Source organism: Rhizobium sp. NXC24 (assembly GCF_002944315.1).
Taxonomy (GTDB): Bacteria; Pseudomonadota; Alphaproteobacteria; order Rhizobiales; family Rhizobiaceae; genus Rhizobium.
The window spans coordinates 2,179,074-2,294,416 of sequence record NZ_CP024314.1 but is presented as its reverse complement, the minus strand read 5'-3'; the positions used below and the strand labels follow the sequence as shown (position 1 = coordinate 2,294,416).

Below are 115,343 nucleotides of genomic sequence, written 5' to 3'. Positions count from 1 at the left end.
TCGACAAGTATTCGCCGCCTTCCTTCCTTCTTTCGACGTCTGAAATAGAGGCGGCCATCAACAAGGTCTCCACACGGGACATGGCCGATATCGAGTTCGCCCAGGCTCAGATCCGCAAGTTCGCGCAGGTTCAGCGGGATTCGATGAAGGACGTTGAGGTGGAAACGTACCCCGGCGTCATCCTCGGCCACCGCAACATCCCCGTCCAATCGGTCGGCTGCTATGTCCCGGGCGGCAAGTTCCCGATGGTCGCCTCGGCGCATATGTCCGTGCTAACTGCCTCGGTTGCCGGTGTGCCTCGTATCGTTGCTGCTGCGCCAGCCCAGAAAGGTGAACCTCATCCAGCCATCATCGCAGCGATGCACAAGGGCGGTGCGCACGAGATCTATGTTCTCGGCGGCATGCAGGCAATCGGGGCGATGGCGCTCGGAACACAGACGATCAAGCCCGTCGACATGCTGGTTGGGCCTGGGAATGCGTTCGTCGCCGAGGCGAAACGGCAGTTGTACGGTCGGGTCGGCATCGACCTTTTCGCCGGGCCGACGGAGACAATGGTGATTGCCGACGAGACTGTCGATGCCGAGATCTGCGCCACCGATCTTCTCGGGCAGGCAGAGCACGGCTACAATTCGCCTGCGGTTTTGGTCACCAACTCGGAGAAGCTCGCGCGGGGAACTCTGTCGGAGATCGATCGTATCCTGAAAATCCTGCCGACCACCGAGACCGCCTCGGCATCCTGGCGCGATTATGGCGAAATCATCGTTTGCGATACATACGAGGAGATGCTGGATGTCGCCAACGACATAGCCTCCGAGCACGTGCAAGTCATGACGGATCGCGACGACTGGTTCCTTCAGAACATGCACTCCTACGGCGCGTTGTTCCTTGGTCCGAGGACAAATGTCGCGAATGGCGACAAAGTGATCGGCACGAACCATACTCTGCCGACGAAGAAAGCTGGGCGCTACACAGGCGGGCTGTGGGTTGGGAAGTTCCTTAAGACGCACTCGTATCAGAAGGTGGTCACTGATCAGGCCGCCGCTGACATTGGCGCCTATTGCTCGCGGCTGTGCATACTTGAGGGTTTCGTCGGCCATGCGGAGCAGGCGAATGTTCGTGTTCGACGCTATGGTGGCCGCAACGTCCCTTACGGAGCTGCAGCGGAGTAAACACTTGAACTCGAGATGGTGACCTTATGAGCATGATGCTTCCCCGAACCCCCTCGTTCCGCCTTGATGGCAAACGGGCTCTGGTTGTCGGAGCCTCGTCCGGTATCGGATTTGCGGCAGCGGTTGCGCTTGCCGAAGCTGGCGCGGCCGTTTCCCTGGCGGCCCGCCAGTCGCCGAAGCTCCAGGAAGCCGCAGATTCGATCAGCGCGGCGGGATTTGCTGCGGACGCAGTTCCGCTCGACATTACGGATGTTGGAACCCTATTGGAGACTGTCTCCGCCAGGGGGCCGTTCGATGTTCTCGTCAATAGCGCGGGTTTTGCTATTCATGGGCCTGCATTGGAAACAACGGCGCGAGATTTCGATACCGTGTTCTCGATCAATGTCAGAGGGGCTTACTTCCTCGCGCAGGCCGTCGCCAAAGGTCTCATCACGTGCGGCAAGCCCGGATCCTTGATCACGATTTCTTCCCAGATGGCGCATGTGGGCGGTGTTGACCGGGCGGTCTATAGCGCAACGAAGCACGCGGTTGAGGGTTTTACCAAATCGATGGCGATCGAATGGGGTCAGCACGGCATACGCGTCAATACAGTGTGCCCAACGTTCATTCGAACGCCGCTCACCGAGGAGACGTTCGCAAACCCGGAGCGGATCAAGTGGATCAACGAGAAGATCAAGCTCGGGAGAATTGGCAAGGTCGAGGACGTTATGGCCGCTGTTCTTTATCTGGCGTCCGATGCGTCTTCAATGGTAACCGGGACTGCGCTAATGGTCGACGGAGGCTGGACCGCAGAGTGAGAGTCGCGGTCGGAATGACGTCGTCCTCACTTCGATTCCCATCAAGAGGATAGGACCTCCTCTTTCGGCCGGCCCTAAGCGAACTTGAGTGCTGAAGTTTTGCGCCGTCCGGCGAATGACCAGCTCTCCCGCCAGGGCAACATTAGAACTCTCATCTCGCCGGTGATAATCGCCAATAGGACCCCTACCATCTACTCGTAGGGCTGCGTTTGCCGCACGCCAGCAATCGGCCCGGAAGGCAATGCAACGGCCTTGATATTCCAGGAAACGACGCACGAGATTGACTCGGCATATTGGTGTGATCGGATTTCGCGATCTACACAGCCCTCCCGCGGAATAACCGGGCTGGAGAGGGTTTGATATAGATGGAGACATCGACAGGGAGAATGTCTGATGCTCACGAAATCGCCATTCCGGTATGATGTTTTCACCGCCAATAAGCAGCCTCGATACCAGGGCGGTCCGGCGAACCTGATATGCAAAGCAGTGATCACCGAAACCCATGATGCAAAAACCTTCGTCTTCGAAGACGCTTTGAACCGCGCCTTCGACTTCAAACCCGGCCAGTATGCTTTGTGCAGGTTCGAGATCGAGGGGAAAGCCCATTACCGAGCTTACTCCGTCTCCTCTGCCCCGACGCGGCCACACAATGTCTCGATCACGGTGAAGAGAGTGCCGGGCGGCCTGGTCTCGAATTGGCTGAACGATCACGCCTGTCCCGGAATGAGGTTGGATATCATGGATATCGCGGGTGATTTCAATATCGTCGACCGCCCGTTTGAAAGGCCACTCTTTCTGTCGGGCGGCTCCGGGATCACTCCAGTCATGTCCATGCTACAGTTCCTCAACGACACGGCTGATCCGATGGACATCGCGTTTGTCCACTTTGCGCGAACTCCGCACGACGTCATCTTCCGGGATCAGCTCGATTTCATCTCCCGACGGTTCAAGAACGTCAGCATGCACCTCGTCGTCGGCGACGATCTGAACGATGACTCCTTTTCCGGCTCAACAGGAGAAATTAGCGCCGCGCTCCTCCGCTCACTCGTTCCCGACCTCCGCGGGCGGGAAGTCTTCATGTGCGGTCCTGAAGGCTTCATGCGGGCGGCGCGCTCCATCTTTTCCGAGCTTGATGTCGTAGCCATCAACCAGGAAAGCTTCGGTGAAAGGATCGCGATTCCCGAAAACGACAAGCAGGGCGGGCAGGTCAATTTTACCCTAACAGGTGCCACCCTCGACTGCGCGGCGGGTGAAACACTGCTGGAGACGGCGATGAACGCGGGGGTCTGGATTAATAGCTCTTGTCGGCAGGGCGTCTGCGGTAGCTGCCGCGTCCGCGTGACGGAAGGTAAAGTGAGGATGGACGACCTCGGGGGCATTACGGAACAGGAGAAGGCCGAGGGGTACGCCCTGGCCTGTTGCAGTCGGCCGATCGGCGCGGTTTCGATCGAAGCGTGATCGCGGGAACCCTCCGCATTTAGAGCGTTTACTTCGTTGCAGCGAGTTGGCCGTCGCCGGCCGGGGAGCCTGCCGCGAGGATCTTCAATGCCTTCAGCAACTTGAGGTGAGTGTGCGAATGACAATTCCGCACGTGGACAGCAGAATAGATGGGATGGGAGATTATGGGCGCGTCCGATACGAGTTCAACGACGCCCTCTTTCTGCAGTTTCGAGGCCACTGAAGCGGTCACGAACGCAGTGCCGCCGCGACTTCTCAGCAGCGTTGTGAGGGCGCTGCCGTGGCCTATGGAAACGCGACTTGAGTCGAGTTCAGGCAGCATCTGCCGATGTGCTTGGTCGAACACCGGAGAATAGTTCGCTCTAATGTAGTCGGAAGCTTTGACGTCGGCGAGAGAGACTCGGCGCGTACTCACCATGAGGAATCGTTCCTCCGCCACTTGCTCATAATGCATGTCTGGAAAATGCTGAGGAGAGTAAAGCACCGCCAGGTCCAGGCTTCCCGTCGTAAGGTCCAGGATCATTTGGTTGGAATAATCGATCTCGATATATATGGCTAACTTCGGCATCGCAGTCTGCGCCCAGTCCAGCCATTTGGTTAGGAGATCCTCGAAAATCTCGGCGTGAATACCGATGCGGATCAGGCGATCGAACTTACCCACCGCCTGGATTTCCCGTCGAGCGTCAAGCCAACGCAGCTTGACGGCCTTGGCGTGCGCTTCGAAGCGGATACCAGCCGCGGTCGGTTCGGTGCCGCTTTTGTTTCGGATGAACAGCTGCTTCTCGAGCAGTCCCTCGAGGGCTCGTATCCGGCTCGACACCGTCGACTGGGTAATGCCGAGCCTATCGGCAGTCTTGTTGAAGCTGCGCGTTTCAATCAAATCCAGAAACGTGTCGAGCAGTTCGATCTGCATGTCATCCTCAAGTGTTCGTCAGCCTTGCCACTTTGTGCCGGACATCGGCGGATAGGCAATCCGTCATCGACTTTTTCGATTAAAGTCGCCCCCCAAGGCGCGTAGCCGCGGCTGAGGGAACCATGCATCCTCAATGGGTTGCTGAAGCGATCCTCTGGAGGTGCACTGGATGTTCATAGTAGACACAGACGTTCACAATTATTGGTCCACGGCCGAAGTGCTTTTGCCGTATCTCGAACCGTATTGGCAAGATTTCCTGGTCCGCGGTGAGAAGCCGGGGCCGACGGGAAGCTTCCCGCACGGACATCGGCCATGGCTGCACCCCGAGGGCTTCTCGCGGCATGACATCAAGCCGGAGTCCGAAGAAGACAACTACTTGGTCATGAAGGAAAAACACCTCGACCATTACGGGATTGATGTCGCCATCCTGACATCCGACGAGCCGCTAGAGGCGTCGACCCTCGCCAACGCCCACTACGCGAACGCCCTTGTGAAAGCCTACAACGATTACATGATCGACTGGTGGCTTCCTAAGGACTCCAGGTTCAAGGGGTCGATCGTCATATCGCCGACCGATCCGCACGGTGCAGCCACGGAAATCCGCCGTGTGGGCCATCACCCCGATATCGTGCAGGTGCTTGCGAGCCATGGGTCGCAACGTCCGTACGGCGATCCGTTCTACCACCCAATCTTCGAGGCCTGCGTCGAGATGGGCCTGCCCTTCGCCATTCACCTCGGAGGACAGGGCGGCGTCAATCACAACGCCATCGCGAGCGGCCCGACCTCCTTTTACTGGGAGACCCACGCACTGCTCAGCCAGCCGGCGATGACTCACGTCGCGAGCATGATCTCCAATGGCGTCTTCGAGAAATATCCCGATCTATACTTCATCGTCATCGAATGCGGCGTCTGTTGGGTGCCCTCGCTGATGTGGAGGCTCGATGCCAATTTCAAGGCGCTCAGGAAGGAGACGCCATGGCTTAAGATGCTCCCGTCGGAATACTGTCGCCGGAACATCCGATTCAGCACGCAGCCGCTCGAGCAGCCCGCCAATGTGAAGCAGCTATGGGACACGCTGGAGCAGATGGACGGCCAGAACACGCTACTCTTCGCATCCGATTACCCGCATTGGGATTTCGACGCGCCGACCAACCTGCACATTCCTCCCGCCTGGCGCGAGAAGATACTCGGCCTGAACGCGCTCGAAGTCTACAAGCGCATCAAAGCTCCGGACTCCCTCGGGAGGGCCGCATGATGTCCGGCGCGACCAACAGAGCATTCGCCTGCAGGATCGAGGATGTCGGCCCGTCAAGTCCCAAGATCGTCAAGGTTGGACAATTGAGCATCGGAATCTTCGAAATCGAAGACGGCTACGCCGCGATGCTGAACGTCTGTCCGCACCGCGCGGGTCAGCTGTGCGAGGGTCCGGTTTGCGGGACGGCCAAGTCGACCGACCGGATGGAGTTCGTCTACGACCGAGCCGGCCAGATCATCCGCTGCGCGTGGCACGGATGGGAGTTCGACATCAAGTCGGGCACATGTCTAGTCGACGAGAAACTGCGTGCCCGGACGTTCCCCGTCCACGTCGAGGAAGATGAGATTTACATAGAGCTGGCCCGCTGACGCGGTATCCAGCCAAGGAGATTGCAAATGGAAACAGTCAAGTTCACCCAAATGAAGGACGGCGACGCCGAAGATTACGCCTTTCTCACCGAACACGAAGTCGAGTACGCAGCCGGGACCGCCGATCGGCTGCTCTCCGCAATGACCGATCTCGACAAGTCTTTGTCGGGGTACAAGATCACCCGCTTGGGCCATTCGCTGCAGGCGGCAACCCGAGCGTGGAAGGATGGGGCCGACATCGATTGGGTCGTGTCCGCATTGCTACATGATATCGGCGACATTTTCGCACCGTACAATCATGACGAATATGCCGCGGCGATCCTCAGGCCCTTCGTGAGGGAGCAGTGCGCTTGGGTCGTCGAGAAGCACGGGGACTTCCAGCTCCTGTACTATGGGGAGCATGTAGGGGCCAACCCGAACAAGCGAGACTCTTACCGTGACAATCAATATTTCGGCGATTGCGCGGACTTTTGCGAAAAATGGGACCAGTCGAGTTTCGATCCTGATTTCGAGACGCTGCCTCTGGAGTTCTTTGCGTCGTTGGTCCACGAGGTTTTCGCGAGAAGGAGCTACGATCCCGCCGTCCTGCGTGTCGGCGTCCGTGAACCTCTTTGCGACCCTCGCACCGCGCAGGCGAGGAAACACGCTAGCCAGGCCGCTTGACCGCGTTCCGTCCGCCCCCAGTGGCGGACGGAACGATCTCCTGTTGTTCGGATTAGCCGTCTTCTGCCCGGCAAGGTCTGCCCGTGTTCATGACCAGTGCCGGTTGAGACCGCCATGGTGCCATTCATCACGGCCACCTGCTCTTCATTGCCCTCTACGTCTACGCATAGACAACCGTGACACGGCGTTCTGGCTTCAAAATCCGAACCTGAGCCCGCAGCCTTGCTGACGCGGGCGCAAGGAGGTTGGGTCGTCTTTGAGTTTTTTGTTACTAGGATGATCCCGTTCTGCTCAACACTTTATCGACCGCCTCGGCAACGATCAGGCGTTGGTGTTCCGGCGTCCAGTATTTCTCATCCAGCAGTGCATAAACGAGAATGCCGTCGCACTGTACCAGCAAAGCGTCGGCGATCCTGCGGGCGTCTTTGAGCGAGTGGCCAAGTAGCCGTATCCACTTCACATGCTTGTCTCTCATGAAGGTATGGATGTTGCGGTGAATGGTCTGAAGTTCCGGCGAAGTTTGTGTGAGCGCCCAGAAAGCCAACCAGACAGACAACTGCCGACGCCGCGAGGGGTCGAGGGGAAGGAAGGCTTCGAGCGAAGCCGTGATCTCGTTGCGATCCAATGTCGTCGGCCAGCGAATTTCCTTCTTGGCCATATCCCAGGCATGCTCGACGGCCGCCTGTACCATCGCTGCGCGATTGGGGAAGTGATGGGTGATCAAACCGATCGTCGCGCCGGCTTTGTCCGCGACCTTGCGCATGCTCACATTCGCGACGCCTTCGTCGGCGATGACTTCACATACGGCATCGACAATCCGCTTTATCGGATCGCCGTCCTGCGGCTTTGCGTTCGTCTTTTTCTGAAGCATGGCTTGCTCGAATGTTTCTGTTGCTGATCCCTGCATAACTTCCCGGCCGTCCGCAGGCAAAGCGATAATCATTCAGTTTGCCAGTTGACCATATGCATAACGACTGTTATGCATATAAATAACAATTGTTATCTTTCAACATAACGATTGTTATCATGGCTGACAACGAAATGGTTTCGCGGAGTGATGACATGTCGAACGCTTCGAAACATCCGCGGCGGCAGTCCTACGACTATATCGTTGTGGGCGCCGGTTCCGCAGGTTGCGTGATCGCCAATCGCCTGTCGGACGATGCAAACGTTAAAGTCTTGGTGCTTGAAGCGGGCGTTCGAGACCGTAACCTTTTCATCCACATGCCTGCCGGAGTCTACAAGGTCTGGAACGACCCTAAGCTCAACTGGAACTACGCGAGCGCGCCAGAAGCCGAGATGGACGGCCGGGAAATCCCGGTTCCGCGCGGCAAGGTCCTCGGTGGCAGTTCGTCAATCAACTCAATGGTCTATCTGAGGGGGCATCCGTCCGACTATGATCGCTGGGCGAGCGAGTTCGGTTTGCCAGAATGGGATTATGCCCACTGTCTCCCCTATTTCAAGAAGGCCGAACGCAACGAACGCGGAGAGAATCCATGGCACGGGGGCTCCGGTCCACTCGGCGTCAGCAAGGGCTCCTCGGCCAGCATATTGTACGATGCGTTCGTTGCTGCTGGGGACGAGGCCGGTATCGGGACCTCCGATGACCTCAATGGCTACAAGCCGGAAGGGCTGGGCCACTACGACAGCACGAAATGGAACGGCCGCCGCTGCTCCGCTGCGGTCGCCTACCTCCATCCCGCAGCCACGCGGCCGAACCTGACGATCGTCACCGAAGCGCTGGTCGAGAAAGTCGTCATCGAAGCCGGGCGCGCGAGATCGATCGTCGTCCGCCACGGCGGTGGGCAGTACGTTGTCCGCGCGGACCGTGAGATCGTCCTGAGCGGGGGAGCGATCAACTCTCCGCAATTGCTCATGCTGTCTGGCGTTGGTCCAGCTGATTCCCTTCGACGCACAGGCATCGAAGTTCATGCCGACGTCCCCGGCGTCGGCCAGAATCTCCAGGACCACATCGATTTGGTGATGCAATGGAGCTGCCCCAAGGCTGTCACTCTGAAGCACCTCGCCAATCCGCTCATCAAGGCGTTCGTCGGTGCGCGTTGGCTTCTCAACAGAAGCGGCCCGGTTGCTTCAAACATCTGGGAGGCTGGTGGGCTCGTGCGTACGGAGGGCGGCCTGCCTGCTCCGAACATACAATACCATTTCGCGCCCGTGGCCATGCGATATGTCGACAATGCAATCCGGCTCGAGCAGGGTTTCCAGATGCATGTGAGCCAGCTCAGGCAGGACGCGCGCGGTCATATCGAACTTGCAGGCACCGATCCGTCAAGGCACCCACGCATCGTCTTCAATTTCCTGCAGACTGAAAAGGATAAGCGGGAGCTCGTCGACGGCGTATTGATGGCACGCCATATCGTCAACCAACCCGTGTTCCGTGAATTTCTTGGCAAAGAGCTGCGTCCCGGCCCATCCGCGAATACCCGGCAGGACATTTTGCGTTTCGTCCAAAGCGTGAGTGAGACGGAATTCCATCCTAGCTGCTCGTGCCGGATGGGAACCGACGATCTCGCTGTGGTCGACACCGATCTCAAGGTCAGGGGTGTGGACGGACTTCGGGTCGTGGACGCATCGGCGATGCCGAACGTGATCAGCTCGAATCTTAACGCCACAGTGATCATGATGGCCGAAAAGGCCGCCGACAGCATCCGCGGGAATCCGGCCCTCAAGCCCGAACGTCCGCTCTTCTTCTTCGACGAGAAGCACGTCGCCTGAAGCCACGAGGTCTCGGACGCGGCTACCCGTCGCTGGGCATGCCTAAGCTCAACAAAGAGGGAACTGAAATGCTGAAATATCTAATAGCCGCGGGCGTCAGCCTGCTTTCCATCGTGCCTTCCATATCCCAGGCCGCCGAGCCGGAGAGCTGCAAACAGGTGCGCTTTTCCGACGTCGGCTGGACGGACATTACCTCGACGACATCGATCTCGTCGATCATCCTGGAGGCCCTCGGCTATCAGCCGAAAAGCCTCATGCTTTCAATTCCGGTGACCTACGCCAGCCTGAAGAACAAGGAGATCGACGTTTATCTCGGTGACTGGGAGCCCGCGATGGTGCAGGATCGCAAGCCCTACATCGAGGACAAGTCCATCTTCGTTGTTGGCCCTAACCTCGAGGGCGCGAAATATACGCTCGCGGTTCCGAAGGCTGCATTTAACGCCGGAGTGAAGGACTTTGCCGACCTCCAAAACTTCTCAGACAAGTTCGATCGCAAGATTTATGGCATTGAGGCGGGAAGCACCGGCAATAACATGATCCAGTCTATGATCGAAAAGAACGAGTTCGGCCTCAAGGGGTGGGAACTGATCGAATCCTCGGAGCAAGGCATGCTCGCCCAAGTCGATCGCCAGACTAAACAGGGCGGATGGATCGTCTTCCTCGGATGGGAGCCGCATCCGATGAACACGAAATACGACATGGCCTACCTTACAGGTGGTGATGCGACCTTCGGCCCGAACTATGGTGGCGCGACAGTTTACACCAACATTCGTTCGGGTTTCATGGCGGAATGCCCCAATGCAAGCCGCTTTCTGCAGAATCTAAAGTTCTCTCTTACGATGGAGAACGAGATCATGGGCGCCATCCTCAACCAAGGTGCGGACCCCAAGGAAGCCGCCGGCGCCTGGCTAAAGGCGCACCCGGAAGTCGTGAAGCCGTGGCTCGAGGGCGTGACGACATTCGAAGGCAAGCCCGCGCTGGATGCCGTTGAGAGAGCTGTGAAGAGCTGAAGGCGATTTATGCTCGCCGGGCTCGGCACGTCATGTGCCCCGGCGAGCTGCGGCGCTCATGCGCTCTCGCCGCTAGAGCTGGCCGGGCAGGTGGCCGGTGCATTCCACTTCGTCTCGTTGGCGTGCGGATAGGGCTGCGTCGAAAGCGAAGGCGCTCGTTGATAAAAGTTTGCGCTAGGTTGAGGGTGCGGCTGACAAATCCACTGTCCGGGCTGCAGGCGGACGCTACCGCTGGAACTCGGCACATTACAAATAAGCGAGATGAACGTCAGAAAGGCTCTGCAGTTGAAGACTATTCTCGCAGTGAAAGCCTTTACGACCCGGCTGTATGAGACATGAGGACTATTGATGATCGACTATCACAAATTTTACATCGATGGCGCCTGGATTGACCCAGAAATTCCAAGTCCATCAGACGTGATCAACCCAGCGACGGAAACCGCATGGTCGCAAATATCCCTTGGCAGCAAGGCCGATGTATATCGCGCCGTGGCGGCCGCAAAAGCCGCGTTTCGATCATTTTCGCTGACCACACGAGACGAGCGTATTGATCTTCTTAAGAGGGTTCTAGCCGCCTACGATGAACGGTACGAAGATATCGCGCAAGCTGTTACCAACGAGTTGGGAGCGCCGATCACGTGGTCGCGAAGCGCTCAGACATGGGCGGGGCAACAACACCTGATCGCAACAATCAAAGCGCTTGAGCAGTTTCATTTTGAGGAGAGGCGCGGCTCGAGCATGGTTCTAAGGGAGCCGATCGGCGTATGTGCGTTGATCACGCCTTGGAACTGGCCGCTTAACCAGATCGTCTGTAAAGTCGCTCCGGCGCTGGCTGCGGGGTGTACTGTCGTGCTCAAGCCCAGCGAGATCGCTCCAATCAGCGGATTGATTTTCGCCGAGGTCATGCATGCCGCCGGCGTCCCGAAAGGCGTGTTCAACCTCGTGAATGGCAATGGCCCTGATGTTGGCCAAGTTATGTCAGGCCATCCTGATGTTGATATGGTGTCCTTCACCGGTTCCACCCGCGCAGGCATTATTGTGGCAAAAACGGCCGCCGAGACTGTAAAGAGGGTGGCGCAGGAATTGGGTGGCAAGTCCGCCAACATTGTCTTGCCCGACGCCGACTTGGCTGTAGCGGTGGCTGAGGGCACTAGATCCTGTTTTAGCAATACTGGTCAGTCGTGTGATGCACCCACTCGCATGCTGGTGCCGGCAGACCGCCATGATGAAGCATTGGCGATTGCTGCGCATATTGCGAATTCGATAATCGTCGGAGATCCTAAAGATCCAGGTGTAGAAATGGGGCCGCTTGTCAGTAAATTGCAGTTCGAAAAGGTCAAGGGGCTGATCCGGATTGGCATAGATGAGGGCGCAACTCTGGCTGCCGGAGGAACGGAGAGTCCGAAGGGACTTAGTCGCGGATATTTTGTCAAGCCGACTGTCTTCGGCAACGTCCGTCCCGGGATGGCGATTGAACGAGAGGAGATCTTCGGGCCGGTCTTGTGCATAATTCCGTATCGCGATGTGGATGACGCGGTCCGAATCGCAAACGACACCGTCTATGGTCTCGCAGCATACGTGCAGGGCAGTCCGGGGTGCGCAAGGTCTGTCGCGCGCAGGCTTCGGGCAGGGCAGGTGCAGATCAACTACCCGTCGTGGGACTTGCAGGTGCCATTCGGCGGCTACAAGCAGTCGGGGAACGGCAGAGAGTATGCAGACTGGGCTATCCACGACTTTTGCGAACTAAAGGGAATTGTGGGCTACGGTGCCTAGCTAGGAGCCCGTCCGGCGGGCGTTCGTCAGAAACATTTCCTCGCGCATCTGCACGAACATCGTGACCGCAGTAGATGCCGCGCCGAGACGGACGCAGTCTCCTGTGGCATCCGCCCTGCGAATACGACGATCTGCGAGGACGGCCTGCTGGCCATCAGCGTCGTCGAGCCGACCGGATCCATCGGGAGCGCCTGCGCGCCCGGCGGAGTGCCAAAGGCATCAGATCGAGGAGGCGTCGCGGCCCGTCAAGCGCCGAGATTATCGACGAGGTACTGGCGAAGGCGGGCGATGGCAGGCTCGTTCCAGCGGCTCTTGGAGGCATAGAAATAATAGGAATCCAGGTAGGTTTCCGTTGCTACCGCTTCCACCAGCCGGCCTTGCGCGATTTCGGGCGCGACCAGGATTTCGTTGGCAAGCGCCACGCCCTGGCCGATCGCCGCGGCTTCGATGACGATATGCGCGTAGCCCAGTTTCTGGCCGCTGAGTGTGGCAGGAGCCTTGACGCCGTTGGCGTGGAGCCATCTCACCCATGCGTCAGTGGTCTGCTCGTGAAGCAGAGGAGCCGAGAGCAGATCACGCGGTTCATTCGCTGGATAGCGTTCCAAGAAGTCACGGCTTGCGACGGCGATATGCCTTGGCCGGTATAATTCGAGGGAGTTGCTGTAGGCAATGTACTCCCGCCCGTAATGGACGGCTACGTCCGCTTCGAAGCGCCGGAAATCCGGAAGATGATCGGTTGCCCGCAAGAGCACGACATTGACCCGGGCGGCTCTGTTGATCTCCTCAATTCGCGGCATTAGCCACGACTTGTTGAGGCCCGGCCCGCACCACAGCTTCAGTTGCTGGTGACCCAACGGGCGAAGCATGAACGTCGCGTCGTCGATGTGATCGAAAGCCACTGCGATACGCTCGTGATACTCTTTTCCGGCGTCGGTCAAACGCGTCTCCGCAAAGTTGCTGTCGAGCAGTTTGACTCCAAGCCAATTCTCGAGTTTGCGGACATGCCGTCCGACCACAGTGTGGTGGATCGACAGATCTTCTGCGGCCGAGCGGAGACTGCCGAGTCGGGCGACGGCGTCGAAGGCCCTCAAGGCGGTGAGCGGCGGCAAATTACGAGGCATCGAACCCGCGGTTTTGTAAGGAGGCGGTGACGAAAAATATCATATGCATTTTTCGCAGTGTGGTGCATTTCATGCATTTTGGTTAGCATTTTTTGCACCTCCTCGGGACTCACGTTCGGCGCGATGGTCTTTCACATGGAAACAGCTGCAGCGTTTTCGCTTTCCACCAAGACATCAAACCAGAGGATCAACTCCCGTGAGAATCGGTTTTTACACGAACTATTCCAAGGAAACTGCCGAGTTCGCCCATGAGGTCGGCTTCACCAGTCTGCAGCTCTCCGCCTGGCCGGGTTCGGCCCTTGACGCCAACACAACAACCGACGCCCAGCTCGCGGAAATCCGCAAGGATCTCGACAGCAAGAACATCCAGATCTCGGCTCTCGGATATTATCCCAACTACCAGCATCCCGACGATCATGAACGCGAGGCGGCGCAAGCCTATCTGCCCAAGGTCATGGACCTCGCCTCTCGTCTCGACGTCGAGGTGGTGGCGACCTTTGCCGGCCAGGACCCGCGGCTCAATGTCGAGGAGAACATCCCCGCTTTTAAGGAGCTTTTCTCCCGCTATTGCGATCTCGCCGAAAAATCGAACGTGAAGATCGCCCTCGAAAATTGCCCGATGATCAACGTCGTGACGATGAGGGGCAACAACATCGCCTACAGCCCGGAAATCTGGGACGTGATCTTCGACGTCGTTCCCTCCGATCGCCTCGGCCTCGAATTCGACCCGTCGCATCTCGTCTGGCAGGGCATCGATTACTGCCAGGCGATCAAGGACTATGCGAGCAAGGTATTCCATGTTCACGCCAAGGACATGGAGATCGACCGGAAGATTCTTGCCCGGAGCGGGATCCTCGGGCGCTCGTTCGCACCGAAAAAGGGCCTCGATCGCCGGTGGTGGCGGGCGCGCGCGCCGGGCTGGGGCGAAGTCGACTGGCCGAAATTCATCAGCGCCGTCATCATCTCGGGCTACCAGGGCAATCTCGATATCGAGCACGAGGATGACGTCTTCGCGAGCATGCAGACGATCCACTCGATCAGATCGGAGGCCGACGTGGTCAGCAATTACAGCCAGGAGCGTGCTGGCCTGCGGCTCGGCTACAACACCCTCTCCAAGCTGATCGTGACGTGAGGCGGGAGGATCAGATGAGCAATTCAGCCGATCATGCTTTTCAATGGCGAGGATCTTTATGCGGCAAACTTGCAAGTCCAAGGCTGCCGGCGCTGACGCTGAAGACCGGCCCAGCGAAACGACGCACCGGACCGCTAACGTGATGGCTAGCAGCGACATCAGCGCCAGCGCGGTCAGATGCATTATAGGCACTAAGTACTTTATTCAATCCAACAGCTGAAATTTCAAATGTGACGATGGAAGTATTGGCCGTGCTATCCCGAATTAATTCCCGTTGAAATTACTTGTATATCAGGTGTAAAATTGCGGGAGAAGAAGTCGTGGCGCGGCTTCGTGGTAGTAGAAGGAGGAGATTGTCATGGCAATCGCTCTGATGAAAGGAAAACGGACGCAGGATTGGGCAAATTTAGTCCTGGCGGTATGTCTGTTCGTTTCTCCGTGGGTCTTTGGCTTCACAAGTGAGGCAATGCCAAGCTGGAACGCTTGGATTGTTGCCGTCATGCTTGGCGTGCTGGCGACCGCAGCACTTTCGGTATTCGCCGAATGGGAGGAATGGGCAAATATGGCGCTGGGTCTGTGGTCTATCGCATCGCCCTGGTTGCTGGGTTTTGCCACGAACGTGAGTGCAATGTGGACAGATGTCGTTCTTGGCGTGCTTATCTTCGCTGTATCGCTGTGGGCGGTCTGGGACGTTCATCATCCACACGCCCATGCTTAGATTACGACCGCCTTGCGTCAAATGACCGCCGCAGCGGCGTGTTGTGCAGGATCAAGGCAACCAAGATTTCGAACTGCTCCTCGGCAGCCCAACGACCGAGAGTGAACTGCTCGAATCGGCGGGCCGCAAGGTCCGATTCTCGGGCTTGTCGTGCATTTTTTTGGCTCCGGCTGCCAGACCTACCCCGATCACAATTGGCCGTCGATCAGTTTGGAGACCTCGGATGCCGGCAGAGGCCGAGAAAAGATATAGCCCTGAACCTCATGGAATCCTTCCGCATTGACGATGGCCAGTTGATCTTCTGTCTCAATGCCCTCGATGGTTGTCGTTATGCCCAAACTCTCACCGAGGCCTGCGACGGCTCTGACGATCGCAAGCGATTCCTTTCCATGCGGTAGGTCGCGAACGAAGGCTTGATCCACCTTGATCTTGTCGAAGGGAAAGCTTCTAAGATAGCCGAGCGACGAATAGCCTGTTCCGAAATCGTCCATAGCGATTTTCACTCCAAGGCTACGCAGCTCCTGGAGCAGATGGAGATTGTGTTCGCTCTCGTCCAACAGGACCGATTCCGTTATCTCCACTTGCAAACGAGCGGGAGCGAGGCCGGAAGCGGATAGGGCACCGGCCACTGCCTTGACGAGGTTCCGATGCTTGAATTGGACCGGCGATAGGTTGACGGCTATGCTGACATGCTCGGGCCATTGAGCGGCCTGCCGGCAGGCTTGAGCGAGAATCCACTCGCCCATCGGCACGATCAGCCCGGTTTCTTCGGCAATGGGAATGAACTCCGACGGCGCAATCATGCCTCTTTCCGGACTGCGCCACCGCAAAAGCGCTTCGCAGCCTGTTACGCGGCGCGATCGTAAGCTAACAAGCGGCTGGTAATGCAGTTCGAATTCGTTCCTCTCCAGCGCACCTCGGAGCGCAATCTTAATCTGCTGGTGCGCTTGCAGTTGAGCATGCATCGCCACATTGAAGCGTCTGTAAGTGCCACGACCGCTCGACTTCGCGCTATAGAGGGCGATATCCGCCGCTTTCATTAATTCATTCGCGGTCGCCCCGTCGTCGGGTGCAAAAGCAATTCCGACGCTCGCTCCAACAGTCGCGCTGACCCCTTCTATGGTAAAGGGCTCGTATAGCAATTCGATTATTCGTTGAGCGAGATGGCAAGCCCCATCTTCATCCGTTGCAGCCGGGAGTATGATGGCGAATTCGTCACCCCCCAGTCGCGCAACGATGTCTGTGGCCCTCACGCTCTGAACCAACCGGGCGGATACCTGCCGCAGTAATGAATCGCCGGCCGGATGTCCAAGCGTGTCATTGATTGCCTTGAAGCCATCGAGATCCACGCACAGTACTGCCACACATTGATTTGCACGTCTTTCATTCAAGACGCGATCGAAGCTTTCGCGGAAGAACACCCGGTTCGCAAGCCCGGTCAGCATGTCGTGCTTTGCCATGTGAGCCATCTGTTTCTGGGCGAGGAGCTTGTCCTCCTCCGCCCGACGGCGCTCGGTTGTGTCTCGGCAGAAAATGGAAATACCGTCTTGAGTAGGAGAAGCACTTGCCTCGATCCACCGATCGAGTGACGTTAAGTAGTCCTCGAAGAAGGAGCGCGAGCGTCGGCTCATCACCTCCTGACAATGCTTAGCAAAAGTTCCTTTCCTTTCTTTCGGGAACAGTGTCCAAAAGACTTTTCCAAGCGACTCGTCCCCAATTCGCAAAAGTCTTTTGGCATTTTCATTCAAATACCGGATACGCCATTCGGGATCGAGGAGCATGACGCTGTCCATAGTGCTCTCGAGAACCGAGGAAAGCTGTTGGGCCGCAGCTTCTGCCCGTTTTTGCGCGCGGCTGATTTCCTCGCTGGCGCGCTTCGCTTCAGTGACGTCGCGCCAGATCGAAAGCATTCGCACCGGTTTTCCTTCGCGCCCCATAACCGGTGCTGCGATCACATCCATGCATCTTTCCCTGTCATCGGCATCTCGAATGGCGATCTCGAAACGGGCCGTTTCCCCCGATCTGACTTTGTCCCAACCGGTCTTCACCTTTTCTGTGTCTGAGGCTTTGCCGATGACATCCCATGTAGTTTTCGACAGCGGTGCCTCTTCAGTAAGACCGAATATCTTCCGACCTGCCATGTTCATAAGTAGCGGTCGCCCCTCGAGGTCGAGCACGCGCACGCAATCGGCGCTGCTGTCAAATATGCTCCGGATGAAGGCTTCCGATTCTTCTTGGGCGATCTCCGCGGCTCGGCGCTCCGTAATGTCGAGAACTGATCCGACATACCCCAAAAAAGTTCCATCGGCAGAAAAGCGGGGATGGCCGACATCAATCACCCATGCCCAGCTCCCATCAGCTCGCCGCAAACGGTATTCGCAGCGTACCGATGCTCTGCCCGCCTTTGCGCTGAAAAAAGCCTTCTGCACTTTCTCCAGATCTTCGGGATGGATAACATCCACCCAACCAAAGCCAAGCGCCTCGGACTCAGTTTGGCCGGTGGTCTCTAGCCAGAGGCAATTGAAGAAACTTGTGTCGCCCGATGGATCCGCCATCCAAATCATCACCGGCGCATTATCAGCGATTGTCCGAAACTGCACCTCGCTTTCGCGCAAAGCCTCAATGGCGCGCCGTCTGTCGTCGACATCCTCGAGGACACCATACCAGCGCACGATCTTGCCAAGGCCACTGCGCTTGGCGGCGGCTCGAACTCGAAACCACCGATAAGAGCCTGTCCGAGACAATAGCCTGTATTCATAATCCAGCGGGTCGCCGCTCGAAAGAGAATGGTGCCAATGCTCTACAAGCGGGCCAGCGTCCTGCGGATGCACGGCTTTTCCCCAACCACTGCCGACCGTCTCTTCTACGCTCAATCCCGTAAATTCGGTCCAGCGAGGACCCACCTCTAAAACGTTTCCCGCCGGGTCTGCAATCCAGGGAACTTGCGGATGAAGGTCGACAAGGGAGCGATAGTGATCTTCGCTGGATCGAAGGGTGTCCTCCGCCTGACGCAATTCCGTGACGTCCACTATGATGGCGACCAGAAATTTCTCCTCGGTTCCCCCCGCTGGTACACGCACGCAACGTATTTTGGTCAGCAGCGTTCGTCTGGCGCCATCTGGCGTCGTCACCAACTCCTCCAGATGATGTTCCTCGCCGGTCGAAAGTACGACCTGCTCCAGGGATACAATTCTGTCGGCTTCCTCCTTGGGCAAAAAGTCATAATCGGTATGCCCCAGAAGCTCGTCGCAGTCTCTACCCAGAAGTGCGCAGCCTGAGCTGTTGGCAAAAACAAACCGCGAGCGATCATCCTTTACGATCACCGGTTCGGCAATGCCGTCCATCAGATATTGGAAAAAGTCATAAGATTTCTTGGATGAGTTTTGCGGAAGCGGAGCGTTCATAACTCGATTTTTCCACCGAGCGGCAGTCAACCGACCCTGCCCGGTAGAATTCCTCCCTGGTTGTGCAACCTCGGCAAACTCTTTTCAGTCGCAATTGGTTCCAGTCACTGTCTACGATTTTTGCGACTTCAGGTCGTGAGGACTTAGGTTGGAACGCGGTCGCGCAGATGGTCGACGGTCTCTAAACAATCGAGCCCTTTATCGGCAACAATCGGGAAAGAGTCAGAGGCAGTCGTGAGCCGTAAAGCAAATGAACGCCGTCCGACGCCAAAGGCAGGCACGGATTACGGAGCGAAAGCACAAGCGCTGGACTTGATAATGCCCGTGGGAGACGCCGGGCGCGTGCAACGTGATAGAGCGCGGATCGATCGAGCGCAGCCTACCACCACACGTTGGACTGTTCAGAGCTCGACATCGTGAAACTGTATTGCCGCTCTGGCAATAAAAGCAGGCCGGCGGATCGAGGCTCAGCGAATAAGCCTCCTCGATCTCTGCCATGAGGAAGGCGGTCAGCTCGGGATCTTCGGTCGGGGCGAGATCGACGGGGTGGCGAAGGTTCTTGCGCCTCATGCGTGGCAGCATCAGATCGAAATCAGGTTCGGGAACACTTGTGCGGGGTATCGGCTATCGTTTCTCGGTACGAAGGGTGGCGAACGCTTGGGGCGATTAAGCTGCTTTGCGGGATAGCTCAAGTTTTTTGCGGATCTACCTTGAATTTCAAGGCATCATCTGGCGTTGTCCAGTGAATTTGGCCGAAAGCCTTTGCTCAGCAATTCATAAAGAGAGTGATCTGCCTGTGTCCTACGCTGTATCAAACCTCCTTCTCGATCTCGATGGAACGTTGGTCGATTCCCAACCGGGCATTCTCTCAAGCTGCCGGGCAGCCCTGCGGGCACTAGACCATGAAACGGACCCGGAGATGGATATTCGCTCGATCATCGGGCCGCCGATCGAGGACGTAATGCGCTACCTTCTCAGCTCATTCGGCGATGATCGCACCGCGGAAGCTGTCGAGGCCTACCGGTCTGACTACGGAACTCGTGGCCTCTTACTATGCGAGCTCTACCCAGGGATCAGGGAAACGCTGGTCGAGCTGCATTCTCGAGGCGTCCGTCTCTTCCTGGCGACCTCAAAACGGGAAACGTTCGCTCGGCGCATTCTCGACAATCACGGACTGTCGGATCTCTTCCAAGGCATATACGGCTCGATGCCCGGAACAGGTCTGGAGCATAAGCCTGAACTGTTGGCGCATATTCTGCGGGATACGGGGCTGGACGCCCAGGACTGCCTGATGGTCGGCGATAGAAAATTCGACATCGTCGGAGCGCACGCGAACCGAATGCGCGCTGTAGGGGTTCTTTGGGGCTATGGTAGTCGGGAGGAACTTGAACTTGCCGGTACGGACGTCATCGTGGGCGCACCGGCGGAGTTGATGTCACTAGCCAGAAAGGCGGTCTCCATCTTGTGATGCATCGCGGAACAATGGGTGTCAGAATGTCTTTTGTGTTATTGGCCATGACAAGGGCTCTGCAACATGTGGGCTATCTTACTCGGAGCGATACTAGTGATCGTGGGGCTTCTTTACCTGTTTCGGGAGGCCCTTGGCGGGCGATTGAGCGAACCGTACAGGTCACTGCAAGGGAATGAAACGTTAGAGCCACAAGGCCAGGGAATCCGATTTCTCGGAGTATCGAGAAACTGGCCGGGATTATTGATCATCGCCGTCGGCGTACTTCTGCTAGTGTTCGGTGGATATCTCTAACTAAGCCACGACGCTTCGCTTGAATGCTCCACTTTCCGCGAGAGACGGCTCAGCCCGGTCGCTACTTCGGAGCCACCTTAACAACCATTTCCGTCCTCGCGCGTTGGCATCGAAAAGGACGGGCTAAGCTATGAAGTCAGAACAGTTTCTCGAACGTTGGAAATCCGAACATATCGACAGCGGCACGCAGCAGGCTGACGCGTTGAAGCTAGTCGAGGAACTTGTCGCCGATGCTGAGAATGAGGCCATTCGCCAGGAAATGCTCGCACAGGCGGCGGGCTCGTCAACTATGTCGTCGGCGCAATCCGGGAAGCGGTCGAGGAGGGGCTTCGGTAGCTGCACCGCGCTCGATGTCTCAACGCCCCGAGATGGGGCCGACGGTCGCTATTTCCGTAGACACGCTTGCCGCGAAAGGCTTCCATCTTGCTCTTGATGTCAAGATCGTTCGGAGAACACACTGGAGGGATGACGAAGTGGTTGACTATCTGCCATATATTGCGGGCGCCGCCCTGGGACTGCTGATTTCATTTATACTGTCGAACCTTCTTGCGCTTTCGGGGACTCCGCAATTGATCCTCTTTGGATTGTTGCCCGCGTTTTGCGGTGCATTGCATGAAAACATCGTTCTGCGGCATTCACGGAAGCGCTAAATAGGCTCAGCACGCGTCTCAGCCCTGCTGGTGCGGTTTGTCCTTCAGCTATGCAGTGTCGGTTCGATCGCACGTCATTCGACGCTCATTGGGTTCGAAATCCCAGCGTCTGTCGCGTGGTCATAACGAGCAACATCGACGCAAGTGCGTCGGCAGGTACCCTATCTATGTTTCGATGCCACGGTTAGTCTTCGCGCGATTGCTTGATTTCGACGGGCGTCCGCATAATGATTTCCCGATGCGGGAACGGGATGGATACGCCAGCTTCCTTGAACGCGTCCCACAGCGCCATCAGCACCTGGCCCCTGACATTTGTCAGACCGTTTGCGGGGTCGGAGATCCAGAAGCGCAGCCGGAAATCCAGCGACGAAGCCCCAAAGCATGTAAGCCAGCATACCGGCGCCTTGTACTCGTTTGCAACGCGATCTACCGAAGAGGCAGTCGCGATCGCAATTCTAGCAACTTCATGGGGATCGCTGTCATAAGCCGTACCAAAGTCGACATCGATCCTGACGTAGTCACTGGAGAACGACCAGTTGACGACCTGCTGGGAGATAAAGTCCTCGTTGGGGATGAGGTATTCCTTACCATCACGCGTGATGACCGAGACGAACCGCGAGCGCAAATCGCGGATTGAACCGAAGGTGTCGCCGAGCGTGATCGTGTCACCTGGCTTGATAGATTTGTCGAGGAGAATGATGATGCCGGAGATGAAGTTCGATACGACCTTCTGAAGGCCGAAGCCTATTCCTACGCCAACTGCACCGGAAAAAACGGTCAACGCCGTGAGGTCGATGCCGGTCGCTGATAAGGCAATTGCGCCGGCGATCATGATCAAACCGATTTTTATGAACTTGCTGATCAGCACCTTGATCGATGGGGAAAGGTCGCCCGACCTCTGTACCCAGTGGGAAAGAACGTTACCGATGAGGACCGCGATCCAAACAAGCGCGACGGCCAAGACGGCGGCTTTTAGCACAAGAAGAAGTGAAAGGCGGACAGCGCCCAGATTGACAGCCAGTCCATCGAGCGCGGAGAACACGGGATCGTCAAGCCGCAGCGCGTATAACGCGACGTAGCCCCAACTAAAGATTGCGACGATACGCGACAAAGCGGGATTACGGATAATCTTGGTCAGAACTGAGATGATGAACCACGCCGCCGTCAGCGTCAGGGCAGTCGAAACTAGCCACCGTTGCGATGGCCAGGTGTTTTGAGTCAGAATGACGTTTACAAGCCATAACCAGACCGCAAGAAAAAGCCACTTCAAGCGTCGCATAAAAGCGATGATGACGCGCAACAGGTCTGGATTACCCTTGATGCGCCTGGCTTTCGATTCCAATGCAGGTTCAGTGCGTGATGCTAAGAATGACGCTGCAACGTAACCGACGGCAATGAAGCCGAATTGGTAGAACGTCCATTCGCTCATTACGAACGTTCTGAACCACTGTTCGAATGCGTCGATTGTCTGCCTGACGTACATGGCTCCGGCCTTTAAACAGCTTCAGGCAGATAAAGGCGTCGACACGAGTTTTTGTTCAATCCACCCAACGATTTCCGGCGATCGGGCGACGGCCACCGATGACAGCGAGCTTCGTTCTCGCGCTCCGTCATGCCAGATGCCATCGCCGACATCATGTAGACGCTGGAAGACGCCTTCAGACAGTCACCGATTTGTAACACCCCACGACTTTGCGCCATGCTTTTTTTGGCGTTGCCTGAGCGGCAAAGAGGAGAACGGTACTGAGCTTTCCTTGCGATGCCGCTTCCCAGAGCCAATTCATTAAGGCCGGCAAGGCCGTTCCCAAAAAGGCCCTGCGGCAAGATATATCTGACGCCAATATCGCGCGACGCGCGACCGACTATTGGCGGCGACGTGGTCCAATTGCCGGGCTGCCCGGAAAGTCCTGGGCTCAACTTGGCCGCAGCGTTTTGCCCGATATCGCTGCAATCTCGCTGTAGGTAAGCCCCTGCTGGCGCAAAGCCTGAAGTATCTCGAATATTTCCCGACGGGATTGTCTGTGGGCCAAGTGGGCACGGCGATGTTGTGCCGTAGCGCCGGCGATAGCATCTTCGGAGAGAATGGGTCTAACATGGGCGTGACCATAAACGCTCGTCTGTTCCTTGATCGCCGCCCTGAGATTTTCGACAAGATGAAAACGGTCAACCACCTGGCGGCCTGCGGAGCACCCTCTCTGGCGGCCTGTGCATGCACGCCGCAGCGATCTCGGCTAACGACCTGAATGGTGTGGTGTTCTTGCAATCATGCTTTTGCGCTCTCAACGCTGCGGTCATCCAGGACATCGCTCGGCCGGACCATTGCCGGTCTTGTCAAGGAGAGCGGAGGCGACATTCGCTTTCAGGGCCGGTCACGCGACGAAGACTGGCGCGATTACCGCCTGAATTGTCAGATGGTCTTCCAGGACCCTTATTCTTCGCTCGATCCGCGCATGACGATCCAGGCGCTTGTCGAGGAGGCGCTCAGGCTCGTGCCGGACCTCGAGGGCGATGCCAAGCGCAAGCGGGCCTTGGAAACGCTGGAGGAGGTTGGTCTTAGCAGTGACTACGCCAACCGCTACCCGCATGAACTGTCGGGCGGCCAGCGGCAACGCGTGGCGATCGCGCGGGCCATTGAGCGACGCCCTCGCTTTCTCATTGCCGACGAGCCGGTTTCAGCGCTCGACGTTACGGTCAGGGCCCAGGTGCTGGAGCTCTTCTCCAATCTGCAGAAGCGCTACGGCTTCTCCTGCCTTTTCATCAGCCACGATCTCGGTGTCGTCGAACAGGTCGCCGACCGCGTCGTCGTCATGCAAGACGGGCGCATCATCGAGGAAGGCGACCGCGACAGGATTTTCGATCACCCGAAGGAGGCCTATACGCGCCGGCTCCTCTCGGCCATTCCCGCCCTGGACCAAACGAAAAGGGTGGTGTGATACTCAAATGGCGCCTGGAGAATTGATGTGGTCAGTCTTTCCAATTCTGCTTCGGTTGCCGAGCGGCTCGCAGAGATCTGCGACACGCAACCCTCCGTAACCCGCTTCTCCCTGCGTGACGCCCTCACCGGCATGATGGTTCTGAGCGGCAATGTCTGCACCAAGATGGTGTTCGAGCGCCTGACGCTGGAGGAGGTCGACACTTATTGCAAGTCGATCGGCCTTGTCGGCACGCACCACCGGTTTCTGATCCCGCCGCTCGCCCTGTCGCCGGATCATGCGCTGAAGTCGGTGACGACCACCACGGCGCGCGACCAGGCCGTACTTCTTCAGATGATCCTCGATGCGCAGACTTCGGCGGCAGCTCAGGAAAAGCTCGGCGTCTCGGCCGCACTCTGTGCCTATGCGCTGCAGACGCTGAAGAACCAGATCCTGCGTTATGCGATCCCGTCCCGACTGCCTTTCGGCACGGTCGTCGCCCACTGGGATGGATTTGCGTCATAACAATCAACGACAGATAAGAGGGTAGAACAGTGAAAAAGCTTCTTCTTGCGGGCGCGGCCCTGCTCGCATTGGCAAATGTCGCGGCAGCGCGCGATATCACCGTTGCGCAGAGTTCGGACCTACGTCCGAACTCCTTGCAAAAGCGCTCGAAGATAACGGCTTTTCGCTCCGGCGTGGCGTGGCAGGCATGGAGACGGCCTTTATCGGCGACTTCGGTGCCGGCAAGCCGGTGATTGCTTTTCTGGGCGAGTTCGATGCCCTGGCCGGCATGAGCCAGGTTGCCAATGTGGCTGAGCGCCAAGCCGTGGTCGATGGCGCGACGGGACATGGCTGCGGGCATAACCTGCTCGGCGTCGGTTCGCTGATGGCGGCGGTTGCGCTTTCCCGGCACATGAAGGCAAATAATCTCCCCGGCACCTTCCGCTATTACGGGTGCCCGGGCGAGGAGGGCGGCTCAGGCAAGACCTTCATGGTGCGGGCCGGGCTCTTCGATGATGTCGATACTGCTCTGACCTGGCATCCGGCGCCGTTCAATGGGGTGCGCTCGACCAACAATCTCGCGGTCATCGAATATTATTATCGATTCAAGGGTGTCGCTGCGCATGCGTCGAACGCGGCCCATCTCGGCCGATCGGCGCTCGATGCGGTAGAGCTGATGAATGTCGGTGTCAATTTTCTGCGCGAGCACATGCCGCAGGATTGCCGCGTGCATTATGCGATCACCGATACGGGCGGCAGGGCCGCGAATGTCGTTCTGGCAGAGGCCGAGGTACTCTATCTGATCCCTTCTCCGGAAATGCCGCAGGCTCTGGATATTGCCAAGCGCGTCGAGAAAGTAGCGCGCGGCGCCGCCATGATGGCGGAAACGGAGGTGCAGATCGTCTTCGACACGGCTTCGACCAATCTCTTGCCGAACATCACGCTCGAAACCGCCATGCACGAGAATATGATGGCGCTCGGCCCGATCGCCTTCGACGAGGCGGATCTTGCTTTTGCCAAATCCATTCAGCAAACCTTTACCGACGAGGCGATCAGGAGCGGTATCCGGCTCTATCAGATCAATGGAGGTGTCTTTTCCAATGCGAAGATCGACGCCGCTGCATCTCGGCTTGCGCGAGTTCGAGGGCCAGTCGCATTTTCGAGCTGGATCGACCGATGTCGGTGATGTCAGCTGGGTGACGCCGACGGCGCAATGCTGGACGTCGGCCTGGGCGATCGGCACCTATCCTCATACCTGGCAGGTGGTCGCCCAGGGAAAGAGCGCAGCCGCCCACAAGGCCATGGCGCATGCTGCAAAGGCGCTTGCGACGACTGGGCTCTCGCTGATGACGACGCCCGAACTTCTGACCGCGGCCAGGGCCGAATGGGCTGACAAGACCGAAGGGCAGGCGTATATCTGCCCGATACCCGACCATGTGACGCCCGGATCGGTTCACAGCGGTAACTCACGTCATTCTGTTAGCGGTGACTAACCCATACCTGTTTGCAACCCGCTTGCGACATCACATGGAAACGCACTAAGGGTAGGGAAATCGAATGCGCGGGATTGAGAAATTCCCTGCTATCGAACTCCAACGGCGTCCGAAGAGGCGAAGATGACAAGCTCCGAATGGCGGGTGGGAGTGCTGTTTTCCAGAAGCGGAATCAGCGAAATCACGGAAACCGAGCACTTTCTTGGCACCGCGCTTGCGATCGAAGAGGTCAACGCGGCCGGAGGCGTGCTTGGCAAGCCCATCGTTCCGATCGCCTATGATCCGGGCGGCGATCAAACTGCCTATCGCAATCTGGCGCGGCGCCTCCTGGCCGACGACGACGTCAATATCATCTTCGGCGCGTCGATGTCGGCCAGCCGTAAAGCCGTGCTGCCGATTGTCGAGCGGCATAACGGGCTGTTGTTTTATCCCTCGATGTACGAAGGATTCGAGTATTCGGAGAATGTGATCTACACCGGCGCCACGCTCAATCAGAACACCTTCGCGCTCGCGGAATACCTGCTCCGCAACCATGGACGCCGGATCCTCTTCGTCGGAGCGGACTATATTTATCCGCGCGAATCCAATCGGGTCATGCGGGATGTGGTGGAGGCAAAGGGCGGTGAAGTCGTCAGCGAGCGATATCTTCCTCTCCATGCCGACGAGCAAATGCTGCGTTCCGTTATTTCCGATATCGTTCGTCTCGAGCCCGATGCCATCTTCTCGACGCTCATCGGGCGGCCGGCGCAGCGTTTTTACCGCATGTATGCCGAGGCGGGAATCGATCGAAGGCGGGTTCCGATTGCCAGTCTGACCATGGCCGAGAGCGAGATTCGCGAGATTGGAGCCGACGCTTGCACCGGCCATATTCTTTCGGCGACTTATTTCCAGACGGTCGAAAACGAGGCGAACGAGCGTTTCGTAGCGGCGTTCAAAGCCCGTTTCGGCCAGGACTTCACCACGAGCGTGTGGTCGCAACCGGCCTATGCGCAGGTTCACCTGTTCGCCCGAGCGCTTGCCCGGGCCGGCTCGCTCGATACCCATCGCATTTCCGAGGAAATTCTCCTGGAAGATTTTCTTGCTCCGGAAGGTCGCATCAATTTCGACGCCGATACCCGTCATCTATGGCTGCACCCCCGCATCGGCGTGGCGCGGGCCGACGGGCTTTTCGACATTGCCTGGCAAGCGCCTGGACCGATCCGGCCGGACCCGTATCTGACGGCTTCGCGGTTCGAAGACGTTTGGCTGGAGGCCTGAGATGGCGGGACCGAGCCGGATTATTCAGGATTTGCGGCGCGCACGCGTTCTGGTTGTCCATCCGCGCGACGAGGACGGCAACTTGCTGATCGCCCATCTCAAGCGCCTTGGCTGCGAGGTTCGGGCGACCTGGCCGCTTCCGCCCGCCTTGCCTCCCGACGTAGACACCGTCTTCCTGCATGTCGAGGATGTCCATGTCGAGCACGCGCTTGAGATCATCGACCTCCAGCAGACGGCGGTCATCGCCATCCTGACATATGAGAGCCCGACAGCACTCCAGGCGATCATCGACCTCAACGCCCACGGCGTTATCAGCAAACCGCTGCGGCCGCTCGGCATTCTGACGCAATTTGCGCTTGCACGCTATCGGCAAAGTTACGAAAAGCGACTCGCCGGTAAGGTGCAGAAACTCGAGGAAACGTTGAAAAGTCGCCGGCTGGTCGAAAAAGCCGTTTCGGCGCTGCGGGTCATGAATGGTCTCGACGAGGACGCGGCCTATAAGCTCTTGCGCGATCAGGCGACGTCAAAGCGTGTTCCGATGGCGACGATCGCCGAATCCATCATCGCCGCGCAGGACACCATGAAAAGCCTTGGACTGTCCATCGGCGGAAAACCTCAAATTTAAACCCTTAGCTGTATCTACGCACCTTTTGAAAAAGCCCGATAAAGCGGCTTGACGGTCCCATTCTTTCGTGCAAGCCTAAAGATAACGAGCAGGTTTGCTCAGCGGCAGGGCTGCCGCATTCACATCATGGCTATGTAGCCTCTGGTTCACGGATTGAATTCCGTGCCAGAGGTTTTTTGCGTTTGGAGACGAGATTGAGCATCAAGACCTCGACCGCGCGGACGGTAACCGTCGCAACCGTCCAGTTCGAACCGATCGTCGGCGATCGCGCCCATAACCTCGCAGCCATCGAGCGGCTGGCAAGGGCAGCGAAGGCCAAGGGCGCAGAAATCATCGTTCTGCCGGAACTGGCCGACAGCGGCTATAACTTCCGTGACGGCGACGAGGTTGCCGCATTGGCCGGCCCGGTACCCGGCGGCCCGAGCGCCGAGACGCTCTGCCGCCTTGCCGCGGAGCTTGCCCTTTATATCGTCAGCGGCGTTGCCGAGCAGGATGGCGGCCGGTTTTACAACAGCGCTCTTCTCTGCGGTCCCGAGGGATATATCGGCAAATACCGCAAGCTCCATCTGTGGAACAACGAAAACCGTCTTTTCGGAAAAGGTGATATCGGGCTGCCGGTATTTGACCTGCCCTTCGGCCGCATCGGCATCGCCATCTGCTATGACGGGTGGTTTCCGGAAACGTTTCGCGAATTGGCGCTGGCCGGCGCGGAACTGGTCTGCGTGCCCACCAACTGGGTACCGATGGCCGGGGCGGAAAGCGCTGCGGAGCCGATGGCCAATATCCTGCACAAGGCGGCCGCCCACACCAATGGCCTTTATATCGCTTGCGCCGACCGGATCGGTATTGAGCGCGGCCAGACCTTCATCGGCCGCAGCCTTATCGTCGGCCCGCTAGGCTGGCCCGTGTCCGGTCCGGCCAGTGCCGATCGCGAGGAAATCCTCCTTGCACAAATCGATCTGTCGAGCGTCACGGAAACCCGCACGCTTAACAGCTTCAATCATCTGCTCGGCGACCGCCGAGCCGATGTCTACGGATAATATCAACCCAACTCAAGAAAGGGGAACAAAATGCAAATGAAAACCATCATCCTGACACTGGCATCCGCGGCATTCGCCACCGCAGCTTTCGCCGAGGATCCAATCAAGATCGGCGTGCCGGTGGGGCTGTCAGGCGCCAACAGCGTCGTCGCACCGTCCGTCGTCCAAGCCGCCGAACTCGCCGTCGAAGAAATCAATGCCAAAGGCGGCGTGCTCGGGCGGCCGTTGGCGCTCGAGATCGCCGACGACGCATCAGGGGCGGCCGGCGCACAAAAGGCCTTCGATTCCCTGGTCTTCCAGAAAGAGGTGAACGTCGTCATCTCCATGGAAACGAGCGCTGCACGCAATGCCGGACTGCCGATCATTTCCAAGGGTGACGTGCCGTATATCTACACGTCTTTCTACGAAGGCAAATCCTGCAACGCCAAGCTTTTCGTCGATGCCTGGGTTCCAGAACAGCAGGTGCCGCCTGTCGTCGATAATTTCATCAGCAAACAGGGCGCAAAGAAGTTCTTCCTGATCGGTTCGGATTATGCTTTCGGACGCGGCATGCTGACCTTCGCCAAAGGCTATATCGAAAAAGCCGGCGCTCAGGTCGTCGGCGAGGAATATCTGCCGATGGACGGCAGCGACTGGACTGCCATCATCTCCAAGGTCCGCTCCTCCGGCGCCGACGCCATCATTACCTCGACGGCCGGCGGCGCACCGAACGTGACCTTGACCAAGCAGTTGCGCTCCTCCGGCGTCACCCTGCCTTACGGCAATCTCGCGGTCGACGAAGGCACCGCCAAGAGCATGGGCGCGGATGCCAAGGACATCTTCCTCTCCGCCTCCTACGTCACCGGCATCGACAGCCCTGAAAACAAGGCGTTCCTCTCGGCCATGGAAAAGAAATTCGGCAAGGAACTGCGAACGCCGAACGATCTTTCCGTGCCGCAATATGAGGCGATCTACCTTTACAAAGCAGCCGTCGAGAAGGCCGGCAGCACGGATACGGCGGATGTGCTCAAGGCTCTTCCCGACGTATCCTTCACCGGTCCGCGCGGCAAGATCTCCATGAACAAGCAGCACCATGCGCCGCTGACGATGTATCTTGGCCAGGTAAAGAACGACGGCAGCGTTGCAGTCGTCGATAGCTTCAAAGACGTCGATCCTGGCGATCAGTGCCCGAACCTCTGAAATCAGCGGGGCGGGGCAGGGCCCCCGCCTCCAGCATCGGAGTTCCAGAAATGACCCTCTTTCTCGATATCGTCAGTACCGCGGCCATTCTCTTCATCGTTGCCGCCGGGCTGCTTGCGATCTTCGGCGTGCTGAAGATCATCAATTTCGCGCATGGCGCATGGCTGACCATCGGGGCTTACTGCGCCGTCGTCGTCAGCGGATTCGGCCTCAATCCATGGCTTGCCATTCCTTTCGCATTTCTGGTCGGAGCGATCCTCGGCGGCGTTGCCGAACGGTTCATCGTGCGGCCTCTTTATCGACGACCGCTCGACGCCATTCTTGCAACCTGGGGGCTAGGCATCGTCATCGGCCAACTGATCACGCTTTGGTTTGGTCGCGATGTGCAGTTCACACCGGCTCTGCTGCCCGGCACCTTCGATCTCTTCGGCATCGGCTACTCGGCCTACCGCCTTTTCGCCATTGCGGCGGCTATCGGTCTGGGTCTCGGTTTCACCTTGCTGCTCGATGGGACAAGGCTTGGTCTTTCCGCGCGGGCAGTCATCATGAACGAAACGCTGGCGCGCGGGCTCGGTATCGACACCGAAAAGGTGCGGCTCGCAACCTTCATGATCGGCACCGGCCTTGCCGCCCTTGCAGGCGTGCTGCTCGCGCCGCTGACCAGCGTCGATCCCAATATGGGCGTCGCCTGGCTGACCGGCGCCTTCATGCTGGTGATGGTCGCGTGCTCTTCTTTCGGCGCGCTTGCCGCCGCCTGTCTCATCTTCGGCGCCGCTCAGGTGCTCGTCAGCACCTATTTCAGTCCGATCCTCGGCGGCATCACCGTCGCCGTCCTCTGCGCAGTCACATTGCGCATACGTCCGAAAGGATTTGCCCGTGCCTGACAAACAGAAACTCCGGCTTGTTCTTTTGCTGGCGCTGGCGTCTGCAGCACTTCTGCTGATCGCTTTCGGACCGATGTTCCTCGGCCGCTTCAGCCTCAACGTCCTCACGCGTTCGATGATTTACGCCATGCTGGCGATCACCGTCGATTTGCTGTGGGGCTATACGGGCGTTCTCACCTTCGGGCAGGCGGCATTCTTTGGCGTCGGCGCCTATGCCACCGCCATGGTTCTCACCCATATTGGCGCAAGCCCGGCGCTTTTCGTCGTCGCCCTTGTCGCCGCCGTGCTCGTTCCGCTCCTGCTTGGTCTCGCGGTCGGCTGGCTGTCGTTCTATCACGGATCGACACCGCTCTATGCCACCGTGATCTCGCTCGTTGTGCCGATCGTCGTTACACAGCTCGTCTTTTCGGGCGGTACCTGGACCGGCTCCTCGAGCGGCCTCGTCGGTTACGAAACTCTCCCGCTCGGGCTTTCCGGCTATTTTCGCCTATCGGGCACCTGCTTGCTGGCTTTGGCTGTTCTTGGGATCGTCTTTGTCCGGTCGGACGCCGGCCGTCTGCTCGCTGCAATCCGCGACAATGAAGCCCGCGTCGCCTATCTGGGCATGAACCCCGCCCGGACGAAAATCGTCCTGGTCGGCGTTCTTGCCGGCGTATGTGGCCTTGCGGGTTTCCTCTATGCCAATGCGTCCGGTGTCGTCGCGCCCGAGAACACCGGGTTCGTATTCGGAACCGAACTCGTCGTCTGGACGGCGCTTGGTGGTCGGGGAACAATCATCGGGCCCTTGTTCGGCGCAATCGGCATCGATTATCTGAGCGCCAGCCTGTCGGGCGATCTACCCTTCCTGTGGCAACTGATCGTCGGTGCGCTCTTCGTCGTCATGATCATCCTTTTGCCGGGCGGCCTCGCCTCCTTGGTGACGCGTTTCCTGCAGTCCGCAAACTCCAACAGCACTTTGAAGCCCTTGCCGACGCGCATCGTCGCCAAGAATGGTGGGTTGGCAGGCGGAAGCCTTCTGTCGATCCGCGGTCTCGGCAAGTCCTATGGCAGCTTATCCGTGCTGAAGGGCATCGACCTTGAAATCGGCGCCGGAGAACTCGTCAGCCTGGTCGGCCCGAACGGCGCCGGCAAGACCACTCTGATGCGTTGTCTGTCGGACGGTACCCAAGAGATCGAAGGTCAAGTGGATATCATCGGTACGAATATCGCTGGTCGTTCACCCGAACGGATCGTCGCCCTCGGTGTCGGCCGGAAATTTCAGGTCGCCAGCATCTTCGACAGCATGACCATCGGCGAATGCCTGAAGATGGCGCGTCTCAGCCGTGAGACGCCCAACCCGATGCGCTCGTCCGCCGAGATCGTGCTGCCGGCTGCTGCGGCCGAGATCCTGATGCTCACCGGCATGGCTGACATGCTGGACAAACCGGTCTCGCTACTGTCGCACGGTCAAAGGCAGGCTCTCGAGCTGGCGATGGTCGTAGCTCTGGAGCCACGCATCATTCTGCTCGACGAGCCGACTGCGGGCCTAACCAAGACCGAGCGCATGACCATCGGCGCCATCCTCAAGAAACTCACGGACGAGATGGGTTTCGCCGCCATCCTGGTGGAACACGATCTCGATTTCGTGCGTGACATATCGAGCCGCATCGTGGTTCTCCACCAAGGCAAGCTTGTTCTCGACGGCACGGTGAATGACGTGGTCAATTCCGAAACGGTTCGCACCATCTACGCAGGAGGCGCCCATGGCTGACGCGTTCAAACTCAAGCTCAGCGGCGTATCGAGCGGATATGGCGCGGTCGATGTCGTCAATGGCGTGTCGCTCGCCATCCGGCCCGGCGAGATCTTTGCCCTCATGGGCAAGAACGGCATGGGCAAAACGACGCTGCTGAAGACGATCCTCGGCTTCCTGCGTGCCGGCAAAGGTACAATCGAGGTCGATGGTGCCGTTATCATCGACAGGAAGCCTGCGGAACTAATCGCTTCCGGAATCGGCTATGCACCTCAAGAATTGCCGTTGTTTCAGGATCTCTCCATCCGCGACAATCTGCGCCTCGCGCTCAAAGGCGATCGGGATCTGGCATCCGCGCTGGAGAGGGTCTACGGCTATTTCCCGTTTCTGAAGGACCGGCTGCCCCAGAAGGCCGGCACGCTTTCGGGGGGTGAGCAGAAAATGCTGATCCTGGCGCGGGCGCTGATGCTGCGGCCAAAGCTGCTGCTGATCGACGAAATCTCCGAAGGCCTGCAGCCCTCTGTCGTACAGAACATTGCCAAAGCGCTGAGGCACGACCGTGAGCAGCGCGGCACGACCATCCTGCTGGTCGAACAGAACCTGGACTTCGCCCTTTCCGTGGCGGACCGCTGGGCCATTCTCAAACTTGGAGCGATCGAAGACGAAAGCCCCAATGGTCCAGACAGCCGCAACCGTGTCTTGCAGCATCTGAAGATCTAGGGAGCGGTTAAGTGCAGGACCGGTGGAATGCATTCATGCCCTATCCGCAGGTAGATGTCGGCCACGCATCCGCCGGCCCGCTTTCCGGCCTTCGCCTCGCAGTGAAGGACCTTTTTGACGTCGCCGGCTATCCTACGGCGGCCGGCAATGCCGCGGTGCTCGCTGCCTCCGGCATCAAGACATCGACAGCACCCCTAGTGCAAACGGTTTTGGATGCGGGAGCCCGGTTTATAGGCAAGACCAATACCGATGAACTTGCCTATTCCCTCATCGGCGGTAACATCCATTTCGGCATGCCGACCAATCCTTCCGATCCCGATATCATTCCTGGCGGCTCGTCATCGGGTTCAGCCGTCGCGGTCGCTGCAGGCCTTGCGGATATCGGCCTCGGGACGGATACCTCCGGCTCCATCCGACTGCCTGCCGCCGTCAACGGGCTCGTTGGCTGGCGGCCAACACATGGAAGCCTCGACACCGGAGCGCTGCGCCCCCTGGCACCGAGCTTCGACGTGCCCGGTTTCATGACGAGAAGCCTGGAGCCAATGGCCGCAATCATGAGTGCAGTCGGGATACCCGCAGTAGACGACAGGCCGTCGTCTGTTCTGATAGCCGCGAATATCTTTGACAGCGTCGACCAAGACGTGGCGGACCAATTGATCGCCTTTCTTCGATCGGCTGCCATCCCCGTTCGTGAGGTAGGCTCGATCAGCTCGCTCAGCTTGGACGAGCTTGCTTTGGCATTCGTCACCATTCTCCAAAAGGAAGCCTGGGAAAGCAACAAATTATTTTTCGAGCGAAGTCCGCAGTCTATCGCACCCGACATCGCCGCGCGTCTTCTGGCAGGATCTTGCCTGAGCGAGGAAGAGGTGCGGGAGGCACGCCGGGTTCGAGAGAACCTTTCGAGGGAGATCGACCGATTGCTCGGCGACGGCGTCGTTATCGCTCTTCCGACATTGGCCACGAGCCCACCAAGGCGTGATGCTACGGTGGAAAGCTTTGCTGCGTTTCGCTCCACCTGCATCAAGTTTCTCTGTCTCTCAGGCCTCAGCGGTTGCCCGCAACTGACGGTTCCAATCGTCGGTTCGGCCCAGAGCGCTTCGGTTTCTTTGGTTGGCGCAAGAACCGCCGACAGGATGCTCGTCAATGTGGCGATGCGAGTGGGTGATTGAAGAGCGGCGCTATCGAAAAGCAGTTCCCGTAGTGTTGACGGGGTTGCAAAGATTGCTCTTCATTTGCATCAGGCGCGTTCGCGGCCTTGTTAACAAAACTGGCAAAGCGATCGTGCCGAACGGAATTTCCGAGCGGCCGCACCCACAGTTCCTCAGGTGGCATCGCGAGAACTGCTTCAAGCACTGAAGGCGACGACTGCGGCAAGTTGATTGGATCATCCGGATCAGTCCGGCGAGGCTATCTTCTGGTGGAGCATCCTTGCAAATTTCGTCAGCCCATTTTGCTGAAGCGCGTCGATGAAACCTTCAACCGTTGGCGTTGTCTTGCGCAGATTAAGCCGCGCACGTTTGACGCTGGAGATCAGCGCGTCGGGAAACGCAGCATGGAGTTTCGGTCAGGAAATCATCAGGCGTCTTGCTCGTCACGCCCGTGAGGGCGGAGGTCTTGTGCTGGGAAATCCTTCAGGTATCTGACCGAAGCTGCTCAGAATTTCACCTCCAAATCAAATATCCAAGCCATTGGACGCGGTACCAGCCTTATAGTCGCCCGTATAGGCAATAGATGGCGCCTCATCAGCAGAGACAACGCTCGTCGCCGCAGAAGTGGCCAAAGTGGCGGAACCCGCTGCGATTTTTAGAAAGTCCCGACGCGTGTTGCTGTTCATTGCCCCGATCTTTCGCTGTTCGATAGTGAGTTTTTGGTCACCGTTTCGGCGATTGCCAGTTTGATACCGCTTCGCTAGGCAATCGGTAGCCCTAAGATTTGCAGAACTGTGCCGTGAAACCTGGAACAGCTCATACGACCGTTGTGGAACAGCGAGTTCTGATTCCCTCTTGATTGAAGCACTGACGAGCGCTTCGCCTTCAATCTGGGACCTTCCAAGATCATTTCTGGGATCCGAAAAGCAATGGGAAGGGGCATTTTCTATTAGTCAATCGAAACATGCATAGTCTGACGCAAAGCCCACGGTCGCGCTCAAGAACGGATTTGACTGACCGTTCTCTTGTCATCGGCCTACCAATTATCCGAGTTGGACGAACTCCTTGGCGGCAACGCCGCCACCGAATTGCTGGGCACGGCCGCCTTCAGCGATGCCGCCCAGATCGACAGCGGCGAAGCCGAGGCGCTCGATGAGCTCGGCAACAGCAGTCCGGGCCGACACGTCATCGCCCGAAACAAACAAAACGCGACGGCCGCCGGATATCGCTGGATCAGCCCCGAGCCGGGCCGCCAAGAGCGTGTTGAAGGCCTTCACGACTCTGGCACCTGAAACAGCATCGGCAACGATCTGCGTGGATAGTCGGCCCTTAAGGTCGCGCGGCGTGAAGGCGGGGAAGTCGATAGCGTTCGTCGCGTCCACCACGATGCGGCCGTCCCATTCGACACCTTTTACCGCATTGGGTACGGCGTCGAATGGGATCGCTAAAATGACAACATTGGCCTGAAGGGCTTCCGCAGCCGTCACCGGCTTCACCCGATCACCGAGCTCCGTGACCAAGCCGGCCAGGCTCTCCGGACCCTTGGTGTTGGCGAGCGATACATTGATTTCTTTGGCGGCAAACCGCCGGGCGAGCGCGCTGCCGATAGCTCCCGATCCGAGAATGGCATACTTCATTAAAAGAGTCCTTTCGCAGTTCTCTATTTCCGCCCGTGGAGCTTGGCTCCGTACCGCCGGATCTTCTTTCAGAACATATCATTTGGATTGGCGCGGGGGATATTCGGGGCGACCCATGGAGCCGAATTATCCGAGCTGCCGACGAATTGCAGAACATCCCAATGTTCCACCGCTTTTCCATCGGCATCCATTCGGTAGATATCGACACCGGCGACACCGGGGTCATCAGTATCGTCATTGAAAAGATTCACGAAATTCACGTGGGTCCAGACATAGTCACCAGTCGCGATGAGACGGTGGATAACGACACGCGCGTTCGCGCGCTCATGCGTAACCTGGCCAAAATATTTCCCCAAAGCATCCGAGCCGTCGGCGATTAGCGGGTTGTGCTGGACGTAATCAGGACTGACGAACTTGGCTGTCGCTTCCGCCGATTTCTTCTGATTGATCATCAAATCATAGAGGGCCAGCACATTATCTTTGTTACGAACGGCGCGGGCATCATTGGGGTCTACGAGTACGAGCATGGATTCCTCTTTCGTTGGAAGCGAATGGCTATCGGACAAATTCAACTTAGACCGACGATTTGAAGGCGCAGGGCATCCAGCTCCGCATCGGATTTCTCACGAGCCGCGCGAAGCATCTGGTCGGCGTCGGGGCCGACCGGGGCGCGGCTCGGTGCGGGGACCTGCTCTGCCAGTTCGATCACGCGCTTGGCGGCCGAAACTGAGTCAAGGCCGCTACTCTGCATGGTGTTGAGTGTGGTGGCGAATGTGTCGAACGCCTGGCCGTACAATGCGCGCTCTTCAAGCGTCATACCGTCGGCGACGCGAGCGAGGGCGGAAGCTGTCTTCGCCGGGCCGCCGGTTCTCATATTGCCAGCAGGCGCTACTACGACATCGATGCCAAAAGACTTCAGTTCAGCGCGGTAGACTGCTGCGAACACCTCCATGGCCGCCTTCGATGCGCCAGACGGCCCGTTGAAGGGGAGCGGCACGGTAGCCGTCCAGGTGCTGACTTGAACAATGCGCCCAGGCGCCTTGCGCAACGCCGGCAGGAAGGCGTTGATGACCGACAAAGCCCCAAACACATTGACGTCGAACTCGTGCCGGATGGCGTCGAGTGACAAAAGCTCGATCGGGCCTGGAGTCAGGATCCCCGCATTGTTGATCAGGATGTCGAGCCCGGCGGCGCCGAGCGCGTCGGACACGCCGCCTGCCCAGGCTTTTACGGCCTGCTCCTTGGTCATATCACAAACTGTCAGGCTGACACGCCCATCGGAGGCGTCTTTCAGGTCATGAACCTCCGCCGGGGACATCGCCGTGCCGAAAACGATGTAGCCCTTGGCGGCAAGCCCAAGGGCAATATCGCGGCCGAGACCCCCTCCTGCTCCGGTTATCGCAACGGAACGACCGGAATGTTGCGAGGTCGATGACATCATGCGTCTCCTTTCAGAAGTCGAGGGTTCCTGACGGCTTTGCCTGCGCTGTCCGGACGATGGGTGCCACGTCGTTTCCAAGCAGCTCGATCGAGCGCTTCATCGCGGTCGTATCGAGAGATGCCGTGCTCATTTGGAAGGTGATGCGAGACACGCCGCCGAGTGCGGCGCTCGCTTTGAGCATTTTGCCGGCAACAGTTGCTGGGTCGCCGATCAAGAATGCACCTTCCGGTCCGCACATTGCCTCGAACTGCTGGCGCGTAGGGGAAGACCAGCCACGTTCACGACCGATCTTTGCCGTTAGATGCGCCCAGCCGGGAAAGAAGGCGTCCTTGGCCTTCCCAGTGGTTTCTCCGACAAAGCCCATCGCATGGACGCCGACGGTGAGCTGTTCAGGGGGGTGGCCGGCACGCTGCCCAGCCTCGCGATAGAGATCGACCAGCGGACGGAACCTCTCAAAGCTGCCGCCAATAATCGCGACCATCAACGGAAGCCCCAGCGCGCCAGCGCGAGCAAAGGACTGCGGCGTGCCGCCGACGCCTACCCATACCGGCAACCGCTGTTGATGGGGACGCGGGAAGACACCTTGCCCATCGAGCCTAGGGCGAAAGTGCCCTTCCCACTTCAGATTGATCGTTTCGCGAAGCTTCAGCAAAAGATCGAGCTTCTCAGCGAAGAGTGCGTCATAGTTCCGAGTGTCCAGACCGAACAGGGGATAGGCCTCGCCGAACGACCCTCGGCCGACCGTGATTTCGACGCGACCTTTCGAGATCAAGTCAAGAGTCGCAAATTCTTGAAACACACGCACGGGATCAGCGGCGCTCAGCACCGTGACCGCGCTTGTGAGACGGATCTGGCCCGTGCGGGCAGCCGCAGCCGCCAAAATGATCGGCGGTGCAGAATCCAAGAATTCGGCACGGTGGTGCTCGCCGATGCCGAACACGTCGAGCCCGACGCGGTCGGCAACCTCGACCTCCTCGATGAGATCGGCCATGCGGTCAGTTGCCGAAGGCAGCCTTCCTGTTGCCGGATCGGGCAGGATTGCCGCGAAACTGTCTATGCCAATTTCCATAAAATGTCCTTGCAAAGTTATCGGTCGGCGCGAGCGACACGCACCGGATCGGGTGGCAACGGAATGAATTCGGTCTCGCCGGCGATCTCGGGGAAGCGCCCATGGCGCCAGTCGTCCTTGGCCTGCTCGATGCGTTCCTTCGAGCTTGAGACGAAGTTCCAGTAGATGTGGCGTGGTTCGGGAAAAGGCTCGCCGCCGAGCAACATCAGATGGGCGCTGCCGCGGGCTCGCAGCACAATCTCAGCCCCCGGCTTGAAGACCACCAACTGTGCTTCGCCGAAGGCGTCCGTCTGGCCAGCAACCTCTATCTCACCAGGGAGCAAATCCGCCGCGCGACTTGATAACGATGACGCCAGGATATGCTTACAAAAGACTTTGGAGATGGATACCTCGCCAAGAACGCTACCATTGAGGGCGGGAATACTTGCCATAACCGCTCTCCTTGGTGTGAACAGCGCTCAAAATGGCCTTCAGGCGAGCAAGGCGGTAGCCTTACAAAGCAACCAACTGTGTCGCGAAAACTGGAACGGTCAGGGCGGATGGAAATCTGAAATTGGATTGAAGCAGCGCGTCTTCATCGCAGCAGCGTATCGAAGATTGAACGCTTTATACCCGAGCCCCACCCACGGGGGCACCGGTCCAAGGTCTTTCATACACGAGAGCAAGAGGACGGCCGCCGCATCCTTCGTAGGACAGGAACATCACCGACACTTTGGGATCTTGGTGAATTTCCAGGTCAGCGGGAATCAGCGCTGCCGCGTCTGGATGCTTGTGCCGCGATAAATGTCCGGAGGATCAGAGGCCCGCTACTCCCCAAACCTTACCTATCGTTCCTAAAGATGGCGTGCTAGTCTCACTACGCGCATACCATGTCTCGAAAACTGGAACGCCTGTGTTGGATTTTGAAGATCTGCAGACATTTGTCGAAGTGGCCAACGCTGGCGGCGTTTCGCCGGCTGCTCGGCGGCTAGGTGTTTCAAAGTCCATCGTCAGTAGGCGGTTGTTTCGATTGGAAGCAGAGCTGGGCGTCCAGCTTCTAGCGCGAACGACACGGGGCGCGTCCCTGACCGAAGCCGGAGTCACATTCCGAGACCATGCGGCCCGAGTTTGCGCCGAGATGGATGTTGCTCGGGAAACCATCTTGCCTGATGGCGAGTTGCGCGGGCTCCTACGGATTACAGCCCCTTTGTCATTCGGGACGACGCATTTGGCACCGGTGCTCGCCGAATTCGCTAGGCGTCACCCACTACTCTGCGTGCACACGGCTTACACTGATCGCTTCGTTGATATCATTGCCGAAGGCTTTGATTGTGCAGTGCGCGTCGGGTACCTTCCCGACTCGAACCTTGTCGCTCGGCGGATTGGCCCGATCCATGGCATGCTGGTCGCGAGCCCAGCCTACATCAAAGAACATGGAGCCCCCGAGACGTCCGAAGAACTCCTGACCCACCAATTTCTTATGCAGGGAACGGAAGCTCGGCAGCTGATCGATGGAGATAAGACGATCACTATTCACCCGCAAGGCCGGTTCAAGGCAGACAATGGAATCGCGCTGGCGGCCGCGGCAGTGGCGGGACTTGGAATTGCTGCGCTTCCGGATTTCCTTGTGGAAACCTATTTGGCGTCCGGTGCCCTAACGCAAGTGATGACCCGTTATCGTTGCCCGGAGGCTGGCATATATGTGGTCCGGCCGCCTGGACAACACCCTGCGCGCAAAATCCGGGCGCTTACAGAACTGATGATCCAACATTTTGGATAATATCCAAGCTGTTGCTTGGCAGTTCGCTGTTAAGTTCGCAGCATGGCTGGGCGCCGAGCGCTTGCTTGAGAACACGCCGTTTGCGCTGCGCCGCACTTTTGTCTCAAGCAGATGAATTGGTAATAGCGTGGTGTGACTTCCTTTTACCTTCGCCACTGCAGCTCTTCATGCTCGAAGGGCGTTCCACCCTGGAAGTCATCGCTGTTTTCAAAATGGTGTCGGGCAAACGCTTTGATCGCGTCGGCAACCATGCCAGAGATCATCAGGTCGAAATGGGCCTGCACGCAGGAGCAGGCGATGATGCCATGCCGCTTAACACCACATGCGATTACCAATCGGCAATGCGGTCACCACCGATAAACTGGGCACTTCTATCCGTGTATTCGAACAGCTCAATTCGGACGTCGTTGGGATCGCGCAACCAAGCTTGATACGTGTCATCGCACGCAAGCCTCTTGTTGGTAATCTCGACCCCTTTGGATCGGATATGTTCGATGGCATCGTCCATGTCTTCCACCTCAAGGCAGAAGTGGTTGATCTGGTTATGTTCGCTGTAGCTGGTCTCGCTCTTTTCGAAAACTTCGATTGCGGTCCGTCCATTGCAGTTGACGTAGAAACCGAAGATTTTGCCGTCGCGGAGAAAACTGAACTGAGTGTCCGCGCCAAGTACGTCCCGATAAAACGCCCGGGTCTTATCGAGATCCCGGGTGAAAATGCAAACATGGGCGAGTTGTCTGAGCTTAATCATGGTGCCTCCTCGCGTCGTTACCGAAGGTGTAATTCGCCATGACTTCCCTTCGGCATTCGATATTTCATTAAATAAAAGAAGTCGATCTTTCAAGTGCTTTCGCGCCACCGTTCCAGAATGTAGGCGAATGTGTCGCCGGCAACGGCATAGACCGAAATGCGATTTAGCCTATTCCGACAGCAACTTGGCTTCGAAGCCAGCCGCACTTTCAAAATCGAAGAACTTCTGGATAGCAAGCGCGGATGCACCACGCGACCACACGTTATTCTCCCAATCCACCTCGACTGGGGGAGGTGTTTCGAAACAATATTCGTTAACCGCAGCTATCAGCGGCTCGACCAAACCGCATCCAAAGCGAATTGCTTCCCCACCGACAATGACGACGTCAGGGTCAACGAGATCGATCATCGTCACCAACCTCACGCCGATCTCATGACCCGTCTGGCCAAGATAGGCAATCGCGCGAAGATCGCCGCTGGAGGCTGCCTGCTGCAGCTCAAGCGGCGGGTGGTGGGGCTGCGTGGCTTGAATTTCCGACCACGCCTTGGTCATGGCCGGCTCGGAGAAGCGGCTTCCCCAGCTCAGCCTGTGTTCACGCGGAGCTCCCAGTGCCGTCGAATCTACAGCAAAGCCGACTTCACCGGCAGCATATCGAGCACCTCGATGGATCTGCCCATTAAAGATCAGGGCAGCGCCGACACCGGTGCCAATGATTAGCACAAGTGCCGAATTGCGACGGCGAGCATGGCCGAATAACTGCTGGGCGATTGCAAACGCGTTTACATCGTTATCCACCCAGACCGGGACGTTCAGCCGTTCTGCAAGGAGGGCAGCTATCGGAACATCCTTCCAACCGAAGCGATGCGAAATCAGGCATACCCCTCGTTCGATATCGATGAGGCCCGGCATCGCCAATCCTACGCCGATCAGTTTCTCGCGAGGTTGTCGTGCCTTGGTCAGCAAATGTTCCACCGCCTGTTGAGCGGCCTCGGTCACTCGATCGGGAACCAGGCGGGGCAGCGCGACGACATGGTTTGCGATCTGCTCAGTTGCTAGATCGGTGAGAACAGCCTCAAGCCGGTCCTCCATCAATTTCAATCCAATTGAAAGGCGCGCAGAGTAATCGATATCGAGCGGCGTAGGTTTTCTGCCACCACTGCTTTGTCCGCTTTCGCCTTCCTTGACAAAGCCCTCGTTCATCAACTCTGTCACAACGCCGGTAATAGCGGCATTGCTGAGCCCCGTGCGGCTGGCAATCTCTCCACGGCTCAGCCCGCCTTCTCGTCGCAGCAGATTGAGGACAAGGCGCCTGTTTAATGCTCGTGTCGTGCTTTGGTCGCCTTTGAGCGCCATGCGTTGCTCCATCGATACTTCTTTAACACAATGAAAAAAGTCTTGCACTGATCCGCATCCTGCATTAGAAAGACGCTCAGGATCAATTGCCGCTTTGCTTATCACAGCGGATTGCCGTCCGGGAGGAGCTCCGGACATCGTTGTTCTGCGCGGCCTGTGCCGCAAACTTTGAAACATATTCAACCATTTGCGCCAGCAGCAAGGTGCGCGGACTCGCGCGCCCTGAAGAGCTGCGCATGGAAAGGACCATGAATGACCATCGAATGGATCTCCTCCTCACCGGAACAAGCGTGGAAATCCAATGATGTTAGCTCGGATGCAACCGGCTCATCATTGTCATTGTGGTACGACGATGTTGTCCTGGACGAGTTTCGGGGATTTGGCGGTTGCTTCAACGAACTCGGCTGGAAAGCGCTGCAACTGCTCGGGCAATCAGAGCGCCGCGAGGTGCTTGAAGCGCTTTTTTCCGAGAATGGCTGCGCCTTCAACTATTGCCGCCTCCCAATAGGAGCGAGCGACTATGCTGAAAGCTGGTACAGCCACAATGAGAGTGACGGCGATTTTGCGATGGAGACATTCTCCATTGCGCGCGATCACAAGAACCTGATCCCCTATATCGAAGCGGCACGCGCGGTACGGGGAAAGGACTTTAGCCTTTTTGCCTCGCCGTGGAGCCCGCCGACCTGGATGAAGTTTCCGAAGGCTTATAACTACGGGACGCTCATCTGGGAACCGCGATATCGCAAGGCTTATGCCGAGTATCTGGCCCGCTTCATCCAAGCTTATGAGCAGGCAGGTATCGCGATACAGGCCATTCACGTGCAGAACGAGCCCAACTCGGATCAAAAGTTCCCATCGTGCATCTGGACGGGTGCAAAGATGCGCGACTTCATTCGCGATGATCTTGGCCCCACCTTCAAAGCCGCTGGCCTGAAGACGGATATCTGGGCGGGCACAATCGAACGCGGTGATTTCAACGGCTGGGCAGGCACGATCTTTTCCGATCCGGCAGCTGCCGCCTTTATAAGCGGCATTGGTTTTCAGTGGGCCGGCAAATGGGCGGTGCAGCGTACACGCCAGGCATTTCCAGATCTGCCGATCATCCAGACGGAAAATGAATGCGGTGACGGCTCGAACAGCTGGGAATATGCCCATTATGTGTTCGATCTCATCCAACATTACCTTTCGAACGGAGCCGAAGCCTACGTCTACTGGAACATGGTGCTGGAACCCCGCGGTACCAGCACGTGGGGCTGGCAGCAGAACTCGATGATCACGGTTGATCCCGAAACAGGCTCGGTGATCTACAATCCTGAATTTTACGTGATGAAGCATTTTAGCCGTTTTGTGAAACCGGGCGCAGCCGTTTTGAAAACTGCCGGACCACTCGCTGGCAATGCGCTGGCCTTCCAAAATATCGACGGTCGCGAGGTCTACGTCATTCAGAATGCGTCCGAAGCACCAAGGTCGATCACGGTGAGGGGCGGCCGTGAAACCGTATCTTTGAACCTTGCTCCGCTTTCCATCAACACACTGGCACTTTGAATCACAACGCGGGCACTGCTCGCTGGTCTTGAGGAGGAACCGAAATGAAACCAATTCCCACCCTGCGTATGATGGCGGCTGCGTCCGCTTTTGCCGCTCTCTTTGCGTCCACAGCCCTTGCTGACGTGACCGTCCATATCCTGCGGTCGGAAGTCCCGAACGCGGAAAAGGCATACCATCAGCAGATGGCAACAAATTTCGAAAAGTCGCACCCTGGCGTTCAAATATCTTTCGAATATATCGCCAACGAAGCCTACAAGCAGAAGCTGACAACACTTCTCCAGTCGGAGCAGAAGCCGGACCTCATTTTCAGCTTCGCGGGGGGCGTCTTGAAGCAGCAGGCGGAATCAGGCGTGCTGCAGGATATCTCCGGTTCGATCTCCGACGATGTGAAAGCCAGGATTCCAAGTGCTGGCTTTGATGCATTTACCGTCGATGGCAAGCTGTACGGCTTGCCGGTCAATGTCGCCGAGGTCGTATTCTGGTGCAATCGCGATCTTGCGCAAAAGGCAGGCGTCGATCTCAATGCCATCAAAACCTGGGATGATTTTCTCGGCGCCCTGAAGAAGGCTAAGGCGGCCGGCATCACCCCGATCGTAGTCGGAGGAAAAGACAAGTGGCCGCTGATGTTTTACTACGGCTACTTGTGGGTGCGCGAGGCCGGAAAGGCTGGTATGGCCGCGGCGATGGCCGGCAAAGGTGATGGCTTTGCCGCAGCCCCGTTCGTCAAGGCCGGCGAAGATTTCAAGAAGCTCATTGACCTGCAACCCTTCGAGCCGGGTTTTATGGACACCACGTTTGAGCAGGCGACCGGTCAATTCGGTGACGGCAAGGCTCTGTTTCATCTGATGGGTGATTGGGATTATGGGACCCAGAAGCAGAATTCGGTAAGCGGCAAGGGGATTCTGGATGAAAAGCTTGCCGCCATTCGCTTTCCAGCCGTTGTTGGCGGTGCGGGGGATCCGAGCGACACGTTCGGGGGCATCAACGGTTACGCCGTTGTCGCCGGCGCTCAACCAGAGGCCATTGAATTCGTGAAATACATGACCGAGGTCGAAAATCAGAAGGTTGCCGGTGCTCAAGGTCATTATATCCCCGTCGCCAAGGGATCCGAGGAAGGCATAACCAATCCCTACTTCCGCATGATGTCGGAAGACGTTTCGAAGTCGAAGTTCCACCAGCTCTTTCTAGACCAGGCATTTGGCTCCGATGTCGGAGCCACGGCACTCGATATCTCTGCCGATCTCGCGCAAGGCGTGACCACACCCCAGGATGCAGCAAAAGCCATGCAGGACGCCTGGTCGATGCGCTAACGCCGTTATTGCCGGGCGCCAATGGGTGCCCGGTTCGGCGACGAAAAAGGGAGGATAAAATGACTGGGCTAGCACTCAACGGAATGGGAGTGGATAGAAAAGTCGGAAGGCATATCAGCAGTCAGACGCGTGCGGTCCTTCTGATGTTGCCACCGGCGTTGATTCTGTTCACACTCTTCGTGGCATTGCCGCTTGCCGATGCTGCTTATTACAGCCTGTTCAAATGGAATGGGTTTGGCAACCCGACGGAATTCGTAGGATTTGAGAATTTCCGGCAGGCGCTCGGCCATGACGTGTTCTGGCAAGCTGTGCGCAATTCGCTGTCGGTATTGGGCGTATCCGTCGTCATCCAGCTCCCGATCGCGCTCGGACTGGCATTGCTGATCTATGAGAAAACGACATCCAATACCCTCTTCCGCCTCATTTTCTTCTTGCCATTCATTCTGGCAGAGATTGCATCCGGGTTAATTTGGAGCTTTGTTTTCGACGGCAATACCGGCGTCGCTGCATTCATTTTTAACGCATTGGGATGGCCGCCGTTTTTCATCCTCGCCGATCGTCATTGGGCTTTTGCCGCCATTCTCCTAGTGATCGTTTGGAAGTACTTCGGCTTCCATATGATGATCTATATCGCAGCTCTCCAGGCCGTACCTAAGGAGCTGCTTGAAGCGGCGCGTCTGGAAGGCGCGGGACGCTGGGCTGTCGTTCGGCACGTGCAGATTCCCATGATTGCGTCAGCAATCGGCGTATCGGTCTTCTTTTCGATTGTTGGTTCGCTACAGCTGTTCGACGTCGTCATCCCACTCACCAACGGCGGTCCATCCAACACGACCCACACCATCGTCACCTATCTCTATACCTTCGGCCTCACCCGCACCCGGATCGGTTTCGGCAGCGCCGTTGGTGTGATGCTCTTCGTAGCCGCAGTTGCAGTCTCGGCAATCTATCAACGTCTCATCAGCAAAGGCGGCCGGATATGAATCTCTTCCGCTTACTTCCTGCCTTGGGCAAAATCGTCGTCCTGCTGTTGTTCACCGGCTTTGTTCTCAGCCCTCTTACGGTCGCCGTATTTGGCGGGTTCAAGACGAACGGAGAGCTCCGCTCAAATCCCTTCGGCCTGCCGCAGCGATGGAACCTCGAGTATTATTCTGCCATGGTTGGCGATCCCTCATTCTGGCGGTATCTCGGGAATTCGCTGTTCATTTCATTGGCCACGGTTTTCCTGACGATCATCGTGGCGGCGGCAGCAGCCTATGTCTTTGCTCAAATCCGCTTTCTCGGCGCGCGAATGGTGCAGTCCTATCTCCTGGCCGGGCTCGTCTTTCCGTTTGCGACCGCCATCCTGCCGCTGTTCATCAAGGTTCGGGATCTCGGACTTCTGGACAGCTATTGGGCGGTGATCCTGCCTCAAACCGCATTCGGCCTTTCGCTTTCAATCATGCTGTTCAAAACGTTCTTCGAGCAACTGCCGAAAGAACTGTTCGAGGCGGCCTATGTCGAAGGATGTGGCTACGTTCGCTTCTTCTGGCAATTCACGCTTCCGCTCTCGACGCCTATTCTGGCAACGGTCGGGGTTTTCGTTTTCGTGAGTAGCTGGAACAACTTTCTGTTGCCGCTCGTCGTCGTAAACTCTCGTGATCTTTTCACATGGCCGCTCGGCATGATGCAATTCCGGGGCGAATATCTTGCGGAATGGAACCGTACGCTCGCCTTTATTTCACTCACCATTCTGCCGGCGATCGTGTTTTTCGTCGCTGCTCAGAAATACATTGTCGCTGGCCTCACAGGTGGTGCGGTCAAAGGTTGAGCGGGTGCTCAAAATCTCAGGGAGGATTCAATGGCCAATGTAGAACTTGCGCACATCAACAAAACCTTTGGAGCTGTCGAGACCATTCCGGACCTCACACTCGCGATTCCCGATGGGTCGTTCACCGTCCTTGTCGGCCCATCAGGTTGCGGCAAATCCACGCTGTTGCGAATGATCGCCGGTCTGGAGGAGCCGACAAAGGGCTCAATCACCATTGGCGGAAGGGACGTAACGCGTGAGGAGCCATCCAAACGCGGAATCTCGATGGTCTTTCAATCCTATGCGCTTTTTCCGCATATGACAGTCGAACAGAACATCGATTTTGGCCTGCGGCTCGCGAAGATGCCGGCAAAGGAGCGTGAGTCGAGGGTGGCCGCTGCTGCGGACGTGTTGCATCTCAAGCCGCTATTGAAACGCAGACCTGCGGCTCTCTCCGGCGGCCAGCGGCAACGAGTGGCGATCGGGCGATCGATCGTGCGCAATCCTGAGGTGTTCTTATTCGACGAACCTCTCTCGAATCTGGACGCTGCTTTGCGCACGCAAATGCGTGTTGAACTGGCGGACCTCCATCAGCGGCTGAAGGCAACCATGGTTTATGTGACGCATGATCAAGTCGAGGCTATGACATTGGCTGATCAAATCGTTGTCATGAATGCGGGCCGCATTGAGCAGATCGGCTCTCCGCTCGAGCTTTATAACAAGCCCCAAACCTTGTTCGTTGCCACATTTATCGGGTCCCCCAAGATGAATCTGGTCTCCGGTGACGCGGCTCGCAAAGAAGGCGCCACCACGCTCGGCATACGGCCCGAGCATCTAGCGATGGACAATGACGGTCGGTGGACAGGAACCGTGCGTATCGCCGAACATCTCGGCAACGAGACGATCGCTTACATCCAGTCAGAGGTTGGCGAACTTATAGCCCGCTTCGCCGGTCATCGCGACTTTAAGGCAGGTGAAATCCTGCGGATGAGCCCTGACCTGCAACATCTCCATCGCTTCGATGAAGATGGCCGCCGTATGTCGGAGCAATGAGCTTCAACGACGAAAGGGTGTTCACCGCTGCGGTTCAACAGCCTTCGTGTTTCGAAGATCGATCTTTGCAATTCCGCGCCATTGGCGGGGAGGAAGGAAACCATGCCTGAAGTGTCTGTGATGCGCGTTGGAACCGTGGGTGTCGGGGATATCTCAGGAGTGCCCCGTTCATCCTCGCAAATTGGGCTGCCGGCAGCGAGACATTGCCGGACCGCGCCCGAACGGCATCACACGCACGCCATTCTGGTTGGATCAAAATACAACGGTGGGTCTGGGGACCGTCCTCGCCGGACTAGCGGTTCGGATGGCCGCTGAGAGTCTAATATTAGCGAACCTATCGGCAAAGGCCGAATGATAGATTTCGCGGAGACGTTAATATCGAGCCAATCGGCCCACGCATTGCGCTCCAATATCACGATCTGGCGGTCGTGATATGGCGCGATGTCCGGCCCCGGCGCCGTCGTCAGCATGGCATCAACGCCCCAAGAATCTCAACCAAAACTTGTAGCCGTCCGGCGGCGCGTAGGTCCGTCGGACCGCTTCGCGCCGCATACTGGCCACGAGCAAACCTCTTTTGATAACCGGGTCCAGAGCTCGGTTCCATTTCGGCCATGACAGTTAAAGCGGGGTCGCCATTCTGTAATCGAAAAGCGTGGTGTCCGGAACCAGAAGCGTACAATTCGAACAAGGTGGAATCCATGTGCGCCCCTGCTTTGATCCGCATTCCGTGAGACAGATCTAGCGGCGGTCGCATGTCGCCACGGTGAATGTCGGGAATTATGCCGGTCGCACAAACTGGTTGAGGTGCATCATCGCCGATATTACTTTGCCGGTGCTTGTGTGCCTTCGCACGGGCTTGTTGCCGATTGGCAAAATTCTCTGTGAAATGATGCTGGAATGGTCTTGTGTTGCCTGATTGCCGCCAACGACGACAAGGTGCTGCTCGTCTTCGAAACGTCTGAAGAAAGCTACATGGCCTAGTCCGATATCTTTCCCTGTAAATGAGCTAACGCAGGTGAAGACTGCCAGGTCGCCTTCCTGAGGTGACTCGACAGCGTCGAACGCCGGTGGCAGGAACGACTGCGACCATGCGCTTGAACTGCCTACCCCGCCATTACGGCGGATGCAGAAATTGATGAAGGCAGCGCACCATGGAACCGGATCGTTCAGCGGATGCAGCGCTGTAACCGCGAGAAATTCGGCAATGAGAGGGTTCAGTGCTGCCGGCGGTGGTCGTTGCGAGATGACTGAAGGTTTGCGCTCGTAGTAGCGGTCGATAAAACTCTGCGCGATGTCGATCGGACGCGGTCCGGTCGGCGTTAAGGCAACGGCGTCACGAGTTTGTTCAATCTCCATGGGTGTCGGAGCGGAGCGTCGCATCCGCCGCTCTGGGATGGTGACCAGGGGCGGTGGGTATTGCAGTTGGACGATGGTCTCGCGACCAGTTTTGCCTCCAAAGGCAAGCTCGGATTTTAGGACCGGAACGGTCGCAACCATCGCCAAAAGCACTCGCCGCGTAATCATACGAGACCTCCATGGTAACGTTGGAAACGCCTTAGCTGCCAGTTGCTGTAACACGCAAAGAGGAGAACGGTTTCAATGAACCAAGCGGTGGCAACGCTCAGAGCTCATCGATCGTTCCACGCCGACGAGAGAACGATGCTAACCTTTGCGGGAAAGGTACGTCGCCAATCGCGCCTACGCGCTTGTTGTCAGAGTAGAGATCTGATCGGTATCGTAGCGGCTCCACAAGTCGGCAAGCCCGTTTGAATCGGGAAAGCCATGTACAGCGAGCTTCGCAAGCTCCTCAAAAGAATGCTCGTGTTCGGGTGGAGAGACGGTCATCAGCACGCGCCCCACTTCTTCGCGTAGTGGCTGATTGAACCAAGTGATAATCTGAAAACTCAGCTTCTCTTCAACCCCTTTAATTTTACTGTTTTCTGTTCAATTCGAACTTCTTAAAAAAGAGAAAAATAAAGAATTGAGTCGCACAGTCCTCCATCGGATTTTCCGTATAATTTGAGGGGAGGGACAATGCTTCGACTTCCTGTTGGCTCGCGCCACCGGAAGACAATCGTGGACTTCATTCACGATTCGTCCGGTGCTTACCTGATCGTCTTTGCTGTGTCGCTCCCGGTTCTGATCGGTTTGATAGGGCTCGGCACGGACTATGGGCTGTGGACCTACAAGCAACAGAAGATGCAGTCGGCAACCGACGCCGCCGCTGTAAGCGGCGCGGCTGCCTATACCACCAGCGGCGAGGGGCCGGTTGAGTCCCAGGTCAATGCGATAGCGGCGAGCTATGGGCTGGTTAATGGCCAGAATAACGTGGTGATATCGATCCATCGCCCTCCGACGCAGGGATCTTATGTTGGAAATAATTCGGCGATCGAAGTCGTCGCGCAGCAACCAATGGACGTGCTGTTCTCCGCGCTTTGGCAGCAGGCGTTTGTCGTTACAACTAGATCCGTGGCCATTGCGAATGCGGCCAGCGCCTGCGTGCTGGCGCTCGATCAGACCGCAAGTGCTGCCGCATCGGCTCAGGGTTCAACCACGGTGACACTGAATAATTGCAGCTTGGTTTCGAATTCGACAAGTCCCACGTCGGTTAGTGTCGGCGGTTCCGCGCTGATACAAGCGTTATCGGTCGGAGCTGCCGGTGGCATTAACGGCCTTAGCGGCATTAAAGCGAGCGAGGGAACGGCGACCGGAATTTGGCCTCTCACGGATCCCTATGCCGACGTTCAAATGCCGACCTACTCGGGTTGCACGACCAATGCCAAGGAAAATATCAAGGGGAAGACCACACTCGATCCCGGTGTCTATTGTGGCGATATTACCGTAAACGCTGGCGCCGTTCTCACCCTTGACCCGGGGATCTACATCCTCGATCGGGCCAATCTGAAGGTCAATGGCGGCGCGACTTTGATCGGCCACGGTGTCACGATCGTCTTCACCTCCAGCACGGGAAGCAACTACGGCACTGCGTCGATCAATGGTGGGGCGATCCTTGATCTCACGCCACCGCTGACGGGAGACACGGCCGGTATTGTCATTTTCGGCGACCGTAATATGCCCGTGGGCACGGCCTTCAGCTTTAACGGCGGTGCTACCCAGAGTTTGGCCGGATCGATCTATCTGCCAAGGGCGGCCGTTAGCTACTCAGGGGGTAACTCCGCAACAAATGCCTGCATCAAGATTATCGCAGATACGGTCACCTTCACCGGTAATTCCAACCTATCCATCGATTGCAGTGCTTATCCGACCCGCGCCATCGGCGGCGCTGCGGGCAAATTGGTCGAGTGATGCGTCATGGCTGCAAAAACAGCAATACCAACTGAAGTATCGCGCTCCGGTATGCTCATCGCCGAACGGGGGCTGGGTTCGCGCACCCGGGCAATACCGGCGTGGGTTCTAAAAAGGCTCTGTCGGGATCTGCTCAATGAGCAGCACGGCACGGTCGCCGTCGACTTGGCGATCATACTACCGGTTTTGATCGTGATGACATTCGGACTTGTCGACTATTCGTGCGCACTGCTTCAGCAGACGCAGGTGGAGAATGCTGCTCAGCGAGGCCTGCAGTATGCTTTGGCTCGCGGCTTCGATAGTTCCGCCATGTCGAATGTCATTACAAGAAATACCGGCTCGGCCGTTATCTCGGCGGCGCCCGTACCCTCGAAATTTTGCGGTTGCCCCAGCAGTCAAGGCATCTCCATCACGGTGTGCTCCGATGTCTGTTCGGACGGATCGCGAGCGGGCACCTATGTGTCCGCCTCGGCCGCTGCCACCTACGTGCCGTATGTTGCGCTTCCCTTCATCCCCGCATCATTTGCACTGCAGTCAACGGCAACAGCGAGGCTTCAATGATTTGCCGTCTTGCGAGAGAGGCCGAGGGAACGAGCGCAGTCGAGTTTGCCCTGACTGCTCCCGTCTTTATCATTCTTGTATTTTCTATAGGACAATTCGGGCTTTTTCTGTGGACCCAATTGGGATTGCAACATGCCGTCGATCTCAGCGCCCGGTGCGCGAGTCTGATGCACACCACCTGTCCGGATGAAGGCTCAACCCAGGCTTACGCCGCCGGCCAGGCATATGGTCTTAATATAGATCCCAGCGTGTTTTCAGTGACTCAAGATACATGTGGGCAGAATGTTACGGCATCCTACATCTATACGATCGCGATTCCTTTGCTGCCGTCGATGCAAGTGCCAATTGCCGCAGCGTCGTGCTTCCCGACTTATTGATGAAGAATCCTACTTGGACGGCAATACCGCCGACATCCTCGCCCATCATTTCACATTCGCCTGTATGAAGCCCGGCGCGGATTTCGATTCCGAGCGGTGAAATTTCCTCGGCAATGGCGCTGCTTAACGAAACCCACACCGACACTCATCCCTCGAGGCTCGATCAGCCTCGGTGGATCCAGAAGGCCAACCGAGATCCCAGCTGGCTCTGACGCCGCATCAAAGAGAGGTCTCGCCGTTTGGGCCCATGCCGCCGCCGCCGCGGCGGTGGGGTCGCCAGCGTCATGCTGCCGGCAGCACGCTGATCGGGATGTCGTCGCTCTCGTCGCCGCGCTCGAAGGCCATTTGGTCGGCGAGCTGGCGGAGTTGGTTGAAGTCGGCTGGGCCGTCGAAGGAGATGCCGCCGAGGCGGATGGCGACGGAAAGCGGCGCGTCGTCGGCGCTGAACGTGGCCGCGGAGACGCGCGTGCGGATGCGGGTGCCGATGTCGCGGGCGTCCTCGATCGTGGCGCCAGGCAGGAAGATGCCGAGTTCGTTGGTCGCAAGCCGCGCCACGAGATCGCCACGACGAACCGAGGACTGGATGATCGAGGCAAGCGATTGCATCACGGTGTCGGCCCATTGCGGCCCCCAGCGGCGGCCGATGTCGTCGAGCGTATCGATGATGACGGCGATGACGATGCCGCCTGCATCGGTGCCGGCATGCTTGCGCCGGTCGACAAAGTGCTCGACGGCCGCGGCAAAAGCGGTGCCGTTCAGCGTCTTCGTCACGCTATCGTAGCGCGCCGCCTGGGTGACGTTTTCCCGCATCTTGCGGATGACGCCGTTGTTGAGCTGCAAGGCAAAAAGCAGCGGAAAGGCCACAAATGCGGAAATCAATGCTGCGCCGACAAATCCGACCAAAAAAGGTCGATCCGGCATCAACAGGTTTAATAAAAGTAAAAGACCAACGGAACCGACCACGGCGCATAGCGCGCCGAGCGTGGCCCTCCGCAGGGCTTTGAAAATGGTGGCGGAGGGATGTCGCTGTTGTCGAATCATATCGGAATTATACCCGTTTTCTAATGCTGCATCAGCTAAACAGGAGCCCGAAAAAACCGGCTTAAGAAATCCTGTAAAATTTGTTGCTTTGCACAGTTGTTTTCACAAATTAACAGTCTTCGAACGAAGATCCGGAACCGTTGTTTGCGCTTGGTGCCCGGTTTGCGACAGAACCCCAGTGCTTCATCTCGATCCATGGCCCTGGGCGTGTTTCATCTTCAACGTGTGAATCGGCATGGGGTCACGATGCCGGTAGGCACAACAAGCAACTGTTTTCGCTGCAGCGTCTGGGGTCATTACTTGATGCCTATTTACACTCGCAGGCGGTGCAGAAGGTTCTAATCCCATCAACTGCGCCAGATGTCGAATGTGGGGGGCTCAAGACTTTAAAGTTCAACGACAGCTTTGCACCTCGATGTCGGGCGTAGCGATCAGCTTCGCCGCATCCCGAGAGCAGACTATCTTTGCTGCCCACGCGGGGCGGTCTCGGCTGTGCCTGTTGCGGAAATTGGAAGGGGCCCGGGCGACGGTCCGTTGCGTATGGCTTTATACACCTTGACGTTGGTCGGCCAGCCGTTCGTGCTTACGGCAATTGGCTGTATACTGTAACGTACTTCCGCACGATCCTTCGAATGACCGCGCCTTGGTCGGTTGTAGGCGGTTTTTGGGAATGTCCGAGTTGAAGGCGATGCGTCGGAGCGTTGGCGCAACGCAAACGGAGATGGCGAACGAGATGCGGGTCTCGTTGCGCGAGTACCGAGACATCGGGCAAAGCGTCGGCCTGCTAAGCGACAGTTATTTGCGTTTGGCCTCGTAAGCGGCCTAACCGCTTGCTCAACCGCTCGCCGGCGGCGCTTACGCGCCGTCCGCTCAACACCGACTAGCTTGGTTCGTTACGCGGCACCTTAGGACAGGCCACAAAGTTCACAGGAAGGCGGCCATGAGCAGAAGAGCCCTCGCATTACTCGTCTTGATTTGCGGAGCGGTCTCAGCCGCCGCGCAGGGTCTCTCACCGGAGGCGCTCGCCCGCCGCACCATCGAGCGACGCACGGTAGAGGCGGTGATCTGGGGGATGCCCGCCGTGAGCATGGCGGCGATCCGCGCGTCGTTGAAGCGCGATCTGGACGCGGATTTTGGGGACGTCATCTATTTCTCCAACGTCATGGAACCACGGCATGAGTTCCTGACGGCCAACAATCAGACACCCTACGTCTTGACGTTCTTCGATCTGCGGCGGGGACCCATGGTGCTGGACGTTCCGCCGGCGACTGGCAAGGTCGCGTTCTTCGGCAGCGGCATCGATTCGTGGGAGGTGCCGCTCGTGGATATCGGCCCGACCGGCGACGATGCGGGGAAAGGCGGCAAGTACCTCTTCTTGCCGCCCGGCTTCAAAGGGAAGCAACCGAGCGGCTACTTCGTCGTACGCTCGCCAACGGTATTCGTCCATTTTGCGTTACGACCCATCGCGACAAACAACGGGACTCTCCAGGACGCGGTGGCCTACAGCCAGCGGCTGAAGACCTACCCGCTGGCCGAGGCTGCGAAGCCGCACGCGAACCGCTACATCGACGCTTACCCGAAGGCGTGGAAAACGCTGCCGGCCTACGACCTGACCTATCTCCGGCTGCTCGCGGAAACGATTGATGCGGATCCGCCGCAGGACAAGGATGCCGTCATGCTGGCAATGCTCGCGACTATCGGCATCGAAAAGGGCAAGCCGTTCAACCCGCAGGGGGAACAGGCGCAGCTTCTCAAGCAAGCCGTGCGCGAGGGCGCCGTGCAGATGAACGACTATTTCCTGAACCGTGCACTCGTTCCGTTCTCGCCGGGTTGGCTCGGCCTCAGACTCGAAGGCACCTTCGGCTACACATACTACGGGAACGGCAAGCTCGATTACGATGCGCGGGCCGGCAACTTCTACTGGGCGACATGGGCGCCGAAGCGGACCGGCGATCCGGACAAGCTGCCCGCCTCCGCCTATCTGTTCAGCTTTCGCGACAAGTCCGAGCAGCTCTACCGCGGCGATCGGCTGTATCGCGTCCGCATGCCGGCGGATACGCCCGCGCGCGACTTCTGGTCGATCATCGCGTACGAGGTCGGCATCAACGCCTTCATTCATAACCCGCAAAACCGCGTCGGCGTGTCGTCCTACGACAAGGCAAAGCTGGCGGTGAACAAGGATGGCTCTGTCGACGTGTACATCGGGGCGAAGCCGCCTGCGGGCTTCGAGAACAACTGGATTCCGACCGCCGGCAAGGACTTCTGGCTCGCCGCCCGATTCTACGGCCCGCTGAAACCGCTCTTCGACAAGACGTGGGTGATGGCCGACGTCGAGGAGGTCAAATGAAATCGATTCTTGTACTAATTCTGACAGCAAGTACCGCAACGGCGCAGACCGGCGGCTCGCCCAGGATGGCCACCGAGATTCCTCCGGCCATTACCATCCCCGACAGCCTCGAGACGCGTCTGGGAACGCTCAAGTTCACCGACGGCTTCCCCGACGACACGACCGTCCAGAAGGTATACGACAATCTCGATTTCCAGCGCGGCGTGCAGGCTGTCCTCAACACGATGCCCGCCGTCTCGCTGGCAGCCCAGCGCAGAGCACTGCTCACATTTGGGCCTGCCAATCAGACCGTTTTGTTGTGGGAGTCGTTGGCGGACTCCAGGTTGCTCATCCTGACGGGGAACACCGAGACCGTGTACGGAGTAGCCTGGCTCGATCTAAAAAACGGTCCGGTCGTCGTCGAAAGTCCCCCCAACACCCTCGGCCTCGTGGACGACTTCTGGTTTCACTATGTCGCCGACCTGGGCAACGCCGGGCCGGACAAAGGCAAGGGCGGCAAGTTCCTGTTCCTGCCGCCGGACTACAAGGGTACGCCGCCTGAGGGCTATTATGTCTTCAAGTCGCGCACCTTTGGCAATTTGCTGGCGACCCGCGCCTTTCTGGTGAACGGTGATCCGAAGCCGGCAGCCGAGAACCTTCGGAAGGTGCGCATCTATCCGCTGTCGCAGGCAACACGCCCACCGGAAACCAAACTCATCAACGTTTCGGGCAAGGCGTTCAATATGATCCACTCGATGGACTTTTCCTTCTTCGAGGAAGTCAACGACGTCGTGCAGGAAGAACCGAACGAGGCGATGGATCCGGAGACGCTAGGCCTGCTGGCCTCCATCGGCATCGAGAAGGGAAAGCCGTTCGCGCCCGATGCGCGCATGAAGAAGATCCTTACGGAAGCGGCCGCTGTCGGCCATGCCACCGCTCGCGCACTTGCCTACCGGACGCGTTTGAAAGAGTCCTATCTCTATCCAAACAGCGCTTGGTGCACACCCTTCGTGGGCGGCAGTTATCTCTTCGAACGCGATGGCGTACGACTGCTCGATGCCCGCACGTTCTTCTTCTTCTACGCTACCGGGATCACGCCGGCGATGGCGGCCAAGATCGTCGGCGTCGGCTCCCAGTATCTCGTCGCCTTCATTGATTCGAAGGGGCAGCCATTCGACGGCGGGAAGAGTTACCGGCTGCACCTGCCGCCGAACATCCCGGTGAAGGACTTCTGGTCGCTCGTGCTGTATGACAATCAGACCCGTTCGATGCTTCAAACCGACCAGCAGTTCCCGAGCATCAGCAGCCAGAAGAAAGGCGTCGCGGCCAACCCGGACGGCTCGGTAGACGTGTACTTCGCCCCCAAGCCGCCGGCCGGCAAAGAGAGCAATTGGGTGCAGACGTGGCAGGGCAAAGGGTGGAACATCATCCTGCGGCTCTACGGGCCGTTGGAGCCCTACTTCGACAAGACGTGGCGGCCAGGCGAGATCGAGGAAATCAAATGAACAGCGTCGTCAAGCAGGTGCCGCGAGCCCGAGTGGTACTCGGTGTCCCGGCATGCTTTGCGAACGTGGCAGCCGGTTTTAGGGCTTGAGCGTCCATGATGATGCTCCGACTATTGGATAACTCGGATAACGTCGCTTCGAGGACCGTTTCACGCGGGAATTCCTAATTTCGGGTCCGGAGCAGGATCGGAGTTCCGCTTTTGGCGCACAGAGCAGTCCACGCTTTTCTAGACTCGAAGGTCGGCTTGCAGCCCGACAACCCGAAAGCGGACCTTCCGCTTCCGGCCCAAGTCGGTCATTCCATGCAGGCGAAGCCGGTGTCCGTTACTGAGGGATTTCAGGCGGATGGCTTTTGTAACAACAGGGTCGGGCAGTTCGAATCCCATCGAGAGCGGCGTATCCCTTCTTGCCTTCCTGCTCGAAGTCGGAGCGGGATTTGTCGCGACCAGCGTATTTGACGATGCGAACTGTCTTTCCCGCAGCTCGCCCGCCAGATCATAAATCGAGCCGGCTTCAGGCGGCGCGAAAATGTCGTCTGCAGCGACATTCGGGGACGCGACTGCGGTTTCGAAACGCCGGCGCCCCGTCGCGATTCAGAGTGCTCTTCGCAGAGCAGGCGCGGAGCTCCTCCGAGCATGCATGTTGCCTCAACAATACTCATCACCACACAAATTGAGGAAACCCCCTTAAATGCCAGGCGACATGAGCTGAAGCGATCATTTTTCGCATAGTCGACGCCCACCGGCATAGGGCTGGTAGGTACAGTCGGACGGTCGGAAGGAGCGGTAGCTGCGTGAGCAGGCGGTGACATTGCAGGACTGCGGTGCGCCTTGGCCGTCGATCACTGCTTCTGGCGACCGAGCTCCATTTGGCGCAGGTTCGGCCATCGCCTCCCGCATGAAGTCCCGCCAAATATGCGCTGGCAAGGCACCGCCTGTGACCCCGTTCATCGGCGTATCGTCATCATTGCCCACCCATACGCCGGCGACGAGCGGTTCCGTGAAGCCGACGAACCAGGCATCGCGATTGTTCTGGCTGGTGCCCGTCTTGCCGGCTGCAAACGTGCCGGGATCCGCTCCACGTCCGGTGCCCCGCTCGACCACCAACTGCAGAAGACCGAGGAGATCGGACTGGTAGGTCGAAAGATCGACATTCGGCCTAGCTTGCGGGCCAACTCGAAACGCATTCGCCTGCCCCGCCGCCTGAAAATTGATGATGCCCCAGGGCTCAACCGGTGCCTTGCCGAGTTGGACGGATGCGTAAGCGCTGGTGAGCTCAAGCAAGTTGACTTCGGATGTACCAAGCGCCAGAGACGGCGTATTGGCAAGCGGCGCTTTGATGCCGAGCTCTCGGGCGGCGGCAATCACTTTGTCGATCCCGACCTCTTGAGCAAGCGCCACGCTGGCCGCATTCAGCGATCGGGCGAAGGCTTCGGCAAGTGTTACCCAGCCGTGATAGTTGCCGCCGTAATTTTCCGGCGACCAGCCGTTGATGTCGATTGGCGCATCGAGAATGCGGTCGGATAAGGTAAGCCCCGCCTTCAGGGCTGCGTAATAGACGAACAGCTTGAAGGTGGAGCCCGGCTGCCGCATCGCAGTGACGGCACGGTTGAACTGGCTTGCCTTGTAGTCACGCCCGCCGACCATGGCGACGACCGCGCCGTCCGGCGTCATCGCTACCAATGCGGCCTGCGATGCTCCGACCGCCTTTCCTTCACCATCGAGTGCTCTTTTGACCACCCTTTCGGCGATCTGCTGGAGCTGTGGTACCAAGGTGGTGCGCACCGTCGTCGAGCCCGGCGAGGAGCCGGCGATTTCGCTTGCCTGCGGCGAAATCCAGTCTGCAAACCAGCTTCCGGAGCGCGGTGTCGGCGTTGTCGGGTGCAGCTTGGCGAAGCTTGCTTTGGCTTCTTCAGCCTCCGGCGCGGTGATCTTGCCATTGGCCACCATCGCGTCGAGAACAACGGAAGTGCGTTGTCGGGCGCCGTCGAAATTGTCGATCGGATTCCATTGGCTCGGCGCCCGCAGCAATCCCGCCAGCATCGCCGATTCCGGCAGATTGAGTGCACCGATATCCTTGTCGAAGTAGATCCGCGCAGCGGCAGGCATGCCGGTGGCACCGGCACCGAGATAGACGCTGTTGAGATAGCGTGTCAGGATTTCCTGCTTGCCGAGTTTCCACTCCAGCCACAGGGCGATGACGACCTCCTGTATCTTTCGTTTTATTGTTCGATCGCTCTCGAGATACTGCAGCTTGATGAGCTGCTGGGTGATCGTGCTGCCGCCCTCTACCACCGACCCGGCTTGGACGTTCCGCAGGAGCGCCCTTCCGATCCCTTTGAGGTCGATGCCGAAATGATCCATGAACCGCCGATCCTCAATCGAAAGGACGGCATCGATCAGCCTCGGCGGAAATTGGTCGTATCGAGCATATGGTCCTTGATAAGGTCCCTGTCTTACCAATGGCGCGCCGTCAGCGGTTTCCAGCACGACGACGGGCTTCAACGTCCCGTCCCGGATCTCGCCCCAGGGCACATCTTTGAGTGCCCACACCAATACGCTTCCTGCAAGGATGAGGCAGGCAAGCAAGGCTAGTCCTATGGTGATTTTCCAACGGCCGGGGCGAGGCGAAGCGTTTCGGCGATAGTGCAGCGTCTTTGCAAGCAGACTGCGAATAACGCCTCCTGCTCTGACGAAAGCTGTTGCGGACCATTTGCCAAAGCTGTGTGTAGTTGATGTGGTTTCGGGTCGGATTGATGCCTTGAGTTTCGTCTTCAAATAGCGGGCGGCCGTCTTGGCCTTGGCCCCCGCCGAAATGGAGCTCGTCCGCAAATCGTGACCGAGTGCACGCAACAGATTTCGGGTTGCCTCTCTGCTTCGGCCAAAAGATCCGGCAGGCGGTCGCGCGCGCTCAGCTTCGATGGACGAGCTGGAACCTTCTGATGGCTCCGAGGGGGATGTCTCTGCCTCAGCCTTATTGGCGGCGACCTCCGAGTTTGCGGGGTGGTTAGCACCTGCGCTTGAGTCGCCGGCGTTTTCGGCTGAGGAACTGGGAGGACTCTGCATTGGTTACCGCTAGTAGGCTCTTCTTCCCGAACGTACCAAGTTTATAACGTGGATTGCTCGATGATCCATCGTAAAGCGGTTCGCGTGCATTCATTTTTTTCGCATGCCGAAATCACCCCGGTCGCGATGCGGGTGCTTGGATGGCAGCCGATAACGGGGACGTGGCCCATCTGCAGGACGCGCGGAAGACGAACTGGACGCGCTGGCGAGGCGGCTGTATCAGGAATCGCAAGGCGATGCACTTTGGATATTCGCCTACGGCTCGCTAATCTGGAAGCCTGATTTCGATGCTGCGCAGTAGCGGAAGCAGTTGATTGCCCTGGCGCTTGATCTCGGACAGGTACGGCGTGTCGGAGAGCACGAAATGCGTGATGCCGAGATCCCGATACTTGCGTAGCGAACGGGCAACGTCCGCGGCCGATCCCACCAGCCAGGTGGTGCCGGCGCCGCCGCCACCGAACCTGCCCGGCGCGGTATAGAGGTTGTCGTCAAGGACATCGCCGCGCGCGTGCAGATCGAGCAGCCGCTTCTGGCCAACCGCCACGGCCTGCCGGTGGTCGTTCCAGCCGGCGCCCTTGTTCTTTACCATCTCGGCGACCTTCGCCTCGGCATCGGCCCAGGCTTGTTCCGTGGTGTCGCGAACCAGCGTGGTGATCCGCAACCCGAACTCCAGCGGCGGCAAGTCGCGTTCGAGTTCTTTGCTCAGCGCCCTCAGCCGCCCGATCCGCTCCCGGACGCCGTCGAGGGGTTCGCCCCAGAAAAGCTGGACATCGGCCTCGGTGGCGGCCACCCGCTCGGCCGCCTCGGAGGCGCCGCCGAAATAGAGCTTGGGATGCCGCCGGTCGCCGCGGACCTCGATGCGCGGCATCGCGGTCGATCCGGTGACCCAGAAGTGCTCGCCGGCATAGGTGACATTCTCTTCCGTCCACAGTCTGCGAACCAGCCGCATAAACTCCTTGGTGCGGTCATAACGATGGGCCTGGTCGCCTTCGCTGTCGCCGTAGGCGGCAAGGTCGTCCTGGCCAGACACGATGTTGACGCGCACGCGCCCGCCGGACAAATGGTCGAGCGTGGCGGCAGCAGTCGCGAAGTTTGCCGGCCGCCAATAGCCAGGGCGGACCGCGATAAGTGGCTCGAAGGTGGTGGTGCGCGCGGCAAGCGAAGTCGCCACCGTGAAGGTGTCGGGTCTGCCCCAGCCGGTGCCGATGAGCGCGCCCTTCCAGCCGTGTTCCTCCAGCGCCTTTGCGTGGGTGGTTAGCCTCTCCAGGCTGTTATGGTTCTCGACGCTGGAATCGCCACGATGGCCGGCTTTGACGTCGTTCGGGATATACCAAAGAAATTCGGACGGATTGCTCATGCTGTCTGCCTGCTGATCTCTATGAGTTTTGGACGCGAGTTCTCAGCCGGCAGTGCTGGATTTTCGACTCGTGAAGCTTAAGGCCAGGACGGCGAAGATCACTGTGCCCGTTCCCACCTGCTGCCAGTAGAAGTTGAGATCGGTCAGCAGCAGACCGTTGGCGATGATGCTGAGCAGCAATACGCCGAGAACAGTTCCAGCTACGTTCGGCCGCCCCAGCGGGCTGAGCGTCGTGCCGATGAAGGTGGCACCGATCGCATTCAGGAGAAACGCATTGCCCGAGGAGGGGATGTAGACGGTGACCGTCGCCGTTAGGATCAACCCGGCAACGGCAGCTATCAGTCCGACCAGAATGAAGGTCATTGCGACATGGCTACGCGAGGCGACGCCGGAATATCGGACCACACTCGGCTGAACGCCGATCGACAGGACGACGCGGCCGAAGCGCGTACGGGCAAAAACGATCGCCGCTGCGGCAATGATTACGACGGAAACCGCCAGCGGCACTGGGAAGCCGCCAATGGTGCCATGGCCAAGGTAGCGGAACGATTCCGGCACACCCGTTGGCGGCAGATAGACCGGATTGCCGCCATTGGTCAGAAGCTGCTGGATGCTGCGGCCAATGAACAGCGTGCCGAGCGTCGCCAGGAAAGGCGATACGCCGATGCCCGAGATCAGAAGCGCGTTGAAGGCGCCGACCAGCGCGCCCGCACCCAATCCGGCGGCCGCAGCGAATACTACCGATTGGCCCGCAAGCACGAGGGACACGAAGGCGAAGCTCGCGAAATCGGCCGCCGTTCCGACCGAGAGATCAATCCCGCCCAATGAGACGGCAAAGGTCATGGCGATGGAAACGATGGCGAGAAGCGTGAAGTTATTGACCAACACACTCTGCAGGTTCGCAAGCGTCAGGAAAGTGGGCGTTGCGATGGAGAATGCTGCGAAGACGGCGACCAGCGCCAGGATCAGCCCGTAGCGTACCAGGCTGCCGGCGATAGCGCGGGGCAAGCTGGCGGCAGCGGGAGTGGAGGTCTGGAACGACATGGTCAGCTCTCCTGTTTGCGCAGCAGCGTGGTGGCGGAGACGACGATGAGAATGAGGACGCCCTGGACGCCGCTCACCAGCGTGCTCGAAATATTCAGAAGCTGGAAGCCGTTGACCAGAAATCCGACCAGCAGAGCGGAGAGCAACGTGCCCGTGACAGTCGGCACCAGCCGGCGCGAGAAGACCGAGCCAAGCAGAGCCGTTACGACCACCGGCAGCAGCATCTCGCCGGAGCCAGTCGTGCTGCCGCTGAGATAGGAAACGGAGAGGATGCCCGCTATGCCGCCGGAAATGCCGCTTGCGATGAACGCTCCCGCCAGCAATCTGCGAAGCGGCAGGCCCGCGGCGCGCGCCGCGTCCGGAAATTCACCGACGGCATAAAGACGCAAGCCAAGCGGCGTGTACTGCACGACGGCAGCCGTAATCACCGTAAAACCGAGCAGGTAATAGGCGAGAACGGGGATGCCGAGGGAATCCGACGCGGCAAGCATCGCGAGGAGCGGTGTCGAGGCAGGAAGAACGGTATTCTGCGTCAGCACCAATTCGAGGCCGGCGACCACGTTCATCACGGCAAGTGTGGCGAGCAAAGGCACGATGCCGGCGACGACGACAGCAAGCGCATTGATTGTGCCAATCAGCGCGCCGGTGAGAAGCGACGCCGCCACAGCCACCGCGTCACCGTAGCCAAGTTGGGTCAGGCTGGCATAGACGGCGGCGCTCAAACCCATATTGGCCGCAAGGGAAAGGTCTATCCCGCCTTTGACGACATTGGAGCCGCCTGCAATCAGCACGATGGTCAGCCCGATAGCAAGCACGCCTGAGATCGTCGATTGCCCAAGCACGTTGCCGATATTGCCGATGCTGAGGAAATAAGGGGCCGTCAGCGAGAAGACCACCAGGATGGCCGCAAAGGCGATCAGGGATCCGTATCGCAATGCCGCGGCAGCCACGCTGCCGGCCTGACGTCGATTCGGTCCCGCAGGTTCGAAACTCATGGGCGGCGCAAGCTCTACATCAGCCGACATGGCGCAATCCCTCCGAGGATCCGGTGGATTCGGCCAGGACTTCATCCGCCGTGGTGTCTGATGATTTAAATTCTCGCACTATGCGGCCGCGGAAGAGAACCAGTATTCGATCGGTGATGCCGACGAGCTCAGGCAAATCGGAAGAAAGCACGATAATGCCGGCGCCTCGGGCGGCGAGTTCGCCGATGATGCTGTAGATTTCGACCTTCGAGCCGATATCGACGCCCACAGTTGGTTCATCGAGAAGATAGACCTCCGATTGCCGGCTCAGCCACTTGGCGATCGCGACCTTTTGCTGATTGCCGCCCGACAGCGTCAGCAACAAGGCATCCCGACTACTAGTCTTGACCTCAAGCCGTTTGATCAAGCTATCGGCTTCATCCTGTTCGCTTTTTCGATCGAGGAAACCGAAGCGGGTGAAACGCTCCAGGCTGGAAAGGCTGATGTTTTCCTTCACGCTGAGGTCGAGCGCTATCCCATGGCGGCGTCGATCTTCCGGCACAAGCGCAAAATTGTGGTCTGCGGCATGGGTCGGATTGGAGAAACGCGCCGCCCTGCCATTGACCTCGATGCTGCCGGACGCCGGGTTCTCCAGGCCGAAGAGCGTTCGGACGAGTTCTTTTGCGCCGGAACCCAGCAGGCCGGTGATACCGAGCACTTCGCCGCGCCGAAGTGTAAAGGTGATATCGCTGTATTTGCCCGGCGCGCTGAGCTGCTCGACCCTGACGATTTCATCGCCGAACGCGACCTGCCTTTTGGGAAACATCTCCTTGATGTCCCGTTCCACCATCAGCCGGGCAATCGCTGCGGCGGACGTGCTTTTGATCGGCAGGGAAGCCACATCGAGCCCGTTGCGCAGCACGGTGACATGATCGCAGAGATCCTCGATCTCGTTCAGGTAATGGGAAATGTAGAGAATGGTGACGCCTTCATCCCGAAGACGGCGGATTAACCGGAACAGGATGTCCGCCTCACGGCGAACGAGCGCCGCTGTCGGCTCGTCGAAAACAAGCACTTTCGGCCGGTTCAGAAGCGCGCGGGTGATTTGCACGATCTGCTTTTCGGCGGTCGAAAGCTCACTGATCAAGGCGCCATTCGGAAGCCGAACCCCGAAATAATCGTCGAGGATTTCGGATGCACGGCGCTGCATTAGCCTGCGATCGAGGAACGGGGTTCCAGCAATCCGTGGCTCGCGACCAAGGAACAGGGTCTCCCCGACCGTGAATGTCGACACCAGCAGGCGGTCTTGATGGATGAAGTGGATGCCGAGTTCTTCGGCAAGATGGGGTGTCAACCTGTCGACATATTCGCCCTCGATCTCGATCGTGCCCCCGTCGGGATGATGGAGACCGGCGAGCAATTTGATCAGCGTCGACTTGCCCGCGCCATTCTGGCCGACAAGACCGTGGATGGTTCCGCGCTTGACGATCAGTGACGCCCCCGCGAGTGCCTGCGCCCCGCCGAAGTGCTTGAAGATCCCCTCGAAGCGGATGATGTCATCTCGCGCCTTGACCGGCTGCGTGACCGAAATGGCCGTCATATCAATTTCTCCCGACACCGCACCAATAGTAAGCGATCCGGGAATTGCCCGGATCGCGATTGAGTGGCGTCAGCCGATGCCGAGTTTCTTGACGACGTCCGAAACATTGTCCTTGTTGGCCAGTAAGGCCGGGACATAGGTCTCGCGCGGCAAGCTTTCTCCAGCAAGCAGTCTTGCGACGTTGCGGATCGCCGTGCGGCCGATTTCCGCCGGCTGCTGCGCTACGTCGGCGCCGGCCGGAGAGCTTTTGTCGGCGATAAGCTGCAGAACTTCCGGGCTGCCGTCGACGCCGTATGTGCGGATCTCGGTTCTGCCGGCAGCCGTCAATGCCTGGGTCGCCCCTAGCTGCGGAATGTCCCAGGCCGACCAGATTGCCTTTATCGATCCTTTTTCCGGATACTTGTTCAGGATTGCGGTGATCTGCGCAAAGGCGTCCTGAACGGTGTTGGGAATGACGTCGCGCAATTCCGGCTGAAGGATCTTTACCTTCGGGAAATATTTGACCACGTTCACCAATTGGTCATAGCGGATCGCGCAAGGCGTCACGCCATAAAAGCCATTGAAGACGACAATATTGCCTTCGCCGCCGATGTCCGAGACAAGCTGCAGGGCAAGATCCTTGCCGATGCCCCAATTGTCGGACGTGGTGTTGTTGAGCGAATTGGTAGAGCCGACATCGACCGTCAGCACGGGAATGCCGGCATCGCGCGCCTTTTTCAGCCAGGGATCGATGACGCTCAACGTGCCGAGAATCTGGACGATTGCATCCGGCTTTTGGGCGATCAGCGTCTGTAGCTGCGAGACGAGCTTGCCGTCGTTACGCCCGGCATCCACCGCGATCGGCTCGCCGCCGAGGCGCTTTACCTCGGCAATCTGTGCATTATAGGCCTGAAGATCGAAGAAGTGATCGGTGCCCGTTGCGCTGATGGCGATGCGCTTTCCCTTGAGAGAAAGTTCACCCTCCGCAGAGGCTGGCTTTTGCCCCACAAGGGCAGCGCCGGCAATGGCGGCCCCCATCGCAGCAGACAGTTTCAACAAGTCCCGTCTTCCGAGGCCGCTTTCAGATTTTTCGATGCCCATAGGTAACCCCTAAAATAATAATGTCTATAGATTATGTGCATTAAAAGGGATGAGGAGATACGAATTTCCAAAATAAGCGGATACCGAGGAAAAGAACCTGCATCAGCACGGCGAACATGCTGCTTGAGACGCGTGAGATCAGAAATCAGAATCTCTTCGGCGCCCGAACTTCACGCGGTCGAGTGGGCTCGGAGCCGCCTCGCCTGAGAACATCGTGCGGATCGGTTTTCGCTGACGATGCCTTGAAGGTCCATCGATCTTGTGAGCCGAGCAACCGAGCAGCGAGCCACATCGGAGCCTTCACGCTTGAAGCCATCCAACGAACCCATCAACGCCAATTACGCACTGAAGGAAAAGACGTCCTCGTGCGATCTGGCAGCTTTGGCAGACGTAGTTGCGATCCTGGGATCAAACATCATGGTCGGACGCCCAGTTTCGGAGAGCACGAGGGAAATTCGCAGCAGATTGTCCCTTCCGCGGGCAATTCATCTTCGGAAAATGGGCGGTTTTCCCAAACCGAATCCAGCACCTTCGACGGTCCCTGGAACACAGCCATCACCCAAACTAGGGGCTCATCCCAATCGGCAATGAGATATTGACCAAGGCTCGTTTTCAGTTCATACCATTGAATGGTAAGGGGATTCTAATATATCGTTCGGCGACTAACTGCGACGGGGGTTCGTGTGGCAGTTATCTCAGTTCAGTGCCTGATTTGCGTTCCTCTGGTTCTATCCGTGGTGTTCTTGGCAGTGGCCGAGGATAACTTTGCGGGTCACGCAAAGAAGGTGTCCAATCCGATAGCATTGCTGATCCGCATGCCTTTCCAAAATGACATTTTTGGGGGACACACCGTCTATGGCTGGGATTGCCTTTTGGCGTCGCGATGTGGGTCGAACGAATGCATGAGGGGTGGAAGCACGATTTGAATCGCCGGCAAAGAGCCGGCTGATCTGGGGGGACAAGACTATGAAATACCATGTCGGCTATGTTGCTGTTCTTTTGGGCGCAATGACAGCTTGCGGCCCGCTGGAGGCGGCGGATCTGACGCCACTTCTGAACCCGCAGGCACCATCGATCGAGACCCAGAGTGGATGGACTTTTACGTTTGCCCCTTATTTTTGGGGCGCGAGCATGTCCGGAGACGTGGCGCAGTTCGGCCTTCCTGAGGTTCATGTCGACGCAAGCTTCGGCGATCTCTTCGAGAACCTTGATTTTGCCATGATGGCCATTGGCGAAGCGCGCTACGACCGCTTCAGCATCTTCGGCGACATCATGTACACTAAACTCTCCAATGACGCCCACACGCCGAGGGGCATCATCGTGAACAATGTCGAGGTTACCTCCAAGACCTTTGCGGGGCTGCTCGGCGTAGGCTACTCGGTCCTTGACGGCCCTGACGGTCATCTCGACGTCGTGGGAGGCGCCAGGCTCTGGTCCGTTGACACCAATATATCTTTCAACGGCGGGTTTCTCGACGGGATCTCCCAAGACGACAGCGCCACCTGGGTGGACGCCCTGGCCGGCGTCAAGGGTAGCTATTTCTTTACACCGAAAGTCTACCTGACGGGCTGGGGCCTTGTCGGCGGCGGCGGCGCAGATATCGATTGGGATGTCATGGCAGGGCTCGGCTACAAGTTCAACGATACCATCTCCGCCGTCGCCGGTTATCGCGCTCTCGGCGTCAATTATCGCAATGACGGCTTTATATTCGACGTGGTTCAGCAAGGACCTATTTTGGGGCTTGCGATCCGATTCTGAAATATCAATCCTCGCGGTCCGCTCCAGTCCCAGATCCATGCTTGCAGTTGATCGTCTGGTCTCGAGACGAGCATACAGTTGCGATATCGACACAAGCTTCGAATGACGGAGTTGCGCAGAACTCCGTCATGCTGCGGTCAGCCTTCGAGGTTCGTAACGGTGGAACCTTGCCATTCCCCTTAAGGCTCCAAAACGGCTTCGGCTTGTTAGAAATGAACGCCGGCAACAAAAAATCCAAGCCGTACTCACACGCCAGCAACGCTGTATATCCGCCAAGGAGGTACGAATGCGGCCCCCTTGGCGTTACAGCATGCGCACTGCGATACGTTTCACTTTCTCACTACCGGTTATTGCGCAGCAAGTGGAGATGCTGCGATTGCTTCACTGACCGGCGGCGGGTTCCACTTGCCCGTCAGCGCGTCGGGCTTGGGTGCGTAGAGCCGCATTGTCAGGTTGTACGCCCCTTTGGGCGCTGGCAACCAGTTCCATTCCTTGTCCTTGCCTGGGCTCTCGTTCTGGAAATAGAGATCGAGCGAGCCGTCGGCGTTATACTTGAACGGCATCCAACTGCTGACTGCGAAGCGGTTGAGGGAATTGGCGACCTGAAATCCGTTGTCGTCATACAATGTCACAGACCAGAAGGCTTGGACTGGCGGAATTTGATCCTTGTCAAAGTGGATCGTATAGTTGTTTCTGCCGTCAAGCGGGTGGCCATTTTCGTCAGCAAGGTTGAGCGGATAGATGGCGTCTTCGGGCAGGTTGGCGCCGAGGCCCTGCTGCGCAACGATAGCGCGCTTCAGGTAGTAATTGCCATAAACACCCATCGTGTCGGTATTCATCGACCAGCCATTGGCGACGCGTGCCAGCGTCTTCACCTTCCAGGCCATCAGCGCCTGAGCGTCTTGTGGAACTGTCTCGAGTGCCTTTTGGACGACTGTATCTGCTTTGGAAAGATCGAAGCTCTTGCCCGGCTCAATGCCGATCTTCTTCATTCGGGCAATTATGGGCTCATCGGTGACATGCGGCGGATGGAGCTTCAGGAGCTCGGCAGCGTAGGCGAAATAAGCTCCTGCCGAGGCGGTATCGACCTGGGTCTTGGGTGGTGTCTTCATATCCACCGACGGGTCGATTTTCACCTCCACCGGTTTTGCATCCTTTCCCCACTGCGAAAGCAATGTGACAGTGTAACCATCTTGGATCTTATGAACGGCGTCATAGTCTGGCGGTCCGTCGGTCTTTGTCCGTCCGATGACCCAGACATAGGGTGTCGGCGCATCGATCCGCTGGGTTCCTGCCGGCAGCTTGAACTCATTGAACCCTTCACGGAGATCGGGCCGCCAGCCGGGACGGGCAATCAGGAAATGGCCGACCGCAGTTCCAGTGGTCCGCCAGCCCGGTGCCGCAAACACGTCCGTCCACATGTCGAGCATGGGCAGCAAGTAGAAGCGTCCGCCGGTGTCGGGGACCGAAACCACGACCGGTTCTTTCGTCAGATCAAGCCAGGCGCTCGAATATAGAGTGTCAAAATTCGGCCGGACCACCACCTTCATGTCCGCGGGAGGGAATTCGAGGATGTTGTTGAACTGATTGGACGGGCCGCCGATCGCACCTTTTTTGGCATCGGCGTTGGTCAGTTGCTTCCGGGTGATGTCCATTGATAGCAGTGGATAGAAATACACGTACGCGTCCACGCCTATCGCATGGGCTTCCTCTTCGGTGATGGTGTTCGCATCTGCCGCGCCGATCGAAAAGGCCGTAAGGCCAATAGTGAGAAAAGCGACCGGTCTCAGTTTGCAGAACAGGTTTCTGTCGTCATTCGCCAATGCACGCATTGCGTCCTCCTGTTGTTAAGATCAGGTGAAATGCGAACGGACCTGTTGATGTATCCCCTGTGCACATAGCTCCCCAGCTACGTGACGAATCGAATTATAAAGAGAAAACTAAACTTAGGATAGTTACTCTAATACCGGAGGCAGATAACTCATATGGGTGCAACCGACGACGGAAATCGCTGAAGGCAACCCCGGACGAAGGTCGTCAGCAGGGGGCCAGCACTGGAATTTGCGTCCAGCAAAAGACATCCAACGAATGGTGTTAAGAAGTGCTTGGATTGATGCCATCGTCTCCGGCCTTATCTCGCTTGCTCGGTTCGCTCTCGTTCTTCGCCGCGACATCGACGCCATTCGCAATGCAATCGACCTCCCGTGGAGCAATGGCCAAGCACAAGCTCATATCAACCGTTTGAAAACGATCAAGCGTGCAACGCACGGCAGTGCTGGCTCAGAGTTTCTCAGGGTACGGATGATGCCGATCAAAAATGCCGAACACCACGCAAATTGAGAAAGATCACTAACGGCTAGAGATGGCGTTGACGACGACCGATGGTTTGCGCTAACGTTAGCAAAAATGGAGATCGAAATGAGAATTTTGCGATACGAGGCGGCCGATGGGATTCACTATGGTGTCGATAGCGGCGGCGGCAGTATCGTGCGGATCGCTGGAGAGCCATTCAGCGAGATAAAAGGAACTGGAAAGGTGGACGATCTGTCCACGGTTCGCTTACTATGCCCAGTCAACCGTCCCCGCATTTTTGGAGTGGCATACAATTATCGAGAACATACCAACGAGTCAGGGAAAGAGCAGCCTTCACTTCCGGTTTTGTTCATGAAGCCTAGCACCGCAGCGAGCGGCAACGGAGATGGGATCGAATTCCCGCGAGACGGTGAAATCGTACATTACGAGGCTGAGCTAGTCGCGATCATTGGCAAGGGTGGTCGGCACATCAGCAAGGACCAGGCACTGAGCCACGTCCTTGGATATACATGCGGCAACGACATCAGCGATCGCATCATACAGCGTCAGGAAAGCAAGTTCGGCTGCCTTTTGGCCGGGAAAGGATACGACACCTTTGCGCCCATGGGGCCGGCGATCGTAACCGACCTTGATCCCACAAATCTCGACGTCATTCTTCGTCAAAATGGTGCGGTGAAGCAGTCCGGAAACACAAGGGATCTAGTTTACTCAGTGGCTGACATCGTTGCTTATTTGAGCCGGTTCATGACGCTTTTGCCAGGCGATGCTATCATGACGGGCACTCCTGCCGGGGTAGGCCCCATCAGTCCGGGTGATGATCTCGAAGTGGAGATCCCCGGCATCGGCATTTTGAAGAATCCAGTTGTACTTGCCGCGCATCGAGCCATGCTTGAGAGCGTCCAAGGTGTGCATGGCAACCCGCGCCCATTTCACGCGCGGTCGGCTCGCTTCAGCCGTGGTGAGGACTCCCAGAAAGCAAATTAGAACGAGACCTTTCGGGATTTGTTTAGGAAAAGAAGCGATTGATCCCGGGTGACTCGATGTTAGTAATGCAAACGTTAGCGCATAACGGGTCAATTTTCGCGGTGGCCTTCGTTGTGGCACTTGACCAATAGTGATCTTCGATGACAACCCAAGGGTGGAGTAATGGCACGAGTTAGATATGTTCCGAATTCAGAACTGGCAGACACGCACGCGGCGCTCAATGAGCGCCTGCTGAAGGAAAGGAAGGTGCCGACAGGGAACATTTTCCTTGCACTCGCAAATGCACCAGCAATTTTGAATGACTTCCTGACCTACGCCAATGCTGTTCGTGCTTCTGACCTCAGTCCGAAGCTGAGAGAGATGGCGATCCTTACGGTAGGTTACTGCACCAACTCGGAATATGAGATCGTTCATCACCATTCGCATGGTCTGAAGGCAGGACTCACCGAGGAGCAGTTCCAAGCTATCCCTGAATTCGAGACCTCGGACTTATTCACGGAAGAGGAAAGGGCGGTGATGGCTTTCGCGAAGGACTCGACCCTGCATGTCGATGTTTCCGACGAGGTTTGGAACGGTATCGCGAAATTCCTTTCCGAGAAGCAATTGGTCGAATTGGCAATTAATGTCGCGTGGTACAATTCCGGCGTACGGTTGATGGGCGCGTTGAAAGTAGATCTTGAGGACTCCTACAAGAAGTAGGGACCTGAGATCACCATCGAGGCCTTTACTTTGCTCTGGTCCTTAAAGCGGCCTCTCCTCAAGATCGCAGTGGCGGATGAGGGGCCGTCCGGAGAAAGAGGTGTGGTCGTATGGCGGACGGCCCCTTTTTCCCCATGGCCTTGAAACGTGGGGAAATGACGCCGTCATTGCTTCGATGGGGTCGCCGTACTGCCACGAACAATCAATTGAGGCGGAGAGATGAAGCTGTACGGCTTGCTAAGGTCAGACTTATTCTGAAGGTGATGCAAAAACCAAAGTCCGCAAGCCGTTGCCAACTCCGAAACAGGTAGCTGTACGGTGGTCAATCCTGGACCCCACCACCGGTACCCGAGCTCATCTCCGAATCCGATGACGGAAATGTCTTGGGGGATGCTTAAAGCTTGGTCCTGGAGTTCATCAATAACTCCTGAGGTGTTTTGTACCGCACCGATCACGAGCGCCGTGGGTCGATCCTTTAAGGAAAGTAGGCGACGCACGGCCTCCCGTCCGAATTCGGGCGAGGAGGGCGCGCCAAGCTCCTCACGAACGGTGATCGCTTGACCGGAGCTTTTTACGGCCTCCCGGAAACCCTGCACGCGAGCCGCGCCAGTGGGCAGTTCTTCCGTGCCGCCGATGTAAGCGATCCGTTTGTGACCTTCATTGATGATATGTTCAGTACTCTCGTAAAGTGCCCGTCGGTCATCAATCCCAAACCATTGGTCACCGAGCAGTGGTGCCTTTCGCAGCAATTGGATGTGAGGCGTCATCTTCAGGATTCGCGCAGAATCGGGATGAGGTTTTGCGCTCGGGACCAGAATGATCCCCGCAACGTTGGCGCTAGTAAGTTCCTTGATGTGACGAAGCTCATGCATTCTGTCGTCATCGGTTTCGCACAAAGTCAGTTGGTAATTCGCCGAAAGAAGGCACCGCGAGAGAGCGTGTGCAATAGTCGAATAAAAGCTGTTTCTGATATCTGGAACGATCAGCCCAACGAGATTACTCTGAACCCCGCGCATCATCCGTGCAGCACGATTGGCAACGTACCCCGCTTGCGCTGCAGCTTCATTCACCTTTCGCTTCATCTCGGCGCTGATACGTCGATCGTCGGCAAGAGCGCGACCGACGGTTGAGGGTGAAACTTGCAGTATGGCGGCGATGTCTTTAATTGTTACCATTGTGTTTGGCTCGAATGATCACTTTCGCCAACGATAGCATTGGCGTCGCAGTTGTCAAACTCCGAGATCGCAGACGTTTCTGCCAAATTGAACTAATCTAATTTTCGCCCCGGATACTGAAGCTCGGTATCGAGTTGCGATTCTAAACTAGTAGATTTCTCATAGATTTGATCTCACTTTCTGGGATTTTTTCGTCCCGCGTCGATGCGCCCGCAGCGAAGAGGCAGCGAATTAGCCTCTTGAACGCCGTTGACACGGAGGCTTCGCTGTGGGATGAATATCTATGCTAACGTTAGCGCAATCGGGAGGAGGCATAACGTATGGATATTCTGGTGTTCCCGGAGTCGACCATCGTGTCCACAGAAGGACGTGGATCCCGATGACTCTTGCTCTTTTCTTGCAATCCGCTGTCGGTGGCGTCTTGCTGGGTGGGATCTATGGCCTGCTGGCGATGGGCCTCAGCCTGAGCTGGGGGCTGTTGAAGCTTGTGAACCTCAGCCATTTCGCGCTGGCGTTCCTTGGCGCTTACCTGACCTACCAGCTCGGGACCGTCTATGGCATCCCGGCATATTTGAGCGCTCTTCTGATCGCGCCGCTGTTCTTCGCGCTCGGAGTTGCGTTGCACAGCTTGTTCGTGCGCTTCAAGGTGAAGGAATTCGCCTCTCTCTTGGTGACGTTCGGCGTCACGATCCTGATCGAGTCGCTGATCCAATGGATCTGGTCGGCTGACTTCCTTCGCTATGAAACACCCTATGCCCAGAGCACCATCCGGCTCGGACCGATCTTCGTGCCCGTATTGGATCTTTCAGCGTTTGTCTGTGCAGGGGTGCTTGCCACAATGGCCTGGTACGCGTTGAACAAGACCATGCTCGGCAAGGCCCTGCGTGCCGCTGCCCATGACGCCCCCGTAGCGTCGGCTTTTGGGATCAATTCCACCCGCGTCTCATACATTCTAGCCGGCTTTTGCTCAGCTACGGCCGGCATCGCGGGTGTCTTCATTGCCCTGATTGGAACTTTGGCTCCATCTCAAATCGAGGCCTGGATTGGGGTCGTATTTGCCGTCGCCATCATTGGAGGATTGGGCAGCCCTATCGGCGCGCTGGGTGCCGGTATGCTGATTGGCGTGGCCGAGAGCCTTACCATGTCCGTCGTCAATCCCGCTTGGGCGCCGCTCGTCGCATTCAGCGTGCTCATCGTCATCCTCTTGCGCAAACCGGTGATTTGACCATGAAAAAGCTTCTAATCACAGCGCTGGGCGTGGCGATTTTGGCCTCGCTGCCTTACTTGGGAATGGCGGATTACTACCTGTCCTACCTGTACATTATCTTCTTCTGGGTCGTGCTGGCAACGAGCTGGGGCATCCTGAGCGGTTACACGGGCTACTGGAGTTTTGGCCACGCCGCATTTTTCGGGATTGGCGTCTACACAACGGCCACGCTGGCGACGCAGTTGTCATGGCCCTTCGTCGCGACGATACCTGCTGCGGCACTGCTTGCGGCCGCAATTGCCGTGCTGATTGGCTTGGTTGTCTTTCGCTCCGGAGCTTTGCGCGGCGAGTTCTTCGCGCTGCTGACGCTGTCGGTAACGTTTGTCATCGCGGCCATTGTGTCGAACACTGCGCTGGACTCGGGCACCGGCGTATTCCTCTCAGGGATCGAAATCCCGATGATCGGCGTGACGGCGTCTGGCTCCCTCTACATGTTCGGGCTTATCGCGGCTCTTGCTGCGCTGGCGACGTCCTACATCATCTTTCACAGCAAATTCGGTCAGGGCTTGCTTGCAATCCACGACGATGAAGACGTCGCAGAGGTGAAAGGCGTTCCGACGTTTCGCTATAAGCTGATGTCGTTTGCCGTCTCGTCGGCGCTTGCCGGCGGAATGGGTGCGATCCATGCCGTATATGTAGGCTACGTCACGGTTGGCGAGACGTTTGCGGTGACCGTTCCTCTCTATGTCGTGCTCATGAGCATTCTTGGCGGCGCTCGCCATTGGGCTGGACCCGCAATCGGCGCAGTCATCATCACCGTGCTGCAGAGCGCTATCGTCAGCGGTGCCCATGCGGAATTCGGCCGCGCGGGCGTGGCTCTTGCGCTGATAGTTGTAATCCTGGTGCTGCCGTCTGGCATTGTTCCCAGCCTTATTCGCAAGTTCGCCGCCAATCGCAAAGAAACTGGAGCACCGGAGGCAGCCGCTCAGGCTGCTATTGAGCTCCCGCCTTCAACCGCGTCAGATTCCGGTTCGGTGCTTCTGAAGTGCGAAGATGTCACGAAATCCTTTGGCGGTATCCGTGCCTTGACTGGAGTAACCCTGGACGTCCGGCGGGGCGAAATCCTGGCCCTGGTTGGGCCAAATGGTTCCGGCAAGTCCACACTGATCAACATGATCAGCGGCCACTACTCCATGACCTCCGGTAAGATCACACTGGAAGGCGAGGAGATTTCCGGTCGATCACCGCATCTGATCGCGCAACAGGGCGTGGCGCGAACTTACCAGATCCCGCGCCTGTTCGATAATCTCACCGTCCTCGAAAACATTCGGCTCTGCGCGAAATTTGGCAGCGCGGATCGCATGGGCGTGGCTGCGGTCGACGCAGTCACCAGGGAAGCGCTCGCCTTCACTGGCCTGGCTGACAAGGCCAACGTGCTTCCCGAGGCCTTGAACCTGCATGATAGAAAGTTTGTCGAATTCGCCAGAGCGCTGGCCGCAAAACCACGCCTGCTCCTGCTTGATGAGGTGCTTTGTGGCTTGAACCCAGCCGAGGTCGACCACGCAGTCGAAATGATCAAGCGTATCAAGGCTGGCGGTACGGCGATCATCTTCGTTGAACACCTCATGCGTGCGGTTGTCGCGCTGGCGGACCGTGTCGCGGTGCTGGATCAAGGCAAAGTTCTGGCGCTTGGGCATCCAAGCGAAACGATGAGAGATCCAGCAGTGGTCAGCGCATATCTGGGAGGCAGTTATGCTGCTTGAGGTCGATAAGATCGAGGTTGGCTACGGAGATGCGATCGCTCTGTGGGACCTGTCTATCAGTGTAAGGCCAGGCGAGATCGTTTCCGTCGTCGGCCCGAACGGAGCAGGGAAGAGCACGCTGGTAAATGCCATCGCCGGAATTCTTCGGCCGCACAAGGGAAAGATCGTTATCCAGGGTAACGACGTTTCCAAAGTGCCCAGCCATCGGGTCTGCGACTACGGCATAGCAGTCGTCCCGGAAGGGCGCCGGCTCTTCACCGCGATGACGGTCCTCGACAACCTGTTGCTCGGTGCGTACCGCTCGATCGCTCGGGCTGATCGCGATGCTACGCTCGCTGAGGTGTTTCAGCTTTTCCCTGTTCTGAAAGAGCGCCAGGATTCATTGGCGGGCTCCTTGTCGGGTGGGCAGCAGCAAATGGTTGCGATCGGCCGTGGCCTGATGGCCAAGCCGCGCGTGCTGCTCATGGACGAGCCGTCGCTCGGGCTGTCGCCTTTGATCGTCGGGGAAATGTTCAAAATCATCCAGATGATCAATGAGCGAGGCGTAGCCGTGCTGCTTGTCGAGCAGAACGTGAACAAGGCGCTTGAAATTGCCCATCAGGCCTACGTGATCGAGCAAGGCCGCGTGACGGCATCCGGAGCGCCTGAGATTCTCATCAATGATTCAAGCATCAGGGAGGCGTATCTTGGTATCTGAAAATTCGAGCGGGGGAGTTCCCGTGCATGTTCGACGCGTCGTGACGGAGCATTGCAGTCAGGGCGTTGCCAGGTTCGCCCAAGACGGCGCCGTTCCGCGTACGGACATATTCAGAACGATCCCTGGATTGGTGTCGCGGATGGTCTGGTCGACATCGACTTCCACGGCCGTCCCATTTAACGGACACGATCCAACTCCGCTGGTGACAAGCTTCGTTCCTCAGCCCGGCGAAACGCGCTTTTTAGTGCTAACGTTCCCGCCAGATGCTGTTTTTATGTCTCCGGATTTCGATGGCCCGGCGGCCAGGGCGGAGAATCTGGCGGTCAGCCCAGGTTTGGCCGAACGCTTCCAGCCGGATGGCAAACATCAAACTCCCACCGTCGATTATGGCATCGTTCTCGACGGCGAAATCTGGATGGAACTCGACGATGGCAATGAGACCCGCTTGGGTCAGTTCGACGCCTTCGTGCAGAACGGAACGCGTCACGCCTGGCGAAATAAAAGCGACAAACCGGCAAGCATCGCCGTGGTGCTGGTTGGCGCAAGAACCCCCGAAACAACGGATTACGATGACGGCCTGTGAGCCTCAATGATCCAAAATCTCAATCCGACTTTGTGGACCAACTGAACATGACCAACACCGAAATCAGAAAAGTGCAGGGCCGTCGCGTCTGGGATTCCCGTGGCAGGCCCACCGTTGAGGTAGAGATCGAGCTGGCGTCTGGCGCGATCGGCAGGGCCATCGCACCTGCCGGCGCATCGACCGGCACCGGCGAAGCTCTAGACCTTCGTGACGGCGGCAGCGCCCTTGCTGGCTTGGGCATCAATAAGGCCTTGGGCGCCGTCAACGGTGAAATCGCCAAGTTGCTGGTTGGCCGGGATGCCAAAGATCAAGTCGAGCTGGATCGTGCAATCATCGAGCTGGATGGCACCCCAAACCGGAGCAGATTGGGTGGAAATGCGTCGGTAGCAACGTCGATGGCGCTGCTTCACGCGGCAGCGGCCGCGGCCGATCAACCGATCTGGCGGTATCTCGCGGGCTCCGACACGGGAATTACCATGCCGCTCCCGGAAATCCAGATTTTCGGAGGCGGAGCGCACGCAGCGCGCCGGGTAGACGTCCAGGATTTCATGATCATGTGCCCTGCTGCCTCGACTTTCTCGGAGGCTTTGGAGTGGACTGCTGAAGTTTACCGCGCGGCAGGCGACATCATGAAACGCACCGGCAAGCTCCAGGGCGTGGCGGACGAGGGAGGCTACTGGCCTGCCTTTACCAGCAATGAAGAGGCTCTTGATGCCTTGGTGCGTTCGATCGAGGCTGCCGGTCTGAAGCCAGGCGGCCAAGTTGCGATATCACTGGACATTGCGGCCTCCGAATTCGGTCGCGGCGGCAAGTATTCGCTGGCACTGGAAGATCGGCAGCTCGATACGGCCGAGATGATCGACATGCTTGGCGACTGGTTGAAGGCCTATCCAATCGTCTCCATCGAGGATCCGCTCGCCGAGGACGATCCGGATGGGTTCAAGGAATTTACCGCGCGCTACGGCTCCAGATGCCAGATCATCGGCGACGACTTTTTCGTGACGAACGCGGCGCGGGTAACCGAAGCGATCAAGGATAAAAGCGCCAATGCGGTTCTGATCAAGCCGAACCAGGCGGGCACGATCACAGAGACGTTCGATGCGCTCTCCGTTGCCAAGAAGGCGGGTTTTCGGACGATCGTTTCGGCCAGATCCGGTGAGACGGAAGATGTAACGATCGCCCATCTGTCGGTCGGGTGGGATGCCAAGCAGCTCAAGGTCGGATCCTTCTCCCGTTCCGAACGGATGGCCAAGTGGAACGAGGTTCTCCGGATCGAGGAGGCCCTCGGAAAAGAGGCTTCGTTCGCCGGATGGTCGGCGCTGGACTTGGCTGAAAAGCCAGCCGCGGCTGCCGCTGTAGGTTAGAATTTCGATGGGCCGGCTGCGGGTCTCGCTCAAAAACAGGCGTTGACAAAAGATCCGGCCCTTTTATGCTAACGTTAGCAAAATGAATGAGGATGAGATGCTTCCGGCTGTTAATTTGAAACCTCCCTTCAACATCACGCGCTTCAGCCATGTCGTGCTTGAGGTCAATGATGTGGAGCGCAGCCGAGATTTCTATGTCAATGTCGGCGGCCTGGTCGAAACAGAATTCGCGGACGGTGTTTCCTACCTTCGCGGATTGTCCGAGGCCTGCCATCACAGTCTTGTCCTGGCACCTACCGGCGGGAAGCCGGCGTGCAGGCGGATCGGTTACCGGGTGTTCCTGGAGGAGGATCTCGACAAGGCCAAGGTCTTTTTTGAAGAGAAGGGGCTTCCGACGGAATGGGTCGAAGTTCGAAATCAAGGACGGACCCTGCTTGTCAGCGATCCGTCGGGCGCCCGCATCGAGCTTTGCTCCAGCATGAGCGTCCATCCCCGCAAGTTTCTCGAGGTGCATGAGCATCGTGGCGCGCGAGCCCAGGGCCTCGACCATTGCCAGGTCATAGTTGCCGATCCGCTGGGTCTAAGTGCATTCTACGGCGAACTCGGCTTCCGGACTTCGGAATATATTGCGGCAGGCGACACTCTCATTGCGAACTTCCTGTATCGCAAAGGTGTCTGCCTCGACCTGGCGTTGGTGCCTGGCATCGGCCCGCAACTGCATCATTTTGCTTATACGGTTCCGGAAAGCAGCGACATCTTCGCCGTGTGCGACTTTGCCAGCCGTTATGGATATGGAGACAGCGTTGAGCGCGGGCCCGGGCGCCATGGTCCTTCGGGAGTCCTGTTCGTCTATCTGCGCGATCCCGATGGACATCGGGTGGAGTTCTTCAACAATCACTACACCACGATAGACGCGGAATTGGAGCCCATTCGTTGGGACGCGGCGTCCCTTAGCACCAATGTGCATTGGGGAATGCCGGCCGTCTCGAAGTGGTTCTTCGAGGCCAGCGAATTTACGGGAGTACCGTTGGAGCACCCCGAGAAAATGCCGAACCCCATGACGCTGGAACGCTACGCAGGAGAGCTGGCGAAGAGGTGAGACCTGCCGCCAGCGGCGGGAGACTGACGCGCTGCGAGAGTCATGAGCATGATGACATGCTGGAGGCACTTGGGAGGAAAAGATGAGTGCGAATTCCACTATACTGAACAGACGAGCATTTCTCGGGTCTGCCGCCGCCGTGGCTGCCTTCAGCGCGATGCCGAGGGCTTTTGCCCAAGAGGGGCCGATCCGCGTTGGCGGAACGCTGCCGTTGACGGGTCCGCTTGCGGGCGTAGGCGCAATCCATAAACTCGCGGCAGAGGTTTTCGTTGAACAGACCAACGCCAAAGGCGGTATTCTGGGACGAAAGGTGGAGTTTGTCCTTCTCGACGACCAATCGGTTCCCGCCAATGCTCGAACGCTCTATGAGCGCCTTGTGACGGCCGACAAGGTCGACCTCCTGATGGGCCCCTATGGCACGTCCTCGATTATCGCAGCAATGGGCGTTGCCGCTCGATTCAAGAAGATGCTTGTTCAGAGCAGCCTTGGCGACCCGAGTCTCGCACCGTATCCGCTGCAGTTCCCGTCTCTTCCGATCGGGGCCGAACCGCAACTGACGGACACCGAGGTCGTTCTCGATGCCTATGCGAGCCTGCCGACCCCTCCCAAGACGATCGCGTTTGTCACCAGCAAATTTCCGTCGGCTCTGACGATTGCCAAGGGCGGCCAGCAAGTCGCTGAGAAGCGTGGCATCAAGAACGTGCTGGATCTTGAATACGAGTTCGGCACGAAGGACTTCGGCGCAATCGCCAACCGCATCAAGGCGGCTGATCCGGACCTGCTGTGGTCCGGTGCGATCGGAATGGAGGCCGTGCAGCTTCTCGATGCAATGAGCCGGATCGATTACCAGCCAAAGAACCAGTTCTACCTGTTCCCGGCACCCGGCCCGACCGCAGCTCACCCTAAAGCGAATGGCTTGACCTCGCTGACCTGGTTTGAAGAGCACGAGCCGTTCCTCAAGTATGACGGCGCTCAGGATTTCGTAAGCGCATATGACAGCAAGGCGAAGGCGGCGGGTTTCCCGTATCCGCGCACCGAGTATCAGGCCGCCGTGGAATATGCTGCGTGGCAAATCCTTGCAGCGGCAGCAGAAGGTGCAGGGAAGTTGGACGACGCCGCGATGGCTGCGTGGTTGCGCTCGAATACCGTCAAGACGGTCGTCGGGCCCAGGACTTTCGACGGCAAGTTCAATGCCGGAAAGCCATCGACGAAGCTCAAGCAAATTCAAGGAAAGGATTGGGTGACTGTCTGGCCTGCGGACTTCCGACCGGCTGGGAAGGAGTTCCTGACCCCCTGACGAATGCCGCCCGGCACTCCCGCCCACCTGTCTGAAACTGAAAAAATGCATTCGGTCGGGCACGGTCCGACCGATGTCCCTATGGAGGAGTTAATGGTTAAAACTATGATCGCCGCTCGGCTGCATGCTCTGCATCAGCCGATGTCGCTGGATGAGATTCCGGTTCCCACGCCCCGGCCCAACGACGTCCTGGTGCAGGTCAGGGCTTGCGGTATCGTGCCCAACATGGCCAACGTCATCAATAATTGGCCAACCTGGTTTCCCCACCAGCCACTACCGAAGTTTCCGGCAGTGTTTGGCTTGGACCCAGCCGGGGTCGTCGCCGAAGTCGGCGAGGCGGTCACCAATGTCAAAATTGGCGATCGTGTCTATGTCAGCCCCCTCAGATCCTGCGGTTCTTGCAAGGCGTGCCGGTCAGGCAATCGCAGCCAATGCCGCTACTACACCTTGAATGGGTACTTCAGCACCAGCCGCGATGGCCAAAGAATCTTTGATCTTTATCCGTACGGCGGCTTCAGCCAGTACATGACTGCCCCGGAATATTCCCTCGTATGCCTGCCGGATAATCTCAGCTTCGAACAGGCCGGTCGCTTCGGCTACCTCGGTACATCATACGGCGCCCTGAAGAACGCACAGGCCGGACCCGGCCAGGTTTGCCTCGTCGATGGGATTACCGGCACACTCGGCGTCGCAGCCACCAAGCTCGGTCTTGCAATGGGCCTCTCCAAAATTCTGGGCACCGGCAGAAACAAAGAATTGATGGACCGCATAAAGGCCATCGCTCCCGACCGCATCGACACAATCCTGCTCGGCGAAGGCTCGACTGGAGAATGGGCAAAGGCTCAAACTGGCGGCGAGGGAGTGGACTTCGTTATCAGTGCGCTGGGTGCGAGAGCCCCGGCAGCGACCGTGGTCGACTCCATGCGCGGGGTTCGCCGGGGCGGTCGTGTGGTTGTCGTTGGCGGCGTCGCGGAAGATGTTCCCGTCGACGTGAAGTGGCTGATGGACGAGCAGGTTCAGCTCATCGGCTCCAACTGGTTCAGCGCTGCCCAGGGGCAGGAAATGGCCGACATGGTCCGCACCGGTGCGCTCGACCTCTCGTATCTCGAGCACAAGATCTATCCGCTCGAGCGGGTGAACGAAGCCATCTCCGGCATCGGCGAACGCGATGGCGGCTTCAGCAACTACGTGGTCGTTCCTCCGGTCCCCGCCGCTTATCAATAACAATCACCGGCGCCGGCTATCACCGACGCCTCCCTCACGCGAAAAGAGAGAACATGTCCAAGAAAGATATCGCGGTCTTGGTTGGAAGCCTTCGTCAGGCTTCGATCAACCTGAAGTTCGCCCGTGCAATGCAGAAAGTGGCGCCCGGCGGGCTGAACCTGGAGATCGTACCGATCGGCGATCTTCCGCTCTACAATCAAGACCTGGAGACGGAGACGCCGCCGGCGGAGTGGACGTCCTTCCGCGAACGCATCAAGGCTTGCGATGGCGCAATCTTCGTAACGCCCGAGTACAATCGATCCGTACCAGCGGTATTGAAGAATGCGATCGAAGTCGGTTCTCGGCCGTTCGGGAAGAGCGTGTGGGATCACAAGCCCGGTGCAGTGACCGGGGCTTCCCCAGGTCTCATAGGAGGTGCGGCAGCGGCGCTTCAACTCCGCGTAATTCTCACCAACATCAACGTTCCTACGCTGCCGCAGCCGGAAGTTTATCTTAGCACCGCAGACAAGCTGGTGGGGGATAGCGGCGAATTCTTAAACGAAGGAACTCAGAAGTTCATCGAAAGTTTTCTCGATGCGTTCGAGGTATGGGTCGCTCGGTTCATGTAAGCAGAGGCTCCCGCACATCAAGCAAATATTCGTTCCCAGCCTGCCATCGCTCCCAAAAAGGGGCGATGGCTTTTCTTTAACAGCCAGTTACAGAACTGACCGCTTCCGCCGCGATGCAGGTCCGAAATCCAACAAATCTTGGAAGAAAATTTCACTGCCACGATGGCAGGCGTTCGTCGCGTTGACGCAAGCTGCGCCAGCCAGATAGTGCATTATCTGGCGTTAGGAAAACCAAGCTTGCGCGATTTCAGCCAGTTTCCTGCGCGGCGAAGCGATCAACGGGACGGCGACTTTGCGCACGAGCATTCGTTGGCTTTCCTCTGTCACGTATTCGACCGGCGATTTGCCATCGACACGAGCGAGAAAGAGGGCAGGTAAAAGGCTCGATGTCCGGGCTTCGACAGCTTCCCGATCTTCCCAATCTACCTCATTGAGGTACGCAGAAGTCAGCGCCTCGAAGGACGCCGCAAGCTCAGGTGCTGCATTCTCTACAATGAGCTTCTTCAACAGTAAGTGATTCAGGCAGAAAGCCAAATCGAAGGCCGGATCGCCGAACCACGCGCATTCTGCATCCAGGAAGACGGGGCCGATCTTGCTCAAGAGAATGTTTTTGGGGCTTACATCCCCATGAACGAGTGCGTGCCTTGTATTAGCGGTACGGTCGACCAATTCTGATAGACGATCGGAGATGAATGGGTGTTTGGCCGCGGTAGCGACCAGATAAGGCTCAAGCCGCAGAGCGTAAAAGTTGCGAGTTGAATCGAACTGTTCGGGTAGCCCGGGCATACGCGCACTCACCGAATGAATCTGCCCGATCCGTCGACCGATAATTTCCGCGGCCTTCAGATCAACATGCCCCTGAAGAAGCTCTGCTTTCCATAGTGGATATTCGTCGCCAGGGAGAAATTCCATCGCAAACACGCCCGACGATGGGTCATGGGCGAGCGGCTTGGGAACAGCGGATGGGAAATGTTTGGCTACGAAGGAGATCCAGTTCCATTCGTACTCATTTCTCGATACCGGGGCTTGCCAGTCGGTAGCGACTTTTAGCTTGGGAAGGGCCCGTTTTACGCAGAGGGCCCGCCCGGGAAGCTCAACTCGATAGATATCAGAAGAGACGCCGCCCGTCAGAGGCTTGTATATTGCTTCCTCTGAAGGTTCTTTTAGCCCGCTCTTCTGTAAAAACACATCGAAAATGGTCATCTCAGATACAGACATGAATTGAGTGTCCTGTGCGATCTAGCGGCGGGGCGTGTTGCGGGGCTGTTCAGGCATTTCTCCAGAGAGAACCCTGACGACTTCTTCCGCGGCGCGGCGGCGTAACTCGATGAGCGATGCGTCGGAAGAAAAAGCGACGTGCGGGGTGATCATCGCCCCAGGGTGATTGATCAATTCTTGCGGAACGCGCGGCTCATCTTCCAAAACGTCAAGGCCGACGCCGCTCAGGATGCCGGATTCCAGTCCATGGATCACGGCCGCAGTGTCGACAACCCCGCCTCGGCTGACGTTGATCAACAAGCTGCCTCGACGCATTTTCGAAACTGCGTCCCGATCGATCAGGTGGTGGGTCGATGCGGAAAGCGGCGCATGAACCACGACGATGTCGCTGTTGCCAAGAAGGGCTTCAAAATCGACCAGCTCGACATTATCAGGGAGGTTGGATGCAAAGGGATCGTGCGCCAATACTTTGCAGCCTAGCGCTTGCATCCTCGCTGCGGTTGCTCGGCCAATCCGGCCAAATCCCACGATGCCGCAGGTTAGTTCTGACAGTCGACGAAGGTTGGCGGAGGCGGGGTCCCAATGACCGCTACGAACCTCACGATCGAAATGGATCAGGCCGCGGGCCCAAGCGATGGCAAAGCCGACCGCGTGATCCGAAACCTCCGCGACACAATAGTCAGGAACGTTCGTCACCCAGACGCCGCGCTCCGAGGCTGCGTCGACAGCGATGTTATCCAGTCCAACGCCCAGACGAGCAACAATCTTGAGATTTGGAGATGCCGCGATCGCGGTTTCGCTGACCTGGGCCCAGCAGGTCAAAATGGCATCCGGCAGATGCTGGACCGCCAACGCATCAATTTCGGCGGCCGAGGATGGTTTTGCGGGTCCGCTCACGAGAGTAAATCCGGCTCGCTCAATGACCTCCCGTTCCACATTGTCATCCGGCCATGCGTAGTCGGTCAGCAACACGGTGCGAGTCATGAAAGATCCTCCTGTTTATGCGAACGTTAGCGCAAGCGTGCTATCTGAGTCAAGGAAAATTGGTGATCGATAGGAGGCTGTCGCTAACTGTTTCGGAGCGCGGATGCATCCAGCATCGCCGCATCGATAGCTCGACGTTGCGATCATTAAATTTATGCTAACGTTAGCATAAATTACGGAGCGCACGATCCTTTATGCAAACTCTAAGGGTTAATTGACAGGATCGACCTGATCTGCCCGAACAATCTATTTACCACGATAGTCATAAAATCCCCGACCTGCCTTACGTCCAAGCCAACCGGCTTCAACATATCTCACGAGGAGAGGACAAGGCCGGTACTTTGGGTCTGCCAAACCTTCGTGCAGCACTCGCATGATCGCAAGGCAGGTGTCGAGACCTATGAAATCGGCCAATTGCAACGGTCCCATGGGATGGTTAGCGCCAAGTCTTACCCCTGTATCAATGGCTTCAATGCTTCCGACACCCTCGTAAAGCGCAAAAATGGCCTCGTTGATCATCGGCAAGATTATTCGATTCACAATAAACGCGGGGGAATCTTCTGAGGTCGTCACCTGTTTGCCGAGCTGTGCGGCGAAGCTTTTGGCCGCCTCGTATGTTTGTTGCGACGTGGCCATTCCTCTTACTAGCTCAACGAGCTTCATCACCGGAACCGGGTTCATAAAGTGAATGCCCATGAAACGGTCTGGCCGGTCCGTCGATTTTGCAAGACGAGTGATCGAAAGAGATGAGGTATTGGTGGCGAGGATCGCCTCGGGCTTCAGGATCGGACATAGCCCTTCAAAAATATTTTTCTTAATATTCTCGTTTTCTGTCGCTGCCTCTACCACGAGATCACAGTTGCCCAAGTCACCGATGGAGTCCGAACCGCTGAACGTTCCCTCCAGACGCCGATCTTCACCAACCTTTCGACTCAGCGAATGGCGAACTTTCTCTATACCCTCGCAGACGCGCTCGTTCGAGACATCGTAAAGCCGTACGCTAAGCCCAGCTTGGAGGGAGACTTGGGCAATGCCGAGCCCCATCTGTCCGGCGCCGATGATGCCGACCGACCGGATTGGAATTGGACCTTGATCGTTCATGATATTGCTTGCTCAAACTGTGGTAGGATTTCGAAGAGATCGGCGACGAGGCCGTAGTCGGCGATCTGGAAGATCGGGGCCTCTTCGTCCTTGTTGATGGCGACGATGACTTTCGAGTCCTTCATGCCGGCGAGATGCTGGATGGCCCCGGAGATGCCGCAGGCGATATAAAGCTGCGGTGCCACCACCTTGCCGGTCTGGCCGACCTGCCAGTCGTTCGGGGCATAACCGGCATCGACGGCGGCGCGGGATGCGCCGACCGCAGCCCCGAGCTTGTCGGCGACGGGAAGGATGACTTCCTTGAACTTCTCCGCCGAACCGAGGGCGCGGCCACCGGAGATGATGATCTTCGCGGAGGTGAGTTCCGGACGATCCGAGGTCGACAGCGCATCGGCAACGAAGCTGGAAAGATTGGGACCGGCCGTAACCGAGTCGCTTTTCACAATAACGGCCGATCCCTCTTCGCCTGAGGCGGCGAAAGAAGAGGTACGAATGGTGATCACCCTCTTGGCATCGGTCGACTGCACCGTCTGGATGGCGTTGCCGGCATAGATCGGTCGCTTGAACATATAGGGCGAAAGAACCTCGATGATCTCAGAGACCTGAGCGACATCGAGCAGGGCGGCGACCCGCGGCATGACGTTTTTGCCGACGGAAGTGGCCGCCGCGACGATGGTGTGATAACTCGCCGCCAGCGACACGATCAGATCGGCAAGCGGTTCGGCGAGATTGTTGGCAAGCGCGTCACTTTCGGCCAGCAGCACCTTGGAGACGCCGGCAAGCTTGGCTGCCTGCTCGGCAGCCGGCCTCGCGTCCTTGCCGGCGACAAGCACATGGACTTCGCCGCCGATCTGTGTCGCCGCCGTGAGCGCCTTGGCGGTCTGGTCGGAAAGGTGGTTGCTGTCATGATCAGCCAGAAGAAGAATGGCCATGGGTCTTATCCTTTACATTTGCTGAGTCCATGCTCTTGACCGAAAACCGGTACCCACTTTTCGGGAGCATGAACGGCCTCAGAGCACGCCGGCTTCGGTCTTGAGTTTTTCGACCAGCTCGGCCACCGACTTGACCTTGACGCCCGCCTTGCGGCCCGACGGTTCCTCGGTCTTCAACACCTTCAGGCGCGGCTCGGTGGAGACGCCGAAGTCGGCAGGTGCCTTCTTGTCGAGCGGCTTCTTCTTTGCCTTCATGATGTTCGGCAGCGAGGCATAACGCGGCTCGTTGAGGCGCAGGTCCGTCGTGACCACCGCCGGCAGCTTGACCTCGATCGTCTGCAGGCCGCCATCCACTTCGCGGGTGACCTTGGCGCTTCCCTCACCGATCTCGATCTTCGAGGCGAAGGTTGCCTGCGCCGAGCCCAAGAGGGCCGCCAGCATCTGGCCGGTCTGGTTCGAGTCATCATCGATCGCCTGCTTGCCGACGATGATCAGGCCGGGCTGTTCGGCCGCGGCGACCCCTTTCAGGATCTTCGCCACTGCCAGCGGCTCGACCTGATCGTCGGTCTCGACCAGCACCGCACGATCGGCCCCCATGGCGAGCGCCGTCCGCAGCGTCTCCTCGGCCTTGGCCGGGCCAATCGATACCACCACCACCTCTTCGGCCTTGCCGGCTTCCTTCAGCCGCAGCGCTTCCTCGACCGAGATCTCGTCGAACGGGTTCATCGACATCTTCACATTCGCAAACTCGACACCCGTGCCATCCGCCTTCACACGGATCTTCACGTTGTAATCAACCACCCGCTTCACCGGGACGAGAATCTTCATGGAAACCTTCCTTCAACATGATCGCCAAGACCGATTTCGGCCAGGATCTCCGCAGTGTGCTCACCCAATCGGGGCGAGCGGCGGGATGGGTTGAACGAGGCCCCCGAAAATCTGATCGGCGTTCGTAAGCCCGGCACACCATCGAGTTCGACGAGCATTTGGCGATGATGGAACTGCTCGTCGGCAAACAAGTCGCCAACCGTATTGATCGGCCCCGCCGGCACGGTGGCTTTTTCGAGTGCTTCTAAAAGACTGTCTCGGGTCCATAAAGCCGTCTTCGCGGCCAACGTTTGTTCAAGAACAAGCCGGTTCTGGACACGTTGAGCGTTTGTCGCGAACGCCTCGCTGACAGGCAGCTCAGGCATGGCCAACACCTCACACAAACGGGAAAATTGGCCGTCGTTTCCGCAGGCGACGATGATATAGCCATCAGCAACAGGAAAGGTCTGATACGGCGCAATATTCGGATGGGCATTGCCCATGCGCTTCGGCGTAACTCCCGAAGCCAGGAAATTCATGCTTTGGTTGGCCAACACCGCAGCCATGCAGTCGAAAAGCGCCATGTCGATGTGCTGGCCGCAACCGCTGTCTTCGCGTGCTTTCAGAGCGGCCTGAATAGCAATGACGCCGTAAAGGCCTGTGAAGATATCGGCGAACGCGACGCCCACTTTTTGCGGCGACCCATCGGGCTCTCCCGTCAAATCCATGATGCCGCTCATGCCTTGGATCATGAAGTCATAGCCTGGCCGGTGCGCATATGGGCCAGTTTGGCCGAAGCCGGTCACGGAGCAATAGATCAAGCGCGGATGTGTCGCTTGGAGGCTCTGGTAGTCGAGGGCGAACTTCTTCAACCCCCCGACCTTGAAGTTCTCAATGACTATATCAGCGGAGGCGATCAGCGCCCGGACGGCTCTCATGTCATCGCTTGAGTTGAAATCTGCGATCATCGATCTTTTGCCGCGATTGCACGCGTGAAAATAGGCGGCCGAGCGCTTGCCTTCGCCTTCGTCGATGTACGGCGGACCCCAATGGCGGGTGTCGTCACCGTCCGGACTTTCGATTTTGATGACATCGGCCCCCAGTTCTGCCAGCGTTTGGCCGATCCACGGACCTGCCAGGATGCGAGCAAGTTCCACAACCTTCAGTCCGGCGAGGGGTGCTTGCGACATTATATGTCCTCGATGATGGGGATCAGAAGAAGGCTTGAATGCCGGTCTGAGCGCGGCCGAGGATGAGAGCATGGACATCATGTGTCCCCTCGTACGTATTGACGGTCTCAAGGTTCTGCGCATGACGCATGACATGATACTCGATCTGAATGCCGTTGCCGCCGTGCATGTCGCGGGCTTGCCGAGCGATATCGAGGGCCTTGCCGCAATTGTTACGCTTGACGATGGAAATCATTTCCGGCGCCATCTTATGATCGTCGAGGAGCCGTCCGACACGCAGCGATGCCTGAAGCCCGAGTGCGATCTCCGTTTGCATATCGGCGAGCTTCTTCTGATAGAGCTGCATACCTGCAAGCGGCTTGCCAAACTGCTTGCGATCAAGGCCGTATTGCACGGTGCGAATCCAGCAGTCCTCCGCCGCACCCATGACGCCCCATGAGATGCCATATCGCGCTCGGTTAAGGCACCCGAAGGGGCCTTTGAGGCCTGAGACATTCGGAAGCAGTGCGTCCTCTGTGACCTCGACGCCGTCCATAACGATCTCGCCGGTGATCGAGGCACGCAGGCTCAGTTTGCCGCCGATCTTCGGAGCCGAAAGGCCCTTCATGCCTTTTTCGAGCACGAAGCCGCGGATCTCATTGTTATGGGCCTCGGATTTCGCCCACACGACGAAAACATCGGCGATTGGCGAATTGGAAATCCACATTTTCGCACCGCGAAGACGATAGCCGCCTTCGATCTTTTCCGCGCGGGTTTTCATGCTGCCCGGGTCTGAGCCCGCATCCGGCTCCGTCAGGCCGAAGCAGCCAATCAAGTCGCCGGAAACAAGGCCCGGAAGGTATTTCTTTTTCTGATCGCTCGAGCCGTAGGCAAAGATTGGATATATGACCAGTGAGGACTGCACGCTCATCATAGAGCGGTATCCGGAATCGATGCGTTCGACCTCACGGGCAACAAGGCCGTATGCCACATAACTCGCATTCGCGGCGCCGTATTCCTCTGGCAATGTTATTCCAAGAAGCCCGGCTCGACCCATGAGGCGAAACAGCTCGGGATCCGTAACTTCATCAAGATAGGCCTCCTGAATGCGAGGCAGCAATTCTATTTTGGCGAAAGCCGCTGCTGTGTCGCGGATCATCCGCTCGTCTTCCGCAAGCTGTTCATCAAGGAGAAAAGGGTCGTTCCAGGCGAACGTCATCGTCGTATCTCACATTTGGACTTCCTCTAGGATGTCAGCAAATCTGCGCAGCGAGAAACGATGTTTACTCATCGAGGTATGAGGTATAGTTATAGCTGATGGATCCGCTACAACGTCGTCTGCTGCCCTCGACAACCGCTCTGGCGGCATTCGATTCCGTCGTCCGCCTCGGAAGCTTTTCCGCCGCTGCCGTTGAGCTGACGCTGACTCAGGCGGCGATAAGCCGCCAGATTCTGACGCTCGAGGAGCGGCTTAACACGACGCTTTTCATACGCGGCGGGCGCGGCGTGGCGTTGACGCCTCAAGGCGTCGTCTACCACAAATCGATTCAAGAGGCTCTTGCGTTGATCCGAACTGCCTCGTTGCACGCTATAACGGGCTCGCCATCGGCAACGCTGAACCTTGCCATTCTACCGACGTTCGGAACGCGGTGGCTTCTACCTCGCATTCCAAATTTCGTTTCTGAGCATCCCGAAGTGACACTCAATTTTGCAACGCGTATCGGAGTCTTTGATTTCGCAAGCGAAGGCATTGACGCGGCGATCCACATCGGCGGCGATGACTGGCCGAACGGCGAGTGTACGTTTCTTATGGAAGAGATCGTCGCACCGGTTTGCAGCCCTGCGTTCTTGAAAGACAGTGCAATTGTCTCGGAGCAGGATCTTCTACGCTTACCGCTTCTCCAAATGCGCTCGAGACCCCTTGCTTGGGAAGACTGGTTTTCGAGCCTGGGAATTGAAGGCAAGCCGCTAGCAAATATGGGTTTCGAGCAATTTCTCGGTGTTGCTCAAGCTTGCATCGCGGGTCTCGGCGTAGCCTTGATGCCTCTTTTTCTCATCAAACCTGAATTGGACAGCGGGCAACTCATTGTTGCCTCACATCATCGGGTGCGAAGCAGAAGCAATTACTATCTTGTGTCACCGGAAGGGCTGGAGCCTCCCAAGCCTGTCAAAGCATTTCGAGAATGGCTTCTGCGAGAGACAGCGGAATTCCGTGAATTGGAATCGGCTTCATTGCCTAGCCAATAGTGACATTGCCCGAACCAAATGGACTCCGTCGACCGGAGGGGGAGCACTCGGCCTACACAAGTGGATGGACCGCACGGCGGTAGCTTGCCGTCGTTCTGTCCTTGCCGCGCCAGGGGAGCGTCCGAAGCAAACGACCAAGGTTATAGATTTGCACTTTTTAAGCCTGTCTATCCATGTAGGAAATTCCGGCGAGTCTCGAAGACTTTTGCGATGGCATCGACGACGACGCCCTTCAGAGCGCTGCGAGGCGAACGTCATGGCTTATGCAAACACCGAGTCCTGTAACCCTCGGCGCAAATACAGTCACCGCTCGAACGGCTCGCCGAGTGAGGCGACGCCGTTGAGCTTCAGTAGGCGGCGATCTGCCGAGATGATGCCGAGGACGATGATCGTCACGAGATAGGGCAGGCATGCCAGCAGTTGTGAGGGAACGGCAAGCCCGCTTGCCTGGGCGGCAAGACCCATCAGCGATACCGCGCCAAACAGGCAGGCGCCTAAGAAAATCCTTGATGTCAGCCAGGTGCCAAAGACAACAAGAGCAATGGCAATCCAGCCACGACCGGCGATCATGCCGTCCGCCCAGAGCGGCGTGTAGATCGTCGCGGCGTAGGCACCGGCAAAGCCTGCCATCATGCCGCCGAACGCAACTGCGGCGAAACGGATCGCGACGATGGGATAGCCGATAGCATGGGCGGCTTTCGGATTTTCACCGACAGCGCGCAGGACCAGGCCAATCTTGCCGTAGGCAAACAGCGCCCAGATGCCTAAGGTCAAGACAAGGGAGATCCAGACGACGATATCCTGATTGAAGAGCCCGCCGACGACGGGAATCTCCGAAAGCCCGGGGATCGCGATCTTCGGCAGCGTGGTGACGGTCAGGCTTTCATAGCTTTTGCCAAACAGCGCCGAGAGGCCCTGACCGAGAATCCCGAGCGCAAGACCGGCCGCGACCTGGTTTGCGTTAAACCCCAGAATGATACCGGCAAAAATCATCGAGAGGAGAGCGCTTCCGAGACCGGCCGCGAGGAAAGCCAGAAAATGACCGCCCCCGTGATAAACAACAATGAACGCGATGACGGCACCAAGCGCCATTAGTCCCTCGACGCCGAGATTGAGGACGCCGGCGCGCTCGACGACAAGCTCACCTAAAGCCGCCAGCAGAAACGGGGTTGCGGCCGCCAGCATGCCCGCGAGAATGAACTCGACAGCGCTCATGATGCGCTCCGGGCGGACACGGGGCGCCATACGATGCGATAGCGCACGAAAGCCACGGCGATGAGATAGATGAGGAGCAGACTGCCCTGGAAGACGCGGACGGCCGCGATGGGTAGATTGGCGGAAACCATGGCATTGTCGCCGCCGATGTAGAGCGCGGCCATGATGATCGAGGAAATAACGATGCCGATCGGATTGAGACCGCCGAGATAGGCAACGATGATGGCCGCGTAGCCATACCCTGTCGAGATGGAGCGCTGTAGCTGACCAAGGGGGCCGGCAACTTCGGCAGCGCCGGCAAGACCGGCCGCCGCACCGCCGATGATCAGCGAGAGCCAAATTGCCCAACTCTCCTTGAAGCCGGCATAGCTTGCCGCGCGGGGAGCCAGTCCGCCAACCTGCAATTTGTATCCGGCGAAGCTTTTCTGCATGAAGATCCATGCCGCGATCGATAGGCCGACCGCGAGGAGAAGCGAGACATTGACGCGCGTCCCTTCGAACAGGATCGGCACCATGGCATCGTACTGGAACATGACCGACTGCGGGAAATTGAAACCGTTCGGATCTTTCCATGGCCCGAGAAGCAGATAATTGAGCAATTGTGCGGCGACGAAGCTCAGCATCAGCGAGACGAGAATTTCGTTGGCATTGAGCCTGACGCGCCAGAAGGCGGTGAGGGAGGCCCATACCGCACCCCCGATGGTGCCGAGCAGCAGCATTGCCGGCCAGATCCATTGGCCCGTTGCCTGCGGCATCCAGATGGGTATGGCGGAGGCGAAGATTGCGCCGAGAATGAATTGACCCTCGGCACCAATGTTGAAGACCTTCGCCCGAAAGCCGATCGCCAGACCCTGTGCGATGAGAAGCAGTGGGCCGGTTTTCAGCAATACTTCGGAGAATGACGCCCAGGAGAAAAATGGCTCGATCAACATGGCGTAGATCACCGCTGCCGGATCACGACCCATGGCGACATAGAGGCCCAAATTAAGAGCGATAGTGACGATGAGGGCGATCGGCGGCGCAAGCAACTTCGCGGTGAACGAGGCCCGTTCCCGGCGAACGAAGGTGGGTAGGGCGGCGGAGAAGGAACTGCTCATGCGGATAGCTTTTCCCGTTGGGGCTGTGCGCCGATCATGTATCGACCGATCTCTTCCGGTTTTGTATCGCGTGTGACGAGCGGCGGGCTCAGCGTGCCATGATACAGGACCTGGATGAAGTCGCTGAGCTCGAACAATTCCTCGAGCTCTTCGGATATGACGAGAATGGCCATGCCTTGATTGCGCAGCTCGATCAGCCGCTTGCGAATGGCAGAGGCCGCGCCGACGTCTACGCCCCAGGTTGGCTGCGCAAGGAAGAGCAGTTTCGGCGCCAGCATGATTTCGCGTCCGACGATGAACTTCTGCAGGTTTCCCCCGGAAAGTGAGCCGGCTTCCGCATCCGGGCCTGGCGTGCGCACGTCATAATCCCGGATGCACTCGTTTGCGAAGGCGGTGGCCCTGGCGCTGTCGAGGAGACCATGCCGCACGAGCTTCAAGGGATGAGCCGTCAGCAGGCTGTTGAGCGTCAGCGACATCTCGGGAACTGCGCCGTGACCGAGCCGGTCTTCCGGGACGAAGGCAAAGCCCAGTTTTCTACGGCTGGCGGCGTCGAGGCTACCCACATCCCGTCCCATCATGAAGATCTGGTCGCGCTTGTCCCGTGGCAGGGTCGTTTCCCCCGAAATCAGCGCGGCAAGTTCCTTTTGTCCATTGCCGGAAATACCGGCAATGCCGAGAATCTCGCCGCGGCGCACGCTCAGGCTGACAGCGGAGAGCGGCACTGCGAAAGGATCGCCTGGCCGGTAATCGAGGCCAATGATTTCTAGGCGCTTTTCGCCCTCGGCCATAGGCAATGCGGCCATCGGCTCCGGCATATCGCGGCCAATCATCATGCGGGCGAGATCATGGGCGTCATGCTCGCGCGGATCCACATGTCCGGTCACGCGTCCGCCGCGCAGGATAGTGGCACGGTCGCACAGGGACTGGATCTCCTCCAGCTTGTGCGAGATGAAGAGGATCGACACGCCGCCGTCGCGAAGTCGGCGCAGCGTGTCGAACAGCTTCCCGACGGCTTGCGGCGGCAGGACCGATGTCGGCTCGTCGAGGATCAGCAGTTTCGGATCGGTCAACAAGCATCGGATGATTTCCACCCGCTGCCGCTCGCCGACCGACAGTTCATGCACGTGGGCCAGCGGATCGACTTCAAGTCCGAATTCATCCCCCAATGTGCGGATGCGCTTCGCAAGTTCGGCCGTTCGGCCTGACACGATCAGCCGGATGTTTTCGACAACCGTGAGACTCTCGAACAGCGAGAAATGCTGAAAGACCATCCCGATGCCGGCACGCCTCGCCTCCGCGGGGGAGGCAAGGCTGAGGGGCTGTCCATACCAGGCAACAGTCCCGTCGTCCGGTTGTTCGACGCCGTAGATCAACTTCATCAGGGTCGATTTGCCGGCGCCATTCTCTCCAAGGATGGCATGGATCGAGCCGGGGACTACGTCCAGATCAATATGCTGGTTGGCATGGACCTGGCCGTAGCTTTTGGAGATGCCGCGCAGCGACAGCAGCGGGATGGTCATGATTGACTTACTTCGGCAAAGGCGTCTTCACACCTTTGACATGCCAGTCCATCGCGACGATCTGGGCATCCGTCAAGATTGTGCCCGAGGCCGCTCCTTCGCTGCCGTCTGCCTTGGCGATCGGACCGGCGAACGGCGAAAAGCCGCCGCTGGCGATCTTCGCTTCAATCTCCCTGATCTTCGCCATGGTGTCTGCCGGGATCGCCGGGCTCCAGTCGACGACTTCGACGACCTTGTCGGCGACGCCGAGAAACGCGTTGGCGCCTTTGAAGGTACCGGCGAGATGGGCATCGACCGATGCCTTGAAGAACGGCGACCAGTCCGTGGAGATGCAGCCGAGATAGGTTTTCGGCGCATATTTCTTCATCGAGGAGTTCAGATTGAAGGCGTAGACACCCGCTTGCTCGCAGGCAGAAATGACCGAGGGCGTATCCTGAGCGTTCGAGAAGATCACGTCGCAGCCCTGCGAGATCAATGCCTTGGCTGCTTCCTGCTCCTTGGCCGGATCGAACCAGGAATTGACCCAAACGACCGATACCTCGATGTCCGGCTTCACGGCCTGCGCTCCCAGCGTGAAAGCGTTGATGGAGGTGATCAATTCGGGAATGGCAAAGGCGGAAACAGAACCAAGCTTGCCCGTCTTGGAGACAGCGGCCGCCGCCATGCCAAGCAGGTAGGTCCCTTGAAAATACTTGGCGGCAAAGGGTGAGAAATTCGGTGCGACCTGGAAGCCGGAGGCATGCAGGACGGTAACCTTGGGGTTGCGGCGGGCAATCTGAAGCGCGCCGTTCTGATAGCCGAACGAGCCGGCGATCAGGAAGTGATTTCCGTCGGCGACCGTCTTGTTCATGATGCGGTCGGCATCCGGGCCTTCCGCGATGTTCTCAATCACGGTCACCTTGACCTTGTCGCCATAGGCGGCCTTGATCGGATCAAGGCCGGCAGCCAGCGCATGCCCCCAGCCGACATCGCCGATCGGCGAGGGCACGACGAGCGTGATGCCGAGCGGTTCGTCGGCGGCAAAGGCGGAGCGACCGGTGAAGGCCGTTGCGAGGCCTGCGACGGCCGCGCTCTTCATCAATGTTCTGCGGGTCAGATTCTTCTGCATCCCAGTTCCCCTTTTTGGTTTTTCAGAATTCTACTGTTGCAAGTGTTGCCTCGGCTGCCGCAAACAGTGCGGCCTCATCCAGTCCGGTGAATTCACCGCCCTGCCAGACAATGCGTCCGTTGATCATGGTCATATCCGTCGGCATACCGATCCCGACCTTGGCAATGAGGCTCAGCGGGTCATGCCGCGTCCCGACATAGTCCATCCGTCGCGTATCGATTGCGAAAAGGTCGGCCGCCATGCCCGGGGCAAGACGCCCGATATCCGTGCGCCCCAGCAGGCTCGCGCCTCCGCCTGTCGCGTACTGGAGAAAGTCAAGCGGGGCGGGGACGGCATGCTGACGCGTCGAGGCTGTCAGGCACTGCAGCATGTAGGCGGAATGGACGCAATGCATCAGGTTCGAGTTGTCGTTCGATGCCGCTCCGTCGCAACCAAGACCGATACGCAATCCGAAGGCCTGCATCGCTGGGATGTCGGTCACTTCGGCGCCGACCAGGTAAACCGGCTCGGGGCAATGGGAGACGCCCGTGCCGCTCGCTGCCATTTTGCGTAATTCGTCGTGCGTCAATTCCCAGCAATGAGCATAGAATGTGTCGGGGCCTGCAAAACCCAATTCGGCGCAGTAGTCGACCGTGCGCATTCCATGCCGCGCTTTGATGACGGGGCTTTCGCCCTCGCCGACATGCGTGTGCAACTGCACGCCGCGATCTCGCGCCAGCGCGACCGACTCGACGAAGGTTTCGCGATAGCAATTGACTGGCTGGCAGGGGGCGACCACCACCTGGCGCATGCTGAAGGGGCTGGCATCGTGATAGCTATCGATCAGCCGCGCGCAATCGGAGATGAATTCATCGGTGGTTTCGAGCATGGCATCCGGGATCGTCGACCCCTCGGATTTCGGCAGGGTATTGCCGCCGCGGCCTGCGTGAAAGCGCATGCCCAGAAGTTCGGCCGCCTCGAACTGACGATCGATCAGGCGCTTTCCCGCATGGCGGGGAAAGCAATATTGATGGTCGAATGCGGTGGTGCACCCATGCTTGATCATCTCGGCCATTGCAGTGACCGAAGCGTGATAGAAGCAGTCCTCCGTCAGTCGAGAGAAGATCGGATAGATCCGGTCGAGCCATTCGATGACGGAAAGCTTCGTCCAGTCGAGGTCGGCCCGATTGCGCACGAAGCACTGAAAGAAGTGGTGATGCGTATTGACGAGCCCCGGATAGACGAACCAGCCGGAGGCGTCCTGCGCAACGATGCCCTCGGGCAGGGCGTTCAGCGACAGGTTCTCCCCGATCGCCTGGATCGCTGGACCCCTGGTGAGCAGGTCGACATTCCGGCGCACGCTCGGCCCGTTGCCCTCGTCGATGATAACAGCCGCACAATTCTTCAGAAGATAGCCAGTCATTCCATCATTACTCCCCAGCCGGATGCGGATCGGGTTTCAGCTCGTGCAGGCGGTGAATGCCGGGCATTTCGATGAAACCGGGCAGGCTGCGGATGGCGCGCAACCAGAGCCGGATCAAGGGATAGGGATCGAGCGAGATGCCGCCGTCGGGTGCAAGCGCCACATAGGGAAAGCAGGCGATGTCTGCGATCGTTGGCTGGCTTGCCGCAAGGAACCGCATGCCGCGCTCGCCCTGTTCGAAGAGGCCGGCCTCCAGCTCGCGCAGGGCCGCAATCCCCTGAGCCTGCAATGCCTTGATATCTCCCGGTCGCAGCAGCATTTCGTGGAGCCGCGCGCCTCCAAGGTTTGCGGTCAGGCGATGCGAAAAGGAGAGCCATTGCTGCACGCGCGCCGTCTCCTGCGGCGAACTATGGCCCAGCCATTCCGGCGCACCACTGGCAGCGAGATAGGCGAGCATTGCTGTGGACTCGGTGAGCACAAGATCGCCATCCTCGAGGATTGGAATAGACCCCGCCGCATTGAGCGCCAGAAGCTCCGGTCCGCGATGCTCCGCACCGGGATGGAAATCGACTGGCCGGATTTCGAGCTTGATGCCCAAGAGGGCGGCCATCAGCCGTACTTTGTAGCAGCTCGGCGATAAAATATAGTCGTAGAGCTTCATTGTGCGACCAACTGTGCGCCGTAGGTATAATTATGGCGCTTGAGCCATCGCCTATAGGCGACCGAGGTGAGGTCGGCCCTTGTCGGAATTTCCATGCCCGGATCAAGCGGAAGAAGCGTGGGTATCTGGTTTTCGAGGATCGAGCGATCCTGCAGGAAGATCGTCTGCTGAAAGTGGATAAGATCGGTCATCGGTGTATCGTCGTCGAAGAGAGCCATCCATGGCCATACGTCGCAAAGGTCTTCCGCAAGAGGCTGCACGAACAAGGTAATGACGTCCCATTCGTTCGGTCGCGGAGGACACGTCTTGTAGAGCACCGAACAGGTCGGTGCCGGCACGCGGTACATATATTCGGTCGTAATGCCGCCGGACGCCGATTTTGCTGCCTGCGGCTGGTAGAATTTCACCTGCGTTGCCCAGACTTCATCCTCACTCTCGCGGATCTCGACCTTGTAATTTTCGACCTCTGTATGCGGTTCCGCACCGAGGATATCGGTGTGAACGAAGGGAAAATGCGCGATGTCGAGAAAGTTCTCGACGGCACGAAGCGGTGAACAGCGCACGCGGACCACACCGACATCGACGAAGCGGCGGCCTGGCTGATCGGCTTCCGGAATGGCGAATAGCTCCTTGTCCGGCTTTCCGAGGGAGGACCAGACATGGCCATACCGGACGCGGACGGGAAGGGAGCGTCCATTGTCGGTCGTCACCCGCGCATTCCCGTCGCGATCGCGCGCGACTTCGATCGCCTCGCCCATCAGACAGGTCTTGCTTCCCTTTTCGCTGAGCTGGCTGAAAAGGGCGACCGGATACCATTCGTCGATCATCGCGCCGCCTGTCATTCCGCACCCTCCCTTTGGCGTTCTTCCGCCCGGCGGCGGAGAGATTCGGCAATACGGGAAGCCGTCAGACGGTTTGTCGGGCTGCGGTCCTGTTCGATCATGAGATGAAGGAGCGTATGCTTACCCTGGGGCGCGAGCAGCAGCATGATCCAGGGGAAATCAGGCAGGTGGATCAGCCCGTTTGCGTCGGTCTTTGCTCCTGCTACGATCTCGATTGCCGCAACATCCGCTTCCATTGTTAGCGAGCGCAACGGTATGAGCTTGTCGAAGCGTGGGGGCTGTGTCGCCGGTTGTCCGGCGGCTATCCATAAAATACCGCCCGATTCTTCGACCCGCTGGACAGCGACACGGATGGTTTCCGGAGGGACCAGATCGGGATGAGCCGGAATGCGAATGCATCCGCCCGATGGGGAATAGCTCCATCCATGATAAATGCAGGACAGCGCCTCACCACGGACAAAACCATGCGACAATCGCATTCCGCGATGTGGACAGCGATCCGCGGATGCGGTTACGCGGCCCGACTGGCTGCGCCACAGGGCAATTGGGCCGGCCGCTGTCCAGGCCGGTATGACCGTTCCTGGTGGCAGATCAGAGGAAAGGGCAACTGGCGCCCAAGATCCGGCCCCATCAAATGGCATAGCCTTAACTCTCTTAATTTCACCAATGACTTAGCGCCACCGGTCATAGGCAGGCGCCGATCCCTGCATCCCCTCAGCACTCGGAAGCTTGCATAAATGATTCGCATTGGCAACATTGATTAAATAAAAGGCAGAAAATCAGGGATTGCTAAGACGCGATATTTCGGGGCGCTCAATGACTCTGCGCTGGATCTCCTCGACCCAGACGTCGAAAGGACCGAGTGAACAGCCCATTTCCAGCATATCGATCAATTCCACGGGGCCGGCAACCTCAAGCTCGATCCTATCTGCGCCAGAATGGAAGAATGTCTGCGAAAGTCCGAGTTTATCGGCGTGGCGTTGGATCCACGGGACGAATGAGGTCGAGTTGACGTCGCCAAGGATGGTCATGTGTTCTCGAAACTCACCCTGTCGTGGCTGCATCTGCAAATGGCCCTCGCTTGATATCAGGCTGATAGAATAGCTGCTTGAAGAGTTTGCGAAAAGAGGAACGTCTGGCGCGTTCGAGGCATGACCTCGTCAACCGTCGGGCTGTGCGCCAGCTCGTATCCTTTCAAGGCAGCTTGCAGCAAATATGGCGACAGACGGTCAAGGATCTCCCGTGCGAGCCTCTCGCAAGCGAGCACCATGTCTGGCTGCGCAGCGGCCGCCAATCGCCCAGGTCCTGGCGATCAGGCCTCTGAGAACGAGCTGCGCTGCCATTGACAGAAGTTTTCGCATTCCGCCCCTCCTTGTTCACACTGTCGGGCCGGAGGCGCGGATATAATTGCGCCAGCCGCCGAACTCGGTAATCTCTCGACCGCCGGTGACCGCGTGGGCCTCGCAGAGAAAACCAGTGACGTAACTGCCGTCGTCAAGCGTGACTTTGCCGACGCCAAGCGGCGCCGGAATGTTCTGGACGAAACGGGCGAATGCCGCAGGTGGCAAGGCCCAGACTTCGACCTCCACGCCGTTACCCGTAAAGCCGGGATCGCGCAGCAGCCCCGGCTTGGGCGGGATCGTGCCGGGGAGGGCAAAGAGCCGGTAGCTGCCGTCCGTCCGTCCGGTTCGCACTCTATATCCGCCCGGTCGCGTCAGCTCGTGGTTCAGAGGCATATCCGTCAGATGCGCGCCGACCACCACGATCGGCACGAAGTCGTCGGCCGAAGGCGCCACGCGGCTTGCCTCCGGCAGCGCGGCTTTGCGGTCCTTGCCCATTCCGGTATCCAGCGCTCGATGCATGGCATCGGCGAAGGGGGCCAGCGCATCGTCGGTGAAGGCGGGTCCCACCAGCATCACACCTGCGGGCAGATGGCCGTCGGCGTCAAATCCGGCGGGAATGGCAATCGCCGCGCAATCGAGCAGGTTGGCGAAGTTGGTATAGCGGCCAAAGTGGCTGTTCCTGACGATCGGGTCCGCTTGCATTTCTTCGACCGTGTAGGTGGTCGGGGACGTCGGCAGCATCAGGAAATCCACCTTCTCCCATTCGGTCCTGGTTTTCTGCCGCAATGCTTCCAGCTTGTACCGGCCTTCGAAGGCGTCCACGGCATCGTAGGCTTTTGCCCCTTCGATGATGGCCCGCACCGTCGGATCGAAGTCGTCGCCATTCGTCGCCAGGAACTCCTTGACCGCCGCCAGCCGCTCGGCGACCCAGGGGCCGTTATAGAGCAGTTCGGCCGCTTGCCGGAAAGGAGCGTAGTCGAAGGGCACGATCACAGCGCCCAGCGATCGCGCCCGTTCGATGGCGGCGTCATAAAGCGCCTCCACATCCTTGTTGCCGTAGAACTCCCGTTCCGCAGCGTCGAGAACGCCGATACGCGGGCGTGTCGACGGCAAGCTTGCTGGAGCGGCTTGCCGCGAGAACGGATCGCGGGCGTCGTAGCCTTCCATGATCTTGCGGATGGCAATGCCGTCGCCCACCGTCGCGGCAAAGATAGTGACGACGTCGACGCTGCGGCAGGCGGGCACCACGCCGACATTGGGCACTAACCCCGGCGTTGGCTTGATGCCGACAAGATTGTTGAATGCTGCCGGCACGCGCCCCGAACCGGCGGTGTCGGTGCCGAGCGAAAAGCTCGCGAGACCTGCCGCAACGGCGACCGCCGAGCCTGAGCTGGAGCCGCCGGAGACGTAATTACGATCAAACACCGAGCGCGGCGCGCCATGCGGCGAGCGCGTGCCGTTCAGTCCGGTCGCGAACTGATCGAGATTGGTCTTGCCGATCACGATGGCGCCGGCAGCCCTCAATCGCGCGACTGTCGTCGCATCCGCCTGCGGGTGATAGGCGAAGGCCGGGCAGGCGGCCGTTGTCGGCAAGCCCGCTACGTCGATATTGTCCTTGACCGCGAAGGGAATGCCCCAGAGCGGCAGGCTGTTGGATTCTGGCGCACGCGCCACCAGTTCACGGGCCGCAGCTCGCAAGTCGTCCTCGGGCGTCATCGTGATGAAGATGGCCGGATCGTCCGATGCCCTGCATCTTGCGATGATCTCTTCCATTAGCTGGAGCGGCGACAGGCCGGCCGCATAAGCGTGCCTCAGCGAAGCAAGATCGAGAATGGTGGGAAGCATCAGATTTCCTCCAGAATGACCAGCACATCGCCGGCTTTGACATTGCGCCCAGGGCCGGCGCGCAGATCGCGGACGCGTCCGGCGGCATGTGCGGTTACGTTGATTTCCATCTTCATGGATTCGATGATCGCCAATGTATCGCCGGCAGCCACTGGCTGGCCTTCTTCGACCAGTATCTTCCAGACGTTGCCGGGCACGGCGCTTTCTATCCCGAAGCAACCCTCCGGTATGTCGCCGTCGAGGCCGGCGCCTGCGCCTTCCTCGACGGTGAAGCTGTCGAGACCGAGTTCCTTCCACCGTTGCCGTTCCGCTTCGAAAGCCGCCTGCTGCCCTGATTTGAAGGCGCCTATCGCGGCGACTTCGCGGGCAAGCCCGGCTTCATAGGCGGCATAGGAGAATTCGGTCTCCTCTATCCTGACCGGATAACCCCCGTGTGGGAAGGCGGCGCGGGCTTCTGTCAGCTCTTTGTGACTGACGGGGAAGAAGCGGATCTGATCGAAGAAGTCGAGCAGCCATGGCTTGTCCTTGGCGAAGACCGCAGTCTGCCGCCAACTGTTCCAGACCTGGATGGTGCGGCCGAAAAGCTGGTAGCCGCCAGGCCCCTCCATGCCGTAGATGCACATATAGGCGCCGCCGATGCCGACGGCGTTTTCCGGCGTCCAGGTACGAGCTGGATTGTATTTCGTCGTCACCAGCCGATGGCGCGGGTCGACCGGGGTTGCGACCGGCGCGCCGAGATAGACATCGCCGAGGCCGAGCACCAGATAGCTGGCATTGAAGACGACGTCGCGCACCGCCTGTTCATCCGGCAGGCCGTTGATACGACGGATGAACTCGATATTGGAAGGGCACCAGGGCGCGTTCGGGCGCACCAGTTCCTGATATTTGCGCATGGCAAGCTCGGCATCCGGATCGTTCCAGGACAGCGGCAGGTGCACGATGCGGCTGGGGACCTTGATATCCTGCGCGGCCGGCAAGCCCGCCTCGATCTCGGTGAGCAGGCCGAGCAGGCGTTTGCGGGTCAAGGTCGTGCCATCGTAATGGATCTGCAGCGAGCGGATGCCGGGCGTCAGATCGATGATGCCCGGCAGGCGAGCTTGGACGATCGCCTGCATCAAAAGCTGCACGCGCAGACGCAGCGCGATATCAAGCGTCATCGCCCCATATTCGACCAGCAGATTGTCGTCGCCCTGGCGGCGATAGACGACGGGCACGGGTCCTTCTTGGCCCTGGCCGACGATCCCCGACCCTGCTGCATTGCCGAGGTGCTGCAGCCTCGGACCGGCGACGGGGTCTTCGGCACGTTCAGCAGGACGAAACCGGATTTTGTCACCGGGCTTGAACTGGCCCATCTTCCATTGCTCGTCGCGAGCAATGACGGCGGGGCAGACGAACCCGCCGAGGCTCGGACCATCGGGCCCGAGAATGATCGGCATGTCGCCGGTAAAGTCGATCGCGCCGATCGCATAGGCATTGTCATGCAGGTTGGAGGGATGAAGGCCGGCTTCACCACCGTCGCTGCGTGCCCATTTTGGCGCAGGACCGATCAGGCGCACGCCGGTGCGGGCGCTGTTGAAGTGCACCTCGTATTCGGTCGAGAACAACGTCTCGATATCGCTTTCGAGAAAGAAGTCGGGCGCACCGTGCGGGCCGTAGAGGACACCGACCTCCCAGGCTCGGGTCAAAGGGGCGGGCCGGCCTGCCGCCGTCGTTTGCTGCTGTGGCGTGCGTGCCAGCCTCAGAACATGGCCGGTCTGGAGCGTGCCGATGGCATGGCCCCCGAACCGTCCGAGACCGAAGGTCGCCCTGGAGCCGAGCATGACCGGCGCGGAAAGGCCTCCGGCAACGGCGAGGTAAGACCGCTGGCCCGGCCCCTCTATCGCACCAATGGCCAGTGTCTGCCCCGCCCTCGCACTGACGGCTTCGCCATGTGGCAGCAGTACGCCGTCGAGGGTCATCGGCATGCAGGCGCCTGCGAGCGCGATCGTAATGTCGGAAAAGATTTTAAGCACCGGCCCGGAAACAGTAAGTTCCAGCGCCGCGGTTTCGTCAGCATTGCCGACGAGCCTGTTTGCATGACGAAACGAGCGCTCGTCCATCGGGCCGCTCGGCGGCACGCCGACATGCCAGAGGCCGAGCCGGCCGGGCAGCTCCTGAATGCTCGACTGCGCACCCGGCGCCAGCACCTCGATCACATCGGGCACGAAAGGAAAGTCCCTGAGCGCCGTCGTCGCCACGTCGCCGCTCGCCAGCAGCTTGGATCCTGCTATGGCCTGGAGATATTGCAGATTGGTCTCGATGCCGGAGATGGAGCTTTCCGCCAGCGCGCGCTTCAGCTTCTCGATCGCGGCCGGCCGGTCCTCGGCTGCCACGATCACCTTGGCAAGCATCGGATCGTAGAAAGGGGTGACTTCGGTGCCCGTCTCAATCCAGCCGTCGACGCGCGTGCCCGCCGGAAAGACGACCTCCGTCAGCAGGCCGGCGCTCGGCCGGAAGCCGGCATGCGGCATCTCGGCGTAGAGGCGCGCTTCGATCGCCACGCCTTTAGGGACGAGGATTTCGCTGCCGGAAATGACATCCTCGCCGGCGGCTTGACGGATCATCCATTCGACAAGATCGATGCCGTAGACGGCTTCCGTAACCGGGTGCTCGACCTGCAGGCGGGTATTGACCTCGAGGAAATAGAATTCCTCGCGGGCAGGATCATAGATGAACTCCACGGTTCCGGCGGACTGGTAGCGCGCGGAAGAGCCCAGCGCCATGGCCGCGGCATGCAGGCGCTCGCGTATCTCAGGCGAAAGACCGGGAGCGGGCGTCTCCTCAATCACCTTCTGATTCCGGCGCTGCAACGAGCAATCGCGTTCGCCGAGCGCGATCACGCGGCCCTTGCCGTCGCCGAAGATCTGGACTTCGACGTGCCGTGCCTTCGATACGAAGCGTTCGAGATAGACGCGCGCATCGCCGAAACTGGCCTTGGCCGTGCGCTGCACGCTTTCGAAGGCGGCCTTAAGACTATCGGCATCCTCACAAAGCTGCATGCCGATGCCGCCGCCGCCGGCCGTCGATTTCAGCATGACCGGATATCCGATCTCAACCGCCGCAGCGAGCGCTGCGTCGCCCGTCTCGACGAGACCACTGCCCGGTAGCAGCGGTACGCCGCTTGCGCGCGCCAATTCGCGGGCCGTGTGCTTGAGCCCGAAGGCGGCGATATTATCCGGCGTCGGGCCGATGAAGGCGATGCCCTCCTGCGCCAGCCGCTTGGCAAAGCCGATGTTTTCCGAAAGGAAACCGTAGCCGGGATGCACGGCTTCTGCGCCGGTAGCCTTGCAAGCCGCAATGACGGCGTCGACATCGAGATAGCTTTCGGCGGCCGGCGCCGGACCGAGCCTGACGGCCTCGTCGGCCATCAGCGATGCCTTGGCGAAGCGATCGGCGTCCGAATAGACGACGACGGAGGCGATGCCCATGCGCCTCAGCGTCCGGATGATCCGGACAGCGATTTCGCCGCGATTGGCGATCAATATCTTCCTGAACATCTCAAGCCTCACCGTCCCAGACGAGGACGCGGATCGGCGTCGGATCGAAGCCGTTGCAGGGATTGTTGATTTGCGGGCAATTGGAAATGACGATCAGCACGTCCATCTCGGCCTTGAGCTCAACATAATCGCCCGGTGCGGAGATGCCGTCGACGATGGTCATCTCGCCGGTCGGCTCGATCGGCACATTCATGAAGAAGTTGATGTTGGGCACGACGTCGCGCTTGCCCATGCCATGTTTTGCGACCTCCAGAACGAAATTGTCCCGGCAGGCATGGAGATATCTGGTGCCGTGGCCGAAGCGCACCGTGTTGCTCTCGCAGGAGCATGCGCCGGCTGAAGTGTCGTGACGTCCGCAACTGTCGGCCGTCATCCTCAACATGACGCGACCCTCGTTGGACATAATCTCGGTGCCCGTTGTGATATAGGCCGCACCCTGCTCGCGCATGGTGTCCTGGCTGGAATAGCGTTCGGAATGATCTTCTGCGTTGTAGAACAGCGTGTCGATCGCCTGCTGGCCATAGCTATCCTCGATGCGCAATGTCTGGCCTTTCCGAACCACCGTCGAGAACGGCGCTTCTGCGGCAATGAAGTGATCCTGCACGGCGTTCTTGAGCGTGCGGAACGGAGCGGTCTGGATAAAGTCGGTCATGATAGTCTCTCCACTGCTCACAGGTCGGCGGATGCGTTGTTCTCGAAGCCGCGTACTGCCTCTGCGGTGGCTGTGAGGCACAGGTCGTCGGAGCTGGTGGGCCGGACAGCCAGCCGCGTCACGGTCACCGGCTTCGGTGCGTATGTCGGGCTTGGATCGAGCGGATGCGGGCAATTGGAAAAGCCGACAATCATGTCCATCTCGGCGCGCAGCTCAACATAGTCACCGTCATGCGGCAGCTCCGACTGCCATGCGAACTTGCCGTCCACATCAACGCGAACGGGAGCAAAGAGCGCGAGCACGGCGGGAATGTCGCGCTTGTCCAATCCGGCCTTGGTCGCAAGCTTGATGAAATTGTCGCGGCTGTTGCGGGTGCCTTCGCCGTATTTCGCCAGGTTTGAGGCGGCAGTCGAGCTGCCCATCAGGCAATCATGTGCGCCGGAAGAATCCTCGGTGACGGAGAACATCACGCGTCCCATGTCGGAGAAGATCACCCGGCCTTTCGAAAGGGCGGTGGTCCATTGCATCTTCACCGTATCGGGCAGATTCAGCCGCTCGCTCGTATCGGCCGCATTCCAGGCGGCGAGCGAGATGGTCGAGAAGCCCTGTTCCTGGGCAATGTGTAGCGTCTCGCCGTGCTTGACGCGTGTCGACCAGTACCAGCCGCTGGGTATGACTTCCTGATGGACAATCAAAGCCGCATCGATCGGCGGGGCGGGTAGGGGGCTCGGTGTCGGCAAGGCCTTGGGTGCGAATTCCAGACCCTTTCTCTGATGTTCTTCATAACGGGCGCGGTTGACGGCGATTTCTTCTGACGAACGTCTGACGTGCTGCATGGCTAGATGTCTCCCGACGGTGCCAGGTCGTCCCGGCGGTGCCCCTTTGAAGCGATCGGGCCGTCCCGGTCGGAGCTGAAGATCGAGGCTGCGCCGGCAGTACGCGGCGGCCAGATGGAAATGTCCTTGGTAATCGTCGCGCCGTAGCGCTCCTTCTCTTCCGGCCGGTCGCGGCGGCGCTCGAAGGCGACTACCCTTGTGGCAAGCGTGAAGGCTTCGCGCATGTCATGCGTGACCATGACGACGGTCATCTGCGTTTCGTGCCAAAGCCGTTTCATCAGCGTGTGGATCTCGGCGCGGATACCAGGGTCGAGCGCGCCGAAAGGCTCGTCGAGCAATAGCACTTTGGGGCGCATGATGAGCGCCTGCGCCAGCGCCAGGCGCTGCTGCATGCCGCCGGAAAGCTGGGCTGGATACTTGTTTTCGGCGCCGGCAAGGCCGACCTCCGCGAGGAGTTGCCGCGCCTCGTCGATCGCGTTGCGCCGCGCCGCGCCGAAAAGCCTGGCCTTGTAGCGCGAGCCGGCAAGCTCCTTGCCGAGCAGCACGTTGTTGAGTGCGGTCAGATGCGGAAAGACCGAGTAGCGCTGAAAGACCACGCCGCGGTCGGCGTCGGGCTCGCTAGGCAGCGGCGCGCCATCGAGAGAGATCGCGCCTCTGGTGGGCTGTTCCTGTCCCAAAAGCATACGCAGGAAGGTCGACTTACCGCAGCCGGAGGGACCGACGAGTGCGACAAAGGCGCGGGAGGCGACCGTCAGCGACACATCCTCGAGCACGATCTGGTCACCGTATTCCTTCCAGACCTTTTCTATCCTGAGTTCGCTCATGCCTGCTTCTCCAGTTCGGACCAGGGGAAGACGGCGATGCGGAGGCGATCGAGAAGATAATTCATGAGCACGGCGAGCAGTGTGATCCAGACGACGTAGGGAAAGATCACATCCATCGACAGATATCGGCGAACGAGGAAAATACGGTAGCCAAGGCCGGAATCGGAGGAGATCGCCTCGGCGGCAATCAGGAACAGCCAGGCCGGCCCGAGCTGGAGCCTCAGGCAGGTGATCAGCCGCGGCAGGATCTGTGGCAACACGACGCGAAGCGCGATCTGCCAGGAGGAGCCGCCGAGCGTCTCGGCCTTGACGATCTGCTCGCGCGGCAATTCCAGCGCCTTCAGCGCCAGGTCGCGGATCATCGTCGGTGCAACGCCGATCACGATAAGGGCGATCTTGGAGGTCTCGCCAAGGCCCATGACGATGAACAGTATCGGCAGCAACGCGAGCGGCGGCACCATCGAAATGACTGCGACGAAGGGCGACAGCAGAGCCCTGAGATAGGGCAGCATGCCGATGAGCATGCCGATGCAAAGCGCGATAGCCGTGGATATGCTGAGGCCCGACAGGAGCCGTACCAGGCTCGCCCAGGTGTCCGACCACAGCAGGTATTCTCCCGTGCGCGGATCGGCGATGAAGGCCATACGGTTGATGGCGTCGGCAAAGCCGGCAAGATTGGGCAGCAACTTGTCATTGGCGTTTTCGGCAAGCCGTGCGGCTGAACCGACGGCATACGCGACGATCAGCAGCAAAAAGGGCAACAGCGTCAAGGCAAGCTGCGCACCCCGGCTAGGCCTGCTATTGATCCAACGCATGAAAGGCTCCGCGGATGAAGGGATCGGGCGGCGCGCCGGCGCCGCCAGTGAAGGTATCGCTCAGAGCGAACCGTCGGCGGCCGCCTTCATATAGGTCTCCGTGAAGCGCAACTTGACATTCGCACTGTCGCCGAGAACCTTGCCATCGGGCATTTCGATGCCGATGACGTCAGCCGAAGGCGCTCCATTGCCGAGCAGACCCTTCTGGAACAGGAAGCTGCGCACCAGATCCATCGTCTTCGGCAGGTTCGGCGAGGTGGTGAAGGCAACCGCGTCGGCAGGCTTATCGAAGAGTTTGGTTGCGGCGAGCTGCGCCTCGAAACCCTTCAGGTCTGTGCCCGATGCGGCCCCCATCGCCTCGCGGGCAGCCTTGCCTTCCGGTGTGTCTGCCCTCAGCAGCGCCGCCGTTTCATACCAGATGCCGGCCAACGCCTTACCGAAATTCGGATTGTCCTTCAGGATGTTGCTGTTGGCGGCCATCAGGTCGATGATCTCGCCCGGCACCTGCGAGCTATCGAAGACCTTCTTGGCGGAAGGCTCCTCGAGAATGGTCGAGACCAGCGGATTCCAGGTGACGACGGCGGAGACATCCGGCGTCTTGTAGGCCGCAACCATATCGGCGTCGGAGGTGTTAACCACCTTCACGTCGCGTTCGGTAAGCTTGATGCTGTCGAGCGCGCGGGCGAGCAGATAATGCGAAACCGAATACTGAACCAGATTGACGTTCTGGCCCTTGAGGTCTGCGAGGCTTGCCTTGTCCTTGAGAATGACGGCGTCATTGCCATTCGAAAAGTCACCAACGATAACGGCTGTCGTGTCGACGCCGCCGGCTGCCGGGATCGAGAGGCCGTCCATGTTGGTCAGCGTCACGGCATCGAAGGCGCCGGCCGTATACTGGTTCATCGACTCGACGTAATCGTTGAACTGGGTGACCTCGATGTTGATGCCGTATTTGTCGGCCCATTTCTTGACGATACCGTGATCGGCGGCATAACCCCAGGGCATCCAGCCGACATAGATGGACCAGGCGACCTTGAAACTGGTTTTCGGCGCGGCGCTTGCGGCAGAGCCAAGCCCGAAAGCCAGCGATACCGAAAGAGCCGTTACGGAAAGGATCTTCGAAAAAGTCTGCATAGAAATTCCCCTTTTGCTTTTTTTCAAAAAGGGATCGGCAAAGACCATCGCGCCGCCAATCCCTTGGCTTACGAGGTCTCCCGGGCTTTTATCCCGCCGTGCATCCGGTGGGATTTCTCCCCCAGCCGGTGGTGGCTCTCGGACCAGCACGCTCCGAAGAGGAGCGCCGGAACCCTAGCCACCAACTCTGCGGATAAAGAAGCAAGGTCCATGCCACTCCCAAATATGTATGATAGATGCGGTCTGAAGCATAATCGCGAACGGCAGCGACGTCATTCAATGCCGCTATTTTGATCATGCTGCCCAGAATTTCTGCCGGCGTTCCCGCGGAGTCCTTCTTCGTCAGTTGAATAAAGATGCCCGGATCGTTCATCTTGGCGCTGCCGCCATTGCGGTAGAATTCGTGTAGGGCGACCTCGAAAGCTGACCGTGCTTTCATGCCGTTTCCTCTCCGAGTATTTTCACTGGCCGGTCCCACTGAATAAGCACGACACAGCCGGTATCGCTCCAGACCGAATGTTCTGTGCCGGGGGCATTGACGATGTAACTGCCGCGGCCGTAGTCGCCGGCCTCGTCGGACTGCACCCCATCGAGAACGAAAATGGTTTCCAACCCCTCATGGCGATGGCGGGGAACGGACGCGCCGGCTTCGTATTTCAGGAGCGCCACGCCCGGTTGGTCGCCTTCGAAGGGGCGAATCCAATGGATTGTCACCTCTTCACGGAACGGCCCGAATTCCAGATCCTTCCAGCCGCCTGATGTGAGCAGTTCGCGGGTCGTTTCAGGCATGGGCGATGCTTTCCAGGATATCGTCGACACGAGCCGTCCAGCCGACGATGGCGCCCTGGGCGCGGATCATGGCAATGGCGGCGGCCTTGAATTCGGGGAAGTAGCTTTCCGTCGCCTCCTCGGCGAGCAGGCATTCATAGCCGCGGTCGTTTGCCTCGCGCATCGTCGTCTGCACGCAGACTTCTGTCGTTACACCCGCAAAGACGAGCTGCTTGATACCCTTCTCATGCAGGACATCGCCAAGTTTCGTGGCGTAAAAGGCGCCCTTGCCGGGTTTTTCAATGACGACCTCGCCCTTGATCGGCGCAAGCTCCGGTAGGATCGCCGTGCCAGGCTCACCGGAGATGAGGATGCGACCCATGGGACCCTTGTCGCCGATCCTAAACATCGGATTGCCGCGGTCGCGTTTTGCCGGCGGCAGGTCGGAGAGATCGCGCTTGTGGCATTCCATAGTGTGGATGACCGGCAGGCCGGCGTTGCGGAAGCCCTGGATGAGGCGTTTGACATCGGGGACGATTCTGACGATGCGACTGACATCATTGCCAAGGCTAGCACCAAAGCCACCGGGTTCGGCGAAGTCGCGCTGCATGTCGATGACGATAAGGGCAAGCTGGTCGTGTTTCACCGGAAAGGCGAAGGGTTCTGCCTTGATCTCCGCCATCAGTGATGCCCCGCCATATGCGCGCCGATCACACCGATATCCGCCGAACGCGCCGGTGTCTCGTAAACCAGCTTGCCTTCGGAAATCACCACGATGCGGTCCGACATTTCGAGCAGCTCGTCGAGATCTTCGGACAGCAGCAAAACGGCCGTACCGGAATTGCGCGCCTTCATGATGCGGGCACGGATCTCGGCGACAGCGGAGAAATCGAGGCCGAAACAGGGGTTCGAGACGATGAGCAGGTCCACCTTGCCCGTCAGCTCGCGGGCGAGTACCGCGCGCTGCACATTGCCGCCTGAAAGCGCTGCAATCGGTGAGGAGGCGGATGCCGTTTTCACCTTGAAGTCGGAGATCAGCGCGCTGGCGCGCTTCTTCATCTTGCCCTTGTTCAGCCAGATCGCATCCTTGCCGTCCGCTTTCAGATCGAATGTGCGGAAAGCGAGGTTTTCGCTAACGGTCATACGAGGGGCGCACGCGTTCTGCAGCGGTTCTTCGGGGATGAAACGAACATTGTTCTTGCGTGTCTCGGGGCGGGTTGCGCCATAAGCCTCGCTGTTGACGCTCACATGGCCGCTATCCGTCGGCCGCTGTCCGGCGAGGATTTCCGTCAGCTCTTTCTGGCCGTTTCCGGATATGCCGGCGATGCCGACGATCTCGCCCGAGCGCACCAGGAGCTTATCGATCTCGATGCTCTTGAGACCGGAGCGGTCCGGTGCCTTGACCTGCTCGATCGTCAGCACTGGCTTGGCGTTTTCTGAAACGGGAACGCGTGTATCGAGTTCGGCAAGCTTGACGTCGCCAATCATCATCGCCGCCATGTCAGCGGTGGAGAGTTCACCGACCTTGCCGGCGCCGACCAGCTTACCACGCCGCAGGATCGAGACAGCATCGGCGAACTTCGTGACCTCATGAAACTTGTGCGAAATCATCAGCACGGTCAGTTCACCGCGCTCGGTCATACCGCGCACGAGGCCAAGCATCTCATCGGCTTCGGCCGGCGTCAGCACCGACGTTGGCTCATCCAGCACCAGGAAGGAGCGGCCGAGATAGAGCTGTTTGACGATCTCCAGCTTCTGCTTTTCGCCGGCGGCAAGCTCGCTCACCGGTCGATCAAGCTGGATCTTGAACGGCATGCGCTCCATGAAGGTGGCCAGATCCTTCCGCTCTTTCGCCCAGTTGATGATACCAGGCACTTGCGCGCGGCTGATGACGAGGTTTTCAGCCCCCGTCAGCGAGGGGACCAGCGTAAAGTGCTGGTAGACCATGCCGAGACCGTAGGTAGCGGCGTCTTTGGGCGAGGTGATTGCCACTTCGCGGCCGTCGACGGAAAGCGACCCCGACGTGGCGTGATAGAAGCCCATGATGCATTTGACGAGCGTCGACTTGCCGGCACCGTTTTCGCCGAGCAGCGCATGGAAGCTGCCGGCAGGCACCTTGATCGAGACACGGTCAAGGGCGGTGAAACTGCCGAAGCACATCGTCATGTCGATCGTGTCGATGCCGACGGCCTTGCCAGCTCTCGGAAGGGGCGTATCGCGGACCGTGCTCATGGCAAAGCCTCGATCAGCGTCTTAGAATTGGAGACAGAACCGAAGACGCCGCCCTGCATCTTCACCATCTTGATGGCGGCGAGGTGATTGCCGTAGTCGGTCGCGCCGCAGCAGTCTTCCAATAGCAGGCATTCGAACCCGCGATCGTTGGCCTCGCGCATCGTGGTGGACACGCAGACGTCAGTGGTGATGCCAGTCAGGATGATATTGTCGATGCGCTTCTGGTTGAGGATCAGTTCCAGATCGGTGGCGCAGAAGGAGCCCTTGCCGGGCTTGTCAATGATGGTCTCGCCCGCAAGGGGATAAAGTTCGGGAATGATGTCCCAGCCGGGTTCGCCGCGCACGAGGATGCGCCCACAAGGTCCGGGATCGCCGATGCCGGCATTGATGCGACGCGAGCGCCAGCGCTTGTTGGCCGGAAGGTCCGCAAGGTCGGGCCGATGACCTTCACGGGTGTGGATGATGTGGTAGCCCTTGGCGCGCATGTCCGCCAGCACTGCCTTGATTGGCTCGATAGGCGCCTGGACCAGTGACAGATCATAACCCATGTGATCGACATAGCCGCCCTTGCCGCAGAAATCAGTCTGCATGTCGATGATGATGAGGGCGGTGTTGTCCGGCCGGAGCGCGCCATTATAGGGCCAGGGATAGGGGTCGGCGTCGACATAGGTCGGCTTCCCGGGGATGACGGCTGTTGCCAGACTGTTCATGGATGATCTCTCCTATTTGGTGAGCGAGAGTGCACCCGGCGCACCGGCGAGCGAGCGCGTGGGCGACGAGGTAATGATCATGATGACGAGCGTGAGCACGTAAGGGGCGGCATAGAAAAGATAGTAGCCTTCGGTCACTCCGACCGACTGCAACGCCGGGCCGAGCGCCCCAGCGCCGCCGAAGAGCAATGCTGCGAGGAAGCAGCCGATCGGATTCCACCGCGCAAAGATGACGAGCGCCACGGCCATCAAGCCTTGGCCGGAGGAGATGCGTTCGTTCCACGAGCCTGGATAGTAGAGCGAGAGATAGGCGCCGCCGATCGCCGCCAGCGAGCCGCCGACGGCGGTGGCCATCAGGCGCACGCGATCCGGATTGACGCCCATGGCGCGTGCAGCATCCGTGCTATCGCCGACGACACGCAAAATGAGGCCGACACGCGTATTCTTGAACGCCCACCGGAGGGCGAAGGCGAGCATCGCGCCGAGGATGAACAGCACGTTGATGCTCAGCGCCGCTTGGATCTGCGGCAGGCTGGACCAGAATCCTAACGGAATTGCCGGCAGGTGTGGCGCCGCCGGCTGGATGAACGGTTTTCCGAGGAAGAAGGCGAGGCCCAGGCCAAACTGCATCATGGCGATGCCGATCGCGATATCGTTGACCTTCGGCCATTTGCAGATCCAGCCATGCACGGCGCCGAAAATTGCGCCGGTCGCCATTGCAGCGAGTACGCCGAGCCAGGGGGAGCCGCTCATGACGGCGACAGCGTAAGCGGTCATGGCACCGAAGACGAGCGTGCCTTCAAGGCCGAGATTGATGCGGCCCGAACGCTCGGTGATCGTCTCGCCGAGGCTGACGAAGATGAAGGGCGTCGAGACGCGGATCGCGCCGGCGAAGATGGCGAGGGGCACTCCCCAGAGGCCGATTGCGGTGTCGTCCATCATTCGCTCCTTTTCCAGAGGTCGGGATTGAAGATCTTGAAGCGGCCGTAAAAGGTCTCGCAGAAGAGGATGACGATGAAGAGCGTGCCCTGCAGCACCAGCACCGTGGCATCCGGCAGGCCCATGCGGCGCTGGATGAGGCCGCCCGCGGCATTGATGCCGCCAAGCAGGATCGCGACCGGGATAATGGCCAGCGGATTGTGCCGAGCGAGGAAGGCAACGAGAATGCCGGTGTAGCCGTAGCCAGCGGCAAGCGACGCGTTGGCGCTGCCCTGCACGGCTGTGA

The 115,343-nt window shown here is 58.6% G+C and carries 96 protein-coding genes, 10 pseudogenes and 1 riboswitch (2 of these 107 cut by a window edge); of the genes and pseudogenes, 51 read left to right on the top strand and 55 right to left on the bottom strand.

Annotation, left to right across the window (positions count from 1 at the left end; translation table 11 throughout):
- From hisD to NXC24_RS34560, 3 genes are all read left to right on the top strand, one after another.
- A protein-coding gene (gene hisD / locus NXC24_RS34570; RefSeq protein WP_104827732.1) for a histidinol dehydrogenase crosses the window boundary here: on the top strand, positions 1–1,169 show its 3' portion. It extends 142 nt beyond the left edge of the window; the window shows 1,169 of its 1,311 coding nt (coding positions 143–1,311); its start codon lies beyond the left edge, outside the window; its stop codon occupies positions 1,167–1,169.
- Positions 1,170–1,201: 32 nt separating this feature from the next.
- Positions 1,202–1,966 carry an SDR family oxidoreductase gene (locus tag NXC24_RS34565; RefSeq protein ID WP_104827997.1) on the top strand — a complete coding sequence of 255 codons (765 nt, stop codon included), beginning with the start codon at positions 1,202–1,204 and terminating at the stop codon, positions 1,964–1,966.
- A 393-nt stretch (positions 1,967–2,359) separates the two neighbouring features.
- Positions 2,360–3,424 (top strand): hybrid-cluster NAD(P)-dependent oxidoreductase, encoded by a 1,065-nt coding sequence (locus tag NXC24_RS34560; RefSeq protein ID WP_104827731.1) that lies wholly within the window; start codon positions 2,360–2,362, stop codon positions 3,422–3,424.
- 28 nt (positions 3,425–3,452) lie between these two features.
- Here the strand turns inward: NXC24_RS34560 and NXC24_RS34555 are convergent, their stop codons facing one another.
- Positions 3,453–4,337: a LysR family transcriptional regulator gene (locus NXC24_RS34555; RefSeq protein WP_104827730.1), complete on the bottom strand. Its 885-nt coding sequence runs from the start codon at positions 4,335–4,337 to the stop codon at positions 3,453–3,455.
- Positions 4,338–4,506: 169 nt separating this feature from the next.
- On the opposite strand from NXC24_RS34555, the gene NXC24_RS34550 reads away from it, so the two are divergent.
- Genes NXC24_RS34550 through NXC24_RS34540 form a run of 3 tightly spaced genes read left to right on the top strand, consistent with a single transcriptional unit; the run spans position 4,507 to position 6,623 of the window.
- On the top strand, positions 4,507–5,592 hold the full coding sequence (locus NXC24_RS34550) for an amidohydrolase family protein (RefSeq protein ID WP_104827729.1): 1,086 nt from the start codon (positions 4,507–4,509) through the stop codon (positions 5,590–5,592).
- Positions 5,589–5,960 (top strand): Rieske (2Fe-2S) protein, encoded by a 372-nt coding sequence (locus NXC24_RS34545; protein WP_104827728.1) that lies wholly within the window; start codon positions 5,589–5,591, stop codon positions 5,958–5,960. Before NXC24_RS34550 ends, NXC24_RS34545 begins: the two co-directional genes overlap by 4 nt.
- Before the next feature lie 27 nt (positions 5,961–5,987).
- The gene (locus tag NXC24_RS34540; protein WP_104827727.1) at positions 5,988–6,623 is read left to right on the top strand and encodes an HD domain-containing protein; all 636 of its coding nucleotides are present in this window, start codon (positions 5,988–5,990) and stop codon (positions 6,621–6,623) included.
- A 271-nt stretch (positions 6,624–6,894) separates the two neighbouring features.
- Here the strand turns inward: NXC24_RS34540 and NXC24_RS34535 are convergent, their stop codons facing one another.
- Positions 6,895–7,494, bottom strand: a complete 600-nt coding sequence (locus NXC24_RS34535; protein ID WP_158704615.1) for a TetR family transcriptional regulator C-terminal domain-containing protein — start codon at positions 7,492–7,494, stop codon at positions 6,895–6,897.
- Positions 7,495–7,685: 191 nt separating this feature from the next.
- Between NXC24_RS34535 and NXC24_RS34530 the strand changes: the two genes are divergently transcribed.
- The 3 genes from NXC24_RS34530 (at position 7,686) to NXC24_RS34520 (ending at position 12,139) form a co-directional block, all read left to right on the top strand.
- The gene (locus NXC24_RS34530; RefSeq protein ID WP_104827725.1) at positions 7,686–9,356 is read left to right on the top strand and encodes a choline dehydrogenase; all 1,671 of its coding nucleotides are present in this window, start codon (positions 7,686–7,688) and stop codon (positions 9,354–9,356) included.
- Between the two features lie 68 nt (positions 9,357–9,424).
- Entirely contained in the window at positions 9,425–10,366 is a 942-nt protein-coding gene (locus NXC24_RS34525) for a choline ABC transporter substrate-binding protein (RefSeq protein ID WP_104827724.1), read from the top strand.
- Between the two features lie 348 nt (positions 10,367–10,714).
- On the top strand, positions 10,715–12,139 hold the full coding sequence (locus NXC24_RS34520; RefSeq protein WP_104827723.1) for an aldehyde dehydrogenase family protein: 1,425 nt from the start codon (positions 10,715–10,717) through the stop codon (positions 12,137–12,139).
- A gap of 245 nt (positions 12,140–12,384) precedes the next feature.
- On the opposite strand, the gene NXC24_RS34515 is transcribed toward NXC24_RS34520, so the two are convergent.
- Positions 12,385–13,260: a LysR substrate-binding domain-containing protein gene (locus tag NXC24_RS34515; protein WP_104827722.1), complete on the bottom strand. Its 876-nt coding sequence runs from the start codon at positions 13,258–13,260 to the stop codon at positions 12,385–12,387.
- Positions 13,261–13,456: 196 nt separating this feature from the next.
- Between NXC24_RS34515 and NXC24_RS34510 the strand changes: the two genes are divergently transcribed.
- Positions 13,457–14,392, top strand: a complete 936-nt coding sequence (locus NXC24_RS34510; RefSeq protein ID WP_158704614.1) for a sugar phosphate isomerase/epimerase — start codon at positions 13,457–13,459, stop codon at positions 14,390–14,392.
- 358 nt (positions 14,393–14,750) lie between these two features.
- Positions 14,751–15,110: an SPW repeat protein gene (locus tag NXC24_RS34505; protein WP_104827720.1), complete on the top strand. Its 360-nt coding sequence runs from the start codon at positions 14,751–14,753 to the stop codon at positions 15,108–15,110.
- A 188-nt stretch (positions 15,111–15,298) separates the two neighbouring features.
- Here NXC24_RS34505 and NXC24_RS34495 read toward each other — a convergent pair whose 3' ends face one another.
- Positions 15,299–18,514 (bottom strand): PAS domain S-box protein, encoded by a 3,216-nt coding sequence (locus tag NXC24_RS34495; protein WP_104827719.1) that lies wholly within the window; start codon positions 18,512–18,514, stop codon positions 15,299–15,301.
- Positions 18,515–19,310: 796 nt separating this feature from the next.
- Between NXC24_RS34495 and NXC24_RS34490 the strand changes: the two genes are divergently transcribed.
- From NXC24_RS34490 to NXC24_RS34475, 3 genes are all read left to right on the top strand, one after another.
- Positions 19,311–19,982, top strand: a complete 672-nt coding sequence (locus NXC24_RS34490; RefSeq protein ID WP_104827996.1) for an HAD hydrolase-like protein — start codon at positions 19,311–19,313, stop codon at positions 19,980–19,982.
- A gap of 66 nt (positions 19,983–20,048) precedes the next feature.
- Positions 20,049–20,276: a hypothetical protein gene (locus NXC24_RS36125; RefSeq protein ID WP_104827718.1), complete on the top strand. Its 228-nt coding sequence runs from the start codon at positions 20,049–20,051 to the stop codon at positions 20,274–20,276.
- A 350-nt stretch (positions 20,277–20,626) separates the two neighbouring features.
- On the top strand, positions 20,627–20,926 hold the full coding sequence (locus NXC24_RS34475; RefSeq protein WP_104827717.1) for a hypothetical protein: 300 nt from the start codon (positions 20,627–20,629) through the stop codon (positions 20,924–20,926).
- A 184-nt stretch (positions 20,927–21,110) separates the two neighbouring features.
- Here the strand turns inward: NXC24_RS34475 and NXC24_RS34470 are convergent, their stop codons facing one another.
- Both NXC24_RS34470 and NXC24_RS36120 read right to left on the bottom strand, forming a co-directional pair.
- The gene (locus NXC24_RS34470) at positions 21,111–22,409 is read right to left on the bottom strand and encodes a mechanosensitive ion channel domain-containing protein (protein ID WP_104827716.1); all 1,299 of its coding nucleotides are present in this window, start codon (positions 22,407–22,409) and stop codon (positions 21,111–21,113) included.
- Between the two features lie 451 nt (positions 22,410–22,860).
- Positions 22,861–23,267, bottom strand: a pseudogene (locus NXC24_RS36120) (transposase); the annotation flags it as partial.
- Between NXC24_RS36120 and NXC24_RS34460 the strand changes: the two are divergent.
- From NXC24_RS34460 to NXC24_RS36115, 12 genes and pseudogenes are all read left to right on the top strand, one after another.
- Positions 23,224–23,885: pseudogene (locus tag NXC24_RS34460) on the top strand (ATP-binding cassette domain-containing protein); the annotation flags it as partial. The pseudogenes NXC24_RS36120 and NXC24_RS34460 sit on opposite strands and share 44 nt — an antisense overlap.
- Position 23,886: 1 nt before the next feature.
- Positions 23,887–24,342, top strand: a pseudogene (locus NXC24_RS34455) (serine hydrolase); the annotation flags it as partial.
- Positions 24,343–24,484: 142 nt separating this feature from the next.
- Positions 24,485–25,835: pseudogene (locus NXC24_RS34450) on the top strand (M20 family metallopeptidase); the annotation flags it as partial.
- A gap of 123 nt (positions 25,836–25,958) precedes the next feature.
- On the top strand, positions 25,959–27,092 hold the full coding sequence (locus tag NXC24_RS34445; protein ID WP_104827714.1) for a transporter substrate-binding domain-containing protein: 1,134 nt from the start codon (positions 25,959–25,961) through the stop codon (positions 27,090–27,092).
- A 1-nt stretch (position 27,093) separates the two neighbouring features.
- Positions 27,094–27,717 (top strand): ANTAR domain-containing protein, encoded by a 624-nt coding sequence (locus NXC24_RS34440; RefSeq protein WP_104827713.1) that lies wholly within the window; start codon positions 27,094–27,096, stop codon positions 27,715–27,717.
- A 194-nt stretch (positions 27,718–27,911) separates the two neighbouring features.
- The gene (locus tag NXC24_RS34435; RefSeq protein ID WP_104827712.1) at positions 27,912–28,757 is read left to right on the top strand and encodes a nitrilase family protein; all 846 of its coding nucleotides are present in this window, start codon (positions 27,912–27,914) and stop codon (positions 28,755–28,757) included.
- A gap of 30 nt (positions 28,758–28,787) precedes the next feature.
- Entirely contained in the window at positions 28,788–29,936 is a 1,149-nt protein-coding gene (locus tag NXC24_RS34430; protein ID WP_104827711.1) for a substrate-binding protein, read from the top strand.
- A gap of 50 nt (positions 29,937–29,986) precedes the next feature.
- Entirely contained in the window at positions 29,987–30,820 is an 834-nt protein-coding gene (locus NXC24_RS34425) for a branched-chain amino acid ABC transporter permease (RefSeq protein ID WP_104827710.1), read from the top strand.
- The gene (locus tag NXC24_RS34420; protein WP_245464133.1) at positions 30,813–32,570 is read left to right on the top strand and encodes an ATP-binding cassette domain-containing protein; all 1,758 of its coding nucleotides are present in this window, start codon (positions 30,813–30,815) and stop codon (positions 32,568–32,570) included. Before NXC24_RS34425 ends, NXC24_RS34420 begins: the two co-directional genes overlap by 8 nt.
- Positions 32,563–33,270: an ABC transporter ATP-binding protein gene (locus tag NXC24_RS34415; RefSeq protein ID WP_104827708.1), complete on the top strand. Its 708-nt coding sequence runs from the start codon at positions 32,563–32,565 to the stop codon at positions 33,268–33,270. Before NXC24_RS34420 ends, NXC24_RS34415 begins: the two co-directional genes overlap by 8 nt.
- An 11-nt stretch (positions 33,271–33,281) precedes the next feature.
- A complete protein-coding gene (locus NXC24_RS34410; RefSeq protein WP_104827707.1) occupies positions 33,282–34,439 on the top strand; it encodes an amidase family protein in 1,158 nt (385 codons plus the stop codon).
- Positions 34,440–34,515: 76 nt separating this feature from the next.
- Positions 34,516–34,626: pseudogene (locus NXC24_RS36115) on the top strand (restriction endonuclease); the annotation flags it as partial.
- An 835-nt stretch (positions 34,627–35,461) separates the two neighbouring features.
- On the opposite strand, the gene NXC24_RS34400 reads toward NXC24_RS36115, so the two are convergent.
- The 5 genes and pseudogenes from NXC24_RS34400 to NXC24_RS34380 all read right to left on the bottom strand — a co-directional run.
- On the bottom strand, positions 35,462–36,055 hold the full coding sequence (locus NXC24_RS34400; RefSeq protein WP_104827706.1) for an NADPH-dependent F420 reductase: 594 nt from the start codon (positions 36,053–36,055) through the stop codon (positions 35,462–35,464).
- A 68-nt stretch (positions 36,056–36,123) separates the two neighbouring features.
- Entirely contained in the window at positions 36,124–36,582 is a 459-nt protein-coding gene (locus NXC24_RS34395) for a nuclear transport factor 2 family protein (protein WP_104827995.1), read from the bottom strand.
- A 41-nt stretch (positions 36,583–36,623) separates the two neighbouring features.
- Complete coding sequence (locus NXC24_RS34390) at positions 36,624–37,496, bottom strand: SDR family NAD(P)-dependent oxidoreductase (RefSeq protein ID WP_245464132.1); 873 nt, start codon at positions 37,494–37,496, stop codon at positions 36,624–36,626.
- A 10-nt stretch (positions 37,497–37,506) separates the two neighbouring features.
- A complete protein-coding gene (locus tag NXC24_RS34385) occupies positions 37,507–38,565 on the bottom strand; it encodes an LLM class flavin-dependent oxidoreductase (RefSeq protein ID WP_104827704.1) in 1,059 nt (352 codons plus the stop codon).
- A gap of 17 nt (positions 38,566–38,582) precedes the next feature.
- Positions 38,583–38,900 (bottom strand): annotated as a pseudogene (locus NXC24_RS34380) (pirin-like C-terminal cupin domain-containing protein); the annotation flags it as partial.
- A gap of 560 nt (positions 38,901–39,460) precedes the next feature.
- Here NXC24_RS34380 and NXC24_RS34375 point away from each other — a divergent pair.
- Positions 39,461–40,324, top strand: coding sequence for a LysR family transcriptional regulator (locus tag NXC24_RS34375; RefSeq protein ID WP_104827702.1), 864 nt, complete (start codon positions 39,461–39,463; stop codon positions 40,322–40,324).
- 328 nt (positions 40,325–40,652) lie between these two features.
- Here NXC24_RS34375 and NXC24_RS34365 read toward each other — a convergent pair whose 3' ends face one another.
- Both NXC24_RS34365 and NXC24_RS34360 read right to left on the bottom strand, forming a co-directional pair.
- On the bottom strand, positions 40,653–41,072 hold the full coding sequence (locus NXC24_RS34365) for a VOC family protein (RefSeq protein WP_104827700.1): 420 nt from the start codon (positions 41,070–41,072) through the stop codon (positions 40,653–40,655).
- A 168-nt stretch (positions 41,073–41,240) separates the two neighbouring features.
- On the bottom strand, positions 41,241–42,425 hold the full coding sequence (locus NXC24_RS34360) for an ROK family transcriptional regulator (RefSeq protein WP_158704613.1): 1,185 nt from the start codon (positions 42,423–42,425) through the stop codon (positions 41,241–41,243).
- 252 nt (positions 42,426–42,677) lie between these two features.
- Here NXC24_RS34360 and NXC24_RS34355 point away from each other — a divergent pair, with 252 nt between their 5' ends.
- Genes NXC24_RS34355 through NXC24_RS34335 form a run of 5 tightly spaced genes read left to right on the top strand, consistent with a single transcriptional unit; the run spans position 42,678 to position 48,122 of the window.
- Positions 42,678–43,970 (top strand): glycoside hydrolase family 30 beta sandwich domain-containing protein, encoded by a 1,293-nt coding sequence (locus NXC24_RS34355; RefSeq protein ID WP_104827698.1) that lies wholly within the window; start codon positions 42,678–42,680, stop codon positions 43,968–43,970.
- Positions 43,971–44,014: 44 nt separating this feature from the next.
- Positions 44,015–45,283: an extracellular solute-binding protein gene (locus NXC24_RS34350; protein WP_104827697.1), complete on the top strand. Its 1,269-nt coding sequence runs from the start codon at positions 44,015–44,017 to the stop codon at positions 45,281–45,283.
- A gap of 8 nt (positions 45,284–45,291) precedes the next feature.
- A complete protein-coding gene (locus tag NXC24_RS34345) occupies positions 45,292–46,263 on the top strand; it encodes a sugar ABC transporter permease (protein WP_348632776.1) in 972 nt (323 codons plus the stop codon).
- Complete coding sequence (locus NXC24_RS34340; RefSeq protein ID WP_104827695.1) at positions 46,260–47,090, top strand: carbohydrate ABC transporter permease; 831 nt, start codon at positions 46,260–46,262, stop codon at positions 47,088–47,090. Before NXC24_RS34345 ends, NXC24_RS34340 begins: the two co-directional genes overlap by 4 nt.
- A 30-nt stretch (positions 47,091–47,120) precedes the next feature.
- A complete protein-coding gene (locus NXC24_RS34335) occupies positions 47,121–48,122 on the top strand; it encodes an ABC transporter ATP-binding protein (protein ID WP_104827694.1) in 1,002 nt (333 codons plus the stop codon).
- A 317-nt stretch (positions 48,123–48,439) separates the two neighbouring features.
- Here NXC24_RS34335 and NXC24_RS36110 read toward each other — a convergent pair.
- Positions 48,440–48,592, bottom strand: a pseudogene (locus tag NXC24_RS36110) (SOS response-associated peptidase); the annotation flags it as partial.
- Positions 48,593–48,899: 307 nt separating this feature from the next.
- Positions 48,900–49,646, bottom strand: a complete 747-nt coding sequence (locus NXC24_RS34325) for a CHAP domain-containing protein (protein ID WP_104827693.1) — start codon at positions 49,644–49,646, stop codon at positions 48,900–48,902.
- A gap of 552 nt (positions 49,647–50,198) precedes the next feature.
- Here NXC24_RS34325 and NXC24_RS34315 point away from each other — a divergent pair.
- Together NXC24_RS34315 and NXC24_RS34310 are read left to right on the top strand one after the other, a co-directional pair.
- On the top strand, positions 50,199–51,428 hold the full coding sequence (locus NXC24_RS34315; RefSeq protein ID WP_245464131.1) for a pilus assembly protein TadG-related protein: 1,230 nt from the start codon (positions 50,199–50,201) through the stop codon (positions 51,426–51,428).
- Between the two features lie 6 nt (positions 51,429–51,434).
- The gene (locus NXC24_RS34310) at positions 51,435–51,989 is read left to right on the top strand and encodes a TadE/TadG family type IV pilus assembly protein (protein ID WP_104827691.1); all 555 of its coding nucleotides are present in this window, start codon (positions 51,435–51,437) and stop codon (positions 51,987–51,989) included.
- 285 nt (positions 51,990–52,274) lie between these two features.
- On the opposite strand, the gene NXC24_RS36100 is transcribed toward NXC24_RS34310, so the two are convergent.
- Together NXC24_RS36100 and NXC24_RS34295 are read right to left on the bottom strand one after the other, a co-directional pair.
- Complete coding sequence (locus NXC24_RS36100; RefSeq protein ID WP_158704612.1) at positions 52,275–52,511, bottom strand: hypothetical protein; 237 nt, start codon at positions 52,509–52,511, stop codon at positions 52,275–52,277.
- 137 nt (positions 52,512–52,648) lie between these two features.
- On the bottom strand, positions 52,649–53,269 hold the full coding sequence (locus NXC24_RS34295) for a diguanylate cyclase (RefSeq protein WP_245464130.1): 621 nt from the start codon (positions 53,267–53,269) through the stop codon (positions 52,649–52,651).
- A 1,078-nt stretch (positions 53,270–54,347) separates the two neighbouring features.
- On the opposite strand from NXC24_RS34295, the gene NXC24_RS34290 reads away from it, so the two are divergent.
- Together NXC24_RS34290 and NXC24_RS34285 are read left to right on the top strand one after the other, a co-directional pair.
- Positions 54,348–55,754 (top strand): DUF1214 domain-containing protein, encoded by a 1,407-nt coding sequence (locus NXC24_RS34290; RefSeq protein ID WP_104827687.1) that lies wholly within the window; start codon positions 54,348–54,350, stop codon positions 55,752–55,754.
- On the top strand, positions 55,751–57,238 hold the full coding sequence (locus NXC24_RS34285) for a DUF1254 domain-containing protein (protein ID WP_104827686.1): 1,488 nt from the start codon (positions 55,751–55,753) through the stop codon (positions 57,236–57,238). The genes NXC24_RS34290 and NXC24_RS34285 overlap by 4 nt, the downstream gene beginning before the upstream one ends.
- Before the next feature lie 716 nt (positions 57,239–57,954).
- Here the strand turns inward: NXC24_RS34285 and NXC24_RS34275 are convergent.
- Positions 57,955–60,303 (bottom strand): PBP1A family penicillin-binding protein, encoded by a 2,349-nt coding sequence (locus NXC24_RS34275; RefSeq protein ID WP_104827685.1) that lies wholly within the window; start codon positions 60,301–60,303, stop codon positions 57,955–57,957.
- A 184-nt stretch (positions 60,304–60,487) separates the two neighbouring features.
- Between NXC24_RS34275 and NXC24_RS36095 the strand changes: the two are divergent.
- Positions 60,488–60,601 (top strand): annotated as a pseudogene (locus NXC24_RS36095) (gamma-glutamylcyclotransferase); the annotation flags it as partial.
- On the opposite strand, the gene NXC24_RS34265 reads toward NXC24_RS36095, so the two are convergent.
- The 6 genes and pseudogenes from NXC24_RS34265 to NXC24_RS35640 all read right to left on the bottom strand — a co-directional run.
- The gene (locus NXC24_RS34265; protein ID WP_104827684.1) at positions 60,569–61,660 is read right to left on the bottom strand and encodes an LLM class flavin-dependent oxidoreductase; all 1,092 of its coding nucleotides are present in this window, start codon (positions 61,658–61,660) and stop codon (positions 60,569–60,571) included. The pseudogene NXC24_RS36095 and the gene NXC24_RS34265 overlap by 33 nt on opposite strands.
- Before the next feature lie 42 nt (positions 61,661–61,702).
- Positions 61,703–62,704, bottom strand: a complete 1,002-nt coding sequence (locus tag NXC24_RS34260) for an ABC transporter permease (protein WP_104827683.1) — start codon at positions 62,702–62,704, stop codon at positions 61,703–61,705.
- Between the two features lie 2 nt (positions 62,705–62,706).
- Positions 62,707–63,729, bottom strand: a complete 1,023-nt coding sequence (locus NXC24_RS34255; protein WP_104827682.1) for an ABC transporter permease — start codon at positions 63,727–63,729, stop codon at positions 62,707–62,709.
- Positions 63,719–65,269 carry a sugar ABC transporter ATP-binding protein gene (locus tag NXC24_RS34250; RefSeq protein WP_104827681.1) on the bottom strand — a complete coding sequence of 517 codons (1,551 nt, stop codon included), beginning with the start codon at positions 65,267–65,269 and terminating at the stop codon, positions 63,719–63,721. The genes NXC24_RS34255 and NXC24_RS34250 overlap by 11 nt, the downstream gene beginning before the upstream one ends.
- Before the next feature lie 69 nt (positions 65,270–65,338).
- A complete protein-coding gene (locus tag NXC24_RS34245) occupies positions 65,339–66,349 on the bottom strand; it encodes a sugar ABC transporter substrate-binding protein (RefSeq protein WP_104827680.1) in 1,011 nt (336 codons plus the stop codon).
- A gap of 171 nt (positions 66,350–66,520) precedes the next feature.
- Positions 66,521–66,657: pseudogene (locus NXC24_RS35640) on the bottom strand (IS3 family transposase); the annotation flags it as partial.
- A gap of 658 nt (positions 66,658–67,315) precedes the next feature.
- Between NXC24_RS35640 and NXC24_RS34235 the strand changes: the two are divergent.
- Complete coding sequence (locus NXC24_RS34235; RefSeq protein WP_104827679.1) at positions 67,316–68,107, top strand: hypothetical protein; 792 nt, start codon at positions 67,316–67,318, stop codon at positions 68,105–68,107.
- Between the two features lie 347 nt (positions 68,108–68,454).
- Here NXC24_RS34235 and NXC24_RS34230 read toward each other — a convergent pair whose 3' ends face one another.
- Complete coding sequence (locus NXC24_RS34230) at positions 68,455–69,939, bottom strand: DUF1254 domain-containing protein (RefSeq protein ID WP_104827678.1); 1,485 nt, start codon at positions 69,937–69,939, stop codon at positions 68,455–68,457.
- A 271-nt stretch (positions 69,940–70,210) separates the two neighbouring features.
- On the opposite strand from NXC24_RS34230, the pseudogene NXC24_RS34225 reads away from it, so the two are divergent.
- From NXC24_RS34225 to NXC24_RS34215, 3 genes and pseudogenes are all read left to right on the top strand, one after another.
- Positions 70,211–70,447: pseudogene (locus NXC24_RS34225) on the top strand (ISL3 family transposase); the annotation flags it as partial.
- A 78-nt stretch (positions 70,448–70,525) separates the two neighbouring features.
- Entirely contained in the window at positions 70,526–71,404 is an 879-nt protein-coding gene (locus tag NXC24_RS34220; protein WP_104827676.1) for a fumarylacetoacetate hydrolase family protein, read from the top strand.
- 162 nt (positions 71,405–71,566) lie between these two features.
- Complete coding sequence (locus NXC24_RS34215) at positions 71,567–72,103, top strand: carboxymuconolactone decarboxylase family protein (RefSeq protein ID WP_104827675.1); 537 nt, start codon at positions 71,567–71,569, stop codon at positions 72,101–72,103.
- A gap of 164 nt (positions 72,104–72,267) precedes the next feature.
- Here the strand turns inward: NXC24_RS34215 and NXC24_RS34210 are convergent, their stop codons facing one another.
- Positions 72,268–73,278: a LacI family DNA-binding transcriptional regulator gene (locus NXC24_RS34210; RefSeq protein WP_104827674.1), complete on the bottom strand. Its 1,011-nt coding sequence runs from the start codon at positions 73,276–73,278 to the stop codon at positions 72,268–72,270.
- Between the two features lie 379 nt (positions 73,279–73,657).
- Between NXC24_RS34210 and NXC24_RS34205 the strand changes: the two genes are divergently transcribed.
- The 9 genes from NXC24_RS34205 to NXC24_RS34165 all read left to right on the top strand — a co-directional run bounded on the left by NXC24_RS34205 (position 73,658) and on the right by NXC24_RS34165 (position 83,120).
- Positions 73,658–74,503 carry a branched-chain amino acid ABC transporter permease gene (locus tag NXC24_RS34205; protein WP_199773634.1) on the top strand — a complete coding sequence of 282 codons (846 nt, stop codon included), beginning with the start codon at positions 73,658–73,660 and terminating at the stop codon, positions 74,501–74,503.
- A gap of 2 nt (positions 74,504–74,505) precedes the next feature.
- Positions 74,506–76,248 (top strand): branched-chain amino acid ABC transporter ATP-binding protein/permease, encoded by a 1,743-nt coding sequence (locus NXC24_RS34200; protein ID WP_104827673.1) that lies wholly within the window; start codon positions 74,506–74,508, stop codon positions 76,246–76,248.
- Positions 76,238–76,945 (top strand): ABC transporter ATP-binding protein, encoded by a 708-nt coding sequence (locus NXC24_RS34195; RefSeq protein ID WP_104827672.1) that lies wholly within the window; start codon positions 76,238–76,240, stop codon positions 76,943–76,945. Before NXC24_RS34200 ends, NXC24_RS34195 begins: the two co-directional genes overlap by 11 nt.
- Positions 76,935–77,528 carry a cupin domain-containing protein gene (locus tag NXC24_RS34190; protein ID WP_104827671.1) on the top strand — a complete coding sequence of 198 codons (594 nt, stop codon included), beginning with the start codon at positions 76,935–76,937 and terminating at the stop codon, positions 77,526–77,528. The genes NXC24_RS34195 and NXC24_RS34190 overlap by 11 nt, the downstream gene beginning before the upstream one ends.
- Before the next feature lie 47 nt (positions 77,529–77,575).
- The gene (eno, locus tag NXC24_RS34185) at positions 77,576–78,892 is read left to right on the top strand and encodes a phosphopyruvate hydratase (protein ID WP_104827993.1); all 1,317 of its coding nucleotides are present in this window, start codon (positions 77,576–77,578) and stop codon (positions 78,890–78,892) included.
- Positions 78,893–78,989: 97 nt separating this feature from the next.
- Entirely contained in the window at positions 78,990–79,991 is a 1,002-nt protein-coding gene (locus NXC24_RS34180) for a VOC family protein (RefSeq protein ID WP_104827670.1), read from the top strand.
- Positions 79,992–80,073: 82 nt separating this feature from the next.
- Positions 80,074–81,288: an amino acid ABC transporter substrate-binding protein gene (locus tag NXC24_RS34175; RefSeq protein ID WP_199773633.1), complete on the top strand. Its 1,215-nt coding sequence runs from the start codon at positions 80,074–80,076 to the stop codon at positions 81,286–81,288.
- Between the two features lie 93 nt (positions 81,289–81,381).
- Positions 81,382–82,512: an alcohol dehydrogenase catalytic domain-containing protein gene (locus NXC24_RS34170; protein ID WP_104827669.1), complete on the top strand. Its 1,131-nt coding sequence runs from the start codon at positions 81,382–81,384 to the stop codon at positions 82,510–82,512.
- Between the two features lie 53 nt (positions 82,513–82,565).
- Positions 82,566–83,120, top strand: coding sequence for an NAD(P)H-dependent oxidoreductase (locus NXC24_RS34165; protein ID WP_104827668.1), 555 nt, complete (start codon positions 82,566–82,568; stop codon positions 83,118–83,120).
- Between the two features lie 222 nt (positions 83,121–83,342).
- On the opposite strand, the gene NXC24_RS34160 is transcribed toward NXC24_RS34165, so the two are convergent.
- The 7 genes from NXC24_RS34160 to NXC24_RS34130 all read right to left on the bottom strand — a co-directional run bounded on the left by NXC24_RS34160 (position 83,343) and on the right by NXC24_RS34130 (position 90,550).
- Positions 83,343–84,338 (bottom strand): aminoglycoside phosphotransferase family protein, encoded by a 996-nt coding sequence (locus NXC24_RS34160; protein WP_104827667.1) that lies wholly within the window; start codon positions 84,336–84,338, stop codon positions 83,343–83,345.
- A 21-nt stretch (positions 84,339–84,359) separates the two neighbouring features.
- Complete coding sequence (locus tag NXC24_RS34155; RefSeq protein ID WP_104827666.1) at positions 84,360–85,322, bottom strand: C-terminal binding protein; 963 nt, start codon at positions 85,320–85,322, stop codon at positions 84,360–84,362.
- Positions 85,323–85,568: 246 nt separating this feature from the next.
- Positions 85,569–86,423, bottom strand: a complete 855-nt coding sequence (locus NXC24_RS34150; protein WP_104827665.1) for a 3-hydroxybutyryl-CoA dehydrogenase — start codon at positions 86,421–86,423, stop codon at positions 85,569–85,571.
- Positions 86,420–87,355 (bottom strand): electron transfer flavoprotein subunit alpha/FixB family protein, encoded by a 936-nt coding sequence (locus tag NXC24_RS34145; protein WP_104827664.1) that lies wholly within the window; start codon positions 87,353–87,355, stop codon positions 86,420–86,422. The genes NXC24_RS34150 and NXC24_RS34145 overlap by 4 nt, the downstream gene beginning before the upstream one ends.
- 78 nt (positions 87,356–87,433) lie before the next feature.
- Positions 87,434–88,183: an electron transfer flavoprotein subunit beta/FixA family protein gene (locus tag NXC24_RS34140; RefSeq protein ID WP_104827663.1), complete on the bottom strand. Its 750-nt coding sequence runs from the start codon at positions 88,181–88,183 to the stop codon at positions 87,434–87,436.
- Positions 88,180–89,352 carry a CaiB/BaiF CoA-transferase family protein gene (locus NXC24_RS34135; RefSeq protein ID WP_104827662.1) on the bottom strand — a complete coding sequence of 391 codons (1,173 nt, stop codon included), beginning with the start codon at positions 89,350–89,352 and terminating at the stop codon, positions 88,180–88,182. The genes NXC24_RS34140 and NXC24_RS34135 overlap by 4 nt, the downstream gene beginning before the upstream one ends.
- A gap of 22 nt (positions 89,353–89,374) precedes the next feature.
- Positions 89,375–90,550 carry an acyl-CoA dehydrogenase gene (locus tag NXC24_RS34130; protein ID WP_104827661.1) on the bottom strand — a complete coding sequence of 392 codons (1,176 nt, stop codon included), beginning with the start codon at positions 90,548–90,550 and terminating at the stop codon, positions 89,375–89,377.
- 98 nt (positions 90,551–90,648) lie between these two features.
- Here NXC24_RS34130 and NXC24_RS34125 point away from each other — a divergent pair, with 98 nt between their 5' ends.
- Positions 90,649–91,578, top strand: a complete 930-nt coding sequence (locus tag NXC24_RS34125) for a LysR family transcriptional regulator (protein WP_104827660.1) — start codon at positions 90,649–90,651, stop codon at positions 91,576–91,578.
- Between the two features lie 303 nt (positions 91,579–91,881).
- Here the strand turns inward: NXC24_RS34125 and NXC24_RS34120 are convergent, their stop codons facing one another.
- The 22 genes from NXC24_RS34120 to NXC24_RS34005 form a co-directional block, all read right to left on the bottom strand.
- Positions 91,882–92,793, bottom strand: a complete 912-nt coding sequence (locus NXC24_RS34120; RefSeq protein WP_104827659.1) for an ABC transporter permease — start codon at positions 92,791–92,793, stop codon at positions 91,882–91,884.
- Positions 92,790–93,890: an ABC transporter permease gene (locus tag NXC24_RS34115; protein WP_104827658.1), complete on the bottom strand. Its 1,101-nt coding sequence runs from the start codon at positions 93,888–93,890 to the stop codon at positions 92,790–92,792. Before NXC24_RS34115 ends, NXC24_RS34120 begins: the two co-directional genes overlap by 4 nt.
- Positions 93,887–95,410: an ABC transporter ATP-binding protein gene (locus NXC24_RS34110; protein WP_104827657.1), complete on the bottom strand. Its 1,524-nt coding sequence runs from the start codon at positions 95,408–95,410 to the stop codon at positions 93,887–93,889. The genes NXC24_RS34115 and NXC24_RS34110 overlap by 4 nt, the downstream gene beginning before the upstream one ends.
- A gap of 7 nt (positions 95,411–95,417) precedes the next feature.
- On the bottom strand, positions 95,418–96,518 hold the full coding sequence (locus NXC24_RS34105) for a BMP family ABC transporter substrate-binding protein (protein ID WP_104827656.1): 1,101 nt from the start codon (positions 96,516–96,518) through the stop codon (positions 95,418–95,420).
- 22 nt (positions 96,519–96,540) lie between these two features.
- Positions 96,541–97,920: an amidohydrolase gene (locus NXC24_RS34100; RefSeq protein WP_104827655.1), complete on the bottom strand. Its 1,380-nt coding sequence runs from the start codon at positions 97,918–97,920 to the stop codon at positions 96,541–96,543.
- Positions 97,921–97,927: 7 nt separating this feature from the next.
- Entirely contained in the window at positions 97,928–98,581 is a 654-nt protein-coding gene (locus tag NXC24_RS34095) for a glutathione S-transferase family protein (RefSeq protein ID WP_104827654.1), read from the bottom strand.
- Entirely contained in the window at positions 98,578–99,423 is an 846-nt protein-coding gene (locus NXC24_RS34090; RefSeq protein WP_104827653.1) for an aromatic ring-hydroxylating dioxygenase subunit alpha, read from the bottom strand. Before NXC24_RS34090 ends, NXC24_RS34095 begins: the two co-directional genes overlap by 4 nt.
- Positions 99,420–100,064, bottom strand: a complete 645-nt coding sequence (locus tag NXC24_RS34085; protein WP_104827652.1) for a Rieske (2Fe-2S) protein — start codon at positions 100,062–100,064, stop codon at positions 99,420–99,422. Before NXC24_RS34085 ends, NXC24_RS34090 begins: the two co-directional genes overlap by 4 nt.
- A gap of 138 nt (positions 100,065–100,202) precedes the next feature.
- A complete protein-coding gene (locus NXC24_RS34080) occupies positions 100,203–100,487 on the bottom strand; it encodes an acylphosphatase (RefSeq protein WP_104827651.1) in 285 nt (94 codons plus the stop codon).
- 312 nt (positions 100,488–100,799) lie between these two features.
- Positions 100,800–102,611: an allophanate hydrolase gene (atzF, locus tag NXC24_RS34070; RefSeq protein WP_104827649.1), complete on the bottom strand. Its 1,812-nt coding sequence runs from the start codon at positions 102,609–102,611 to the stop codon at positions 100,800–100,802.
- On the bottom strand, positions 102,611–106,147 hold the full coding sequence (uca, locus tag NXC24_RS34065; protein ID WP_104827648.1) for an urea carboxylase: 3,537 nt from the start codon (positions 106,145–106,147) through the stop codon (positions 102,611–102,613). The genes atzF and uca overlap by 1 nt, the downstream gene beginning before the upstream one ends.
- A gap of 1 nt (position 106,148) precedes the next feature.
- The gene (locus NXC24_RS34060) at positions 106,149–106,799 is read right to left on the bottom strand and encodes an urea amidolyase associated protein UAAP2 (protein WP_104827647.1); all 651 of its coding nucleotides are present in this window, start codon (positions 106,797–106,799) and stop codon (positions 106,149–106,151) included.
- 17 nt (positions 106,800–106,816) lie between these two features.
- The gene (locus tag NXC24_RS34055; protein ID WP_104827646.1) at positions 106,817–107,635 is read right to left on the bottom strand and encodes an urea amidolyase associated protein UAAP1; all 819 of its coding nucleotides are present in this window, start codon (positions 107,633–107,635) and stop codon (positions 106,817–106,819) included.
- Between the two features lie 2 nt (positions 107,636–107,637).
- Positions 107,638–108,459, bottom strand: a complete 822-nt coding sequence (locus NXC24_RS34050) for an ABC transporter ATP-binding protein (protein ID WP_104827645.1) — start codon at positions 108,457–108,459, stop codon at positions 107,638–107,640.
- Positions 108,456–109,274: an ABC transporter permease gene (locus NXC24_RS34045; protein ID WP_104827644.1), complete on the bottom strand. Its 819-nt coding sequence runs from the start codon at positions 109,272–109,274 to the stop codon at positions 108,456–108,458. The genes NXC24_RS34050 and NXC24_RS34045 overlap by 4 nt, the downstream gene beginning before the upstream one ends.
- A gap of 60 nt (positions 109,275–109,334) precedes the next feature.
- Positions 109,335–110,408 (bottom strand): putative urea ABC transporter substrate-binding protein, encoded by a 1,074-nt coding sequence (locus tag NXC24_RS34040; RefSeq protein WP_104827991.1) that lies wholly within the window; start codon positions 110,406–110,408, stop codon positions 109,335–109,337.
- A gap of 75 nt (positions 110,409–110,483) precedes the next feature.
- A riboswitch (guanidine-I (ykkC/yxkD leader) is annotated at positions 110,484–110,597 on the bottom strand.
- A gap of 246 nt (positions 110,598–110,843) precedes the next feature.
- Positions 110,844–111,197 (bottom strand): cupin domain-containing protein, encoded by a 354-nt coding sequence (locus NXC24_RS34030; protein ID WP_104827642.1) that lies wholly within the window; start codon positions 111,195–111,197, stop codon positions 110,844–110,846.
- Positions 111,190–111,858 carry an isochorismatase family cysteine hydrolase gene (locus tag NXC24_RS34025; RefSeq protein WP_104827641.1) on the bottom strand — a complete coding sequence of 223 codons (669 nt, stop codon included), beginning with the start codon at positions 111,856–111,858 and terminating at the stop codon, positions 111,190–111,192. The genes NXC24_RS34030 and NXC24_RS34025 overlap by 8 nt, the downstream gene beginning before the upstream one ends.
- Entirely contained in the window at positions 111,858–113,408 is a 1,551-nt protein-coding gene (locus NXC24_RS34020; protein WP_104827640.1) for an ABC transporter ATP-binding protein, read from the bottom strand. Before NXC24_RS34020 ends, NXC24_RS34025 begins: the two co-directional genes overlap by 1 nt.
- Entirely contained in the window at positions 113,405–114,118 is a 714-nt protein-coding gene (locus NXC24_RS34015; RefSeq protein WP_104827639.1) for an isochorismatase family cysteine hydrolase, read from the bottom strand. Before NXC24_RS34015 ends, NXC24_RS34020 begins: the two co-directional genes overlap by 4 nt.
- Before the next feature lie 12 nt (positions 114,119–114,130).
- On the bottom strand, positions 114,131–115,057 hold the full coding sequence (locus tag NXC24_RS34010; RefSeq protein ID WP_104827990.1) for an ABC transporter permease: 927 nt from the start codon (positions 115,055–115,057) through the stop codon (positions 114,131–114,133).
- Positions 115,057–115,343: the 3' end of an ABC transporter permease gene (locus NXC24_RS34005; protein WP_104827638.1), read on the bottom strand. 844 nt of this gene lie beyond the right edge of the window; only the last 287 of its 1,131 coding nucleotides appear in the window; its start codon lies beyond the right edge, outside the window; the stop codon is at positions 115,057–115,059. Before NXC24_RS34005 ends, NXC24_RS34010 begins: the two co-directional genes overlap by 1 nt.

Coding starts and splice junctions, on each gene's coding strand:
- NXC24_RS34565 (WP_104827997.1), top strand. CDS start 1,202: ATGATGCTTCCCCGAACCCCCTCGTTCCGCCTTGATGGCAAACGGGCT.
- NXC24_RS34560 (WP_104827731.1), top strand. CDS start 2,360: ATGCTCACGAAATCGCCATTCCGGTATGATGTTTTCACCGCCAATAAG.
- NXC24_RS34555 (WP_104827730.1), bottom strand. CDS start 4,337: ATGCAGATCGAACTGCTCGACACGTTTCTGGATTTGATTGAAACGCGC.
- NXC24_RS34550 (WP_104827729.1), top strand. CDS start 4,507: ATGTTCATAGTAGACACAGACGTTCACAATTATTGGTCCACGGCCGAA.
- NXC24_RS34545 (WP_104827728.1), top strand. CDS start 5,589: ATGATGTCCGGCGCGACCAACAGAGCATTCGCCTGCAGGATCGAGGAT.
- NXC24_RS34540 (WP_104827727.1), top strand. CDS start 5,988: ATGGAAACAGTCAAGTTCACCCAAATGAAGGACGGCGACGCCGAAGAT.
- NXC24_RS34535 (WP_158704615.1), bottom strand. CDS start 7,494: ATGCTTCAGAAAAAGACGAACGCAAAGCCGCAGGACGGCGATCCGATA.
- NXC24_RS34530 (WP_104827725.1), top strand. CDS start 7,686: ATGTCGAACGCTTCGAAACATCCGCGGCGGCAGTCCTACGACTATATC.
- NXC24_RS34525 (WP_104827724.1), top strand. CDS start 9,425: ATGCTGAAATATCTAATAGCCGCGGGCGTCAGCCTGCTTTCCATCGTG.
- NXC24_RS34520 (WP_104827723.1), top strand. CDS start 10,715: ATGATCGACTATCACAAATTTTACATCGATGGCGCCTGGATTGACCCA.
- NXC24_RS34515 (WP_104827722.1), bottom strand. CDS start 13,260: ATGCCTCGTAATTTGCCGCCGCTCACCGCCTTGAGGGCCTTCGACGCC.
- NXC24_RS34505 (WP_104827720.1), top strand. CDS start 14,751: ATGGCAATCGCTCTGATGAAAGGAAAACGGACGCAGGATTGGGCAAAT.
- NXC24_RS34495 (WP_104827719.1), bottom strand. CDS start 18,514: ATGAACGCTCCGCTTCCGCAAAACTCATCCAAGAAATCTTATGACTTT.
- NXC24_RS36125 (WP_104827718.1), top strand. CDS start 20,049: ATGTGGGCTATCTTACTCGGAGCGATACTAGTGATCGTGGGGCTTCTT.
- NXC24_RS34475 (WP_104827717.1), top strand. CDS start 20,627: ATGTCTCAACGCCCCGAGATGGGGCCGACGGTCGCTATTTCCGTAGAC.
- NXC24_RS34470 (WP_104827716.1), bottom strand. CDS start 22,409: ATGTACGTCAGGCAGACAATCGACGCATTCGAACAGTGGTTCAGAACG.
- NXC24_RS34445 (WP_104827714.1), top strand. CDS start 25,959: ATGACAAGCTCCGAATGGCGGGTGGGAGTGCTGTTTTCCAGAAGCGGA.
- NXC24_RS34440 (WP_104827713.1), top strand. CDS start 27,094: ATGGCGGGACCGAGCCGGATTATTCAGGATTTGCGGCGCGCACGCGTT.
- NXC24_RS34430 (WP_104827711.1), top strand. CDS start 28,788: ATGCAAATGAAAACCATCATCCTGACACTGGCATCCGCGGCATTCGCC.
- NXC24_RS34425 (WP_104827710.1), top strand. CDS start 29,987: ATGACCCTCTTTCTCGATATCGTCAGTACCGCGGCCATTCTCTTCATC.
- NXC24_RS34415 (WP_104827708.1), top strand. CDS start 32,563: ATGGCTGACGCGTTCAAACTCAAGCTCAGCGGCGTATCGAGCGGATAT.
- NXC24_RS34400 (WP_104827706.1), bottom strand. CDS start 36,055: ATGAAGTATGCCATTCTCGGATCGGGAGCTATCGGCAGCGCGCTCGCC.
- NXC24_RS34395 (WP_104827995.1), bottom strand. CDS start 36,582: ATGCTCGTACTCGTAGACCCCAATGATGCCCGCGCCGTTCGTAACAAA.
- NXC24_RS34390 (WP_245464132.1), bottom strand. CDS start 37,496: ATGATGTCATCGACCTCGCAACATTCCGGTCGTTCCGTTGCGATAACC.
- NXC24_RS34385 (WP_104827704.1), bottom strand. CDS start 38,565: ATGGAAATTGGCATAGACAGTTTCGCGGCAATCCTGCCCGATCCGGCA.
- NXC24_RS34365 (WP_104827700.1), bottom strand. CDS start 41,072: ATGATTAAGCTCAGACAACTCGCCCATGTTTGCATTTTCACCCGGGAT.
- NXC24_RS34360 (WP_158704613.1), bottom strand. CDS start 42,425: ATGGCGCTCAAAGGCGACCAAAGCACGACACGAGCATTAAACAGGCGC.
- NXC24_RS34355 (WP_104827698.1), top strand. CDS start 42,678: ATGACCATCGAATGGATCTCCTCCTCACCGGAACAAGCGTGGAAATCC.
- NXC24_RS34350 (WP_104827697.1), top strand. CDS start 44,015: ATGAAACCAATTCCCACCCTGCGTATGATGGCGGCTGCGTCCGCTTTT.
- NXC24_RS34340 (WP_104827695.1), top strand. CDS start 46,260: ATGAATCTCTTCCGCTTACTTCCTGCCTTGGGCAAAATCGTCGTCCTG.
- NXC24_RS34335 (WP_104827694.1), top strand. CDS start 47,121: ATGGCCAATGTAGAACTTGCGCACATCAACAAAACCTTTGGAGCTGTC.
- NXC24_RS34325 (WP_104827693.1), bottom strand. CDS start 49,646: ATGATTACGCGGCGAGTGCTTTTGGCGATGGTTGCGACCGTTCCGGTC.
- NXC24_RS34310 (WP_104827691.1), top strand. CDS start 51,435: ATGGCTGCAAAAACAGCAATACCAACTGAAGTATCGCGCTCCGGTATG.
- NXC24_RS34290 (WP_104827687.1), top strand. CDS start 54,348: ATGAGCAGAAGAGCCCTCGCATTACTCGTCTTGATTTGCGGAGCGGTC.
- NXC24_RS34285 (WP_104827686.1), top strand. CDS start 55,751: ATGAAATCGATTCTTGTACTAATTCTGACAGCAAGTACCGCAACGGCG.
- NXC24_RS34275 (WP_104827685.1), bottom strand. CDS start 60,303: ATGCAGAGTCCTCCCAGTTCCTCAGCCGAAAACGCCGGCGACTCAAGC.
- NXC24_RS34265 (WP_104827684.1), bottom strand. CDS start 61,660: ATGAGCAATCCGTCCGAATTTCTTTGGTATATCCCGAACGACGTCAAA.
- NXC24_RS34260 (WP_104827683.1), bottom strand. CDS start 62,704: ATGTCGTTCCAGACCTCCACTCCCGCTGCCGCCAGCTTGCCCCGCGCT.
- NXC24_RS34255 (WP_104827682.1), bottom strand. CDS start 63,729: ATGTCGGCTGATGTAGAGCTTGCGCCGCCCATGAGTTTCGAACCTGCG.
- NXC24_RS34250 (WP_104827681.1), bottom strand. CDS start 65,269: ATGACGGCCATTTCGGTCACGCAGCCGGTCAAGGCGCGAGATGACATC.
- NXC24_RS34245 (WP_104827680.1), bottom strand. CDS start 66,349: ATGGGCATCGAAAAATCTGAAAGCGGCCTCGGAAGACGGGACTTGTTG.
- NXC24_RS34235 (WP_104827679.1), top strand. CDS start 67,316: ATGAAATACCATGTCGGCTATGTTGCTGTTCTTTTGGGCGCAATGACA.
- NXC24_RS34230 (WP_104827678.1), bottom strand. CDS start 69,939: ATGCGTGCATTGGCGAATGACGACAGAAACCTGTTCTGCAAACTGAGA.
- NXC24_RS34220 (WP_104827676.1), top strand. CDS start 70,526: ATGAGAATTTTGCGATACGAGGCGGCCGATGGGATTCACTATGGTGTC.
- NXC24_RS34215 (WP_104827675.1), top strand. CDS start 71,567: ATGGCACGAGTTAGATATGTTCCGAATTCAGAACTGGCAGACACGCAC.
- NXC24_RS34210 (WP_104827674.1), bottom strand. CDS start 73,278: ATGGTAACAATTAAAGACATCGCCGCCATACTGCAAGTTTCACCCTCA.
- NXC24_RS34205 (WP_199773634.1), top strand. CDS start 73,658: ATGACTCTTGCTCTTTTCTTGCAATCCGCTGTCGGTGGCGTCTTGCTG.
- NXC24_RS34200 (WP_104827673.1), top strand. CDS start 74,506: ATGAAAAAGCTTCTAATCACAGCGCTGGGCGTGGCGATTTTGGCCTCG.
- NXC24_RS34195 (WP_104827672.1), top strand. CDS start 76,238: ATGCTGCTTGAGGTCGATAAGATCGAGGTTGGCTACGGAGATGCGATC.
- eno (WP_104827993.1), top strand. CDS start 77,576: ATGACCAACACCGAAATCAGAAAAGTGCAGGGCCGTCGCGTCTGGGAT.
- NXC24_RS34180 (WP_104827670.1), top strand. CDS start 78,990: ATGCTTCCGGCTGTTAATTTGAAACCTCCCTTCAACATCACGCGCTTC.
- NXC24_RS34175 (WP_199773633.1), top strand. CDS start 80,074: ATGAGTGCGAATTCCACTATACTGAACAGACGAGCATTTCTCGGGTCT.
- NXC24_RS34170 (WP_104827669.1), top strand. CDS start 81,382: ATGGTTAAAACTATGATCGCCGCTCGGCTGCATGCTCTGCATCAGCCG.
- NXC24_RS34165 (WP_104827668.1), top strand. CDS start 82,566: ATGTCCAAGAAAGATATCGCGGTCTTGGTTGGAAGCCTTCGTCAGGCT.
- NXC24_RS34160 (WP_104827667.1), bottom strand. CDS start 84,338: ATGTCTGTATCTGAGATGACCATTTTCGATGTGTTTTTACAGAAGAGC.
- NXC24_RS34155 (WP_104827666.1), bottom strand. CDS start 85,322: ATGACTCGCACCGTGTTGCTGACCGACTACGCATGGCCGGATGACAAT.
- NXC24_RS34150 (WP_104827665.1), bottom strand. CDS start 86,423: ATGAACGATCAAGGTCCAATTCCAATCCGGTCGGTCGGCATCATCGGC.
- NXC24_RS34145 (WP_104827664.1), bottom strand. CDS start 87,355: ATGGCCATTCTTCTTCTGGCTGATCATGACAGCAACCACCTTTCCGAC.
- NXC24_RS34140 (WP_104827663.1), bottom strand. CDS start 88,183: ATGAAGATTCTCGTCCCGGTGAAGCGGGTGGTTGATTACAACGTGAAG.
- NXC24_RS34135 (WP_104827662.1), bottom strand. CDS start 89,352: ATGTCGCAAGCACCCCTCGCCGGACTGAAGGTTGTGGAACTTGCTCGC.
- NXC24_RS34130 (WP_104827661.1), bottom strand. CDS start 90,550: ATGACGTTCGCCTGGAACGACCCTTTTCTCCTTGATGAACAGCTTGCG.
- NXC24_RS34125 (WP_104827660.1), top strand. CDS start 90,649: ATGGATCCGCTACAACGTCGTCTGCTGCCCTCGACAACCGCTCTGGCG.
- NXC24_RS34120 (WP_104827659.1), bottom strand. CDS start 92,793: ATGAGCGCTGTCGAGTTCATTCTCGCGGGCATGCTGGCGGCCGCAACC.
- NXC24_RS34115 (WP_104827658.1), bottom strand. CDS start 93,890: ATGAGCAGTTCCTTCTCCGCCGCCCTACCCACCTTCGTTCGCCGGGAA.
- NXC24_RS34110 (WP_104827657.1), bottom strand. CDS start 95,410: ATGACCATCCCGCTGCTGTCGCTGCGCGGCATCTCCAAAAGCTACGGC.
- NXC24_RS34105 (WP_104827656.1), bottom strand. CDS start 96,518: ATGCAGAAGAATCTGACCCGCAGAACATTGATGAAGAGCGCGGCCGTC.
- NXC24_RS34100 (WP_104827655.1), bottom strand. CDS start 97,920: ATGACTGGCTATCTTCTGAAGAATTGTGCGGCTGTTATCATCGACGAG.
- NXC24_RS34095 (WP_104827654.1), bottom strand. CDS start 98,581: ATGAAGCTCTACGACTATATTTTATCGCCGAGCTGCTACAAAGTACGG.
- NXC24_RS34090 (WP_104827653.1), bottom strand. CDS start 99,423: ATGACAGGCGGCGCGATGATCGACGAATGGTATCCGGTCGCCCTTTTC.
- NXC24_RS34085 (WP_104827652.1), bottom strand. CDS start 100,064: ATGCCATTTGATGGGGCCGGATCTTGGGCGCCAGTTGCCCTTTCCTCT.
- NXC24_RS34080 (WP_104827651.1), bottom strand. CDS start 100,487: ATGCAGCCACGACAGGGTGAGTTTCGAGAACACATGACCATCCTTGGC.
- atzF (WP_104827649.1), bottom strand. CDS start 102,611: ATGCTTCCCACCATTCTCGATCTTGCTTCGCTGAGGCACGCTTATGCG.
- uca (WP_104827648.1), bottom strand. CDS start 106,147: ATGTTCAGGAAGATATTGATCGCCAATCGCGGCGAAATCGCTGTCCGG.
- NXC24_RS34060 (WP_104827647.1), bottom strand. CDS start 106,799: ATGACCGACTTTATCCAGACCGCTCCGTTCCGCACGCTCAAGAACGCC.
- NXC24_RS34055 (WP_104827646.1), bottom strand. CDS start 107,635: ATGCAGCACGTCAGACGTTCGTCAGAAGAAATCGCCGTCAACCGCGCC.
- NXC24_RS34050 (WP_104827645.1), bottom strand. CDS start 108,459: ATGAGCGAACTCAGGATAGAAAAGGTCTGGAAGGAATACGGTGACCAG.
- NXC24_RS34045 (WP_104827644.1), bottom strand. CDS start 109,274: ATGCGTTGGATCAATAGCAGGCCTAGCCGGGGTGCGCAGCTTGCCTTG.
- NXC24_RS34040 (WP_104827991.1), bottom strand. CDS start 110,408: ATGCAGACTTTTTCGAAGATCCTTTCCGTAACGGCTCTTTCGGTATCG.
- NXC24_RS34030 (WP_104827642.1), bottom strand. CDS start 111,197: ATGCCTGAAACGACCCGCGAACTGCTCACATCAGGCGGCTGGAAGGAT.
- NXC24_RS34025 (WP_104827641.1), bottom strand. CDS start 111,858: ATGGCGGAGATCAAGGCAGAACCCTTCGCCTTTCCGGTGAAACACGAC.
- NXC24_RS34020 (WP_104827640.1), bottom strand. CDS start 113,408: ATGAGCACGGTCCGCGATACGCCCCTTCCGAGAGCTGGCAAGGCCGTC.
- NXC24_RS34015 (WP_104827639.1), bottom strand. CDS start 114,118: ATGAACAGTCTGGCAACAGCCGTCATCCCCGGGAAGCCGACCTATGTC.
- NXC24_RS34010 (WP_104827990.1), bottom strand. CDS start 115,057: ATGGACGACACCGCAATCGGCCTCTGGGGAGTGCCCCTCGCCATCTTC.